We start from the raw sequence: 112,145 nt of genomic DNA, 5'->3' as shown, positions 1-112,145 counted from the left end.
GGCGTGGTCGATCACCGTGTACGAGTCGCGGGCGATGTGCAGGGTGTGCCCGTTGTCCGAGCGGACGATCCGCTTGAACCCGTCGATCAGCTGGAACGCCGAGGTGGGCGCGCCCTGCTCGTCGAAGCCCATCGTCTGCTCGTACACCGGCATCTCCACCGGGTCCCAGTCGAGGCCGGCCAGGACCCGCGCCTCGTCCCAGGTGCCGGGGTAGTCACCCACGACGGTCCCGAGGCCGTGCCACGGGGTCTCGCGGACGGAGAACAGGTTGTCGGTCGCGGTGATCATGTGCGCCATGGCGGTGGACCTTCCCTCGGGGCCGGATACACTTAAATGATAGTCCCATTTTCGACCCCTCGCAACTAAACTATTCGGCCGCCCGTCTCCGGACCGCACCCGCTGCACAGCCGGTCCGCCACGCAGCGCCCCCGCGTGCAACCGGCGCAGCACCCGGCCGCCGCAGCACGCAGCACGCAGCGACGGCCGGCGCGCTGCGGCGCGGCGCTGCACCGCGCCGCAGCGCTGCACCAGATCCACTGCAACGCGCAGCGTGCAGCACCTCCCACCTCCCGATCGCCGACCCGACGTGCTGCAGTTCGACCGTCCACCGCTGCGCCCGCCGCCGCTGCGCCCGCTCCGCTCCGGCGGCGTCCGGCGACAGCTGGAGACAGATAGAGACAGATAGAGACAGATGGAGACAGATGGCGCGCGAAACACTCCCACCTGGGAAAACAGGCATCCCATGACACAGATGACACAGATAGACCGGGGCAAAACGGACACGTGTGTACGGCCGCCGGCCCATCTGTCTCCACCTGTCTCCACCTGTCTCCGCTCCGCACAGCACCCGCTGCACAGCCGGTCCGCCACGCAGCGCCCCCGCGTGCAACCGGCGCAGCACCCGGCCGCCGCAGCACGCAGCACGCAGCGACGGCCGACGTGCGACGGCGCGGCGCTGCACCGCGCCGCAGCGCTGCACCAGACTCTGCGGCCCGTGCAGCCGTAGCCGTGCTGCATCGAAGTCCCGGCAGGCTTCGCGTGGCGGCCGGGTCGCGCAGCAGCGGAGCGGCTTCGGTTCGGCGAGGGGCGCCGAGTCCCCGAGTAGCGCCGGCGGGAGTCCTCCCGGGCCCGTCACGACCATGCCGCCCGAGAGGCCAGAGCGAGTGCGGCGGCTCGGGGCCCGGCGCTCCGGTCAGCGCTCGGTGCGGGAAGCCGGACAGCCCTGTGGCCGCTCTGCCCGCGAGGGGGCCCGCGGCAGCCAGTTTCAGCGGGCCCCGCGCCCTCCGCCGGACGTCCGCACCGGGCCGGTCCCGGCCCCCGGCGGTTCGCCCCGGCGGGGCCCATCCGGCTGGGCCCCGCCGGCCGGAGTGTCCTGTGACAGGCGACCTTGACCGTTTGCCACTGGATCTTGACGAACGCGAGCTAGTGTCACCAACGGTTGGGTACTGCAGTCCAGGGAGGCGCGATGTCCGAACCCGTTCCCGACGATCTGCGCTGCACTCGCTGCGGCGTCCTGCCGGAGCCTCTCCTGTGCCTCGGCCACAAGCCCGACGGCACGCCCGTCACCGATACGCCTGCGGCGTTGCTCGCGCTCGAGGCCGAGTTCGCCCTTGCCGAGGACGCGCGCCGCCGGGCTGCCGGCACCCTGCTCACCGACGCCCAGACCGCCGCGCTGCTGCGCGCCATGATCGACGACCCTGAACCGGGCACCGGGGAGCACGAGCGCTAACCAGCACGCTGAGGGCGGGATATCGCCTCTCCAGCCGATCGACGATCACCTCCGGCGGCACAGCAACCCTGCCGTTCTCCACTGGGGAAGATCAGGTGGCAGGAACCCGGCAGTGGTCAAGATCGGTTGACAAACGGTCAAGATCACCTGTCAAAGGTCATGGAGACAGGTGGAGACAGATAGAGACAGATGGAGACAGATGGCGCGCGAAACACTCCCACCTGGGAAAACAGGCATCCCATGACACAGATGACACAGATAGACCGGGGCAAAACGGACACGCGTGTACGGCTGCCGGCCCATCTGTCTCCACCGCGCAACCAGCCCGGCGCGCGACACGCAATCGGCGCTCCGCGGGCGCCGGCCCGTGTTGCACCAAGCGGCGACGCCGCACCGGGGCCCCGCGGCCCTTGAGGCCGCAGCGGCGCTGCACCGAAGCCTCCAGGCGGCCTCGGTGCAGCGGACGGCTCCTGCCGCAGCGCCGCACCGGTGCGCCCGTACGGACTCGTCGGTTTCGGTCTCCGCGTTGGCCCGGGGCGCTCTACAGGCTCAGCGGGTCCACCCCGGCGAGCTGGAAGTTGAGCCAGCCGGCGAGCAGGGCAAGGACTGCGGCGTGTCGCGGGACGTCGTACTGCTGCAGCATCCGGGCGGCAGTGCTCTCGCCGGCCAGGTGAAGACACAGGACGCTCTGGGCGAGGACGCCGAGGACGTCGTCCTGCCTGGCGCCCACCGCGACGACCGAGCCGCTGGGGAGGGCGTTGTGCAGCAACGCCTTGGAGGCGACCTCGATGGCGCCGCGCAGGGGCTCACCGCCGCGCTCCTGGCGGACCAGGGCGAGGATGTGCTCCGCCGCACTGCTGCTGTCGGCATCCGGGCCGACAGCGGCCATGGCGGCGACGCGCGGAGCAGCTCGGCGCTGATGTGGCAGGACGGCTGCGTTGCTGAGCCGAGCCTGGAGAGCGGTCACCTGCGCGGCGGTGAGAGTGGGCACGAGCCGGACGGTATCGGGTTCGTACGCGGGTGGCGCCCTGAGCAACTGGCCGGTCGAACCCGCCCGGCAAGGGGGCGGCGGCCGCCAGCCGGAGACAGGTAGAGACAGATGGCGTGCGAAACGCTCCCACCTGGGAAAACAGGCACCCCATGACACAGATGACACAGATAGACCGGGGCAAAACGGACACGCGTGTACGGCCGCCGGCCCATCTGTCTCCACCGCCCCGTGCGGCGTCACGCCGACCGATCGGCATGGGCGAACCGAGAGCAGCAGGGGTACCCGGGCGCCCGGCGGCGGCTCGCACGGGGACACCGCGGGCGCGTCCTGCGTGTACCGGCGCGGCAGCGGGCCGGGACCTCGAGGGGTAGGTCTCTGGAGATCGGCTCGCGACGCCGCAGGACGGGTCGCACAGCCGGCGCCGAGATGGTGCGGTCGTCGGCGTTCCCGCTCCGCGTTCCGCAGGCGGCAGCTCTGGAGCGGCTCGGTGTGAACGGTTCTGACGCACCGAAACCCCGGTGCCGGAGCGGGGCAGCCGGCGGTAGGATCGACGCCGCGTCCACCGCTGTGCACTGACCGGCAGGCCCACTCGACCAGTCTCCGGCGGGCGCCACGCGCCCTGTCCGGTGGACAGGCAGCCCGGCAGCACGCTCGTGTGCCCGCTGCGGCGCGACCACACTGCCCAGCCGCCGCGACGGCTCGCCCTGCGGACAGGAGCAGGGGAACAGCGCTTGCTCCAGCACTCCCGGCCGGCCTCGCCGCGGCACCATCTTGAGGATCTCTGTGACCACTGCTCCGCTCACGACCGCACAGGCCGCGGCTCTCGCCCGCGTCCTGATGGAGAAGGCATCCACCAACGCCGGCAACGCCGTCGAGTACAGCACGTCGCGGCTGGCGTCCTGGGAGCTCGACCGCACCGGCACCGCCCGCGCCTGGCAGTGCGTGGCCCTGGCGCTGGTATGGCGGGGCGTCGCCGACCGCCTGGCCGGCGGCCTCCCGGGGGACGACCGCGTCCTGGTCGAGGCCGTCCTCGCCCACCGCCGCGAGCTCGCCACCGCGCAGGTGCGCCGTGAAAGCATCCCCGCGATCTCGCCCGTCACGCTGCTGGACGAGGAGTCCCGGGCCTGGGCGCGTACCGCGTTCCTGCGCGACACCGACGAGATCGAGCCGGACCGCACACGGCGCTGGTTCGCCCCGCGGCCTGGGGCCCTGCTGTGACGCGCCCCGCATGCGCCCACGAGGAGCCCCACGCTTCCGAACCATGGCGCTGCCGCTGGTGCGGCGCCGACTTCCCCCGCTTCGTCTGCGGACCCCGCGCCGCCGACACCCTGGTCCCCCTCCACACCGACGACACCCTGTTCACCGCCGACGGCGCCCCCCTGAACAAGACCTGCACGGGGGCCTACGGACGCATCGACGAGCACGGAGAGCCCGCATGACCCCCACCGACCAGCCCCCGCCCTCCCGCCGGTGGAAGTCCGGCGACACCGTGGCCTGGGACATCCCCCACTGCGGGGCCGCCGTCGTGCGGCTCCTGGGCGTGGGCCCGGACCGCATCACCTACGAGTCCGCCGACGGCGTGGTCGAGACCGCCGAGACCACCCGCTACCACACCCTGGCGTGGGCGACCCGGAACTGGCGGGAGGCCACGGAGCAGGAGCGCGCGGACTTCGAGCTCCGGTACCGGCCCGCCCCCGAGAACTGGAACTGACCATGGCCGATCCCCTCCCGCCGGCGGCGGGCCCGGAGGTCGTCGACGCGGAACTCGTCACCGACGCCCAGTACGCGGCCGCCACCCGGTCCGAGGGGGCCCTCGCCGTCCCGGGCCGCGTGCGCGAACCCCAGGTGCGGCAGGTCGGCCGAATCCGCGCCGACATCACCGGTGCGCACGCCGACTTCCTGTTCTCCGACCGCAACCGACGCGCGCCCGAGCGCCGCCGCCTGGCCATCCTGCTGACCGGCGCCTACGGCCTGTCCGGCGTAGGCAGGGCGAGATGGCGCACCGTGACCGAGGACACCGGCATGGAGCTGACCGCCAGCGGGCACCTGCGCGGCACCAGCGAGACCTCCGAGCGCCTGGAGTGGCGCGACGGCCACCGCCGCGACGACCTGGAGGTGCGCGGCGACAGCGCAGAGCAGGTCGCCCGCTTCGCCGAGGAGCTGCCCGACGTCCTCGACCGGCTCGACGAGCTGTCCGCCGCGTGGGCCGCGATGTACCGCAGGGAGCTCGCCACCCACCGCGACTCCGAGTACTGGATGACGCCGCAGGAGCATGACGCGGCCGTCCGGCGGTGGCGCCGCGACTTCGCGGAGGCCGTCGCGCACACCCTCGCGGACGCCGCCGACGGTGTTGCCCTGGCGGCCGGGGCCGAGGAGGCCGTGGCGACCTTGCACCAGCACGCCGACGCGGCGGCGCTCGCCGCCCTGCGCGTTGTCGGCCTGCGGCCGCTGGCGTGGCCTCGCCCGGAGCGCCACCGCGCCTCTGTGTCCGGCCGCCGGCGCCCCGCCCTGCCCAGGGGATCGGCGCCGCGGACCGGCTGAGCGCCGCACCCGCCCGCGGTAGGGGGACACCACGGCCGGACGGCCTGCTCCAACCCTGCTGCGAAGCACACCCGCTGACGCCGTGAAACCCCCGCGCCCGGCCGGAAGGACGGACGATAGGATCATCCGGTAAGCCCCGGGTGGCAGTCACTGCTCTCGCACACTGGCCGGGGCAGAGCCGCTCGGCGATCGGCCCGGGGCGCCCCCTGCTACGGGGCCGGGCCGACGCCGGGCACCCCCGGGCCCAGGCGGCCATCCGTCGTCGCCCCGCACCCGCGACACCCCGCCCCGTCCGGTCGGCACACCCCGCCCCGGTGCTGTCACGTCCGACCGCACGGGTCCGCACGCCGTGCACAGCCACCCTCCGGGAGGACACCCCTGTTCACCGTCTCCTTGGCCCGACTCGACCGGCCGGGCGACCGCTTCCACCTGCCCGGCGCGCCCGAGGTCGCCTTCGAGGTCGTCCGCCGGCGCCTGATGGGCGACGGCATGGTCGAACTGCGCACCGCCCTGCTCTTCGCGGACGGCAGCGTCGACTCGGTCGAACGCCAACACCTGCTGCCGGCTGCGGCTCTCGTCGTCCCCGTTGTCCGCAGACGGTCGCTGTCCGCCGCCTGCCCGGGCTGCGGCGCCTCCGTCGTGGTCGACGACGTCGACACGGCGCAGCCCGACCACCCGACCTCGGCCCTGTGCCCGGCCTGTGCCGCTCGGACCGACCCGGCGGTCTTCGCCCGCCCCTACTGGCTGACCCGGGCCGGCCACTTGGGCGCCCTCCTGCTCGTCGACAGCCCCGGGGACGCCTGGCGGGCCCTGGCCCACCTCCGCGCCAGCCGGCCCCTGGAGCGCTGGGAGCTGTGGCTCCACCGGCCCCCGCAGCGCCTCACCCTGCTCGCCACCGCGCGCGGGGGCGCATGCCACACCACAGCGGCCTCCGCCCGGCACTCCCCCGACTCTTCCTGACAGCCTCCGGCCGCCCGACACCGGCAACGACGGGGCGCCCGCCGCACCGGATGCACCGCACGGCCCGGCCGGGTGGCCTCCGTCCTCCGCGGGCCCCGGCGGCCCGGCGACCCCGGCACCGCCGGCCCGGGCTTCTCGAACGGTTGGCGCCGCCAGGCGCAGCGGGCGGGAAGTGCCACACCACCGAACCTGTCACACCCAGAAGATAAATTATGAATGACAGGGCACGCCCGCCGCCGGGCGTGTCAGCGTCGAATCCGCGATCCACTCACCCCCACCCATCGCGCCCCGGGAGCCCAGATGACCGACCGGCACGCCCGCGCGCTCAGGAACCGGGACATCAGCGAGACCTTCGTCTCCCACCTCACGGAGCGCGAGAGCCTGCTGCGGGCCAACCACCGGTGGCTGCTGCCGATGCTCGACCGGATGTGCGCCGGGCTGCCCGTCGCCCCGGCGCACAGGAAGCCGGTGAACCTGCCGCGGCGCGCGCAGGAGGACATGATCGACATCGCCAGCCACGTCGGCATCCTCCGGATGTGGGCGCGGCGCGGGCGCGTCACCTACGACCTGCACCCCGATCTGGCCTCCGAGTTGTACCGCTCCACCTCCGACGAACTGCCGGGCAGCATCTTCGAACGCATGCCCCACATCAACCCCCTGGTGGTGCTCCCCGAGCCGTGGCCGGTGCAGTACAAGGACGTCCGGGGCCAGGTCCGCGGGTTCTACGTCTTCGGCTTCAACGACGAGCCCACCCAGGCGACCTTCACGGACGAGGAGGTCGACGGCCTGGGCCTGCTGTTCGTCATCGACCTCCTGGACCCCCAGACCTGGGAGGTCCACAGCCAGACCTACATGCGCATGAACATCCCCACCGGCCGGAAGCGCTTCACCGTCCAGGAGGCCGCCGACTTCGCCGCCGACCGGGCCGAGGCGGTGTGGGGGCGCCAGCGCGACCCCGATGCCGTCCTCGGCCTGTTCGAGGAGGTCCTGCGCCCCGCGCTGTCGGTCCTGGTCTACCTGTGCTGCGACAACCGCGACCTGGCCGAGCCGCCCGTCGCCGCGCCCGTGCGCAAGCGGCGGCGGCCGGTCCGGGAGCGCGACCCGTTCTTCGTCGAGGTCGGCTGGCGCATCGGCCCGAAGCTGCACGCGGCCCGGCGAGCCGCCGGGCGGGTGCGGGACGGCGACGGTCTCCCCTCGGGCGTCCAGCACGCGCCCCACCAGAAGAGCGGCCACTTCAGGCGGTTCCGGATCGGCAAGGGCCGCACCGGCTCCACCATCCGCTGGGTGATGCCGTACTGGGTCCGCCTCGACCTCCTGCCCGAGGACACCGACCCCATCACCACGGTGGTCCCGGTCGAGACGCAGCGGCGCGACCCGCTGCGGCGCCGCGGCCTGGGAGCCCCCCGCCGCGGTGCCCGGCGTCCTTCGCGCAGCGCCCACCGGGACGCCGGTGTCACGACCGGGAAGTGAACCACGCACCTGCTGCCGGGCGCGTGGTTCCCTCCCGCCGCCACCAGCCCCGCCTCGCTCCACTGTGCCGCGGGGGGAGAGGGCCCTCACCCCTCGCGGCCGGCGCTGTTCACGGACCGCGCCCCAGCGCATCCACTCGATTCCGACACCACCCGAGAGGCTCCTGTGTCCTACGAACTCCACCCCACCGTCGCCCGCCTCGTCAGCGCCCAGCGCGTGAAGGGGCTGCCCTCGAGCATCGCCCCCTCCGACGGTCGCGGCCTGCAGATCCACATCCCGGGCCCGAACCGCACCTACGCCCTCGTCGGCTGCGACGTGGACCTGCCCGCCGCCGACGAGACCCCGGACGCGGTCCACGCCCAGCTCCACCGCGAGGACGGCGAGTTCCTCGCGCTCGTCTACCACGCGTGCACCTCGCCCGCCTGCGCCGTCTCGGCGCCCGGCTGCACCCGCGCCGGGGGCGGCCTGGACCTGGTGGAGCACGCCGGCCCCCTGGCCGACGCGCTCGCCGAGGCGCTCGTGAGCGCCGCCCGCTAACGTGCGCACCCGTCTCCGCCCCGGTGCCGCCGCCTGCAGTCCGCCCGACGCCCCGGGCCAGAAGCCGGCCGGACAGTTCGCCGGTGTGGAGCACACGTTCGCCGCGGCCATGCGGGGCGCAACGGCGGCCGGCCGCGCCGCCATCCGCACTTCAACTTCCGGAAGCAGCTCTTGCCCAGCCCCTGCAGCACCTCCACCGCTGTCGACGAGGACCTCGGCTGCGCCGAATGCGCGGCCCCCGTCGACGGCACCTGGCCCTACGGCTCCGACATCTGCGGCCGCTGCTGGGCCGCCGCGGAGGAGGAGCTCGCCGAGGAAGAGGCCGCCGCGTGCTCGGGGCCGTAAGCGGCCCGCACCCCCGGGGACACCGGCCGCGCCGGCTGTCCGGCAGGGCTTCGGGCGGCACCAGGAGCGGAACTGTCGCACCCAAAAGATAAATTATGTTCACCCGCAGTCGTCGCCTGCCATCCTTCACCGGGCCCGACGACCGCCATCCCGTCCCCGCCCCTGAGGAGCACACCTTGGCCGAGGAGACCATCGCCTACGTCGTGATGCGCAACGAGCACCCCGTCACGGTCTGCCTCTCCGGCGCCGACGCGGCGAAGCGCAGCGCGATCGCCGCCGACACGGAGTACACGCCGCCCGACCGGCTGGCGCAGACCGAGCACCGCTGGGACGAGTCCCAGGGGCCCGAGGGGGACATGGTGCTCCAGGTACGCAGCCAGTCCTCCGGCCGCTGGGTGAAGACCGGCTACCGCATCGCCCCGACGCCCCTCGCCGACTGACCATCCGATCCGCACCCGAAGAGGGGAAACCCGTGCTCCACAACCCGTACCTGCGCGCCGTCCTGCGCGGAGTGGTCGGCAGCGCTATCGCGCTGCTCCTCGCCCGGCTCGCCCGCGCCGCCTTCTCCCCTGCGGTGGCCACCCTCATCGCCGTTCTCGCCCTCGGCGCGGCGATGGCGACGCTGGTCGCCGTCACCATCGCCGAGGGGCGCCGGCAAGCCGAAGCGGACTCCGCCCGGGAGGACTAGCCCCGCCGCTCCGACGCCACGCGGGCGCCACTTCGCCACCCGGGCCCCGCCGGCGCCGGGGTCCCACCAGCCCGCCGGGGGCCGGGCGCCGGGGCACCTCGGCGGGGACACCGCCGCGCCGCCATGTCCGCGACCGCCCAGGACACGGACTCCACCCCGCGCCGGATGACCGCGAAGAAGCCGCTGTCACACCCAAAAGATAAATTATGAACTACGCGGCCGCCGTCCGCCGCTTCTTCGCCGAGCCCTGCGGCCCGCCGGTCGGCGCCCCCGTTCTGCGAAAAGCCCGGCATCCTCGCCGGCTGATCACCTGATCCGAACCCGAAAAGAGGGAACCCGATGTTCCGCAACCTGTACCTGCGCGCCCTCCTGCGCGGCATAGTCGGCAGCGTCGTCGTGCTGGTGCTCTCCCGGCTCACCCACGCCGTCCTCTCCCCTGCGGCGGCCACCCTCGTCGACATCCTCGTCCTCATCGCGGCGGTGGCGGTGCAGGTCGTCGCAACCATCGCCGACGGGCGCCGGAGGGACGAAGTGGACTCCGCCCGGGAGGACTGACCCGGCGGGCCCTCGCCGCGGCTCGCCCCACAGGGGCCGCTTCGCCACCCGGGACTTTCCCGGCACCGAACCTGGGCTGCACCGTCCGCCGGGTGGTGCAGCCCAGGTCCGCCCCGGCCGCGGGCGCTGCCGCATCGCCACAGCTGCACACGCTCCGGAGAGCGGACCCCGCGCCGGGTGACCACAAAAGGCCACTGTCACACCCAATAGATAAATTATGAACATGTGGCAGCCGACCCCGCCTGCCGGATTCCTGGAGGACCCATGCCCGCCATGCCCATCAGCTTCACCCTCGTGACAGCCTCCGGGACGGACAGCCCGGCGGACCGGCGCGAGATCGGCCCGCTCGGCCTCGCGTCCATGCGCCAGTCCATGACCGAATTCGGCATGCTCGTCGGCCGCGTGCCGCTGCGCTGGCCCGGCGACGGCGAGCCGCGCAGCCTGTTCGACGGCGAGGACGGCGAGGCGCACGGCATCCCGGACCGGAAGCTGGCCGGGGCCGAGCAGCTCATCACCGCGGCGCAGATCGCCGCCGCCCTGGCCTCGTACGACGCCAAGCCCGCCGCCGTGCGGGCCGAGTCCGAGGACGCGGAGGTCCACCCCTCGTGGCAGCCCTGGATCGCCCTGCTGCGCCGCGCGGCGCAGCAGGGCGGCCTCCGCTTCCGGGACACCCGCCTCTGAGCGCCCGAGCAGGGCCGCAACCCGGCGCCCTGCCACCCCGGCAACCCGCATCTCGCATCTCGCATCTCGCATCTCGCATCTCGCATCTCGCATCTCGCAAGGAGGATCCCGTGGGAGCAGCCGACTTCACCGCCTACCAGGACGGCACCGACGTCGACCAGGCGTTCCGGGATGCTGTCGACGCGGCCCGCTGCGAGTACGGCAGCCGCAGCTACACGGGCACCATCGCAGAGAAGGACGACTACCAGGTCGTCACCGACACGCCCCTGACCATGGAGGCCGCCGAGGACTTGGCCGGCCGAATCATGTCCGCGGCCGACCACCCGTCACGCGACAAGCGCGGGCCCGCCTGCGCCATCCCCGTCCTGACCGACCGGCGCAGCGTCACCGTGATCGTCCCGTTCACACCGCAGGGCTACAAGACGCTGGAGGAGGCCGCGCTGGCCATTCTCACCGGCGACGGAGGACTGCTCCCGGGCGAGACGATCGGGTACTGCATCACCGGCCGCTACCAGCCCTGCCCTCAAAACGGCCGGATCCGCTCCGGCCGACTCAACGTCCCCCTCCAGGGCAGCCCGCTGGAGCACCGCGGCTGGCTGTTCTTCGGGACGGCCCCCTACTGACCGCCGCCCGCTCCGGCTGACCGCCGCCCGCTCCGGCTGACCTCTCCTGCGCCGCCGCGGTTGTCCCGGAGCCGCCCGTCTGCACGCCGCTGCCGATCATGGAGCATCTGTGACCGTCTTCCTCCCGCAGCCCTCCTACGGCTCGTCCGGCCCCGACGGCCGGGGCTGGAACCGCTTGAACCTGGGCGCGCACTTCGAAGTCCGCCACCAGTGCGGCCTGCTGCCCGTCCGCTTCACGACCTTGTGGGAATCCATGACAGGACGGCAGCGCTGGGGCGGGTACGAGCGCTGCACCGACCCCGTCCCGGGCGACTGCACCGGTTGCCCCGTCCAGCGGCGCCACCTCGAGCCCTTCGCTGATGCCTGGCCCGCCGGGCACCCCGCCCTGCTGGCGCGAATCCGCCCGCTGCCGCCCACCCCCGGCGCGACGTTCGCCGACCCCGCCGCCGGGCGCAGCACCGTCGACCTGACCTCCTGGCTCGGGCGGAACACCGTCGCGAACACCGGCTGGGTCTCCTTGCGCAACACCCCCGGCCTGCGGGTCGGCTGGTCCTGGCGCGACGAGGAGGGCGAGGCGTTCTGGACCGCGCGGGACAACCCGGCCGCCGCCACCGCGGCGGTGCGCAGCAAGGCGTACGAGGGCCACACCCGGCATGCCCTGTACGCCGCACCCGGCGCACCCCGCCTCGCGCTCGTGACCTGCCACGGCGGCTGCGCGCACGACGGCCTGGGGAACCTGGCCGCCGACCTCGCCGCCGCCCGTGCGCACGAGTGCGCCGCCGGCGCCCGGGAGCTGCCCGAGCAGCTGCGCGGGGTCCGCGATGTGTGCCTGGAGGCGCAGGGCGCCTCCGTGGTGGTCCACCGCGCGGGCACGTCCAGCCGCATCACCGTCGCCTCCCCCGCGGGACCGCCTGCCGCAGCGGTTCTCGCCCACGCCGTGCGCCTGGGCGCGGCCGCCTGAACCCGTCCACCCCCTGACCACCGAGGAGCCCCGATGGCCTCCCACACCGCCGCCCGCACACCGGGTCCTGCGTTCTTGCAGATCACCTCCACCGGTGTGCACGTCCACGACCTGGCCTGGTTCGAGGAGCACTGGTCCCGCGAGTCGAGCTGGGGCCGGGCCCGCACCTGGCAGCTCGGAACGCTGCTGCTGCTGCTGGCCGACGGCTCGGTGCACCCCGAGCCGTTCACCGTCCGCGGCGGCACGGTCCTGTACAGCGCGCACGCCGACGGGCGGCGCTTCGAGTACCGCAGCGCGGAGCTGGTCGCCGCGTCCGCCGCCCTGCCCTTCGCGTACTGGCAGGCCAACCCCCGCGAGGGCGAGGACCCCGTCGAGGACCCCGAGACGGCCGCCCTGCCCGAGGCCCTCGCGCGCCCCGGCACCGCGCTGTGCGGGGCCCGCGCCGTGCAGTCGGGCACCTCCTTGGCCTGCCGACGCTCCCTGGCGCACACCACCCCGGTGCACAGCGATCCGGACCACGACGCCCACTGGCTCGAGGGTGCGCCCGTACGTGGCAGGCTCCGCAGGGTGTCCGCCGAGGACCTGTCGCGCCGCCTCTGGGATGCCAGCTGCGCCCAGAGCCCCACCGGGCGAGCCGAGGGCTTCACCACGGCACAGCCCGGCCCGCTCCATGTCCTGGTCCGCCACCGGACGAGCTCCGCGTGGGCAGCGCACTACGCCGAGGCCGACACGCAGGAGCGCGACTTCATGGACGCCATCTGCGAGAAGTCCCTGAGGACGTACACGCAGGTGCTGGTCAACCTCGGCTACAGCGTCGACGCGATCCGCTGCGCTCCCCAGGACGGCACGACCAGCGGCGCGCCGGTGCCCCATCTCGTCGTGACCCACGCCGCATGGGCCCGCTGACGCTCCCTCGGACTGGGGAGCGCCACGCCCCGACACCACCCGTGACAACCCTGCCAGGAGATACCCGCTCCATGACTGCCGACCGACCGACCCTCGCCTACCTCGCCCCGTCGGACCCCGCCCGCCCCCAGCCCGGGCGGGCCAACGACGAGGAAGCCGACCGCTCCGAAGAAGCGGTCCTGACCGCCTACCTCTTCCACCTGGCGGCCCGGGGACACCGCGTCCTGCGGCACCGTGTCGTCACCGAACCGGCCCTGGCGTCGAGCGACCTCTACGACGCGACCGCCGGCGAGCTGGTGATGGCCTGCCGCCGCTTCCACCAGGCACTCGTCACCGCGAGCGGGGTGATCGCCGACTGCGCGCGGCTCTTCCCGCCCGGTCGCTGCGCGCTGCTGTTCACCGCCGAACCGGGCCCGGCCTCGCTCGAACTCCTGTCCCACCACGGCATCGTCGCGATCTGGCCTGCGGGCCGGTCATTCGAGCGCGCGAACCCGGGGGCCGCGGGAGAGCGCGGATGAACCACCAAGGCACCCGGTCGCCGACGCACGGGCCTGAGTCCGAGCCCGGACGGCACCGGCGCGAGACGCCCGGCCAGCACGGCCATGCCGGCCTGCCCGCCCTGGCGGCGAACGCCGCCCAGCGCCTGGCGGACCGCCTCACCCCCGCTGTCGGCGCGCGGGCGGCGGTGTCGTGGGTGCACGCCGGCGCCGTCCTCGCCTGGGCTGCAGGCACCGGCCTGTTCGACGCCGGCATCGCCCCCGCCGCCACAGCCGCGGGCACGCTCCGCGCCCTCGACCGCCTGGCCGCCGCGCACCCCGCGCTGGCCGGCTTCGCCGACCCGGCCGTGTGCGCGCTGAGGGAGCAACCGATCGGCAACGCGGACACCGCGGACATCACCGCGCTGTGGAGCGCCCACCCGCTCGAGGACCCCGACCACCGGCCGCACGGCTACCTGCTCGGCAACGCCTACCAGGCGCTGTCGGCCGAGGCGCGGCGCGAGCGCGCCCTGGCGCAGACCCCGCGCTTCGTCACCTCCCTGCTGCTCGACCTCGCCTTCGATCCGGCCGCCGAGGAGTTCGGCATCCGCGGCCTGAGGATGGTCGACCCGTCGTGCGGGACGGGGCACATCCTCGTCGAGACGCTGATCCGTGCGTGGACGTGGCGGCCCCGGGGCCGCAGCAACCACGCTCCGCGCGGCATCGAGGCGGCGCTGGAGGCGGTCCACGGCGTCGATCTCGACCCGTACGCGGCGCTCCTGGCCCGGCTGCGCCTGACGGTGATGGCCTCCGCGATCGGTCGCGCCGACGGGGGCCACCGGGGCGGGCCGCGGTTCCTGCCCGCGGCAGCGGCGGTGAACGTGGCCGATGCCGACGCGCTGCTGGACGCCGGTGAGCCGCTGCTGCAGCGCGGCCGCTACCACGTCGTCGTCGGCAACCCGCCCTACATCACGCCCAAGGACCCGGCTGTCCGCGCCGCCGTCCGCGCCGCCTGGCCTCAGGTGTGTCACGGCAAGTACGCGCTGTCGCTGCCGTTCCACCAACTGTCCACCGCCCTGCTGGTGCCCGGCGGCTGGTGCGCGCAGCTGACCGCGAACTCGTTCATGAAGCGCGAGTTCGGGCGGCCGTTCGTCGAACAGGTACTTGCCCGGCAGGACCTTCAGTGGGTCGTCGACACCAGCGGGGCCTACCTGCCCGGACACGGCACCCCGACCGTCATTTTGGTGCATCGCCACCGCGAGCCGGTCGGCGACCGCGTCACCACGGTGCGCGGCATCAACGGCGAGCCCTCCCTTCCCGCCGACCCCTCGCAGGGACAGGTGTGGCGCGCCATCGTCGAGCAGGTCGACACGCTCCTCGCCCACCGGCGCCTGGCCGCTGCGCTCGAGCGCGCCAACCTCGCGGCCCCGCAGGGCCCTTGCGCCGACGGGCAGAACGGATCCGGGCGCGGCGGGCGGTCGCCGCCGGCGCGGCGGGCGCCTTTCCCCCACCGGCCTCGGACAGGGGCGCGTCGTCATGCGGCGCGCGTGCGCTGTCCACAGGCGGGCGGGCCCACCGTGTATCCGGCAGCCCGCCGGCTGCCTCGCCCTCCGACGATCGGATCGACCTCATGTTCAAGAAGTTCTTCACCTCCGCCGCCCCCGCGGCCGGCCCTGCCGCTCCTGCGGCCGCCCCTGCCGGGTCGGCGTCCGTCTCGCTGCGCAAGGACATCGTCACGCTGACCAAGTCGGCGCAGGAGAGCCTGGCCTCGAACGACCTGGCCGGCCAGCGCGCCGCGGTGTACCTGGTGCTGGACCGCTCCGGCTCCATGAGCCGCCACTACCGCAACGGCACCATGCAGTACCTGGGCGAGCAGGCCCTGGGGCTGTCGCGCGCCCTGGACGACGACGGCCGGGTGCCGGTGGTGTTCTTCTCCACCGGGCTCGACGGCACCACCGTCCTGGACCTGGACAACTACGCCGGCCGGATCGACACCGCCCACCGGCAGCTGGGCGCCATGGGCCGCACCAACTACACCCGGGCCATCCGCGCCGTCATCGAGCACTACCGCGAATCCGGCGCCACCGACCCGGCCTTCGTCCTCTTCCAGACCGACGGGAGCCCCGACGACAGGCGGGAGACCGAGCAGATGCTGATCGCCGCGAAGGAGCTCCCGATGTTCTGGAGCTTCGTCGGCTTCGGCGACAACATCGGCTTCCTGCAGACCATCGACGACCTGCCGGGCATCGTCGACAACACCGGCTTCTTCCACGTCCCCGACCCGCTCCACCTGGACGACGAGGCTCTCTACACCGGCGTCACCGCCCAGTTCCGCACGTACCTGGTCGCCGCGCGCGCGGCCGGCATCCTGCGCTGAGCGGGGCGGGACCACCCGGGGCGGCGCGTCGCAGGCGCCCCCGGGCGGTCCCGCTGTCCGGGGGCCAAGCTACGGTGCCCGGTGGCGACAAGGAGGGCGAGACCGTGAGCGGATCCGATGCGGTGCGGGGGCGGGTGTACGCGGCCCGGTACATCTGCCCGGTGTGCGAGGGCCGGCCGTCGGAGGTCGGATGCCTGCACTGCCACGGGCAGGGCATCACCAGCGACGTCGGCGGCTGGGACCCCGAGGAGCTGACCGAACTGCCCCGGCCTGCCGGGGTGATGAAGAGCGCCTGCGGGGACTGCGCGGCCCGCGAGGGGAGCCCGGAGGACGAGAGCGGGGACACCAACCGCTTCGACCCGACCCGCCCGTTCCACTGCCACTGGGCCGGCATGGTCGAGATCGAGGGCCGCCACGTCCCGATCGCGCAGATGCCCGACGGCACGCCGGTGGGCGCGCTGGTGTGCGCGGGCTGGTGGGACCGGCTCACCGGCCAGGACCGCCCACTGGCCTCCTACCGGGAGCCCCGGCGGCACACCGCGGAAGGGTCCGGCCGGTAAGCGGCGACGCTCAGCGCGCTCCGGCCGGCCTGTGCGCTCGCTGCTCGATCGGCCGGGCAGCAGCGGTCCGCCCGATCGGGTGACGTGCGGCGGTTCCCGCCGTGCGCCGGGGCCGGCGGCGCTAAGGTCGGCTCTGCGGTCGACGAGTCGGCCGCGGGCCCCGATGGCCCTGCCCGTGCGCTGCTGCATCCCGGCTCGGCAGCGCGGCAGAAACCCGGCGCACGGGAACGGATGTCGCCTCTTCCTCTTCGTGTTCTCGACGCCCGGAGAGCGGTGGCCGGGGCCCCTCCGTGGAGCCGACCATGAGCACTGATTTCCGCCGCGTGAGGGACCTCGCCGTCCGCTGCGGCTGCTCGTACCAGCAGTTCCTCGCCCTGTACCGCGCCGCCGAGGGAGCCGCTGCGCCACTGGCAGGGATCTTCGCCTGGGCCGAGCGCCACTTCGCCGCCCGGCTCGCTGCCCGGGCCCGCGAGGACCTCGCCCGCCGTCCGCTGCACGCCCTGGCGCGAACGGCCCTGGCACGACAGCGCCCTGCGTGCGCGCGGCGGCCGTTCGGCGTCCGCATCCACCCGCAGGTGGAGGCGGACATCCGCGCCCGGATGTCCGCGGACCGCAGCGCCCGGACCAGGACGGTGGTGGGCGACTACGTGGAGACCGCGCTCGTCCTCACGCGGACCGGCCGCCGAGCTGTGGCCGACCTGCACGCCTGGTGGCTGCAGACCCGTCCCACGGATGCGTCCGCCAGCCGGCAGACGACCGTGCACCTCAGTGCGCAGGCTGTCGGCACCCTGCGGTGCATGACCGGCAACGCGCCAAGCCCGGCGGCCGCCAGGCAGCTCGTCAGCGCGGCCACCGCCCTCTTCCTCGCCGAGCTCGCCGAGGACGGCCCGCAGCTCGTGGCCGGGCGCGCCGATGGTACGCCCTGACCTCGGACCCGCCCGGGCCGGCGTGCTCGTCGGGACGTGGTTGCAGCCGGCCCGCGGGGGCCGGCTCTTCACGCGTGTCCCGTCAACGGCCGTGGGCCGGGGCGGGACCGGGCTCGGCGCTTGCGAGGGGTAGCCGGCGGGGACTGTCAGGTGCCTGCGGTCCAGGGGGTGTCGACCTCGGCTTCGCCCACCTGCGCGGGATCGGCCGGCAGGGCGCCGAATCCGAGGGGCCGGACGATCGCGGCCAGCCGGGGGTAGAGCGTGGCGGCGACCGCCCTGGCGGCCTCGGCGTCCGGTTCGTGCGCCTGGCTCTCCATGTCCTCGAAGAGGCCGGCCAGCAGCTCTGCCAGCAGCGGGCCGGCCAGGCGCACCCTGACCCGGCCCTCGCCGGCGGGGGCCGGGACCACTGCGGCGAGGGCGCTGTCCGCATGGTGCCGGGCCACCAGGTGCTGCCAGGTGTGCGGGCGCAGCAGCAGGTCCAGGCCGGCCATGCGCGCCGCGTGCTCGAAGACGGTACGGGCGTCGTTCCTGCGGTCGGCACGCTGTCTGCGCGCCGTCTCCTGGCGTCGGCGCGCCGGTGTGAACAGGCCCACGGTGTTCCTCCTTCGTCTGCCGCGGCGGTGGCCGCGGCAGATCATCCTCCCGTACCGGCGAACGGCTGGAGCGGCACGGTGCGGGCGGCGCGGGCGTGGCGGTGGCCGCGGTGTCCCGCCCGGCCCTCTCCAGGGAGGGGCCGGGCGGGGCGGGGTGTTCAGCGGTGGCTGCGGCCTCGGCCCGGGCGGCGGGACCAGGCGCCGAGCAGGGTGTGCGGCGGGAGGGTGACGATGCGCAGGGCGGCCGGCAGCGCGGCGTGGAAGCGGGCCAGGGCGCCGCGCGACAGGTGCGCCGGCGCTCTGTGCGCGGCGTCGACGAGGGCGGCCGGCGCGCCGTACAGGGCGTTGACCGGGCCGCTCCAGCGCAGGACCAGGATCTGCGCATCCGTGGCGTCGGTGGTCTGGGGGACACCGTGGTGGGGCCGGTACCAGCGGGGCTGCGGGTCGAGGACGATGACGGGGAAGATCGCGCCGAAGCCGTAGTGGGCGGCTTGGACGTGGGGGTGGCTGGTCACGGGGCCGGGTCTCCTTCGGGGCGGCGGGGCTGCGGTTCCTCGGTGGCCGGTGCGGGGTTGTCGTGGGCCCCGGGGTGGCGGCCTGGGGTGCGCAGGTCGAAGCGGGTGATCGCGAAGCGGAAGAGGGTGTAGTAGGCGGCGGCGTAGAGCGCGCCCAGCGGGAGCAGGAGCAGGGGCCGGTGGGCGATGGGGTAGTTGAGGGCCCAGTCCAGGGCGCCGGCGCTGAAGACGAAGCCGGCGTGGATGTCCAGCGCGTTGGCGAGGGCAAGGCTGGAGGCGGTCAGCAGGGCGTGCGCGACGTAGAGCGGGAAAGCAGTGAACGCGAAGGCCAGCTCGATCGGCTCGGTGACACCGGTCAGTGCGGACATGGCGGCGGCAGGCAGCAGCAGTTGGGCGGTGCGGCGGCGCTGGGCGGGATGGGCGCTGCGCCACATGGCCAGGGCCGCGGCGGGCAGGCCGGCCATCGCGATGGGGAAGAACCCGGACATGAAGGTCCCGGCGCGGGGGTCGTGGCGCTGGAAGAAGCAGGGGATGTCGCCGTGGATGCCGGCGCCGCAGTCGCCGGCGACGAACCAGAGTGTGGCGCTGGGGACTTGGTGCAGGCCGAGGGGCAGCAGCAGGCGGTTGGCGAGGCCGAAGGCGGCGCCGCCGGCGACGGAGTGGCGGGCGAGGGCGGCCGCGGTGCGGGCCAGGACGTCCTCGACGGCGGGCCAGGCCGCGCCCATCAGCACGCCGGCGGCGGCCGCGGTGAGCGCGACCGCGGCGAAGACGAGGACCTGGGGGGTTCGGGGCCGGCGGCGCAGCAGGGCGAGAACGCCGAGGGCGAGGAGGGCTGCGGCGATGCCGGCGAGTGCGCCGTAGGGCCAGCGGGCGGGCGCGGTGGCGGGGGCGTCGGCGTGGGGGTTGAGGGCAAGGACGGTGCGGGCGAGGACGAGGTAGGAGACCAGGCAGGCGAGGACGGGCGTGGCGCGGTCCTCGGTACGGGTGGGGACGCCGAGGGCGATGCCGACGGCGAACAGCAGGGGGAGCTGGTCGAGGACTGCCGCGCCGGCCGCCGACAGCACCTGGGCGGTGGTGTGCGCGGCGGTGAAGCGGCCGAGGAGGTCGTCTTGGCCCAGGCGCAGCATCAGGCCGGCGGCGGGCAGGGCTGCGATCGGCAGGGCGAGGCCGGCGCCCAGGCGGCGTAGGGCCGAGAGGGCAGACGCGGGGGGTCGCAGGCGTGCGAGCGCGGGCACGGGGGCTCCTGGGCGGTGGAGGGAGGGGTTGGGTGATCGTGCGGGTCGGGGCCTGTGGACAGGGCCGGTCCGTGAGACCCGGGTGCTGCGACGGCGGAGTGCGCGTGGAAGTACGCAGACCCTCCCCGACAAGCAGAAGAACCAGATTTGCAAAAAACACCCCCAGACAACTAAAATATTCACATCGGGGCGGGCGTCGCCCCGCTTCACCGAGGAGCCCACCGTGCCGAGCCGGAATCCGAACGCGCTGCTCTACCAGTCCGTCCGGGGCTACCTGGCGCGGCGCGGCTTCCCCCTCTCGCAGATGAGCACCGGCCGCCGAAGCGGCCAGCGCTGGACCGAGGGCGTCACGGTGCGCACCACCTGGCTCAGCGGCGTCATCGTCGACTTCCACGAGAACCACGCCCACCGGGGCGATGGCTCCCACCGCAGGGAGCAGATCGCGAAGGTGCGCGCGGCCTTGGAGAAGCACTACGTCGTCACCGACCACGGCGGCTTCGGCGAGCTGAGCGTCACCGCCCGCCTGCGCTGACCTTTCCCGCCGACCCCTGAGGAGCAGCCATGATCCCCGCCGCGTACGACGACCTCACTCCCGCCGCCGAGCCGGTCGACGGCTCGCCCTGGGCCGGCGTCAGCGCCACCGGGCCGGACTCGGCCAGCGGCACCGTCCGCGCCGTCTACCGGGTGGACGGCATGGACGTGGCGCTGCTGTCGGACGAGCGCAGCGGAGCGTTCCACGCCGTGGCGGTGGACCTCCTGTCGACCGACCGGGCCCCGGCGGCCTTCCCCGGCTACGAGGAGCTGCAGCGGGAGTTCTCCCAGGTCGAGGAGATGGTGTTCGACTCCGAGGGCACGCAGGGGGTGGATCGCTACCGTGAGCTGTCCGCGCTGCTGACGCCGTTCAACCGGGCCAGGGCCCACCTGCACACCGCTCTGATCGAGCGGGCCGAGGAAGGGGACGCCGTCGCCTACCCGCTCCACAACTTCTCCGGCACCGTGGTGGACCCCGACTCCCGGCCCAACGGCGTCCGCCGCACCGCCATGCTGATCCGCCTGGACGCGCGCCACCTGGCCGACGACCCGGACCTGCGCAAGCAGCACCCCGGCGGCCTCATCGAGGTCAGCACGGGCCTCCTGTGGCCGCTGCCCGCCCTGTCCTGAACGGTACGGGCACCGCACAGGAGCGCTGCGGACAGCGCCGCTGCCCCGGGGCAGCGCGCCCGTCCACGACCTGAAGCCCGCGAGCCGCTGCCCGGGCCCCGGCTCCGCCCGGACAGCGGCGGGGCGGCACAGCCCCGGCAACTGCGCCGCAGGCGCCCGCGCACCACGGCGGTCCGCGCTCACGCCGATCCGGATCCCGGCCTGCGAGGACCCGCCCGCCGTGAACGGCGGGCCCGACCAGCAAGGAGCAGCACCCTGCCCACCTCCCCGACCCCGCCCCGTCTGCCGCAGCGCCCGGTGCGCAGGGAACCGGTCCCGGTCATCCACGCCGAGCCGGCCCAAGCCGCAGCCGCCGCCAGGGCGGCGCTCGGTGAACTCGAAGCGGCCGCCGCCGGCGACGACCTGTCCGTGCACCTGCAGATCCTGCACCACCCCGGCGGGCCGGGCACCGAGTCCATCGCCTTCCGCCTGGGCGCCGTCCTCGAGGCCGTCACCGGCCACCTCGCCGGCCGCCCCGAGGACATGCACCCCGACGCCATCGGCTACCTCGACCACGCCGTCGCGGCACTGGCCGATGACGTCGCAGGAGAAGACGGCATCGAGCGCGCCCTGACCTTCCACACCGCGTGACCCCCGCGCACCGCCCGGGAACACCACCGACTCCCCGCCGCTGCCCGGCGGCCCTGCCCCAGGAGCCCCTTGGACACTGAACTCGACCTCGACATCGGGGCCGGCACGCCGCTGACTCCCGAAGACCGAGCGGCTGCGCAGCGGCTGGTCGACCTGGCGCTCCGGCTGGAGATCGAGGACGACCATCTCGACGAAGACGTACACGCCGCCGCTTCCACCTACGCCTCCGACGCCTGCAACAGCCGGGGTGTCGCCGACCTGCCTCTCGGCGACGACCTCCACGAGGAAGGCGGCCGCCAGGCCGCCGAGGTCAACAACGGCGGCCTCCACGCCCAGATCGCCTACCTGGTCGGGCAGTTCGACCCGGACGAGGTCGAGAGGATGATCCGCCAGAGCGCCTGACAACCGAAGACCCCGGCGGGCGCACCGGCGCCGCCCGGCAGCGGCCGGGGAGCAGCCCAGCGACCACCCCGCGGCCGCAGACCCGCGGCGCGGAAGCCGGAGCCGTGCGGGCGTCCCGCTCCTGACGCGCCCGCCACACCGACCCACGGAGGGACCCATGAAGTCGTGCCGCCACTGCGCAGGCAGCGATCTGCGCCCGTACGAGGCCGTCGAACCGCCGCCGAGGGGCCAGCGCCCCGTGATCACGATCGGCTTCCTGTGCCGGAGGTGCCGCTTCTTCCTTCCCAGCGGCCAGACCAAGCCGTTGCCCGGTCACGGCCCGCGCGCGGGCACCGGCGACAGGAAGTGACCTCCCCGGCCTCCCCGCCAGCGCCGACGGGAGGCCGGGCGCGGCATCCGACCGAGCCGGGCCGGCGGCCGACCGAGCCGGGCCCGCCGCGTCGACGGCGCGTGCTCCGCTCCTCCTGGGCAGCGGCCTCCGACACTGCGGCCGGCGCACAGGAGCGGGCGCACGCGCCGTCGACGTGCGGTCATTGCCTTACGCGACCGCCCGGCTCCTGCACAGCGCAAAGAAGGTTGACATAAACACCCTCGTACAGCTAAAGTATTCATAGCGGGTCGGTCCCGCGCCCACCATCCGGGAGGCCCACATGTCGCAGCAGCTCGTCACCGCCGCGGACGTCACCAGCGATGCGTACATGGCGCTGCGGCTGGTCCCGGGCGCCATGGTCGACTACCGCGGCTCGCTGGCCGGCGACCCGGAGACCGGCAGCGGCCCCTTCACCGTCCAGCCGTGCGAGTGCCGCCCGTGCTTCGCCCGGGTGCTCCTCGGCCACCGGGCCAACCGCTACGACCTGTACGCCCTCGACGGCCGCCACGCCGCCACGCACGTCCGGCACACCTCCGTCGTCCCGGTCCCCAGCGAGCGCGAGCTCGACGGGGCCGGCGTGTGGATTCCCACCTCCAAGGTGGCGCTGCACCTGCGCCGCATGCTGCGCGCCGCCTTCCCCGGGCAGAAGTTCTCCGTCCGCACCGGCCGCCGCGACCGCAAGGGCCTGGCGTACGCCGAGATCACCGTGGTGTGGGAGGACGGTCCGAGCGAGACCGCCGTGGCCACCGTCGCCGCGCCGCTGCTGGCCACCTACGGCACCCCCGACCACTGCCGTCCGCAGTGGATCGCCGTCCGCTCCGAGGGCCGCACCTACTGCGGCATGCCCAACCTGCACGCCGTCCACCTCGACCGCCGCTGACCCCCGGCAGAAACGGAACCGACCATGAGCACCGCCGTCAGCGTCGACTTCGACACCGTGTCCGCCCTCACCGCCCTGCTGGAGGCGCTCCACCCCGGTGACGCCTCCCCGCTGTCCCCGCAGGCCGCCCCGGGTGCCCGCCGGGCCCTGACCGCCCTGATCGCCGCCCAGGAGGACCGGCCGCCGCACGAGCTCACCTGGGCCGAGATGTCCGCCGACGACCTGCACGCGCTGGTCGAGGAGCTCCACCGCGACGGCCGCACCCCGCTCACCTGGCGCAGCCCCGCCGCCGCCCACCGGGCGTTCGACGACCTCCTGGAGGCGCACCGCAAGGCGCGGCCGACCGCACCCGCGCATCCGCTCCCGCAGGGCGGGAACCGGCGGAGCCCGGCGGTCTTCGCCATCGACCCGCCGGAGTGCGGCTGCACCGACTGCGGCAACGGAACGTCGGTGCCGCTGAACGCCGCCACCGACGCCCAGGTCGCCCAGCTGCTGCTGGGCCACCTGGCCAACAACACCTCGCAGCAGTTCCTCGTGCGCGTCACCACCACGCTCCCGGACTCCGACGACGCCACGTTCGCCACCGTCGCCGAGACCCGGATCGAAGCCACTACCGCCCACACCGGCTGGGAGCGCGCCTGGGACCTCACCGCGCACCTGCACGTGAGCCAGTCCTTCGTCCTGACCCGGCGCGTCTGAACGCTCTACCGTCCGCGTTCCACGACCGCCCCCCGGCAGCCAAACTATTACGATGGGGCCGGGGGTGCCGGCCCGGCGGGTGCGTAGGCGCTGCACGCCCGACCCGCCTTGGCCCGCCTCACCGATGGAGCGCCCGATCATGAAGGACCTCGACGACGTCGTCACGGCGTTCCGTGCCCTGCCCCCGCGCGTCACCCGCGACCAGATCGCGGCCGCCACCGGCCGCACCGCCGACTCGGTGCGCGTGAACTGGAGCAGCGCCCCCGGCTTCCCGCCCGCGCTCGACGACGGAACCCGCGACCGGGACGCCGTCCTGGCCTGGTACCGCGAGCAGGCCTTCGCCGACCCCGGGCACAGGGGCGTACCGAAGACCTACGCCAGAGTCGGCGAGGTGCGGCCGTTCGCGGTCCTGCTGACCCCGGGCCAGATCGCCCAGCTCCTGCACCTGGCCGACTCGCGCGGCATCGCCTACTACTACTCCCGCTACGTGCCCCAGAGCGGCGAGATGGCCTTCCCCTCCGCCGACGAGCGGGGCCTGCGGCCGTGGCCGGCCGTTCGGGAGTGGCTGCTGACGCGCAGGGTCTCCCTCCGGGGTGAGCACCGGCCCCTCCCCCTGCCTCCCGGCGCGGACGCGCGGTGGCTGTCGGCCGAGACCGGCCTCGACGAGGACACCTCCCGGGCCGTCCTGGAGGCGACCACGGGCACGCGCCTGGGCCGAGGCCCCCTCGCCGAGCTGCTCGGCACGACCCCCGAGAAGATCAAGTACTACGCCAAGACGTACGGCCCCGACAGCGCCGACCCCTTCCCCGCGCCGGACGAGCGTCGCACCCGCAGCGTCGCGGACACCCGCGCCTGGCTGGCGCGCAACACCGGCAAGAGCCCGGCAGCCGTGCTCGCGGACCTCGCCGACTGCCCCCGCCTGGTCACGAACGCCGACCTCGCCGAATCCGCCCGGGTGTCCGCCAGGACGGTACGCGAGTGGTCCAAGCTGCCCGGCTTCCCGCCCCTCGTCCGCGACGGGCACCAACGCGGGCACGAGCGTGACCAGTTGCTGCTGTGGCTGTGCGAGCACCTGGGCAAGAGCACCGAGGAGCGCGCCGCCCTGCGGGCCCTGCTCCCCGAACACCTCCAGGACAGCGGCACGCCGAGCGCGCCGGGCACCGGCGCCTGACCGGCCGCCGGACAGCGGCCGGCCCCGGCCGGTTGCGCCCTGCCGGGGCCGGTGAGCACCGCACGAACTGTGCGAATGGAACCGGCTCACCATACGAACGCCCTCTGACAACGCCAGGCCCCCTCCCGTCCTCGGGAGGGGGCCTGGCGTGCTTCCCGAGCAGGCCGGACGCCGTGTCCACAGGCCCGCAGCGGCACGCTGGCCGCGCCCGGGAGCCCCCGGTCGAGCCCCGCCGCGGTCTGGAGGACCCGTGCCCGTTCCCGCTCCGCACACCCCGCAGCCGGCACAGCTGCCCGCACAGGCCGAGCTGTTCGTCCGCCAGTTCCACGACGAGCAGCCGGCCGCGGGTGACCCCGCGGCGCGGCTGCGGCAGGTGCTGGGGGAGATCGAACGGACGGGAACCTACCGTCACACGCCCGCGGAGCTGGCGTTCGGAGCGCGGGTGGCGTGGCGCAACGCGGCGCGCTGCATCGGGCGGCTGTACTGGCGCAGCCTGGTGGTGCGGGACCTTCGGCACGTCGAGGAGCCCGCGCAGGTGGCACGGGAGTGCTTCGCGCACCTGCGGGCGGCAACCAACCGCGGACGGATCCGGCCGGCGGTGACGGTGTTCGCCCCCGACCGGCCGGGCCGGCCGGGGCCGCAGATCGTCAACGCGCAGCTGGTGCGCTACGCCGGCTACCCGGCACCGGGAGGCGGGTGGACGGGGGACCCGGCGGGCGCCGAACTGGCCGGGCAGGCGCGCGGGCTGGGGTGGCCAGGCGGTGGGGGCCGGTTCGATGTGCTGCCGCTGATGGTGCAACGGCAGCCCGGTGATGCGCCGCGCCTGTTCGAGGTGCCGGCGGACGCGGTCCTCGAAGTGGAGCTGCGGCATCCGCAGTTCGGCTGGTTCGCCGAGCTGGGGCTGCGCTGGTACGCGGTGCCGGCGATCAGCGACATGGCGCTGGAGATCGGCGGGGTCCGTTACCCGGCGGCGCCGTTCAACGGCTGGTACATGGGCACGGAGATCGGTGCACGGAACCTGGCTGACGCCGGCCGCTACAACATGCTCGGCGAGGTCGCCCGGCGGATGGGCCTGGACATGTCGTCAGCGGGCACGCTGTGGCAGGACCGGGCGGTGCTCGAGGTCAACATCGCGGTCCTGCACTCCTTCCGGGCGGCCGGGGTCACGATGTCCGACCACCACGGCGAGTCGCAGCGCTTCCTCGCACACGTCGCCCGGGAGGCGCGGGCCGGGCGTCCCACACCGGCGGACTGGAGCTGGATCGTCCCCCCGCTCTCCGCTGCACTGACCCCGGTGTACCACCGCTACTACGACCCGGTGGACCCCGGCCAGCGGCCGGCGTTCGTGGCCCGCGGCCGGTGAGCCGTGCGGGCCTGCCCGCCGGCCGGGGCGGGCGAAGGCGCCGCACCGGCCGGTTCCGGCGGCGCAGGCCGACGGCGTCTCGGTCGAGCAGCGTCCCCCGAGGGGTGGCGTGTTGTCGACCGCGCTGCAGGGAGAACGTCTTGCGGGCCCGGCCGGCGCCTGCACGGCTGGGGTGCGGCGCGGGCGGGGGCGCGAGGTCACGGCCGGGTGGGCGGCCCGGGCCGGAGCGGTCGGCGGGGCCGGGCAGGCCGAGGAGTTCGAAGACCTTGCGGAGCCGGTCCAGTTGCTCGGGAGTCGGCCGGGAGCTGCGGCGGACCTCTCGCTTGCGCAGGACCGGAATGTCGAGCCTGATCCCGAGCGGCCGGCCGTCGTCGTCGCGCTGGAGCCGGTAGTGGGCGAGGTCGACGAACCAGGCGTCGAAGTCGTCCGCGGCCTGGCCGGCGCGCAGGTGCTGGTCGACGCTGGGAAGGATGACGGGGCACCTGCAGGTCGGATCCGCGCAGGGGCGGCCTGCGGGGTGCGTGTCCGTCACCGGGGTGGAGCGGTAGGTGTCCGCGGTGCCGTTGAGCATCGGGCAGTGCCGGACGGCGTACTGCCGGCAGACCGGGTGCAGGGCGGGTTCGACGGTGTAGCCGTGGCTCTCGTCCGACGGGCGGACGAGGAGGTAGAACCGTCCGTCGAGTCCCCTGCCGCAGATCTGGCACAGCCGGCCCTCCAGGGCCTGTTCGACCTTGCGGGGGTCGAGGGCGCCGAACATGGCGCGTCCGCCGTGCTCGAAGGAGACGAAGGGGACGACCAGGCCGCCGCGGCGCGGCCGGTGCGCGCAGATGCGCGGGACGGGCGCGGGGCCCGTATCGGGGTTCGTCGCGGAGTTCCTCATCGTGGGTGCGGAGGGTAGGGGCGGATGCGCGCCGGCTCGTCCGGTGCGCATCCGCCGACCCGGCTTCGGGCAGGTCCCGCCGGGTCATCGGGCGGGTGCGGGGTTCTCAAGGGTGCGCAGGACAGCGAGTTGGCCGGCGATCGTGCGGGCTGCCGTGCACACCGCGCCGTGGTGGCCGTCGAGCCCGGGCGGGCGGGCGGCGTCCTGCGCGCGGGTGCTGCGCTCTTGAAGGGAGTCGGCGCACACGACGGTTGCCTGCGGGCCCAGGTCCCACAGCAGGGTGTTGACGGCGGCTGCGGCCGCCGCGATCGGGTCCTTCTCCTGCAGGTGCCAGCGCCACCGGTGCGGGTCGACGCCGTTCTCGCGCAGGTGCTGGGCGAGTGGGCGGAGCATCCCGCCGGTGCCGCAGGCGAGGTCGGCGACCTCGCCCGCGGCAGGAGGGTTGTGGCCCAGGCGCATGCGGGCGGTGAGGTCGGCGATGTGCGGCGGGATGTGGAACTCTGCGAGCCTGGAGCGGTCCCCGCCGTGGCGCAGGGCGGTGATGGCCCAGGACAGCGGGTCGGCGCGGGAACGGAGGCAGGGGTCGGCCTCGCCGGCGACGGTGAAAATCCCGTGCCGGATCGCGGCCTGCGCGACGTCTCGCACGGCGCGCAGTGTGGCGCCGTTGTGCGCCTCGTCGGCCCACCCCAGCAGGGGGTGCGCGGTGTCGATCAGGTCGGGGCGCCGCATCCAGTGCCAGGCGGCGATCTGGCCGGCGGTGGCCGGCCAGCGCGCGGCGTCCTGCCGGCTGACGAAGTCGGCGAGCGTCGGGGCGTGGACGGCGCCCAGGGTGCGGATCGGCCACAGGGCGAGGACGGCGACCACGCCGGTGGGGATGTCGATACGACCTGCTCCGTGGCGGCCCAGCCAGGCGTCGGCGACGGCCCCACCGAACCGGGGGCCGTCGAACGCCGCGGCGGACGGAGCGGGGGCGGGCAGCGCCGGGTGGGGGACACCACGGGCTGCGCCGGTGGGATGTGCAGGGTGCGCGGGCATGCGGATCGGGTGGCGCCTGCGGGTGTTCAGCGTCCGGCCGGGATGCCGGCAGGGGTCCGCGGGAGGGCGTTCAGGGTCTGCAGGAGTTCGTCGATCCTCTCGCGCCGTCCGTCCTCGAGGGCCGCGTTGCTCCAGCCCTCGAAGTCGACGGCGGCGTGGGCGTGGTAGAGGCCGGCGATCGCATCGGGGACCAGGTCGTTCAGGTCCGGAAGCTCGTCGAGCGGCAGGACGCCGGTGTCGACGCCCTCGCTGGGCAGGGTGTGGACGCGGGCCGGGAAGGCGGGGGCGCAGCGGTCGGCGACGAGGGCGGCCGCGGCGAGGGTCTCGTTGTGGCTGTCGTGGTCGGGGTGCTGGGCCTGGGCGAGTGCGGTGCCCAGGATGCGCCGACAGTCGGCGGGGGTGGCGCGGGCGAGGGCGTGGAGGAGTTCGGCGGCGTCGTCGCTGTCGAACGGTCCGGTGTCCCAGGTGCCCATGCGGGGCTCCTTGTCGGTCAGGTGCGGGTGGTGTGGCGGGCGCGGTACGCGCGGGAGCGGCAGGCGGGTGTGCAGTAGAGGCGGGGGCGGCCCGGGCCCGACCGGACGGGGAAGCGGGCGGTGCAGCGGGGGCCACGGCAGGGGGCCTGGTTGTGGATTTGGCTGCGGAGTTCGGCGATCTCCGGAAGGGCGGGGGCGCAGGCGCGGCGCTGCTCCCACAGAGTCCGGGCGATGCGGTCGTTGCCGTGGGAGCGGCGGGGGCGGGAGGGGGTGTCCCATCCGGTGCGGGGGCGCAGTTCGGCGACCGGGTGCCAGCCGGCGGCGCGCAGGCTGGAGCCGCTCTCGCCGTGCTGGGTGTAGGTGATCAGGCGGAGGTAGCCGGCTGCCGCCACGGTGCGCCAGGCGGCGCCGTACAGGGCGCTGCAGGCGTTGGGAGTCCCGTCGGTGGCGACGCGGGTGACCTCGAGCGTCCAGCCGTTGTCGAAGACCCTGCTGACGGGGCGCCCGATGACGGCGGCCCCGCACAGGGTGCCGTCGTCAAGGACGCCGAGGCTGAACTTGTGGCCCTGGGGCGGGCGGTGGTGGCGGTGCAGGCGGGTGACGGCCGCGCGGGCGTCGGCGAGGCTGAGGGGGACGACGGTGAGCAACGGGGGTCCTTGTGCCGGGGCCCGGCCGGCGGCACACCGCCGGCCGGGCCGCGGGGCGGGTCAGGTGAGGTCGGCGAGGGCGGTGAGGCCGCGGCGGTTGAGGTACCAGGGGCCACCGAGGGTTCCGGCGTAGCGGGCGCGGCGCAGGAGCTCGAGGGCCGCCGGGTCGGTGCCCTCGGGGAGCCGGCTACGGCGGTCGATACCGCGCATGGCGGTGCGGGCCAGGTCGGCCAGGTCGCGGGCCTGGTCGTCGGAGGCGGATCCGGGGGTGCCGGTCAGGTCCTGGAGGGCCTGGTCGTAGATGGCGTCGGAGGTGGTCACGAGGTGGCCCTTTCGATAGGCCGGCACCCCGGTGGGGCGCCGGCGGGGTGGGTCAGAGGTCCGACAGGTCGGGGTCGATGACGCAGGTGTGGGTGCGGCGGCCCAGGTGGTCGGTGACGGTCCACCAGGTCTGTGTGAGGGAGGGGTCGATCTGCTCCTGCCGGGCCTGCTCGGCGGCGGCCTCGGCCCGCTCGTCCACGGTGGCGCCGGGCGGGTCGGTGACGGCGCGCTCCCAGCGGGCGCGCCAGGTTCCGGCCGCGGTGGCGGCCGGAGGGACGCCGTCGACGAGGACGAGGTCGCCGAGGTCGAGGGCGCGCCATCCCTCGGTGTTCAGGGCGGCGGCGTAGGCGCTGTGCTGCTGGTCCTGGTCGGCGAAGTCGTCGCCGTTGTCGGGGTTGTAGCGGACGACGACGGATTCGGGCGCGCCGCCCAGGCGGGCGGCGGTGATCTGGGTGATGTCGTGGCCCGCGCGGACGAGGGCGACGGCGATGGCGTGGACGGCGGGGTCCGGGACGGCCGCGTTGGGGACCGGGTCGGCGGGCAGCAGGGCCTGCACGCCGGCGGCGAACGCGGTGATGGCGGGCCGGGCGGCGGCGTTGCGCCGGGCGGCGTTGCGGGGCTCCTGGCCGGGGTCGGCGTCGCTGTCGCTCTCGTAGGAGGTCTGCAGTTCGCGTCCTCGGTCGAGGTGGCGGTGCAGGGCCGTGAGGGCTTCCAGGTCGCCGCGGCGGGGCTGCTTGCGCAGGCGCAGGTAGTGGGCGAGGTGCCCGAGGAGGTCGGGGTGGTCCAGGAGTCGGGCGAAGTGGGTCCAGGCGGCGGCCTCGCGGCGGGCCTGCTCGGCGCTGTCCGGGTCGCCTTCGTCCGGCGGCGCGGCGGCGGTGCCGGACGGGGGCGTCGCCTCGGCCGCGGTCAGGGCGCTGTGGGCGCAGGCGGCCACGCCGGCCAGGAGGGCGAGGGCGTGGGGGAAGGGCGGGGTCACGGGCGGTTCCGTTCGCTTCAGGGGGTGGTGATGGCCGCGCGGCGGACGTGCCGCGCGGCGGCGTCGTCCTCGAGCCGGCCGATGAGTTCCTCGCGCCAGGCCAGCGCGAAGGGCAGGCAGTTGGCCTCGGACTGGTGGCCGGGGGCGCAGCCTCGCTCGTGGCGCCCTGCGCTGCTCCAGGCCATCGAGTCGGCGGAGGCGAGGGTGTTCGCGCCGGCCAGGCGCAGGCCGGGCTTGCTGAACCCGAACGCGTGGAGGTTGACGCGCGGCATGCCGCGGTCGTCCTTGCGGGCCAGGACGTCGAGGATGCCGACGGCGGTCAGGCTGTTCTGACGCTTGCACATGGTGCCGACACCGACGATCGGTTCGGCCTCGAGGTCGATGCCGGCCTTCTCGTACATCTCCTCGCAGCGCCGGTAGTCGCCGGCCGTCCAGCCCTGCAGGACCGGGATGACGTCCTCGCCGAGGTGGCGCAGTTCCAGGACGGAGTCGACGGTCAGGCGGGCGTGCTCACGGGCGCTCAGGCCGGTCTTGCGCAGGACGTCCGTTTCGCAAGGAAAGTCGAGGGGCGCCGTCCAGGCGAGGTTGTCGATCTCCTGGCGGTAGAGCCGGATGCGGGCGGCGTACTGGGCTTCGGTGATCCGCCAGCCCCCGTGCAGGGCGAGTTCGGAGTAGGCGCCGCTGTCCAGGACCCAGGGGCCCCGGGCCCGGGGGAAGCTCTTGCGGCCGTTCAGGCAGGGGTTGGAGACGAACAGCGGGATGTCGGTTCGCTCCAGCCAGTTCGGATGGTGGATGCCCAGCCAGAACCGGGGGATCTGAAGGCCGGCCCCGGGGGCCGGCTGCGGTGGCGCAGCGGTGACCGTCATCGTCCGGTTTCCGTGATCGGAGCCGTCAGGCTGGCTTCTCGGTCGTACCGCCGTTGGTCCGTCGAGCATGCCGGGCCCGTTTCAGCGGGTGGCATCGGCGGGCGCAGGGGTGTTGCGGATGCGGCTGGAGAATCCGTCGCGCAAGGCGCGCACCGCCAGAACGGCGTCTCGCTCCAGGTCGGCGGGCCACTGGGGGTCTTCGTCTCGGGCGGTGTCGAAGTCGGGGTTCTCGTCGATCAGGGCCAGGGCCTCTGCGACGGTCCGGCGCGCCGCGTCGTAGTCGGTTGCCACGGGTTCCTCCGGAATCTTGTGGGGCGGGGTCGGGTGTGCGGGGGCGCCGCGGCTGCATCAGGCGGACTCGAACTCCAGGACCGCCCGACGGAGGACGCCGTGCAGCGAGGCGATCTCGGCGGCGCTCTGGCCCTCCCGCTCGAACATGCCTTCGCGGTAGGTGCCCAGCGGGTCGCCGAGGAGCCGGTAGCGCAGGTGGCGGCCGAGCGGCTGGGAGCCGTGGGCGGGCTGGGTGGCCAGGACGGGCCAGGGGCCGTCGTGAGGGGTGAGGGAGAGCCCGTCGGAGACGAAGAACCGCTCGGCGGCCCCGGTGCTGACGCTGAATCCGTCACCGCGGGAGAAGGAGCGCAGTCTGCGGGCGCGGTAGTCCTGGGCCAGGGCGCGGTCGACGGGGTCGGCGAAGGTGTCGGCGTTGAAGAGCGTGACCGCCCGCCACATCTCCCGCTCCACCTCGGTGGTGCTGGCGCCGGGGCGCAGGTTGGTGAAGTAGGAGAAGACGCGCAGCATCGGGGCTGCGGGCTCGTAGGCGCGGCAGCCGAAGGAGTCGGTGTTGTGCCACACGGTCAGTCGCAAGGCGCTCTCCTTGTCGGGTCGGAAGCGGTCCGCGGCGCGGACGGGGAAGGGACGCCGCGGACCGGCGGTCGGTCAGGCCGCGGCGGAGAGGCTCTCCGGCAGCGGGTCGTCGGCGTGGATGCGATTCCAGCCGCCGGACTTCCACAGGGGGGCTCCGAGGTTGACGCACGTGACGTCCCACTCGCCGTCGATGCCGACGATGACGTCGCCGTAGGCGGGTTCGCGCTCGACCCGGGCGCGGGCGGCCTCGAAGTCCGGGGCCTCGACGATGAACTGCCAGTTGTTCGGGTCGCCGTCGGAGTCGACCCCGGCGGACACGAGCACCGTGAACTCGGAGTACTTCTCAGGGGCGGGAACGGGCTGGGCGGCGGGTTGGTGCTGGCGGATGACGAAGCGGATCGCGGTGCCGAACTCGACCCGGTAGGTCTGCGGCCCGGTCCGGCGGAGGTAGGCGTGCCGCAGGGTGGTGAGCTTGTCGAAGACCTGGTCGGGATCGAAGGTCATGCCGTCGAGGCCGTAGCCCCCGATGACGGCCTCGGCAGCCATGGCGCGCACGACGCGGACCTCGTCGCGGACTTCGCCGCGGTGGGTGCGGGTGATCGTCTGCCATGCCTCGGGGGCCCAGATGGGGTACTGCGGGGCGCTGTAGTCGGGCGGCAGGTAGTGGGTGACCGGCTTCGGGAGCGGCCGGTCACCGGCGCGGACGGGCTGTTCGTCGCAGCGGACGCGGAAGCCCACCACCTTGCCGAGCCTGACCTCGTACTCCCCGGGGCCGGTGTGGACCAGACGGCCGTTGGGCCGGGTCATGAGCTTGTCGAAGACCTCGTCCACCTTGGCGTTCAAGCCGTCCAGCCCGGAGCCGTAGGCGGTGGCCTCGACGGCCCGCGCGCGGATGCTCTCGATCTGGCGGGTGTGGTGGCGGGGAATCGTCGTCAAGGCGCGGCTCCGGAGCGAGGCGACAGGGGAAGACGCCACCGGCCTGCCCGAGGGGGGAGTCGGGCAGGCCGGTGGCGGGCCGGGCCGCCGGTAGAGGGGTGGGCGGCGCGGGGTCGGACCGGCCCGCCCCCCGGGGGGGGAGGGGGCGGGCCGGTGGGGCGGGGCGCAGAAGGCCCCGCCCGGGGAAGGGCACGCGCGGCGTGTGGCGCCGCTGGACGTGCCGGTGGTTGGTGGGCTCGCGGCAGGCCCGTGTGGGGGCGGACCTGCCGCGAGCCTGGTGAGTCCGCGGGAATCGAACCCGCCCTGCTCCTTCCGGAGAGTGCTCGCGTACACCAGGACTCCAGGGGTAGCTAATCCCCCTTGGACTCTTCCCGTTGGCCTGACGGGTCGAGTTCGTTTTGCGGCCGCGCGGGGTGCGCGGCCTTCGTGGCCCGGGGGGAGTTGAACCCACCGCAGACCCCCTTCACTGGGGGCGGCTCTAACCACTGAGCTACGGGCCGAGTTGGTCGGCGGTTGCGCACCCCCCGACCAACAACACTAGTTTACACGATGCGTTCGCTAGCGTCAACTTTTAAGATCATCCCTGGTCGTGGGGCCTGCGGATGCCGCGGGGGGTGCGGTCGCGGCGGTTGCCGCCCGCGTTGTAGCGCAGGCCGAGGCCGGCGGCGGGCGGGGAGTTGAGGTAGTCGGCGCGGTAGCAGCCGTCCGGGTGCGGGCAGGTGTCGACGTGGGAGCTGCAGTAGTGGCACAGCACGCCGCGCAGCGCGAGGGTGGCGCGGTCGTAGTCGAGGTCCTGGGCCAGGCTGTCGCCGCACAGGTGGCACATGCGCCCGAGGGCCTTGAGGCAGCTCTGGCGCAGGGGGCTGCGCCAGTTGCCGCGCTTGGGCGAGCGGTAGGGGTCCCAGTGGCCGAGCTTCGCGCTGACGGGGCAGCGCAGCTTGGGGGCGATGTCGGCGGGGTCGCGGCTCGGGCCGGTGAGGGTGACGTCCCAGCCGGCGCGGGCGGTGCCGGTCCTGCCGTGGAATCCGGGGGGCTCGGTCCGGTAGGTCTCGCCGTCGCGTCACCAGGTGCCGCGCCAGTCGTGGCGCACGACGGCGGCCGGGCGCCGCCGGCCGGGCGCCGCCGGCGCGGCACACAGCATCGCCTCGCCGGTGCGCAGGTGCCAGCGTCCGTCGTCGCCGAGGAGCGCGGCGGAGGGGAGGTGGCCGCGGCGCTCCGGCGGCCGGGGGCAGGCCAGGGCGGGGTCGCCGATCCAGGCGCTGATCTGCGCCGGCGTCAGGGCGGGGTGGCGGGCGGCCAGGTCGCGGCGGCGGTGGGGCGGCAGGGCGTCGAAGGCGGTCTCGTTCATGGGGGCACGCTGGCGCCGGCCGCCTGTGGACAGGGCCGCCCCGGGATCGGGCAGGTTCCCGCCACGCTTGTCACAGGCATTAGATAAATTATGAACACGTGGGGCGGTCGGCCCCGCCCGCACACCACCGGGAGGCCCGCCGTGGCGATACCCCAGCAGCACGACCACGCCGACTTCGACACGTTCGCCGCTGCACTCAAGGCGGCGGGCCCATGGTCCCCGCGCTGGCTGGTCTACGTCTACGCCTGGTGCGAGTGCTGGCAGAACGGCTCGCTGGAGTGGTCGATCCAGGCCGACGGCCGCGACTACACCGTCACCGTCCACAAACCCGACCCGGCGGCGGACAACTTCCTGCAGGCGGTCCTGGAGAGCAAGTCCTGCTCGCTGGAGGACGACCGGACGGACTGGTCCCAGACCATCCACCTGCCCGCCGAGCCCGACTGGACGGAGCGCCTCGTCGAGCACTGCGCCCGGCTCATGCTCTCCGACTACGCCCCCTACGCCCTGGACTAGAGCGCCCGCCGACAGGAGCACCATGGCCTTCCCCGTCTTCACCCCCTCCGACTTCGACGACGACGGCCCGTGCGAGGACTGCGGCGCACCGGCCGGCGCGTACTGCACCCCCGGCTGCGGCAGCGGCTACAGCGCCCACGACGCCCAGCGGCACGCGCAACTGCACGCCGCCGGCGCCCGCCGCACCGACGACCAGGAGAACCGCCGATGAGCCTGCAGAGCCCCCGCCCGCTCGAACACCACTCGCTGCGCCCGGCGTTCAAGAACCTCTCCGAGCTGGTCAAGCGGGTCGAGGAGGGCGAGCTGGACCTCGGCCCGGCCTACCAGCGCGGCGACGTGTGGACGACCGAGCAGCGGCTGTACCTGGTGAAGAGCTGGCTGCTGGGCGTGCCGACCGGTGCCGTGGTGCTCTCCGACCGGACGAACCCGCGGTGGACGGCCGCCCACCCCGACCGCAACCCCAACAACACCGTCGGCGAGCCCATGTGGGCCTGCGTGGACGGCAAGCAGCGGATCACCACCGGGGTGATGTTCCACCACGACGAACTCGCGCTGCCCGCGAGCTGGCTGCCCGAGGACCATACCGCCTCGGCGCACCGGACCGCCGACGGCCCCTACGTGCTCTACAGCGGCCTCACCCGCAAGGGCCGGCTGCTCTTCGACCGGCACGCCGGCCTGCAGGTCACCGAGGCCCGGTACTGCGCCGACGAGGCCGAAGAGGCGTCGCTCTACCTGCTGGTCAACGGCACGGGCACCGGCCAGGCCGCCGAGGACCTCGACCGCGCCGCCCGGACCGCCTCCCGGCACGCCTGTCCCTGACAGCTCCCGGCCGGCGGTCCTCCGCCGGCCCCGACCGCCTCCGCCCCCATCGCCAGGAGCCCGTCCCGGATGCCCGAGCGCCCCGCCCCGCACTTCGCCGTCACCCTCCACCGCCCCTCCCTCGGCCGCCCCGTCGCGGTCGAGGACGCCGCCAGCCTCGCCGGAACGCTCGGCCTCGCCTCGCCGCCCACCGCTCCGCTGTGCCTGTGGCGCCCGGACGGGGCGGCGCCGGTGGCGAGCGTCGTCCCGCTCGACCTCCTGTGGCGGCCGATGGCCGGCAGCCAGGTCCGCCGGGACACCGCCGCGCTGGCCGGCACCTCCTGGTGGCTCGGCGCCCCCGGACGGGGCTTGCTGCACCAGAGCCGCTTCACCGCCGACGCCGTCGCCGACATCGTGTCGTTCCTCGCCGACCGGGGCGAACTCGTCGCCCTCGCCCCGCACGTCATCGCCGTCACCGACCGCGGAGTCCCGGCGGTCTACCTGCCCGAGCGGCCGCCGGCGGCCTGGGCCCGGGCACAGGCCGCACCGACAGCGGCGAACGTCCGCGGTGTCGCCCGGGTGCTGGCCCGCGCAGGCCTGGACCCGGCCGCGGACCGCTTCGCCCTCACCGGCGCGGCCGAGGCCGGGCAGGTACTGCTGCACACGGCGGACCCCGCCACGGTGCACAACGCGCAGGTCGCCCTGGAGCACACCGACGACTACACCGTCGAGCAGCTGGCGCCCGGGCGCTTCGCCGTCCGGACCGCGACCACCGCGGAGATCGCGCTGCACCGCGCCGCCCCGGAGGCCGCGTGGCTGCCCGTGGCGGCACTGCGGCCTCCGGGGCGGCGCGGCCCGGCGGGCGCCTGCCGGAGCGCCGGGAAGTCCGACACGCTCCGCGGCCTGGCCCCGCAACGCGGCACGGCGGGGCGGACCCGGTGATGCTGCCCCGTCCGCCGTGGCGCACCGCGTCCTTCACCTCCCCCTGCGGCGAGGGCTGCCGGCAGATCCCGCACTGGGTCGACGACCCCCTCCTCGCCCCGGTGCGCGCGCAGCACCGCCTCGCCATGGATCCGGTCCCGCACCGGCCGGGCCTGTACATCGCCCTGTGCGCCTGCGGCGACCTGATCACCCCCGCGTGGGACACCTCCGCCGTGAGCGAGGCCTACGACCAGCACCTGGCCGTGGTCCAGCACGAGCTGCGCCACCCGGCCGGCCCGGGCGGACGGTGACCCCGCACCCCGGCCGGCCGGGTGACGCGCCGGCCTCGCACCCCTCGCCCGCGCCGCTGTACCAGCGGTCACCGACTCCCCCGGAGACGACATGATCTTCCTCCAGCAGCCGAGCTACGGCCCCGCGGGCCCCGACGGCCAGGGCATGAACCGGCTGTCCCTCAACGCCGGCTTCGACTCCCGGCACCAGTGCGGCCTGCAGCCGACCGACTTCACCACCTTGTGGGAGTCCATGACCGGGCGGCAGTACTGGGGCGGCTACGGCCGCTGCCACAAGCTCGCGCCCGGCCACTGCGGAGACTGCCCCGTGCACAGGAGCACCATCGTCCTGAAGGACGGCATCCACTGGCCCGGAGGCGCTCCGCTGCTGCAGGCCCGCATCCGGCCCCTGGCGCCCACCCCCGGTGCCATGTTCGTCAACTGGAACGCCGCGCTGAGCACCCTCGAGCTGCGGCCGTGGCCGGGCGGCCCCGTCCTCGAGGCGACCTGGCAGCAGGTCCGCAGCACCCGCGGGTTCGGCATCAGCTGGTTCTGGCGGGACGAGGGCGGCGAGGCGTTCTGGATGGTGCGCGCCCCGGACACCACCGCGGCCCGGGTGCGCACCGAGACGACCTCCCGCGGCGTCCGGCACACCCTGCGGGCCCGGGAACGAGAGGCTCCGGCCGCGGTGGTGGAGTGCGCCGGCGGATGCGGCCACGACGACCTGGACCTGCTGCGGCTGGCCGCGGACCTGGCCGACGCCGGCGAGGCGGCCGACAGCGCGTGGGATCCGCCGCTGCCCACGGGCGGGCTGCGCGGCGTCACCGTCGCGCACGACAGGACCAGCAACGTCAGCGAGCTGCGACGCGGCGGCCGTACCGCGTCGCTGCGGTGGCCGACGCCGCTCGGGCCGCGGGCCTGGGCGGCCGTGTGCGCCCACGCAGTGCGACTCGGTTCTGCCACGTGACGCCGGCGGCCGCCTCCCGCCCGCGCCGCCTCCCCCGCCCGTCCTTGGATCGGAGACCGCTGTGACCGCACATGACACCTTCGACTTCGGCGCCTACCGGTGGGATGTCACCGCGGCCGCGAGGATCGCCGCGGCGCTGCCGGTGCGCGAGCTGGACGTCACCGGCCTGCCCGCCGGCCTGGTCTACGTCGACGCGGCGCATGCCGCCCAGGTCGACCTCGAGGTTCCGGTGCTCGCGGTCCTGATCGGCGACCTCGACAGCCAGGTGATGCTCATCGACGGCTGGCACCGGGTCCACCGCGCGCGTTCCGAAGGGCGCGACCGCCTGCCCTGCCGGGTCCTGGACGAGCGGCAGGAGCTCGAGGTCCGCCTGTACGGCGGCAGCAAGGGAATGCCCCGCCGGACGTCCCGGTACCGGCCTTCCGCGTGAGCGGAGCGGCCGTGCAGGCCGACGGTCGTGCAGGCCGGGCGGCGCGGGGACCGCGAGCCGGGGCGCCATCGTCGATCCCCCGGTCCCGGGCCGGGGCGGATGATCCGCGGCCCCGGCCCTCTCGCGGACCCGGTCAGCGGGTCGCGATGGTGACGGAGAAGGTGTCGCCGGTGTCCAGTTCGACGGTGACGGCGGGGCCCGGGGTGATCTGCCGGGCGTCCTGGATGCCGTCCTGGGACCTGAACCAGGAGGCCAGGCGCCGGGCGAGACGGACGGCGGGCTCCGGCGCGGCGGGGTCGGCCGGTAGGCGGTCGTCGCCGGTGCGCGTGGTCAAGGTCAGCGGGACACCGGAGACGGTGGCGGACACGGTGTCCGGCCGGTCGCGGTCGGCGGCGGGGCCGGCGGCATCGTCCTGGGCCGACAGCCAGCGCAGGACCTCGCCCGCCACGGTCCGGCGGATGGACTGTTCGAGAGCGGCTTCACGCGCCCTGGCTTCGTCGATCTGGGCTTGGGAGAACACGGGCCTCCGTTCGGTGGCGGTGGAGGGCGGGGCGCATCGGGCGCGGGCCCTTCGACGACGCTACCGGCGGGGTCCGACCGCCTCGCGCGGACAGTGCGGGGGCTGCCGGGGGGCGGAGACCCCGGCGGCACCTGCCCCCACCCCCCGCTGTCACACCTGAAAGATAAATTATGAATGCACGGGGAGGTGCCCCGCAGACTCCGAGGAGCAGCATGGCCGTCAGCCGGGCAGTAGTCGTACCGGTCCTGGAGTACCCCTGGCTGGGGCGCGAGGCCACCGGCCAGGCCGGGCGCACCGGGACCGTCCGCCGCGTGTTCGACGTCGGCGGCCTGCTGTTCGCGATCTTGACCTGCGACGAGCCGGAGTCGGAGGCCTGGCGGATCTGGGACGAGCCCGTGGCCGTCCTGGCGGCCGAGGGCCTGCCCTGCGCGTTCCCCGACCGGGATGCCCGCACCGAGGAGCTCTGCGACGTCGAGGACCGCATCCAGAGCGGCCGCGCCGGCGCCGCGGACCCGGAGCGCCACGCCGAGCTGCTGCGGCTGCTCACCCCGTACAACCGGGGTGCCGCCGACCTGCACACCGCGCTGATCGCCGGGCTGCGCCGTGGCGACCGGATCGCGTACGGCGACCAGGGCCTGTACGGCGAGGTCGTCGATGCGGACGTGGACGAGGACCGCTTCATGCTGCGCATCCGCCTGGACGCGCGGCACCTGCAGGAGCGGCCCCGGCTGCGGGAGCGCTACCCCGACGGGGTGGTCCTCCTGCCGTCGATCGTGCTGCAGCCCACCCTCGGCCTGCTCTGACCCTCCCGCGCCTCCCTTCCCGGCCGCCCGTGCGGCCTCGCCCGAAAGGTGCCCAGCATGATGATCGACCTCACCGCCGGACAGTCCCGGTCCCTGCTGCGCGGCGCCCTCGACGGCGCCCTCGACGCCCGGTCGCTGACCCCGGCCGGCTACTACCCCTCCCGCCGTCACCGGCCGGCCTTCGTCCACGACATCCCGGTCGTCGTCGGCGCCCGCGGCGCGGGCAAGAGCGTCCTGGCGCGGGTGCTGACCGATCCGGCGCTGCGCGCGGTGGCTTCGGCCGCCTACCGGCTGCCGAAGCTGGAGCGGGCGCAGGCCGTCACCGTGCTCGGCGAGGGCGGGCTGCTGAGCGCCGCCGACGTGCGCGCCGCGGACGCCGCGGGCGTCGAGCCGCGCGACCTGTGGGCGGCAGCCGCCCTGGCCGCCGTCGAGGCGCCCGGCACGGCGCCCGCGGGCAGTTGGCAGGAGCGGGCGGCCGGTGCGCAGCAGGCCCTGCGCGAGGCCGTGCACGCAGGGCGCGAGGAAGCCAGCCTGTTCCTGGTCTTCGACGGCCTGGAGGACCTGGCCCCGAGCACCCGGGGCGAGCACGCCCGCGCCCTCCTGCAGCTGGCCTGCGATCTGCACCGCGCCCGCAGCAGCCGCGCCCCGGGCCGACAGCCCGTGGTGGCGAAGGTCTTCCTCGCCCCGGACACCCTGCGGGGCGCGTCCGGCGGGGACATCCCGCCGGTGTTCGAGCTGACGTGGACCGACGGCCCGTACGTCGATGCCAGGTGGAACAGCCTGTACGCGCTGCTGCTCCACCTGGCGGCCGGCCGCCCGGGCACCGAGGCGCGGGCGCTGCGCGCCGCGTTCCCCGGCTGGGAGGACGGCTGGGCGGCCCGCTCCAGCGCGCTGGACCGCCTGTGCTGCGACAGGCGCGTACTGGAGAACGCGATGGCCGCCTTCGCCGAACCGCGCATGGGACTGTCCCGTACGAGCGGACTGGTCTTCAGCTGGCCCCTGGTGCGGCTCGCGGACGCGCACGGGCACGTCACCCCCCGCTCGTTCCTGGCCTTCGTGCAAGCCGCCCTCGCGGCGGACCGGGCCGGCGGCGAGAGCTCCCTGCGGCCGCTGCGCAGCGAGACGGTGCACCGCGGCCTGCTCGCCGGGGTCCGGGTCCGGGCGCTGGAGGAGGAGCAGGGCGCGCCGTGGGTCGCCGCGGCGCTGGACGCCCTCGCGGGACTGCAGCTCCCACTGCCGCTGCACCAGGTGCGCGAGCGGTGGGCGGCCGCCGGTGTCGAGGAGGCCCACGGGCCGGACCTGGTCGGGCGGCTGGTCGACGGCGGGTTCCTGACCCGGCGCAGCGACGGCTCGCTGGACATGCCGGACGTGTACCGGATCGCGTGGGGCCTGGGCCGCCGGGGCGGGGTGCGGCGGCCGGAGGCGTCCGCGTGAGCGCCCGGGCCGGTCGGCGGCGGGTTCCCGAATCCACCTGTGGCAGGGGGGAGATAAATTACCGGTACCGGTCGCGCGCGCCGCGCGGCCGGCACCGGCCCGGCAGGAGCACGATCGTGAAGACCCGCGAGGAGGTGCTCGCCGCGCTCGCCGCGCTGCCCGCGCACGTCACCGATACGCAGATCGCTGCCGCCACCGGCCGCACCGTGGGGTCCGTGCAGAGGAACTGGGCGCCTTCGAAGGGCTTCCCGCCGGCGGTCCGCCACGGCGCGCAGTGGGTCCGCGACCGTGCCGCCTTCCAGGAGTGGTACGCGCAGCAGCCGTTCTCCCGAGACGGGCGCGCCGGGGCCCGCGGGGACCTGGTTCTGCGGGCGGCCGCCGCCCTCCCGGTCGACGTGACGCTCACCCGGGCCGAGATCGCGGCCGTCCTGCACGTCACCCCTGCCGCGGTCGGGCACTACGCCCGCACGTTCGGGGCGGACAGCTACGCCCCGTTCCCGCCGTTCGACCCTCCCGGCACCAAGCGGCGCCGGTGGCCGGAGGTGCGGGCCTGGTTCATGGAGGACACCGAGCCGCCGGCTCCCCTCCCCTTGGCAGACGTGCTCGGGCCCGACCCGCGGGGCGCCGCCCGGATGCTTGCCGATGCCCTGGGCGTCGACGAATCCGCCGGCGCCCGGATCATGTCCGCCAACGACTCGCGCCGCCTGCGCAGGGCCGCCCTGGCCGCGGCGGTGGGCCTGCGCGAGCACCAGGTCCGGTGGTTCGCGACGAGGTACGCCGACGCGGACGACCCGTTCCCGCCCGCCGACGCCCGGCACACCCGCGACGTCGCTGCGGTGCGCGCCTGGCTGGCCCGCCACAAGACGCCGTAGGTCCGGGGCCGCCCGGCCGCGGCGCCAGGGCCCCGAATCCGCCGACAGGGCAGTTGTCGGCAGCGACTCCCAGGAGGATCTTGCGTATGAGCTCCCAGCACACGGGCCTGGCCGCGGGGCACCATGTGGCCTCCGGCCAGGCCTACCTCCCCTGGCGCCCCGGCGGACGGGCCGTCCGCATATGCCGTGGCCACATCCCCGGGCAGCCCCGCGCGTTGGTCGTCGACGCGCTCACCGGCGTGCGGCCGCGCTTCAAGAACGTCCGGGACCCCCATCCGACGGGCTTGACCCCGGCGGGCCGGGCCAGGCGTGCCGGCTACCGCCTCGCGACCACAGCCTGAACATCCCACGCCCGCCGTCCCCGTCAGGAGCCACGATGAACTACTACCTCACCTCACCCGGACTGCCCGTCCCGGCGGATGACGAGGCAGGCCTGCACGTCGGCCAGTACTCGCGCGGCTGGCGGTTCCTGTTCCGCGCCCACCCCGAGCTGGGCCTGACCACCCTCGCGGCATGGCTCGAGCTGGTCCGCCGGCCCGGCTCCGTCGTCTGGGCGGAGTCGCGCTACGAGGTCTGCCGCGAGGAGCTCGAGGCCGACATGACCGCCGCCCGGGACCGGCACGACCGGCCCCTGCGCGACCGGTGGCCGGTCTCGCCGGCCACGCTCGGCTACCACCAGGACGGCCTGCATGTCTTCTGCGCCCGCCCGTTCCACTGACGGCCGCCCGGCGGCGGTCGGCACGCTGTGGCCGCTGAAGGTGCGGGTCTTCTCCGGCCGGCACGACCACCTCACCCGGCCGCCCAGCCGGCGGGGACATCAGCGCACCGCGTGCGAGCGGCACTGGGTCGTAGCGGGCGACTTCGACCGGCCGCTGAGCGGCACCGCGTGCCCGGCGTGCGTCGAGCGGGCCCACGAGGACGACCACCCCGAGTGCGCCGCGCTGCTGCGGGCCCGCAGGCGGGAGCTGCAGCGCTGCGCGGACGGCCAGGAGCCCCTGTTCGACCTGCCGCCGGCGTGGTGTCCTGCCGATGCGCTGACCGGCAGCCGCCGCAGCCGCTAGGCTCTACCGCTGGGCAACCGCACCGCGCCCGTGTCCTCAACCCGGCGCCCACACCGTCCGGGGGACCGAAGACGTCTCAGACTCGTGCGACCGTGCGCCCCGCCGGGCGCGGTTTCGGCACGCCGTCGTCTTCTGCCGTCGGCCGCGGGGTGTGGGCAGCCGGCCGTCCGTGAGAGGACACCTGATGACCGACCGCTCCAACCGCGCAGCCGCCCGCGCCGCCCGCGCCTACCAGCGGGCCCACCCCGGACTCAGCCTCGCCCGGGCCCGCGCCGAGGTCGCCGCCCGCGCCGGCGTGCAGGACGCCCTGCCCGAGCCCCTGGGCCTCGGGGGAGCTCTCCCGGCACCCGACGAAGACCTGCCCGCGTTCGTGGACCGGATCGCCGCACTGCTGGAGGTGGGCCGGCACGAGGCCATGGAGCGGCTGGGCCTGGAGCCCGGTGCTTCGGCCGCCGCCCGCCTGGCCCGCCTCGCGCTGGGCATCGACGAGCGCACGGCGCGGCGGCTGGCCGCCGCCACCGGCATGCCCCTGCAGCGGGCGCGTGAGCTGGGCCTCTCGAGGGTGCCTGCTTTCGCGAAGGACGCCCTGCTCCGCGGCGGCGAGGGCAAGACCGTACTCCGCTTCTCCCTGCCGGGCGCTTTCCGGCGTGAGCCCCTGCCCGCCGTCGACATGGACAGCCAGGGCGATGCGTCGTGGGGCCCGTACGAGCACGTGCTGGTCGATCTGCCTCCGCTGGCCGAGCCGCTGCCCGCCGTACCGGACGATTCCGGCAAGCGTGCGCTCCCCGACCTCCCCGGCCTCCCCGGCCTCCTCAGCCGGCTCGCGGCCGAGGCCTGACCCGGCCCGGCCGCTGCGGCCGGCGGCTGCGTGTCGCGGGGGCCGGCTGCGCCGGCGGCCCGGTTCAGCGCAGCCTGCGGGATCCGGCCGGATCTGCGGCGTTGCGGTCGGCGGCGCGCCAGGCGCTCTCCAAGGCGGTGACGGCGCGGCGGTAGGCGTGCGGGTCGCGGGCATGGCGGGCGTCGGCCGCGGCGGCCATGGCGCGCAGGAACGCGGCGGTCAGCGGGTCGGCGACGTCCGCGAGGGCGGGCCGGTCGAGGACGGCGAGAGGGTCTGAGGCGAAGCGGCCGTACTCCTCGCGGACTCTGTCGTGCTCGGCTTCCAGGCGTCGCCGCTGACGCCGGCGGGCCCTGGCCCCGGTGACCGTGCAGGCGACGAAGGCGCAGCCGGCGAGCAGGGCCGCTGCCCATCCGAGACCCTGCGGGGCCGGTTGCCGCTGCGGTGGGGCGGTGTGCGCGTCCGGGTACACGGACGAGAGCGCGTCGAGAACCGCTGCGGTGGCGGCGTCGGCGGCGTCGGCGAGCAGGCCGGGGATGCCGGGGCAGGCCAGGGCCGCGCCGCCGGCCGTCAGGAGCAGCCGGGTCCAGCACATCGCCCGGTCGCGGCGCAGCACCGCCAGGAGGAGGTCGTACATGCCTGCTGCGACCGCCAGAACCCCGACCCCCTGTATCAGCTGCTGCACGGGTGCCTCTCCTCTTCCATCGGCCGCCCTGGGCGGGTGCCGGCCGCTCCTGCGGGGCCATCCTGCCGGGCGGGGGCGGGCGGCGACGACAGAAAACGCCGCGGCCGGCCGGGCTCTGTCCACAGGCGGGCCCCTCCACGCTCGGTGTACGCCCCGTTCCAGCGGGGCGGCCCGGGCCGGTGCCGCTTCGGTGCGCCGGACGGGAGCGGAGGGAGAGTGGGCATGGTGTCGTTCCCTGAGCCGCGGGGCGGTCTGCCGGTCGCGCCGGAGGGTCTGCTGCTGCGGCCGGGCGGCCGCGGCGGCGTGTTCCGCGGCGGCGAGCTGGTGGGCCGGCTGGTGGTGCTGCGCTGGCACACCGATGTCGGCACGGTCGCGCTGACGGTCGCGCTCGACGAGGTGAACCCGCCGATGGCGGCGGTCGTCAACGCGCTGTACCGGCGGCACGAGGGCCGCCCCGAACAGCGGTACGCCGCGGTGGTGACGGCCCGTTCCTCCTGGGGGGCCGACGGGCTGCCGGAGTTGGACGCGGTGGACCTGCACCCGGGCGGGGAGGTGTCGGCCCGCTACCGGCCGACGTGGCGGCAGGTGGCGGGCCTGCTGGGGTGCGCGGTGCCGTGGTGGCACCCGGCGCTGCGGGACGCCGGCGCGGTCGCCGCGTGGGCCCCGGGGGCCGGGCCGGCGGTGGTGGCCGCGGCCGAGCCGGGCCTGGACCCGGCGCCGCTGGCGGTCCTGGCGGCCGGGGAGCCGGCCGGCTCCTTGGCGGGCGGGGCGTGCCTGGCGCTGCTGCGGCAGCTGCGGGCGCGGGCCGACGCGTGGGCGCGGCAGGACGTGGCGGCGCTGGAGGAGCGCGGCGGCGGGGGGCGGGACCTGCAGGTGGCGGCGCTGCCGGCGCCGCTGCGCGGCGAGGGGGCGCCCGCGGAGCCCGCCGGGCCGGCGGAGGAGTCGTTGCGGGGGTGGGAGGAGGTGCTGGGCCGCCCGGATGTGGCCGCGCACCGGGCGGCCGCGCTGGCGTGGGCGTGGGACGGCGGGCGGGCGCTGGGCACGGTGGTGCGGGTGGACCCGCGGGTGTGCGCGGTGGCGGCCGAGTGGGCGGCGCTGCTGGTGCCGGTCTCGGGTGCGGGGAGCGCGGCACAGGCGCGGCTGGCGCAGGCGTACGCGGTGCGCGGGGAACAGGTGCAGGCGCTGCGCGACCCGGGGACGTCGTGGCCGGTGCTGCGGCTGCGCGGCGGGCCGGGCGACGAGCGCCTGGGGGTGTGGGTGGGGCGGCGGCTGCCCGCGGACGCGGGCGAGTTGGAGGCCGCGGCGTGGTCGCACGGGGTGGGCTGGGTGCGGGCGGGCGGGCGGTGGTGGCCGGCGCCCCGGCCGGCGGGCGCGGGCGCTTCGCGGGGTGCCGGCGGTCGGAATCTGGCACTGCTCGTGGGCGAGCTGCTGGGGGCGGCCGGATCGGCCGCGGCCCTGGAGGACCTGGTGGGCCGGGCCGGGGCCGGCGCGACGGCGGTGTGGCGCCGCGCGGAGCTCCTCGCGGCGACCGGCGGCTGACGGCCCGTCGCCGGCTGGCCGGTCCGGGCGCGGCGGCATGGGTCCGGTCGGCCGGTGGCGGGTGACCGGGGCCTCCCACCAACAAGGAGAGTTTGCAAAAAACACCCCCATATAGCTAAACTATACACATCGCCCGCCGGACTGGAGGCCCGCCATGACCGAGTTCCCGCTGACCATCGACGCCGACAGCCCGTGGCTGGGCCTCACCGCGCGGGACCGCGAGGGGGTCGAGGGCACCGTCGCCCGCGTCTACGACGTGCCCCACCCGTTCGCACCCCAGGTCGCGATCCTGGCCCGCGAGCGGGGCGGCCGCGCCCTCGCCCCGCGTCTGGAGCTCGTGCGACTGCTGCGCTCGCGGGGCCGGGCCGCACAGGACGCCAGCTACTTCCGCCACGTGAAGGCGCAGGCCCGGCTGATGGGGATGATGCAGGACTGCACGATCACCGCGCGCGGACGGGCGCGGTGGCAGGAGCTGGGGGCGCTGGTGCAGCCCTACTACGACGTCCGCGCGCTGACGCACTCGGCACTGCTGTCCCAGGTCCGCCCCGGCGACACCGTCGCACTGGTCGACGGCCCCGGCGAGGCCGAGGTCCTCTCCCTGAACGACGTCCGCCCCATGGCCTTCCCCCTGCTCCCGCAGGCGCTGATGCAGGCCCCGCTGTCCATGGGCGTCCGCCTCGCCGACGGACGGGAGCTGCCGCGCTTCTCCGCGTCCATGCTGATGCCCCTGCTGGGGTGAGCCGGGCTGCGGCGGCAGCACGGCGCCTCGTACCGTGCCGCCGCCGAGGGGCCGCCCTGGGATACCCCCGAGACCAGAGCGTTCACCCGTACACGTCCCTGGGGTTCTCCCTGCCGGTCCCCGCCGGCCGCAAGCGCGGCATCACCGCTCACCTCACCCCCGACGACGCCTTCGCGGTCCACGAAACCCTGGGCGAGGGCCACGAGTACGAGATCGTGGCCGCCGACGGGACCACCATCACCATCACCCCGGCCGCCGCGAACGACATCGCCCCCCAGGCCGTGGGCCGCTCGGACGCCTGCGCCCCCACCACCGAGGGCGGCCAACACGCCGACAGCGCGACCGTGCCGGTCACCGGCCTGCGCCCGTAGCGCCCAGCCTCGCCCGCCCGATTCCAGGAGCCGTCCGTGCCACCGTCCGCATCCGCCTCCCGCCATGCCGCCGCCCAGTTGCGGGGCCTGCGCGCCCACCAGTGCGACGCGACCGCCACCTACACCGCGCCCGACGGCGCCCGCGCCTACGTCCTGCTGGACGGCATCGGTGACACCCCGGCCGTCTCCGCCTGGGTGCGCTCCACCGCCCGGTGGCTGGCCCGCGCCTGCGCGGTGCGCGGCGACGCCGAGGCGGGCGTGCGCGCCGTCTACACCGTCCTGGCGGCCAGGTCCGCGGCCGAGGCCGCGGCGGTCGCGGCCGTCGCCGCGCCCGGCCGGCCGCTCACCGTCGCCTGGGCGGGCGACACCCGCGCCTACCTGCTCGGCCCCGACGGCCTGGAGCGCCTGACCGAGGACCACAACATGCGCCGCGTCGAGGGACCGGGCGGCGACCGCAACACGGTCACCTCCTGCCTCGGGTCGGAGCTGACCGACGCCGAGTGCCGGCGCTGGAACCGGCACCCGGCCGTGGAGAGCACCGTCCGCCCGGCGGGCGCCTGCCGGCTGCTGCTGGCCTCCGACGGCGCGTACGAGCCGATCGAGGACGACGGCGCCGCCCCCGGCCTGGCCGCCCTCACCGCCACCGGCAGCCCCCGCACGGCCGCCCACGCCCTCGTGCGCCAGGCGGTGGACCGCTCCGCCGCCGCCACCCGCGCCCGGCCGTACGGCCCGCACGCCGACAACGCGACCGTGCTGATCGCCGACCTGCGCCCGTAACAGCCCGCGGCCCGCCACCCGGCGAGCCCGCCCCGCCCCCGCCCCTGCCGCTGGGGCCGATCCGTGAGGAGCTCTTCATGGCCGTCTTCCTGCAGCCTGTCCCGAAACCCGCCGTTCCCGGCCCGCAACGCGGGCCCCACCGGCACGGCCGCGCCCGGGGAGCCGCCCGATGACGCACCGGACCGCGATGGACGCCGAGCAGCTCGCCGAGCTGGCCGAGCTGGCCGCCGACGTGCTGCACGAGGTGTGCCCGCAGGCCGAGGCCGCGCTCGGCCGGCACCCGGCCCGCGTCCTGGCCCCCCTGGCCGAGGCTGTGGCCCGCCACGGCGCCGCGCAGCGCTACGCCGAGGAGCTGATGGCCGCGACCCGGCTGAAGTCGGCCGAGTTCCGCCAGGGTGCGGCGATGGAGATCGAACCGGCCCGGGAACTGGCCGAGCTCTGGGTCGGGTGCGCGCGCGGGATGCTCGGCGACGCGCCGAACTACAGCGAGACGGCCGTGGTGATGGAAGCGGGCCTGGCCGGGCAGGGTGAGCGGTTCGCGTTCACGCTGCAGCGCGCGGGCCGGCTGACCCCGCACGAGGCCCGTATCGCGGCCGAGGAGCGCGCCGGGCGACTGGCCGGCCGGCTCGAGAGCATCCGGGCACTGCTGCCCGCCCTCTCCGCGCACCTTCCCGCGGAACTGGCCGGCGACCTGGAGCGCCTGAGCGCCGCCCCCGTGGAGCAGTGAGCCCGCCCGGCGGCGCCGCCCGGCGCGGGCCTGTCCACAGGCTGGCCCGGCGAGGCTGAAGGGCCTGGAGGGCTGCGAGAAGAGGAGCGGGACGTGTGCCGGTCGGCCGCACAGGGAGGAAAACGGTGCCCGTCCTCGCACGCCGGGGTGCGCAGGGCCCGGCGCGCGGTGGCCGGCCTGCTGGAGGAGGTCGCCACGCGCGCGGACGGCCACCCGGCGGAGGAGGCGTACCTGTACGCCGCGCTGTGGGCGCGGCAGGCCGAGGAAGCGGCGCGGGCGGGCGAGGACGACCGGGCCGGACGGTGCGGGTGGGCGGCGCAGCGGTGCGCGGAGACCTCCCGGGCCCTGCTCGCCGGCCGGGGCGCGGCCGCGGCGTACCCGTCACCGTTCGACGCGCTGCCGCCCGGGCCCCGGCGCCGGGTGCCGCGCGCGCTGCGCGAGGAGCTGGAGCGGCGGCTGGTGCGCGGCCGGGACCTGCCGCCGATCGGGTACGCGCACCGGGCGCAGCACGATCCGGCGCTGACCGCGCCGGACCGGTTCCGGCCGGCGGCCAACCACCCCCAGCAGGCGAAGCCGGCGGGCGGGCTGTGGTGCGCGCCGCTGCGCGAGGGCGGCTCGGAGTGGACCCGGTACGCCGACGACGGCGACGAGCTGGTCGTCACCGCGGTGCGGCCGTCCGCCCGGGCGCGGGTGTACCGGATCGACACGGCGCAGGACCTGCAGGTGCTCGCCGCCGCGTACCCGCGCGGCACCCCCGACGGCCGTCCGCCCGGCCGGGAGCTGACGGGCTGGGCGAGCCCGCGGGTGGACTGGGCCGCGGCGAGCCGCCACTGGGCGGCGGTGCACCTGACGGAGCGCGGGCAGCAGGCCACGCACGCCTGCGAGGGCGTGAACCTGTTCGGCTGGGACGTGGAGACGGTGCTGTTCCTGCGGCCCGCCTACCGGCTCTGACCACCCCGCACCGGGCTCCTGCCGAAGGGACGGGGGCGCAGGGGCGGCGCATTCGGGTGCGGCCTGCGAGCCGGGCACCCGGGCCGGCGGGGGCTGGGGTTCCCGCCGGCCGCCGCCGGAAGAACCGGGGCGGCCGGGTCTCCGGCGGCCACCGCGCCGAAGGGGCCGGCACACTCCGATGTCACACCCAGAAGATATATTTATACATGTAAAACCGCTGTTGGGGGCGCTGCCAGGCGCTCGCCCGCACCGTCGCCCCGGGAGGATGCATGGCTGCCGTCACCCTCGTCACCGTTGAGATGCTCCGGGAGGACTGGGTGGACGCGCCCTACGCCCGCGACCGGCTCGACGCCCTGCTGCGGCTTCCCGACGCGGCGCTGCAGAAGGCGCTGGAGGACGCCCACCGGGTGGCGGAGGAGGACGTGTACGCCCTCCTGGACCGCATCCGCGCCACGGCCACCGCCGCCCTGCTGGAGGCCCCGCGCCCCTGACCTCCCCTGCAGTGACCCGACTGCCCGCATCTGCGCACCTTGGAGAGGAAACCGCATGTCGATCCTGCTCTACGGCCACTGGACCGCGACGGGCGATCTGGAGATCACCGGCTCCGTCCGCCTGCGCGACGGCGACCAGGAGGCCATCGACGCCTTGGTCGCCGACCGGGTGGGTGACGACGGCTGGGCCTGCGAGTACCTGGTGGACCGCCACCGCGAGGCCGTCCAGCTGGCCCACGAAGAACTCGCCGACGGCACCACCTGCGTCGTCGACGAGGTGGAGGGCTACGAGCCGGTGCCCTGACCCTCCCTCTCCGCTCCGCCCGTTCCGTGCCCCTGCCGCCCCGGAGGTCATCCTGCACCCGCTCGACGAGATCACCTACGACACCCTCGCCCAGCACACCGGCTGGGGCTCCTACACGCTCACCGGACCGGACGCCGCGCCCGGGCCGGTGTCGGCGATGCGCCTGCGCCGCCTCCTGAAGGACGCTTTCGAAGACGGCGGCCGGGCCGTCCTGCTGCACGGCGGCACGGTCCGCTTCGACCGGGGCCCGGACACGGCCGGGGAGTTCACCGCCGCGCCGCTGCGCGAGCAGCGGCCGGTGTGCCGGTGGTGCCTGCACTGGAAGTCCGAGCACCGCCCGCACAGCCTGGACGACGAGAGCACCCCCTCGTTCCTGGCGCGCCTGCGCGACCTCCACCTCACGTCCTGCTTCTCCGACTTCGAGCCCCTCGCCCGCGAGGACCGGGTGATCTGCACCCGCTGCTCCCAGCACCGGTTCGAGCACCCCGGGACCGGTTCGCTGGAGCACGAGTACGAGGACCTGACCGTGGCGTGCGCGTCGTTCACCACCGACTGCGAGCCGGACCCCGACTGGGACGAGGACGACGAAGACGAAGACGAGGGCCCGGAGCACGACGGCTGAGGCCACCGGCACCCGCCCGCACGGACCGGGGCAGCGGCAGGCGGGCGTGCGGCTCCTTCGGGGCCGCCACCGGCCTGCCGCTGCCCGCCGGGCGCCGGCCGCACCCCGGCCGGCGCCCGGCCCCGACCACCGCCCGCCTGCGTGAAGGAGAGCCCGCCGTGTCCTCCCCCGTCTCCCGCCCCGCCCTCGCCCTGCTGTCGGACGAGGACCTCACCGCCGCGCTCGCGGCACTCGATCCCGGGCAGGCGTCCTGCCGCACCCTGGAGGACCTCCGGGCGGTCGGCGACGACCGCGCACCGCTGCTGGCCGAACAGCGCAGGCGCGCCCGCGTACGGGAGGTGCGCGCGCTGGCGGAGCGCCAGCAGCGGGAGCGGGAGGCCCGGCTCGCGCGCACCCGCATCGGCCGGCGGGCGCCGGACGGCGGCTACCCGGTCCGGGTGGACGGCGCCGAGCGCGTGATCGTCAGGAAGTCGGGCCGCGGCTGGCTGCTCGCACTGGACGGGCAGGGCCCGATGGAAGGCGCCGAGCGGCGCCGCTCGGACGCGATCGACCGGGCGGTCCTGGTGCTGGACATGCGCGCGGCGCGGGACCGCGAGCGCGAGCGCGCCGCCGCCGTGCCCGACGGATGGGGCCTGGCGCCCGGCGGCTGGGTCCCGCCGGTGGGCGCGGTGGTGCGCGTCGCCCACGACGGACCCGACGGGCTGCGCTGGAGCGGCCCGGTGCGGGTGATGCGGCACGCGGCGGAGCCCGCGCCGTACGGGCCGCGGCTGTACACCCGCCCGCTGGACGATGTCGGCTTCGGCATGAACCTGCCCGCCTCGGGACGCGTGTTCGCCCGGCCCGGCCCGGACGCGGTCCGCTCCTTCCCGCCCGTGCCGTGGCGCCACCGCGACCCCGAGGAGCACGAGGCGCGGCGGCTGATGGCGGGCGAGATCGGCGACGAGGTCGCCTCCCTCCAGCGGCGCAAGCTGCCCGGCGCCGACGAGGCGCAGAACCTGCTGGCCGCCGTCGCCGGGAACCGGCACGGCGACAGCGCGGCGGCGCTGCGGCGTGTGGAGGAGATCGCCGAGGCGATGCGGGAGCACCTGCGCGGGCGCGGGGACCCCGATGCCCCGTGGACCGGCGCCACGGTCCGGGCGGTGCGCATCCTGGCCGGCCGGTACGCCGAGCGATTCGCCGCCGCCGGCGGCCGCCTGACCCCGCCCCCTGCCCCGTGGCCGGCCGGCGGCCTGAGACGCCGGGAAAGGGCCGGGCGCACCCGCCCCGGCACCTGACAGCATGGACGACCGGAAGGAAGGGAGAGCACCGTGCGCGACGGCAGGCCGCTGCTGTACCTCGACGTCGACGGACCCCTCAACCCGGACTGCGCCCGGCCCCCGGCCGGGTACGAGGTCCACCGGATGCTGCCCCAGGCGTGGCTCGACCAGCACCCCGGCAAGCCGCGGGTGTACGTGAAGCCGCTGAAGGTGCGCCTGAACCCCGCACACGGCGCGGCGCTGCGCCGGCTCGCGGGCGTCTTCGACCTGGTGTGGGCGACGACATGGGAGGACGAGGCGAACACGTTCATCTCCCCCGTGCTGGGCCTGGGCGAGCTGCCGGTCGTGCCCTGGCCGCCGGCGGCGCGGCGCACCGGCGCCGGCGGCGTGTTCTGGAAGACGCAGCCACTGCTGGAGCACGCCGCGCACCGGCCCTTCGCCTGGGTCGACGACGACGTGACGGACGCCGATTCGGCGTTCGTGGCGGCCCGGCACGGCGCGCCCGCCCTGCTGCTGCGCATCGACGCGGCCCGGGGCTTGCGCGAGGGGGACTTCGAGGCCCTGGAGTCCTTCGCCGCCGCCGCGGGCCGGGCCTGACGCGGCCCGCGGACGGAAGCTGTCCGTGGCCGGCGGGCGCCAGGACCGCCGCCGGCCGATCCCCGCACGGAGCCGCCGCGAGGTACTTGCGCGACCGTCACGCCCGGGTCGTTGCACCCGTCCTGCACCGGGGCCGGCGCCGGGGCGCTCCACGGCGAGTGGCGCAGGGCTCCGGCCGCCGCCGCCGCGGGCCGACACGTCCTGCGTGTCCGCGCTCGCCAGGCCGCGACCGTGCCCGAGCCGGCGGTCGTGGCCCTCGACGAAGCCGGACGGGACCGGGCGCGCCGCGCGCGGGCGGTACCCCGCCGGGCCGGTCCTGGACCGTGCGGCGCTGCTCCCGCCGCACGGGATGCACGCGCTCGGCACTTCGCACCTGTGACCTGCGATTACGCCCGACCGGCCGCGTTCGCGGCCAGGGGACGGACGGTCGACTGTCAGTGCGAGAAGATATATTTATACATGTAAAAGGGTCGGGAGGACCCGCGGCCGCAGGGGAAGAGGGCGCCACATGATCGACCACTACGCGTCCGAGGGCGTCGTCTGGCTCACCGATCCCCGGGCGGCAGCCGACCCCTTCGGCTCCGAGTGGGAGCACGCCAGCGCCGAGCAGGCCGCGTCGCTGCAGCGGGACGAGCCCCTGACCACGGCGTGGAAGAAGCTGTGGGCGTCGCGGGAGAACATGTTCGTGCTGCTGCCCGGCGAGGCCGCGGGCACCGTGGCGGGCCTGGCGTGGAAGTCCAACGACGACGGCGGGCTGGAGGGCCGGGAGATGTTCGAGCGCCTCGACGCCTTCGCCGCGGCGCTGCCGGGCGCGCACGCCGTCGTCTTCGGCACCGGCTCCCTCTACAACGGCGACATCCTCCCGGAGGTCATCACCTACGTCCCCGGCATCGGCTTCGCCGCCGATGAGACGCACAAGCGCTACAACAGCGTGCTGTTCCCGCCCGCCGAGCGGCGCCCGGCCCTCTTCGACCGCCCCGCGCCCTCCCCCACCGCGCCGCCTTCGGCGCCCGGCACCCCCGCCAGGGCCCCGCGCGCCCGCCTGCAGAACGGCCTGGCAGGCCCCGGCGGCGCACAGGACGACCAGTTCACCCGCGCCGTCGAACTGTTCTTCCCCGCCGCGCCCGCCACCCACGGCTACGTCGAGCAGGTCGTCTCCCTGGGCCCGCACACCGGCGACACCTACGCCGCCGAGCTGGTCGAGCAGTCCGGCCGCACCTGGGCGGCGGTGGTGGACGGCACTCCCTGCCCGCACCGGGCCCAAACCTTCGAGGACGCCGTGCTGCTGTGGCTCGCCACCGTCCACAGCCCCAAGGACGCGCCCCACGCCGCCCGCCACGCCGCCCTCGTCCTGGGCCTGCCCGGCCCCGGCCGCCCCTGACCCGGCCGCAGGCGCAGCCCGGTCGGCGCGTACGGGCCGGGCCCGGCGCCGCGACCTCCAAGACCCGCCCAGGGCCGCCCAGGCGGTGGCGCCGCACCGCCTGGGCCGCTCCTCGCAGGAGGACCGCAGTCCTCGCCCCACCGCCACCAGTCCGGAAGGAAAGCAACCATGCCCAGCGAGACGCGCCTCTACCCGATCTCGGACCGTTGGTCGCAGGCCTTCGACCTGTACGGCCGCAACGGCGTCCTGCACGGCCGCATCGCCCACCTGATCGAGCTCCGGGAGGGGTGGCAGACGATGGTCGCCACCGGGCACTTCGCCGAGGTGTACGACCCGGACGGCCAGGTGTACTACGTCGCGCTCAAGACCGTCGGCCGCCTCCCCCGCACCTGGGCCACGGTGGACGGGGCCGAGCGCCGCATCGTCCCCTTCGGGCACCTGCGCCGCCCCTGCGGCCCGCTCGATCCCGGCCGGACCGGAGCGTCCTGCTCCCTGTGGTGGTGCCGCCGCCCGGCCGCCCGGCTGTTCCAGGGGATCGAGGTGTGCTCCCCGCACGACGAGAAGCTGACCTCCCCCTCCGGCCGGACGCGGTGAGCGCGCCTGCGGCACGGAGCCCGCAGACGGCTCCGAGCGGACCGCACCGGCCCGCGAACGCCTGCCCCCGGTAGGAGGCGACGAAGGTTCGCGGGCCCTGTGCGGCCCGGACCCGCCGCGCGCCACACCGCTGCCCCCGACGCGGGGCGGCCACGCACCACCGCGCCCCTGCGCCCGCTTCCCGCAACCGCGCCGCACGGCCCCGCGCCGCAGCGGCGCTGCCCGCGACTTTCCAGCACACGCCCCGCGGCCGGCTCCTGCCGGCCTCCCGTAGCGCACCGGAGGTTCCCGCATGCCCGACAGCACCGCCCCCGACAGCACCGCCGCGCCCGCGGTCCGGGCGTACCTGGACCACAAGAAGGCCGCAGCCGCCCTGGCCCCCGCGGCGGTGGCCGCCGTGGCGCAGACCGTGCAGGCGCTCTTCCCCCAGGCCGCCTACCTGCGTCTGAGCCGCAATGCCGTGGACGAGATCAGCATCGGCGCGGTCCTCGCGCCGGACGGAGCGACGATCGCCGGCGCCCCCGAGCCGGACGGCTCCAACTGGCCGGCCGTCCCCGGCTGCGCCCTGCACCTGTGGGGCGGCGTCGAGGCCGACACCGACGCGCTGGAACGCGTCCTGACCGATGCCCACCAGGACGGCGTCAGCTTCCTGCGGCTCGAGTTCCTGCCCGCCCTGGCCGCCCTCGAGGACCCGCTCGCCTCGTTCGGCGACGCCTTCCTCGTCCTGCCCGGCGCCGCCGGGTAGGGCAGGGCGCCGCCTACGGCGGGCACCCGGGCACCGTCCTTGCGTGCTCTCCTGCCGAGATGGCCGGCGCGGATGCCGGCACCGAACCGGGGGCGAACCGCCAGGGACGGGGGCCGGGGGCCGGGGTGCTGCCGGCTGGAGGACGGCCGGCGATCGCGTGCCCGGAGGCGCCGGCGAGCCGCGCCCCGGCCGGCTCTGCCGCCCGCACCGCGCCACCCGCGCCCAGCGGAAGGGACATCCGCTGCGCCGGGTGCGGAAAACTCGCGTGCGCCGGGCCGGTTGCGGCGGTTAGTGTCTGTGCCTGCGGGGCGGCTCCGCAGCGTGCTTCCTTCTCAACTCTCTTGGTAAAGAACTCAAGCGCGCTCACTTCCCGCCCCGCTTTCGCATGCCCGGGACACCCGGCTCTGCACGGCGACGGACACCACGCCCGCCCCCGCACCACCCCCTCTCCTGGCGCGGCCGCGCGGGCCCGACCAGGGCCCCGGCCGCCCGCCGCGGGCCCGCATCCGGCGGGCTCCCTCGCCGTTCCACACTCCTTGGAGGACCTTTCGATGACGGCCCTGCAGACCGCACCGGCCACCGTCCGCCCCGCCCGCTCGCCGGCGGCGGTGATGCTGGCGCGCCGCGGCGCCCTCTACCTCACCGCGGCGAGCGCCCAGGCGAGCGAAGCAACGCTGGCGGGGGTGACCATGCTCGAGAGCGACCTGCTCGAGCGCGGCTACCTGCTGTCCGCGCCGCTGCGCCAGGCGCTGGCCGGGCGCAGCGAGCAGTCCCTGGCGGCGGCCGGCCGGGCCGTTCTCGCGGACGTCGACGACCTCCTGGGCGCGGATCGCGACCACACGCCGCTGTTCCGCGGCTTCCCGGCGACCACGCCCGCCGACACCCTCCGGTTCTGGGTCGACCGGGTCCTGACGGTGTGGCTGCAGCAGCCCGACCAGCCGTGCGTGCTGTGCGGCGAGCAGCGCAGCGTCCACCCGGTGGCTCCGTGCGCGCACCTGGTGTGCCGCTCCTGCTTCGACGGCGCCGAGTTCTCGGCCTGCCCGGTCTGCCACCGCCGCATCGATGCGGCCGACCCGTTCCTGCGACCCGCCGCGCACCGGCCCGCCGCGGGCGCGCGCCGCGCGCTGCCGCAGCGGCTGCGCGTCCTGGCCTACGGCGGGACCCCGGCCGACCTCGTCGACCACGCCGGCGCCGAGCTGGCGGGGCTGCTCGCGCGCACCGGCGCGCTCAGCCCGGGCGACAGCGACGACCTGGGCCCCCTCCTGGACGCGGCCGCCTCGCGCACCGCCTTCGCGTGGTTGCCGGACCGGATCCCGGCCCGGGAGACCAACGCCCACGTGCTGGCGTGGCTGCTGCGCGCCGGCACCGACGACCCGGCGGTGCTGGCGGCCGTCTCGGCGCGCCTGACCACCGCCACCGACGTGCTGCGCCTGCTGGTCGTGCGCTCCGGCGGCGACGCGGGCCTGGTCACGGTCCCGCGCCTGGCCGCGGTGCCGCGGCCGCTGCGCCGCGCGCTGCTGACCGCCCTGGACGCGCTCGATGTCGCCCAGGGCGCAGCCGACCTGCGCCGCCGCGAGAGCGTGGCCAAGCACGCCGGCGAGGTCCTGCACGCCTTCGAGCACGCCCGCGCCTACCCGCGCGCCGCTCTCGTGTTCGCCGCGGTGCGCTCCTTCCAGCTCACCGGCGACCCGCTCTCGCGGCTGCTGCGCGAGGCGGCCGCCGGCCTGCCCGGCGTGGACGCGACCGGGCCCCTGGTCCGCGTGGCGCCGTGGCCCCTCGAGACGGCGCTCGCCGACGGCGACCTGCCGCGCGCGCTCGCGCTGCTCGAAGCCCGTCCCGGCGAGCTGGTGCGCCGCACCGACCACCTGCTGCGCCTGGCCGGACCCACCGGCGCGGACCCGGTCCTTCACGCCCTCGCCCAGGCGGCGCCGCGCGTCGCCCCGGCGGTGCTGCTGTCCGCCCTCGGTGCCCTGCGCACCCGCGCCACCGTGCACCAGGCCCGGGTGTTCTTCCCCAAGGGCCCGGCCGCGAAGGCGTACTTGGCCGAGGACGCGCGCCCCGCCCTGGCCGCGGACGTCGTCGGGCGGGCCGCCGCCATCCTGACCGGCGAGGCCCTCGCCCGCGCCGCCCAGCTCCCGCCGGCGGACCTGGCCGTCGTCGACGCCGAACTGCACGGCATCACCGCGCCGTTCGCCGAGCGCACCGCCTCCCGCGCCCTGGTGACCCTCCCGCGCGGCAGCGAGCTGACCCTGCCCGACGGCCGCACGCTGCGCCTGTTCGTCCACTGGATGGAGTCGCAGGACTCCGGGCGGACCGACCTGGACCTGGCCGCGGCGATGTTCGACGCCGACTGGAACCACATCGGCACCTGCGACTACACCAGCCTGCGCTTCGCCCGGGATGCGGCCGTGCACTCCGGCGACCTGACCAGCGCCCCGGCCCCCGAGGGCGCGAGCGAGTTCGTCGACCTCGACCTGGACCGGCTGGCCGCCGCCGGGGTGCGCTACGTCGTCGCCGTCGTCTTCAGCTTCAACGACGTGCCCTTCGACCAGCTCGCGGACGCGTTCGCCGGCGTCATGGTCCGCGACGAGCCCGGCAGCGCCGGCCCGGTCTTCGACGCGCGCCAGGTCGAGCAGCGCTACGACCTGACCGCCCCGGCCAAGGCCAGCATCCCCATGGTCCTGGACGTCGCCGGCCGGACCCTGCGCTGGCTCGACGTCGTCCAGGGCGTCAGCGGCACCCACCACGCCGTCCACCGCCACACCGACGCCCTGGCCGCGCTCGGCCGGCACCTGACCGGCCACTTCGCCTCCGGCGCCCGCGTGGGCCTGGGCGAGGTCGCCCTCTGGCACGCCGCCGCCCGAGCCACCACCGTGGCGGTGCGCCACCTCGACGGCACCGCCAGCGGCTACCGCCGCCGCACCGGCGAGGACCTCCCCGCGTTCGCGGCCCGGCTCGGCACCCCGGACACCGACCCGGACACCGGCGCCGTGGACCTGACGCGCGCGCAGCTGGCGTTCCTGCTGCGCGGCGACCTCGCCCTGCCCGCCGGGGCCCAGGCGTACGCGCTTCACCAGGCCGCCCTGGATGCGGGCGCGGTGCGGATGATGACCGCCGCCGACCTGGTCGCCGCGCTCGACCCGCAGTAGCCCGCCCGGGCGGGCGCCGGACCGGCGCCACAGCCGAACACCAGGCACTTCGAGGGCCCGGCGCATCGCGCCGGGCCCTCGTCGTCGCGGACAGCCGTGCCGAGGGACACCCGGCCGAGGCCGCCCAGGCCGGGCCGGGGACGGCGCCGGAGCGCGCCGTCCGCAGGAAGCGCCTGCCGATCACCGGCCCGGGGCGCCCGCGCCGGGACGGGCCCCGTCGCCGGCTGTTGCGCCGGCCCCCGGCGGCCATCGGCGTTGCCCGACCTGCGCCGATCACCCGATCGGGCAACCCGGGCCGGGGCCGTGCCGCCGGGGACCCGTGCGCCGGCCGCCCGGTGCGCCCCGGCGTGCGTGCGCGGTTCGCCGCGCGCCGGCTACCCGGCGGGGATCCGGTAGGCGGCGTTGAGCCACAGCACGGTGGCGCAGTCCCACCGGGCCAGGGACGGCTCGGCCATGAGGTGCCGTTCGGCGTTCGCGTCGAGGCCGGCGGCGCTCACGTACACCGCGTCCCAGCCGGCGCCGGCGGCCGCGGCCCAGTCCGGCGTGGTGCGCCGCATCGGGTGTCCGGCGGGGAGCCGGTACGCCTCGACGAGGTCGTCCAGGTGCTGCGCGGTGTCGACCAGGTAGACGCGGGCGTGGGGCAGCGGCTCCACCTCGGTCAGGCGCGTGTAGCGGCCCAGGTGGTGTGAGGGCGTCCGGGTGTCCGGGTCCGGGGTGGCCAGCCAGTCGGTCCAGGCCGTCGCGGCTGCGGAGCCGTCGGCGGCGCGGGAGGTGACGGGGGCGCACCACAGGCCGCCGGCGGGCCGGTTGGAGCCCTCCTGGCTGGTGGCCCCCCTGAACTCGTCCGGCCCAGGTGGCGGGCGGTCGTCGGAGCCGGCGTAGGCGATCGGCGGGAGCAGCTGCAGCGGCAGCGCGGTCAGGTCCACGCCGGCCATCTTGCCGCAGAGCGGGCCGGGCGCCGGCGGGATGGGACATACTGCGCCGATGACCAGCATGACGGTTGACCCGCGGGCGGCGCGGTCGCGGATGCGCCGGCACCTGTGGGTGCTCGCGTGCGCTCCGGTCGGCGTGGCCGCGGTGGCGCTGGCCGTCGGGTGCCTCTTCCTGCTGCCGCTGGTGGACCGGTCGTCGCGGACGCTGTGGGCGGTCGGCGCACTGACGGGGTTCTGCTACGTGGTGCTGCGCGTCCGGAAGTGGGTCGGCCGCCTGGCCGCCGGCACGGTGCTCGACCTCGAGGAGGTGCTCTGCACCGGGGCGGCCGGTTCGGCCGCGCGCCGCACCCCGAGTCGGGCGGTGGCCTCGCGGGTCGGCCCGTTCCCCAGGTTCCCGCGCCGGGTGCGGCGCGCGGTCGAGGCGGCGCTCGTCCTCGACGCGGACGCCGGCGCGGTGATCCCGGGCCCGGCAACCGAGGCGCTGCTCACCGCTGCGGTGGACGCCTGCGGCCGGTGGGCGGACGCACTGGACAGGGCTGATGTCCGGGCAGCCCGGGCGGCGGACAGCCGGCCCTGATCGTCGTTGCCGCCGACGGCTGGCGTGTCGGCAGGTCTTTGCGGTCCTACCGTTCCGCGGTTTCAGAGGGTTCCCGTCCCCGGGCGCCCTCCTCGACCGCGCGGCGCAGGGCCTGGGTCTCCTGGAGCTCGTCGCAGATGGCGTCGTAGCGGCGCCGGGCGTTGTTGAGGGCCTTCTCCGCGTCGTCGCGGTCGGCAAGGAGGCGGCGTTCACGGTCGCGCAGTTCAGCGGCGACGGGGCGGGTCATCGCGGGTCCTCGGTGGTCGCAGTGGGGTCGGCGAGGACACCGGACTCGGTGCCGTCGGGGTCGGTGATCAACGGGTGCTCCCTGCGGGCCGGTCGGCGAGCCGCGGGCGGAGGTCGCGGATCCAGCCGTCGGGGTCGGTCGGCCGGGGCGGGATGACGTCCGGCAGTCGGCTCCGAGGGGCCCGAGGGGCTCTGCCTGTCCGGCGATCCCGTGTGCCTCTTGCCGCACCGCCTTCGCGCAGCCCCGCGGGCCGCCCGCTCCTCGGGGAGCGCCGACTCCCCTCAGTCCGGGGCAGGTTCGACAGCGTGGTGCACCGCCGCCGCCCCGACTGTCACACCCAAACCATATATTTATACATGTAAACGCGTCGGACGTCGGAGGCACTCATGACCCACCCCACGACCCTGCTGCGCTTCTCCGCGTCGGGTCACCGCTCCATCGACGGCATGGTCGAGATCGACCTGGACCCCGCCGGGGACGCCCCCGCCTGTGCCCTGGCCCTGCTCGGCGCGAACGGCTCCGGCAAGACCAGCGTCCTGTCCGCGCCGGCCTTCATGCGCGACGCCGTCCTGCACTCCTGCGACGCCTGGGCCGCGCGCGACCCCCAGCTCGACCCGCGCCCGCTGCCCGTCGAGCCGTTCGCCCTGCGCCGCGTCCCCGAGCCCTCCTCCTTCGAGGCCGACGTCCTGCTCGGCGACACCGTGTGGACGTACGGCTTCGAACTCTCCGGCGACCGCGTCCTGAGCGAGTGGCTGCGCAGCGAGGACGGCGAGGGCGCCGAGCGGCTGTGGATCGACCGGGACGCCGACCGGGGCCCGCTCACCCGCGACGCATTCGACCCGGGGCTGGCCCACGCCGACCTGCTCGCCACCGTCACCCGCGCCGACGCCCTGGTGCTGTCCGCCGCCGGGCTCATCAACCACGCCCAGCTCGCCCCGCTGTTCGCCTGGTTCCGCGACAACCTGCACACCCTCACCCCCACCGGGGCGGCCGACCAGGACCGCACGCTGCAGGCCCTGCGCGAGAACTCCGCCGCCCGCCGCGCGCTCTCCCACCTCCTGCACGCCACCGACCAGAACATCGCCGGGATCACCCTGAACACGGACACTGGGGAGCTCGTGTTCGCCCACGGCTCCCCCGGCCGCCCCGGCGGCGGCCTCACCTGGGCGCAGCAGTCCGGCGGCACCCGCACCACCGTGACCCTGCTGCACGCCGCGCTGCGGGCCCTGCGCACCGGCACCGTGCTGCTCGTCGACGACTTCGGCAGCAGCCTGCACCCGCACCTGGCCGCCGAGATGGTGCGCCTGTTCACCGACACCGAGCTGTCCAACACCCGGGGCGCGCAGGTGGTGCTGGCCACCCACACCGCCACCGTCCTCGGCGACGGTGTCCAGCACCTGCTGGCCCCGCACGAGATCGTCCTCGTCGAGAAGCACGACGACGGCGCGACCCGCGCCGCCGCACTGTCGGACTTCCACATCGGCGAGCGGGAGGACCTGCGGCGCTCGTACCTGCAGGGCGCGTTCGGAGGCGTCCCCCACCTCCTCGAAGGCCGACTGCCGCGCGAGCTGCACGCAACGGCCCTGTGACACCCCGCCCACGCCGGGCACGGGAGCGCCCACCCCCGCTTCCAGGCAGCTGTGTTCTACGCCTACAACCCCGGTGCGCAGCGCCCGGGCGGCCCGGCCGCCCCGGCCGAGGTCGTCCGCATGCTCGCCGAGGCCCGCGCCCTGCTCGACGGCGCCGCCCCGCTCCCCGGGCAGGTGGCCGCCGAACTGGCCGAACGCACCGACCGGGCCATCCAGGGCGCCATCGACATGGCTCCCGGCCGCTGGGGCCCGCTCGACCCGCGCCCCGCCGCCTGACCGCCGCCGCCGCCGCCGACCGCTAACGCGCGAACGCTGCTCCCCGCCAAGCCCCGACCGGGGCCAGCCCCGCAGCACTCCCACCGAACGCCCCCGAACCGGCGGGCACGCGCCCGGCACCCCGCCCCGGCGCTGTCCGCCCTCTCGCCCCGCGGCCCGCCCACCCGGGCGCGGTGAACACCCGCCCCCTCCGCGCCAGCCCCGCCCACAGGAGCCGTCCACGATGACCTGGGATCTCGCCCCCGGAACACGCCTGCCCCGCGCCGACGTCCACGCCCGCTTCGGCGGAAGGCCCAAGCCGCGCATCAGCCCGTCGAAGTCCAGCCCGAACGTGCTGCTCTTCGCAGCCCCCGCCACCGCGGCGGGCCGGTTCGACGGCTGGAGCGGCGAACACGTCCACTTCGGCGGCGAGGGCGGCACCGACGGCACCGACCAGGTGCTCACCCACGGCAACGGCACCGTCCTGCGGCACGAGGCCGAACAGCGCGCCCTGCGGCTGTTTCGCCCGGGGGACGACGGCACCGTCGAGTACGTCGGCGAGTACCGCCTCGCGCGCAAGCGACCCGTCGCCCACGCCGAAGCACCCGCCGACCCCCGCCAGCCCCTGCAGGTGCGCCGCACCGTCGTCTTCCGGCTCACGCCCCTGGACGGACCCCCGCACACGCTGCCCCCCGTCGAAGCCACGGCCGCCAGGCTCCGCCTCCGGCGCACCGAGCCCGGCATCCCCACCGGCACCGCCCCGACGCCGGGACACGAGGCGGCCGCGAAGCTGCTGCGGGACTACGAACTCCACGCGCGGCACATCCACCAGTGCGACGTCACCGGATATCGGATCACCCCGGCCGACAGCCTGACCTCATGGCACGTCGAACTCCTCGATCACACGCGCAACGAGGTGCTGGCCACGCTGACGACCCTCGCCCGCCCGGCCGTCTGGGAAGCGCTGGGCCGCCTCCACGACCAGGCGCGCCACTTCCGGCCGCGACCGCGCCGCGTCCTGCTCATGCCGACCGGGCCCGACGCCGGCCTCGCCGCGCTCCTGCGCGCCCAGAAGGTCACCGCCCTGTGGCCGTCCGGCCCGGAGGACTTCACCCGCACCCCCTGAACGCACCGCCCGGACACCGCTCCCGCACGGCACCGAGGTCCGGGCCCGTCCCGAACTGACCGTGCCGCCCCGACGACACCCTCCCCCAGGAGCGCCACCGTGCCCGCCACCTCCCCCAGGAACCCGCCGCGCGGGCGCCGCCGCGCCGCCCCGGCACAGGCCGCCGACGCCCCGGCGCAGCCCGCCGCGTTCGTCCTCACCCCGCTGCCCGCGCCGCCGCCCGCGCCGGACCGCGACAGCGCCGACTCCTGGTCGGCCGCCTCCATGCAGGACCACCTGGACGCCCGCACCCGCATCGCGGCGCACGACGCCGCCATGCGCGCCGTGCACCGCGAACGCGTCGGCGCGGACCACCTGGACGTCATGCTCGCCCTCGCCGGCGCGGAGACGATCGCGGCCCGCCTGGGCCCCGACGAGCAGGCCCTGCACGCGGCCCGCCTGGACGCCTACGCCGCCGCGCACGGCCTGCGCGGCTGGTACCGCACCCGCGACCTGCGCGGCCGCCACCATGTGGCGGTCAACAAGATCCGCACCCGCGACGAGGGCGAGCGGGGCCGCTACTTCACCCACACCGCCGACGCGATGCACGGACCCGACCGCTACTGGGTGATCGACCGCGACAGCGGCCGCACCGCGGCCCGCCTCACGACTCCCGCCGAAGCCGCCGACTGGATCCGCGCAGCGGAGAACACCCCTACCGCCTGAGCGCCTGGCCCCCGCGCCGCATGACCCCCGCGCCGCCTGCCGGGCGCGCCGCCGCCACAGCCGCCGCGGGCCCCCTTCCACGAGAGGGGCCGCGCGGCACCTGCACGGCGCCGCGCAATCCGGCAGGCCGCCCGCTGCCGCTCCCGCCGCCGACATCGACGAGGCCGGGGGAGAAGCCGGCACGGCCCGAACGGCACCGGCACCTGGCGTGCCGGACCGGGGCCGGCGAGCCACCCCGCGCCGGTCCCGGCCCTGTCCGGGGCCGCGACCACGGCGCGCGGCGCGACGGACCGCACATCACCGCACACCGGCAGGAGCGGCAGGAGCGGCAGCAAGGGCGCGGTGCCCGAGATGCAGGCCGCCACGGGCACCACCTGGCCGACGTCCACGGGGAGCTCACCGAGGCCGTCCCCGGCCCGCACCGCGCACACCGGGCGGAAGCCCCCGCGAGCTGGGGCCGAAGCCTTCCCGGGGGCCCGGCACCGACCCGGGCCTTGAGATCGTCCGCCCCCGCCTCACCCCCTGCCCCGGGCGTCTGACCACCGCGGCGCCGAGCGGCCCGCACGGACGCCGCGGAAGGCCCCGGTGCCCGGCCGCGCCCCGCACCACGACCCGAGAAAGGGACACCATGAACGACACGCGCGCCACCGCCCACGCCCTCACCGCGGCCTACCGGCACCTGCCCGCCGGCCATCTGATGACCCGGGCGGAGGCCGCCCGCAGGATCGCCCCGCTGCTGGGCCTGGCGCCCGCCGGCGCCGCCGGGCGCCGCATCACCGACGCCATCGCCGCCGGCGCCCTGGTCGAGCTCCGCCCCGCCGGCGACACCCGGCTGACCGTCCCCGGCGCGCCCGCCGGCGCCGTCGTCTCGGTGGTGCCCGGCACCGTCGAGGAGAGCGTCGAGGTGGTGATCGAGAACCCCGAGGGGACCGTCGAGCTCTACCTCGGCGGCCGGGGCCGCCGAACCGGACCGGCCCTGAACCTCACCCGCCGCTCGCTGGTGCTCTGCGCCGCCAACGCCGAGCGCCTGGCCGCCGAGCTCCACCGGCTGTGGGCCGAGATCCAGACCTATGCCGCCACCACCCCGGAGGCGATCGGCGCCGCCCTGGCCGCCGCCGGCCTGCCGGGCGCCGAGGACGCCGGCTGCGGCTGGTGGACCACCCACAGCGGCAACGACGGCCGCCCGATGGTCGTGCACGCGGACGGGACCCGCACGGGCCCGCGCCGCACCGACGAGGCCGAACAGCGGCACTGGGCCGAGCAGCTCGACGCCGTCGAGGACGCCCTACGCCTCGCCCGCTTCCAGGTACGGCGCTCCGCCGGGCACGCGGTCATCGTCCACGGCCGCACCACCCCCGGCCAGGCGCAGCCGGCCGACATCGTCCGCGTCGCCTCCCGCACCGTGCGGCGGCCCGGCGGCTCCACCGCCAAGCGCTCGTACCTGCATGTCAACTGCGCGTGCCGGCTCACCGCCAGCCTGCAGGGGACGTACAGCAGCAGCGCCGAGGCCCTCGCCGCCCTCCGGGCGCGCGCGGCCGGCGCCGGCGGCGCCTACACCGCCCCGGTCGCCTGCCGCGGGAACCGGCGCCGCCCCGAGGACCCCGAGGACGCCGAGGTCCCCGAGGACGCCGACGCGCTCGCGCCCTGCGAGGTCGGTCAGGACGGCGGCCTGGCCGCGGCCCCGGCCCCGGTCCCGGCCGGACAGGGCGGCGGCGCGGCGGCGCGTGAGGAGCAGCGCCTCGCGGCCGCCGAGGCGGTGCGTGAGCTGCTGGCCGCGGCCGGCGAGGTGGACCTCGACGCGGCCGGCCCCGGCCCGACCGGCAGGGCCGGGTTCCAGGTGCGGGCGTCGGCGCGGGACGGCGTGTGGGTGCGGATCCTGCGCAAGGCGCCGGTGCGGTCGGAGGCGGAACACGAGAGGGACCTCGCCCGCTGGGCCCGGGTGCTGCGGCGCGCGCGGTGGGGTGTGGCCCGCACCGGCGCCCGCGGGAGCGAGGCGTACGGGCTGCGGGCCACCGCCTCCCCCCGGGTGCTGGCCGGCCTCGCCGCGCGCCGCCGCGAGCGGGCCCGGACGGCGCCGCCCCAGCCGCAGCCCGGCCACCATCACGCGCCGCCGGCGCACGGGGTGCCGGCCGGGGCCGTCGAGCAGCAGTCCGCAGCGGCCGTGCCGGCGCCCGCCCGCGGGGCGGGCGGGCCGCTGGGGATCGCGGAGATCGCCGGGGCGTTCGACCCGCGCGAGATGGCCGGCAACGTCTTCACCGACGAGGCCCCGCTGGACGTCGCCGTCCCGGCCGCGGCCAAGTGGCTCCGGGCGGCCCAAGCCGCACGGGCCGCAGGCCGCGGCCGGGCGGCCGAAGCGGCCGAGGGGAAGGCCGCGGCCGCGCTGCACACCGCAGCCCGCACGGCCGACGCCGCCACGTGGACGCGCATCGCCCGGTGGCTGGCCGGCCCGGGCGCTGGCACGGACGCCGGCGCGGACGGCCCGGCCGCGGACGATCTGGCCGAAGCCGTCCCCGGGCTGCCCGCGCTGGCGGGCTCCGCCGCCCGGTTCCTCGCGCTGGGGCTCACGTCCCGATCACTGGTGATGATCAAGGCAGCCGACCAGGGCACCCGCCGGCTCGCCCAGGCCCTGCGCGCCGCGGTCGGAGCCGACGGTGAGGGCCTGTGGCCGCAGGTCGCCCGGTACGCGGTCGAGCGGGAGGCCGCCGCGCTGATCGCCGCCGGCTCTGTGGGGCCGGTGGTCGAGCTGGGCGCGCCGGGCCCGCCCGGCGGCCCGGCGCGGCCCCTGCGGCCGGCCGTGGCGGCGACGCCCGGGGAGAGCACGGCGGCGGCCCGGGCGCGGCTGCTGGAGGAGCGGCTGCGGCCGGACGGGATCGGCCCGCTGCCCGACTTCGTACGGGTCCTCGACTACGACGTGAACTCCTACGAGTGGGGCGTGGAGTGCTCCCGGCACGACGGGGGCTGGGTGAGACAGCCGGGCTCGTTCGAGTACCGCGCGGAGGCCGAGTGCGCCGCCCGGTCGCACGCGCGGCAGCACCGATCGGCCGTCGGCGCCCTGACGGACGACCACATCGCCCAGGCCCGCGCGCTCGGTTTCTCCCTCGCCCAGCACCAGGTGCTGGGCGAGGCGGTGCGTGGCCGGGTGTGGGAGAACGCCACCGGCCTCTTCCACCCCGACGACCTGCAGTCGCCCTCCGGCCGGGTGCAGCGCCGCCGGGTCGCGGACCTGTGGGTACGCGGCCTGGTGCGCCTGGTCGACGACGGGCCGCACAGCCGGCAGATCCTGGCCACCGAAGCCGGCGCCGCAGCCCACCGGCTCCTGGCCGGCGCCCGCCGCCAGGGCACGGTCGCGTACTGCGAGCGCGACACGATGCGCAGCACCGGCCCGCAGCGCGCCGCCTGGCCCCGCATCAAGGCCGCGCCCGTGGCCGCCGTGACGGCCGCAGAGCCGGACGCGACGCAGCGAAGGAGCGGCGGCTGAGCGCGGCAGGGCCCGGCAGTCGCACGGACGCCGAGTGCGCCGCCCCGCCCGCCCGGCCGCCGGACAGCCCGTCCGGGACCGGCAGTTCAGCAGGCCCCGCAGCCCGTCCGGCCCCGGCGGGCATCCCCTCACCCGCGGTGCGCCCGGCACGCCATCCCCGTACCTGTACAACGGCCCGTCCTGTACCTGTACAACAGCCCGCCCGCCCCGGGGCGGGCGCACGACAGTGAGCCCATGCCCGCTCCCTGGAAGAACCCGGCCCGCCACGCCGGCCCCTACGCCTTCTGCAGGGCCCTGCACCAGGAGGCCGCCCTGGTCCTGGTGTCCGCCGGCTGCACCCCCGCCGCCTACGATCGCGGCGGTGTCACCACCGCCCAGGGCTTCGAGCTGGGCCTGGACGCGCAGGTGCGGCCCGACAAGCCGCACCTGCCCGTCCGGCCCGCCGGCCTGTCCCCGGCCGAACGCGAGGCCGCCGCGAGGAGCCGGGAGGCCCACAACCGCGTGGCCGAGGAGCGCGCGCGGCGCCTGGACGCGCGGCGCCGAGATGAAGTCCGGGTGCGTGGCGGCCCTGGCCGCCGCCGGCTGGGGAATCGAGCAGCTCCACGGCACGGTCACCGCCACCGCTCCCCGAAGCGGCCGCCGAAGCCCTGCGGGCCGTCCTGGAAGCGTAGGGCCTTCGCCCGGGCCCCTGGGAGCGCGGCCGGCGCCGGGCCCGGAACGAACCCGCACTTCCACGAGGCAGGACACCGGCGCCGCACGGAGCCGGAGGCGCCGGGCCGAAGCCCCCGCGCACCGCGGCGGCCGCCCTGCAGCAGGCCGCCCGGCTCCGGCCTCCGAACCCCGAAACGGCCACCGGTTCCTCGAACCGGCGAGCCCGCCCCGGCGGGCCGCCGCTCACGGCGCACGCCCGGGCCGTACCCGGCGCGGTGGACGGCCCGCCGCCCGCGGGCGGCGGGCGGCGGGCGGCGGGCGCGTCAGCAGGCCATCGCGTCCAGGCCGCAGACGCTGCAGTCCCGCCCGCCTCCGGCGCAGCGGAAGCCCGGCCCCCAGCTGTCCAGCTCGCCGGCGGTCACGGGCAGGAAGTCGTCCGGGGTGTGGGGGGCGTGGGCGCGGCACAGCAGGTGGATCCTGTCGTGCGAGAGGTACGCCACGACCTGCCCGGCCGCGGGCCGGTACGTGGCCAGGACCCGGTCCTGCGGGTCGGGCGCGGGTCCGGCCGGGATGCGGGCGGCCGCCGCGCCGATCGCCTTCGCGCACGGGGCGCAGAGCATGAACGGGCCGCCGTCGCCGGCCCGCGCGTCGGGCAGGTGCACGGCCCACCGCTCGCTCGCCACGGTCTTGAAGCAGGTGCCGCAGCGCCGGTCGTCGCCCGACTCGACGGCGATCAGGGTGGAGGACCTCACGACGATGGCGCCGCCTGCGGGTACGTGCTGCCGGACGCGGTTGAGCGCGTCGTGGTAGCCGAGGTCCTCGCGGTCCTGAAGGTCCCTGGCCTGCTGCTGCAGGGTGCTGCGCCGGGTCATGATCGTCTCCTTGGAACCGGCCCTGGTGCCCACGCCGTCGGCCGGTGGAAGGGAACGGGGTCGACCGGTGCACAGCTCTGGATCCCGCAGGACCTTCTCCCGGGACTCGCGCGGCGTGGGCGCACGACAGCAGGATGGGCGTTCAGCTCGCCGGCACCACCGTAGCCGACCGGGCGCCCCTCACGGGGCCGGCCGGCAAGAGCCGCGTCCCGGACCGGCCCCCAACCGGTGGAGCCCGCCGTCCCGGGCCGGCCCGCCGCGGCAGGGGCCGGTCGCCGGGCGCCCGGCCGCTACCAGGTGACGGGCACCGCGGCGCGCAGCAGCCGGACCGTCTCCCCGGGGCCCAGGCGCACGCCGTGGCCGCCGACGCAGAAGGCGTAGGTGATCAGCATCTGCGCGGCCGCGGCCCGCCGCACCCGCTCCTCGGCGCCCTCCCACTCCTCCCGCGCCGCCTGCACGCCCCGGTCGCGAAGCGCCGCCCCCAGCGTGTACGTGAGGAGGGTGACCCGGTCCGGGGTCCACGCCGCCCGGCCGCGCCCGCCGCGCTCCTGCGAACCGTGCGCGGGCCTCGCCGCCAGCGGGCCCAGGAGCGCGAGCACGCCGTCCCACAGCAGCCCGGACTCCTCGAGCCCGGCGACCAGGTCCTCGACCGCGTCCGGTGACGCCGTCCGCACGACCTCCCCGACGGCGCCCTCCACGAGCGCCTGGACGAACCCTCCCGCAGGCGGGACCGGGGCGGGGGCGGGTTCGCTGCTCACCCTGCGACCGTACAGCCGCCGCCCGGGCTCACCGGGGTACCCCGGACGGTAACCGCCGCACCCGCGGCGCGGACAGCCGGAGCGGACGGTTACCGAACCCGGCTGCCACTCTGCCCGGGCCGCGGGATACCGGTCTGTTGCCCGGCGCAGGGGCAGCCCGGTGAGCGGCGGGAGCAGCGAGCGGCCCCCGGCCGGTAACCGGGCGCTCCCAGCACCCGGTAGCCGAGGGTTCCGAGCCCGGCGGCGGCTCGCGGGCACGGCGGTATCCCGCATCCGCGCAGGACCGGTATCCGCCGAGGACGGTCACCGGTCCGAGCCCGGTGACCGGCGGCCGGGCGGCTCCGGGCCGGCAGGGGCAGCGCCCCTCGGCGTGGCCGTACCGCAGGACGGTCGAGGACACCCTCGGCCGGCCGCCCGCCGCCCGCCCGCCGTCACCCGGGCGGGGGCGGCCGGGCGGCGGGCGGCGCAGGAGCAGGAGCAGGGCCGCCGACTGCGGGCGGCGCCCGCGAGTGCGTCCCGGGGACGGTCGGCGCCACGCGGGGGGACACGCGCGGCCGAACGGCGGCCGTGAGCGGGCGCAAGGGTGCCCTAGACCCTCCTTGCCCGGTCGCCGCAAGGCCTTGGGCCCTCTCGAGGCAGGGCTCGGTCGCAGCCCTAGACGCCCCGGCCCGCCCGCGGGAAGGGGCCGCCCCGCTCCCCGGGGGAGGGGAGCGGGGCGGGACGGGGGCGCCGCGGACGGGCAGGACGAGTTCCTCGAGAGCCTGCTTCGCCCCCGGGTCGCCAGGGCCCGGGGCAGCATCCCGCCCCGCCCCCGCCCGGCGGCCGCCGCCGCACATCCGCCCCGACCCGGCGCCGGTCCGGCGGCCGGCCCGTGGCAGGACGGCCGGCGCGCCCCGTCCGCCGGTACCCGGCGCGCCGCAGCGCTCACCGGCCCTGTCGGCAACCGGCGGCCGAGGCCGGCGGTATCGGGCCCGGTGGCTGACAGCGCTACCGGCGGTGAGCCCGCCCGCCGGTCACCGGCAGCACCACCGGTGAGCGGCGGGCGCCCCCGCCGGTCACCGCTCACCGGTCGGCGTACCGGTTACCGGTCGGCCGCCGGTTACCGGCCGGCGTACCGGTTACCGGTCGGCCGCCAGTTACCGGTCACCGGTCGGCGTACCGGCCGCGGCCGTCACCGGTGAACCCGCTCACCGCGCCGCCGCCGTGCGGAGCCGGATACCGTGCCAGGCGATCACCGCTTGGGGCGGACACCGCGGCGGTGAGCGGGCAGGACCCAGCGTCTGGGCCGGCAGGGCCCTCACAGGCACCCGGCACACCCCGGGGCGCCGCCGACACCGTGGACCTGCCCTCAGCCCGGCCGCACCCGGGTGCTGGGCCCGCCTGCGAACACGGGGCCGCCGGGACCGGCGAGCCACCCCGCGCCGGTCCCGGCGCCGACACCCCGGGAGAGCGCCGCCCGCCGACTTCCGTCCGGCCCCGGCACCGGCGCGGTGCCGGGGCGCCCGGGAACCGCCCGCAGCGCATCTGCTGCCCGTCCGGCGCCCCGTTGCCGGACGGCTCCCCGGGGTCCGCCCCGGCCCACCGCCACACCCAGGCCCCCACCCCCTGTCGGCCGCCCCGCCGGCCCTTCCCCCGCCCCCGCCAGCCTTCTTCTCCCACCCCCCGCCGGCCGCCCCCCGCCGGCCCTTCCCCCGCCCCCGTCGGCCTCCTTCTCCCATCCCCCGCCGGCCGCCCCCCGCCGGCCCTTCCCCCGCCCCCGTCGGCCTCCTTCTCCCATCCCCCGCCGGCCGCCCGCCGGCACCCGGGCCCACAGCGCTCCCTCCCACCCCGGCCGGCGCCGCTCCTCCCGCCCCGCCGAGGGCCCCTCCCCCGGCGGGGCCCCAGCCCTAGAAACCCCGACACCTCTAGCCCTAGAACGCCTCCACCCGCCCCGGACCCGGGCCCGCAGCACACCGGCAGGCCCGGGCCCGGCCCGGCTTCTCGGGGGTGCGCCGGGCGCGGCGGGGCGTGTGCGCGGCGTCCCGGCACCGGCTGGGCGCCGTTCTCTCGGAAGGCGCGGCCTGGCCGCCCGCCGGGCGGGGCTGCGGGCGCTGTCCCCTGGCCGGGGCGGCGGCTGTCGGCCTCGATGTCGGTTCGCAGCCGGTGGGCAACGGCCGCAGGCGGGGCGGCCGGACCATGGCGGACTGCGCGGTCGCAGGCCTCCCGGCAGTGGCCGGAGGGGCTGCGCTGTCGGGGTTCCAGCCGACAGCGATCGGAGCCGGCCTCGGGGACTGCGGCACGTGGCCGGCCGTCTCCAGGCCGGGCCCTGACCGGCCGGTGTCCCGGCGGGCCCGCCGGTCGGGTGCGCGTCGGGTCAGGCCGGTCGCAGGGCGGCTTCGGTGTCGACGTCGCGGATGCGGGACAGGTGGAAACTCTGCACATCCTCCTCGTCCTCGCCGCCCGCGCTGCCGTACAGGTAGGGCGGGTCGAGTTCCAGGTCGCGCAGGTGGTAGGTCGCGGTCCCGGCCTGGGTGGCCTCGCGCCCGGTCGCGTAGGTGAGGGACGCGCCCGTCCCCCGCTCCAGGGCGTGGGCGAGGCGGCGGGCCGCGGGCGGGTCGAGGTGGGGAGCCTCCCGGGCGAGGACCTGCTCCGTGGCGCAGAGCACGGCGGCGGCCGGCTGCTCGCCGCCACGGAGCAGGAGCTCGGCCAGGCCGGCCGTGTCGACGGCGGTGCCGTCGACGAGGCCGGTGTTCTGCCGGGGCCGCACCGCGGGCCCGGCCGCGGGGCCGAGGCGGCGCGGGCGCGGAAGTGCGGGCGGCACGTCGAGCCGGACCGCCGCGGTGCGGCCCTCGAGCACGGGCGTGTGGCCGGCTCCGCGGAGCGCAGCCATAACGGAGTGGCCGGGCAGGTCGCTGGTGGCCACGGTGGGCGCCAGCGTCCGCAGGCCGAGGTGGGCCAGGCGCGGGTCGACGGTGGCGGCGGTGAGCTGGGCGGGGTCGTGGAAGGTCAGGACGCTGGCGGGGGTGGTCAGGCGCACCCGGTCCCGGTCGGCGGCGGCCTGCCGGATCAGGTCGGCCATCGGGGCCGGGATGCCGGCGGTGCGGGCCGCGTCCCGCAGGAGCTGCTCGATGCCGGCGGGCGGCAGGCCCCCGTCGAGTGCGCGGCGCAGCGAGGCCGGTGTGAGGTGCCAGCGGGTGGGTCGGTAGCCGGCGGCGCGGTCGGCGACCTGCCCGAGGAGGGCGGTGAGCCGGGGTGAGGGGAAGCCGTCGGCTTCGAGGTCCAGGTCGGGGCCCAGTGTGGCCGTGTCGCACTGGGGCAGCAGTTCCTCCGCGAGCCGGGCCAGTTCCCGCTCCCGCTGTGCGGGGTTCCCGCGGGTGGGCAGGACCGCCCGGGCCAGCGGGGTGGGGGCGTCCAGGGCGAGGAGGCCCAGGAGCTGGGCCTCGCCGACCAGCGGGGCGAGCGCGCGGATGTCGTGGTCGCGCTCGCGCTGACGGTTGAAGGTGGGGAGGAACTGGTAGGTGCAGGCGCAGGACAGGGCGGCCGGGACGTGCCAGGCCACCAGGTCGACGGCCGCGCCCACCAGGTCGCCGGCGGCGTCCAGGGCCCGGCGGGCGGGCAGCGCCGCGAGGGCGGTGAGCAGGCCGGTGCGGGTGGCCAGGCAGCCGTCGCAGTCGACCTGTCCGGCGAGCGGCGCGATGAGGCCTTCGGGTCCGGTGTCCCGGCCCGGCCAGCGGTCGCAGATCAGTTCGGTGCGCGTGGGGGTGGAGCGCATCGTGCGCCAGGCGAGGGCGAGGCGGGCGTACTGGCCGCCCGGCGGGAGCTCGGTCCACGGGTCGTAGGCGGTGGTCGCCGCGACGCGGTCGCCGTCGCGGGCGAGGAGGCCGGCCCCTTGGGCGCACTCGAGGACCAGGCGCGCCGCGGTGGGCGGGCAGCCGGCGGCCCTGGTGATCCGGGTCAGCTCCCGGAGGCCGATCCCGCCGTCCTCCAGCAGCTGCGGCGGCTGTTCGGCGCACACGCGCAGCACCGCGGCCGCCCGGTCGAGGAACGCGGCCGCCGCGGCGGCTGCGGCGGCGTCCACCGCGCGGGCGTCGAGCGGGGCGGGCGCCGGGGCGGGCGGGCGGGGGTGGAAGGGCGCGGCCGGCGCGGGTCCGCGCAGCGCGATCAGTACCTCGGCCGGCACCTCCTGGTCCCGCTCCCCGTAGAAGGCGAACCTTCCTCCCGGCCCGGTGGGGTGCTCGCCGCGGCACAGCAGGGCCCGCTCGGCGGCCCAGTCGTCGCCGCTGCTGTCCCCGCCCAGGACCCCGTAGCGCGGGGAGTTCTGCTCGGCCAGGCGCTTGAGGAGGTCCTGGGCGGCGCGGGGCGCCGCGGCGACCAGGGCCCGCACCCGGTCGGGGTCGCGGTGGTGGGCCAGCAGGACCGCGCGCCGCTCCTGCTCGTCGCCCGCCGTCTCGAGGCCGAGCGCGTGCAGGGCCGTGTCGAGGCCGTCGCCGCGCAGGTTGCCGACGACGGTCTCGAACCCGGTCAGGGGGTTGTCCAGTCCCAGGGGCTTGTCCCAGGCGCCGCGCAGGGCCGGCGCGGCGGCCAGGTGCTCCGGGCCGGCGGGGGCGGGCGGGAGCGTCCAGGCCAGGCCCAGCCCGGCCAGGCGCTCCAGGGTTTGGTCGAGGGTGACCTCGTCGCCGTCCGGCGGGGTGCCCGGGTCCTCGGGGACGCCGAGGGCGGCGGCGAGCAGCGGCCGCGGGCAGGGCGTGGGCAGCGCGGCGAGCGCCTCTGCCACTTGCGCGCACGGCAGGGACAGCCGGGCGACGGCCCGCTGGACGCTGCCGGGGCGCAGGAGGCGCTCGGCGAGCTCGTGCACGGTGCGGGGGGCCGGTTCGGTGCACGCGTCGGGCCGGTCGGCCAGGAGCCGGGCAAGACCGCCGGAGCCGAGCGAGCGCAGGTGGACGGCGAGCTGGTCAACAGCGAGCTGGCCGGCCGCGGGGGCGCTGTCGTTGGTGCGGGTCACCGTGTCCTCTTCCCCGTCAGCTGCCGTCGGGTGCGGGCACCCGGCCGCAGGGGCATCCGGGTGGCGCACCGGTCCACTTCTAGCAGGCGGGGTCCCCGCCCTGAGGGGTATCCGGGGGAAACCACCCGAACCGGCACACCGGCCCGGCACGGGAAACGCCGGGCACGGCGGCGCGAGCGGCAGCCGGTACGGTCCCGGACCGGCGTAGCTGAGCGGGTTCCACCGCGGACAACCACGGACCGGCCCGTCCTCCTCACCGCTCCCCGCGCAAGAACACACCCCGGACACTCCCGGGACACCGCGGGACACCCCCGTTATCTTGGGTGCTCGGGAGCTGTAAGGCACGTATGGCAAGTGGGCCTGATCGGTCCGTGCCTTACAGATATCCGCAGGTTCGTCAGGCAAGTAGGTGCTTGTCCCACTCGCCGGGCCAGACCCACTCGTACATCACCCGCCGCGCCCAGTAGCACCGGTTGATACCGCGCAGGTGCTCGTCGTAGGACTCGACCGAGCTCTCCGACAGGGCGTTCCAGCGGTCCATCCAGTACCCGTCTGCCTGGCGGTACGCGAAAGTGCCCCGGGCCCTCCGCAGGTCGGCGAACGTCGCGGACGCCTCGACCTCCCGCTGAAGCTCCAGGTACAGGCTGCGCCGCCGCGGGTGGGTGGTCTGCTCGGCGAGGTCGCCGAGCGCGGCGACGATCGTCGCCCGTCCTTCGGCGAGGATCTCCTCAGCGGTCGGGGGCGGCGGCAGAAGGGAGGACCGCTTGCGGACGGCGGCGACGGCGGCCTGGTGGCTCTCGCCGGTCTCGGCGGCCCGGGCCCGGGCGGCGTTCTTCCGAGCGTGGTTCTTGACCATCGGGGTGTCCTTGCTGGTGGCCGGCCCGCGATCCGGGCCACTGGACGGCACCGGGACAGTCTGCTGCGAGGCGGGCGTTGATGCGGGGCACCCTCAGGACGTTGATGCTGCCGGTCGCGGCCGTCAGCAGTCCGGGACCGACACACCGCACGGCCCGCCAGCAGGCTACCGGGACGGCCGACACCGTCGGGCCAACTTCGGTACATGCCTTACAGCTCCAGATCCCCGCTGACCTGCTCGGACGGCCCCGGAACCCCAGATAAGTGCGGGAACATCCCGGGACAGCCCGAGCGGTGGATGAAACGGACGAACGGCCCGATACCCGGCGCGGCGCGACGCGGCGGCGCGGCGCGGCACGGGCGGGTCACCAGGTGGGAGGCGGCGCGGGCGGTAGGCGGCGCGGCACGGCCGGGAGGCGGTTGGGCGGGCGGGAGCAGCACGACCCGGCGCGGCGCGGCGCGGACGGCGCGGACGGGAGGCGGCACGGCCGGGAGGTGGCACGGCACGGCACGGCACGGGCGGGCGGCGCGGGCGGCAGGCGCGGCGGCGCGGCGCGGGCGGGCGGGAGCAAGCACCACCCGGCGCGGACGGCGGCCGGGACCGGGCGGATGGCCAGGCGCAGCGAGCAGCCGGGCGGCGGCCGGGACCGGGCGGCGGGCGGCGGCGCGGCGCGGACGGGCGGCCGGGAGCAGCACGACCCGGCGCGGTACGGCGCGGCACGGCACGGCACGGGCGGGCGGGCGGCAGGCGCGGCGGCGCGGCGCGGCGGCGCGGACGGGAGGCGGGCCGGTCACCGGGCGGGCGGCACGGGCGGGCGGGCGGGCGGCACGGCGGCGCGGACGGGAGGCGGGCCGGTCACCGGGCGGGCGGCACGGGCGGGCGGCACAGCGCGGGCGGCACAGCGCGGGCGGCACAGCGCGGGCGGCACGGCGCGGGCGGCACGGCGCGGGCGAGCGGCAGGCGGCGCGGCGCGGACGGGCGGCGCGGACGGGAGGCGGGCCGGTCACCGGGCGGGCGGCACAGCGCGGGCGGCACGGCGCGGGCGGGCGGCCGGGAGCAGCACGACCCGGCGCGGCGGACGGCGCGGCAGGCCGGGCGCGGCGCGGCGCGGACGGGAGCAGCGAGCAGCGAGCAGCACGGCACGTCGCGGGCGAGCGGCAGGCGGCGCGGCGCGGACGGGCGGCGCGGGCGGGAGGCGGCCGCGACCGGGCGGACGGCCAGGCGCAGCAAGCAGCCGGGCGGCGGTCGGCAGCACCGGCAGCCCGGACGGGCAGGACCCGCACGACGCGAACGAGCAGACGGACCGGACGCGGCGGCCCGGCCTCCCGGCCTCTTCCTGACCGAGAACGAACACCACCCAGGACAACCCGGACAGCGGCCAGGGGCGGGTCCGGCGCAGGGGCCCGGAGAGCAGAACGGGGACGCGGCAGCACCGACGCCTCACCGGGAAGCAACCGCACCACCCCGGGCCGGGGCGGGGCGGTGCGGGTGCCGGCCCGGCCGCCGGGCAGCAGCACCGGCGCGCCCTCTGGGCGGTGCCCGGGCCGGGCACCGAGGTTGCACCGCGGTGGCGTGAGCGGTCGCCACCGCCCAGAGCCGGGCGCCTGGCTCCCGCCGCGCCCTCCAGCCCCCAGCCGCCCCGCCCGGTCGCCGGCACCGGTGACGACGACCTCCACGGACCGGGCAGCGGCCCAGCGGAGGCGGCGCGGCCGTCCTCGAGGAACCGGCGCGCCCGGGCCCGCCACACCCGCGCCTCCTGCTCCCGGCCGGCCACGCCGGTTCCGGGCGGCAACACCCGGCGGAGCGCACGGACGCCACCGAAACGGCCGCCCTGGCGCAACGGGCACCGCCGGGCGGCCGTCCCGGCGGACGGCGACCGCTGTCCACAGGCCGGCCGGTCCACCGTGTAGCCCGGCACCCGCCGACACCCCCTTCTCGACGATCGGACCCGCCGCATGCTCAGAAAGCTCTTCGCGTCCCGCCGCCCGGCGCCCGCCTGCGCCCCTGCCGTGCCGGACGCCCTCCGGCCGGGCGGGAACGTGGCCGCGCTGACCGAAGCGGCGCGGGCCGCCCTCGCAGCGAACCACCTGACCGGGCAGCGCGCCGCCGTGTACCTGGTACTGGACCGCTCCAAGTCCATGCTCGACCACTACGACAACGGGACGATGCGGCGCCTGGGCGAGCACACGCTCGCGCTGGCCGCAGCCCTGGGCGACGGCCGGGTCCCGGTGGTGTTCTTCTCCACCGGGCTCGACGCCACCACCGTCCTGGACCCGGACAACCACGCCGGCCTGATCGACACCGCCCACGGGCAGCTCGGCCCCATGGGCCGCACCAACTACACCCCGGCCATCGACGCCGTCATCGACCACCACCGCGAGCACGGCGCGGCCGGCCCCGCCCTCGTCCTCTTCCAGACCGACGGGCACCCCACCGACGAAGCCGCCGCCAAGACGACACTGACCGCCGCGAAGGACCTCCCGATCTTCTGGGTGTTCACCGTCTTCGGCGACACCACCGACTTCCCGGGCCCCCTCACCTCACGGGCAGGCGTCAAGAACACCGCGTTCGTGTCCGTTCCCGACCCCCGCCACCTCGACCACCAGGCCCTCTACACCCGCATCAGCACCCTGTTCGCCACCTACCTGACCTCGGCCCACGAGACCGGCCTCCTACCCTGACCCGACCCGGACCCGCCCGGCCCGACCCGGACCCGCCCGGCCGGCAGGACCCCGCGGCGGGGGCCCGCGGCAGCACGGGACGCAGCAAGCACCACCCGAGCCCGGGCCCGCCAGTCACCGCGGCGGGACCCCGCGGCCACCGCGGCGGGGGCCCGCAGCAGCACGGGACCCCGCGCCGGGGGCCCGCCAGTCACCGACGGGACACAGCAAGCGCCACCCGAGCCCGGGCCCGGCAGTCACCGCGGCGGGACCCGGCGGGGCGCAGCAAGCACCACCCGCTCCCGTACGCGCTGGATGCCCGTCGAACACCGGCCACCCGTGCGACCCCACCAGCAGCACGGCCCCGGAGGCGCTCCCGCCCCGACGAGGACAGGCGCGGCCGCCACCCGCAAAAGTCATATAAGTGTACAAACTGGAAGCATTGCGATACACTTACATGGGATTTGCCCCACACTGGGCCATCAAGCCCATTTAGTCCGATTCATGCACAGCCATGAAGAGTCCATCGACACCGCCTCGGGGGAACCATGTCCGACCGCCAGATCGACTTCGAGGGCCTGGTAGCGACCGCCTCACGCGAGCAGCTGGAGGAAGCCCTTCTTGCAGTTCTGGACATCACCGGCCCGGCCCAGCGGGCAGCCGAGCGCGACGACTACGGGATCGGCGGGTGGCGTTCGTCGGACGTCGTCGATGCCGAGGTGCAGGCGCGTACGAACGTCGCCCACGACGTCGAAGCGGCGCTCGTACAGCACCTGCGCTGACCCACCAGCTCATCTCCGGTCGGGCCCATTTCCCCCGCCCCGTCGAACTTCGATCAAGCCACCTGCGGGCTCTGGCATCGGTGGACGGCCGACCGGCGGACGGAGGGATGGGGGCACCCGTGCCCGGTCGGTCAAGCGGACTGCAGGTCAGCACCCTGTCCCCTGCCCTGGGCGAAGAGCACCGTGGCGCAACCGGGCAGCGGGGCAGGAGTTGCTCGACCGAGCCGACCACCGGCGCGAAGACGCTTGCCATCGTCGGCCGGGCACAGGAAGGCGACGCGCCGGACTGGGCAGCGACCGACGGCGCAGCTGGGTGGCACGCCGCGCTCAGCCCCCAGCATAGGGTCGGCTGGCCGACAGGTTCGCCTGTTAGTAGAGCCCACGGATCTTTTGCAGCAACCGGTAGGCGACACCCAGCGACACGCCGAATTCGCCGGCGAGCCAGCCTGCGGTCACCTCGCCGCCTCTGGCCTTGTACGCCTTGACGGCTTCCAGCGCCTGTCGCTGCCGAGGCGTGAGGTCGAGGTCGTCGCGGTCCGGTCGGCGTCCCGGCTTTCGCGCGCGGCTCTCGGCGCGCAGCAGCCAGTCCCGCACCTCGGAGAGGCTTCGCTTCCTGTCACGGCCCTTGGAGGGGAAGGGGTCGTCAGTGGTCTCGGATGTGTACAGACGGACGTACTGGTCGATGGCGGATGCGGAGACGTTGAGGGCATCGGCAAGCTCCTTGACGGAAACCCGAGCATCCGTGTCGGGGAGAGCCTTCGCAGCGGCGCGTGCTGGGTGTCTGTGGGGCCCGGGTTCGTCACGCGACCGCGGGTTGTTGCTATACCAGTTCGCCACCTCTCCTGCAGGGAACTTGGACTCTGCCGTCCTGTACGCGGCGGGGAGGGGCTCCGGAAAATCCTGGACCTCGTACGTCCACTTCCGGGCGGAGTGGATGGTGCGCCCGGTGGCTGCGGCGATCTGTGCGCGTGTCACCGCCTTGCCGGCCTTGAGGAGTTCGGCGGCAACGGCTTCGGCGGGAACATGGGACATCGGGCGGGCTCCGTACGGCAGGCGAGCATTTACATCAATAAATATAGCTTCTCGCAGTTGAGCCGGCCGCATCCTACCCCTGGGGCACGATTCGATAGCTCTCGGCCCGGAACTGCAGGGCACGCTCGTGCATGGTCCGCCCGTTGGCGGTGGCGGGGCCTCCGAGGCGGGCGGCGTGTCCGGACATGATGTCCCGCCATGTCGCCGCTTCCGCCCGGGCCAGCTCTGCCAGCTCGGCGGCGGTCTGTCCCCGGCTGGAGGCTTCGACGGAGCGCGCGGCCACCTGGTAGCCGTTCGGGTCGATGAGCAAGAGCAACATGGTCCCCTCCTACTTGCGTGTGCAGATGTGCCGCTATGGGCTGACAGCGCGGTTCGCCGCCCGGAGCGTGCGTGCGCGAGCGCGCCTGCCTGTGTGCCAGGGCCGAAGCGGGCTGCCTCCCTTGCGGGCGGGGTGTTCCGTCAGCGCTGCTCCGCGTCCACGCCTGCCGTGCCCCTTGGCCGCGTACATCCGCTTGTCTGCGATGGACATCGCGGCGGAGAGCGCTTGGGCGGAGCACCCCCGTACGACTGCGGCACCGACGGAGGCACCGACGGCAAGGCTGCGCCCCTGCCAGTCGATGGGCTGGGCGAGCCGCGCGGTCAGGGCAGCGGCGATGGCGTCGAGCCCTCGACCCCGGCAGGCCATCAGGAGTGCGAACTCGTCGCCGCCGATGCGCGCCGCCCTGCCCGCTCCCGCGATGCGCGTCAGCCGCTCGCCGACCTCGGCCAGGACGTAGTCCCCGGCCTGGTGGCCGAATCGGTCGTTGACCGGCTTGAAGTCGTCGAGGTCGACGATGACGACGATGTGCCCGCCAGCCTCGGAAGCGATCGCGTCCTGGGCCTGCGCGGTCCACTGGCTGCGGGTGGGCAGGGCCGTGACCGGGTCTGTCCGGGCGACGGCAAGCTCGGCCTCCTGCCGCTCAAGGCGGCCGATGAGGAGTCCGAGTACCTGGTGGAGCGCCTGATTTCCCGAATGGCAGGCCAGGTCGGCCTGCCGCCTGGCATCGGCGATGAGGTCCGAGGTGGGAAGCAACGACGTCTCCACGGGTTTTCGGGGTGGACATGGGCGCGGTAGGGCGGCCTCAAGCCGCGCGCGGCTCTCCGAGCGGTGCACAGTGCCGTCGGACGGTTGCGGCCTGCTGGTCCGGCGGCGTCGGAGAGGTCGACCTGGGTTTCGGCGAGCGGCTCGACGGGGCGGCGGCAAAAGGGCATCCGACGCTCTGCCGCACTTGGCTCCAGCCCTTCGCTGCCGAGGCTCTTGAGGCCGCTGGCGACGGTGCTCGGCGGAGCGCGACTTACATGTATAAATATATCTTCTCGGACTGACACGAGTCCCGCATTTTGGTGTTTGCGCAGGTGAAGCGCACCCCTCGGCAACGCCGGCCGCGCGGCTGGGCCCAATATCGCACGCGCCCGGCAGCACGGGCTGTCAGCAGGGATTCGAACGCGCGGGCTGGACCGCGGCAACTACCCGTGATACACTCATTATGTCATTAAGCGCTATTTGAGTGTACTTCAGGCGCTTCGAGTCAGCCGCCGCCTCGTGCTTGATGACCTGGAGGGACTCTCGGTCCGAAGCTGCCCTCCGACAAGCCGCGTCCGGGGCTCGGCCCGCCCCCTCGGCAGCCCGGTCCCCGGGCGCGCACCCGCTGGCACGCCACCGTGCCAGCCGCTCAGGCCGAGCGCCCGCCGAACCGGCGGGCGCTCGGCCTGAGGCACTTTACGAACAGCCATCCGGAGGAGTGGAGTATGGACCCGACACCTTCGCCCCGGGAGGCCAGCCACCTGCGCACCGCGTCCAAGCGGGAGGACGGAGTGCTCCCCGACACCGTCTCCCCTCTTCTGCTCGCGCGGATGCTGGAGAGCGGCCTGGTGGCACGCTTGGGAGCCGACGGCGCGCCGCTGCCCGTCTCCCAAGCACTCGCACCCGGCCTCATCGCCCCCTGCCTGATCACCCCTCTGGGCCGCGCCAGCGTTCTGACCGCCTCCCAACGCGCGACCATTGCAGCGCTCGCGACGCACCGCCTGGCCGAAATCCGCGTTGCCTGGCAGACGTACGCCTCCCTGGTGGAACTGCGCCTTGTCAAGTCCCACACCGCCGCTGACGACCGGGCCGAAGCAGAGAGCCCGCACCCCGTGCCGGCACTCACCCCCATCGGCCTCTCGGTCGCGGGCCTGCTCAGTGCGGCCTGACCGGCGGGACCGCCGCCCAACCACCTCCGGGAGTACCCGTTCCCAATAGCCTGGCCGTCATCCTCGTCCTCGCCCAGGACGCCGTGGGCAGCCACCAGTGGAACTACCGCACCCGTTCGTACGACACCATCCCTGCCGAGGTCTTGGACTCCGTCGAGGATGCCGCAACCGCCATACTTCACCGCGTCGCGGACGCCGTCGACTGGCCGCGACTCCTGCGCGAGGCCATGTACCGGCACTCCGTGGTCCACCCCCGGCAGAGCGAGGATGGCGGTTCGGACAACGTCTGCGGGGAGTGCTTGAAGGAAGCCCTCCTGTCCGACGAGACCGGCGGCCAGAGCTGGCGCACCAACGCCGCCGCCAGACCCGACAAGGACATCGACTGGCCCGGGGCCGTCCATGCCGCCTTCCCCTACCGCGCCGCCAGCACGTCCCACCCCTGGAAGAACGCCCCGGCTCCGGCATCCACGGACGCCGTCGACGAGGCCTGACGCGAGCGGCTCCCCTGCCGGACCCGAGTCCCGGTTCGATGCTCTGGGCCGTGCTGTCGCGTCTCGACGAGATCGCCACCGGTGCACCGGGCTGGTGGCACTCGGCGGAAGGCGACGACGGCCGTGCTGTCACCCTGCACCATCCCCTCAGGGATGGTGCTGCGTCTGGAGCAGCTCACGTCCAGGGATCAGCAGCGGGACAGGCTGACCGTCTACGGAGGATGCCGGCCGATGCTCGGGAAGCGAGGTCTTCTCGATCGGTGTGTCCGCGCGCAGGTCGGCCGGGGCCATCGCCGGCGAGATCCGCCGCCGGCTGCTGCCCGGCCACTCAGCCGCCTTGCCGGCCGCCGCGGCCGGGGCTGCGGAGGACCGCAGGCTCTGGATCGCCCGAGCCGAGGGGATGGCGGCGCGGGTGGAAGCCCTGCCTGCGCTGCCATGCCTGGGATGACGAGAGGTGCTCCGGCTCGTTCTCCGGCGAGCAGGGCGAGCCGCCGTATGCGTCGGGTCGCGTCCAGGTGCGCCTGAACGCGACGGCGGATCTGCGCCTCACGGGTGTCCCGCTGGCTCTCGCCCGGCAGATCCTCGCGCTCCTGAACGGCGCGGCACCTGCGGTCCCCGGCGCGGGGTAGCTCTGGGAGCTCCAGTTCGGCCTAGTGGCCGCCCGCACATCCCTGCGCGGTCGGCCAGGGTGACGGGCCCGGAGTTCAGACCGCCGGTGGCAGGATGCGCTCTGCGCGCCTGCGTTCGGCAGCGGTGTCGGCCCGGGTCCAGCCGGGGACCCTGGGGAGGCTTCGCAGGTAGCCGCGAAGCCGGGCCGCCTCGATCACCAGGACCCCGTCGACCTCGACGATGCCGTCGGGCACCGGCGCGCCGTGGACGGCGATGATCGGACGGACCGGGTACCCGAGAGCCTGGCTCGCCTGTCGGGCCTCCCATTTCACGGTCCGCAGCTTCTCGCTCTGGTTGTGGGCGCCGCTGTACAACTGGCCCGCACGTACCGTGGCCTTCCACTTCCATGCCTTGGAATCGCAGTAGATCATCCCTCGGTTCCCGATGATCAAGTGGTCGAGGTTGGCTTTTGACCGGGGTATCGCACGGTCGTGCAGCACGGCGATGCCTCCCGCCCAGGTGAGGGGGGCGAGGATGCGGGCCGTGGCCCGTTCGCCGGCCGCGCCGCGGGCCCAGGTGCTGCCGCCGTTGCGGTACAGCCGGTGCATGCCCCCGAGCGCGAGAGCGATTCCGAGCGCCACCGCGAAGCGGTGTCCGACGTTTCGCGCCGCGTACCCGGCGCCGACGGCAGCGACGCTCAGCAGGGGCACCGCCCAGAGGGCGCGCCGGTGCTGGGCGCGGCGTTCTGCGGCGCGGATCTCGCGTGCCTTGCGCTGGGCGCTGGCTCCGGGGCCGCTTCGGGTTCGACGGAAAAGCACGGGGTCTCCTGGGCGTTCGGGGGTCGCGGCGTCCCAGAGTCGGGCGCGTTCGCTGTGGACAGCGCCCGGCATCGGGGCGCGGTGAAGGCCTGGCCGGCGGCATGCCCGGCGGTACCGGGGCGTGACTGTCAGCCCGAGAAGATATATTTATACATGTAAAAACGACCTTGAGGGGGAACCATGCCGACCATGTCCGACCGCCGCTCCGCCGCTACCCCCGGCGATCTGCGCCGTGCAGTCGAGCGCGCCGCCCGGCGCAGCGCGAACACTCCGCCCGCCTTGCGCCCCGCCGCCGACGGCCCGGCCCGCCTCACCCTCCACGCCCGCGGCCGGGCCGCCGAGTTGGGCTTCCCGGTCGACGAGGTCCTGGCCTGCGCGAGCGAGCCGGAGGTCACCTACGGCGGGAACCAGGGGAACCCGCACGAGCGGGTCCACCAGCGCGGCTCCTGCGCGGTCGTCTACAACTTCGCGACCGGCTCCGTCGTCACGGTGCTACTGCGCACCGAGAGCGACTGGGAGCACGGGTTGCACACCCGGCACAACATGCCCTCTTGATCTTAAAGCTTGCTGGCCTCGAACGCAATGTGTAAACTGCGGGGGTGGCGGCAGCCACCCCCGCAGCACATCGGAGGTCCAGGTGCTCATCAGCAGTGAGGCGGCCGCGATCACCGCGGCTGCGGACGCCCGGCACCACCACGGCCCCGTGGCCGCGCTCGGCCGCGGCCAGGTCCCCCGGTGCTTCGGCCCGCTCCTGGAGGCCCTGGGCGAGAAGGACGTCCTCGCCCCCTCCGCCGACAGGCTCAGCCGAGAGGGCCCGGACTTGCCCGCCGAAGCGCTCGCAGCGGAACTGCTCACCTGGGCCGAGGCTCGGGAGTGCGTTCCATCGGCCTGCACATGCCGGGCCGACCGCTTCCTTCGCAGGCTCCTGGCCGCCTGCCAGGTGCCCCTCACCACCTGGCGCTCACCCGAACTCGGCCGCGACTTCTGCGTGGTGGCCGGCAACCCCGCAACCGGCCGTGCCCTGCGCATCGACAGCTCCAACTCCATCGACCACCCCGTGCGCGCGCACGGAGGCTGGAGGATCCGCACCACCTCCGGCAGCACCCTCGTGTTCGCCTCGCCCGGCTACCCCCGAGCCGACGCGGGGCGCTACTACGAGGACACCCGCCTGTGCGTGAGCGCGGCCCTTGACGCCCTGCCCTGACGCAAGCCCCCTTCCCCGTTCCCGAGAGGACGCCCCCTTGTCCAACGCCCCCCGTCTCTCCCTCCGGGCGCTGCTGCGCCGATCAGCACCCCGTCCGCAGGCGCCCCGCCTGGTCGACGCGTGGAGCGGCCACGCCATCGAACCCGGACAGGACCTGCCCACCCCGCACGGCCACGACACGATCACCTACGTCGGCACCCTCCCCTGCGAGTGCGGCTCCCCCGACCAGCTGGTCGAACTCCACCACCACGAGCGCGGTCCTCAGACGCTCCACCCGAAGGCCGCCGGTCTGCGCTGGCTCCCCGCATCCCCCGACCACGCCTGCCCGCTCGCCTGACCCCGCACCACTCCACCCGACCCCGCCGACTCCTGGAGGACCCATGCACCCCGACCCCGAGCAGCCGGCCCTCGGCTCGCTCCTCGGCCTGGCCCTGGGAGACGCCATGGGTCGTCCCACGGAGTTCCTCGACACGGCCACCATCGCCGACACCATGGGCCCCTGGCGCGCCCTGCCGCTGTCCCACCCCGCCAAGGTCACCGACGACACCCAGATGGCGCTCGCCGTGGCCGACGCACTCGAGGACAGCGCCGACGATGCGGCGCTCGACCCGGCGGAACTGGCGGGCAACCTCGCTCGGCGCTTCGTCGAGTGGGCCAACTCGCCCGACAACGACCGCGATCCGGGCCAGACCTGCATGGACGCCTGCGCCGCGCTCGGCAGACTCCAAGCCCGCGGCCTCGGCTGGCAGTTGGCGAGCCAGGCGGATTCCAAAGGGTGCGGCGCGAACATGCGGGTCACCCCGATCGGCCTGCACCCGGACCTGACCGCGCAGGAACGGGCCGGCGCGGCGCAGCTGCAGGCCGCGATGACCCACGGCCACCCCACCGCCCTGGCCGCGAGCGATCTGACCGCCCATGCCGTCCACCTGCTGGCCACGGGCACCTCGCCGCGCGCCCTGCCGAGTCGGCTGCGCGCGTACGCGGTCACCAACCAGGAGGTGTACCACCACCGTTGGCTGGGCGGTCTGTGGAAGCTCGGCGGACAGTTCGCCGGGGTGGGGCCCTCCGGGTACATCGCCGCCGGCTGGCGGGAGTGCCTGAACAGCCTGGACGACCTCGAGGCGGGCCTGTGGAACGCGGACCCGGACGCCGACCCGTGCGAGAGCGTCGGCGAGGGATGGACCGCGGAGGAGGCCCTGGCCGGCGCGCTGCTGTGCTTCCTGCAGTTCCCCCACGAGCCGGTCACCGCGATCCGGCGCGCCGCCGCGTCCACGGGGGACTCCGACTCGATCGCCGCTCTGGCGGGAGCGCTGGCCGGCGCGCACATGGGTGCGGGCGGCTGGCCCGAAGCCTGGGTGGAGAGGATCGAGTACGCCGACCGGCTCGCCCACCACGGTGCCGTCTACGACGCCGCATCCCACGGCCCGCGAAACCCCTGACCCCTATGCCTATGCCACCTGGTGCGAGGAGCTGCCTGTGAGCACGACGTTCGAAGCCGACCGGCCGGCGGTCGGGCCGTTCGCCGCATCGTGTGGATGCCCCGCGGCCACCGCTGCGGCCGAACCCTTCCTGACCTGGGAGGAGGCGCGGTACCGAGCCGAGGCCATGGGCACTGGCGCGCGTGGAGCGCTGCCCGGCTGCGAGATGCCGGACATGTGCCCGGACTACCCCTTGCGGGTGCTGGACGTCGTCATGGCGTCCGCCCCGGCGGTGAACCTCCACGACGCCACCGCGCGCGAGGTGTTCCCCGCCCTGGGTCTGGCCGACGGGGAGGGCGGGTCCGAAGACGCCTGCGAGCTGCTGGGGCGGGTGCTGCTGGCGTCGGCCCTGCTGCCGGAGGACCCGGGGAGCGAGGGCGCCGTCGAGGACCGGTGGCACACGGGGGGCCGGCCCGCCGGGCGGCTCCAGCAGGTTCTGGCCGAACTCGCCGAGCTGGCCCTGTGGTGCGACGCGCGGGGATACTGCGTGCGGTGGGGCTGACAGACTTCCACCCTGCTGTCCGAACGGCTTCCCTGCCGCCGATCCCGCCCGGAGTCCCCATGTCCGACGACATTCCCGCAACCGCTGCCGAAGGCGCACCCGCCGGCGCGCATCGGCGCGGCCCGCGCGATGTGTCCGCGGCGGCGCTGGCGGCAGCCCCCACCGAGCACCGGCTGACCATCCCGCAGATCGCCCAACTGCTCGGTCTCACCAGGAAGTCGGTCAACCACTGGTCGACGAGCTCGGCCTACGGCGAGTTCCCTCCCCCGGACGTCAACGGGGCGCGGGAGTGGGGCGCCGTGCGCTCGTTCGTCCTGCGGCAGCGCGACCCCCGGCCCGCCGACGGAGCCGGCACCGAGGAGTGGCGGAAGTGGGTGATGCGGCACGCCGACGACCGCGGCCCGGGCGCAGAGCTGCTCGACGAGCACGGCCTGACGATGAACCTGCGCGACGTCGTGGAGCGCTCTCGCATCGCCGGATCGCGCGCCGGCCTCGACATGTCGGACCTCGCGCCGCTGCTGGCTCGAACGGCCAGGCCGGGCATGCCCGAACGGCTCCGACTGCCGACCCTGGCCAAGGTCGTGGAAATCGACCGCAACCGTCTGCACCGCCTGGTCCAAGCCCACGCCGGCGACGCCGAGGACCCGTTCCCCGCCCCTGACGACCGCGGGTACCCGGTCGGGGCCGTGAGGGACTGGCTCGCGCGGCGCTCGTTGATCTGAGACCGCCCCACACCGGCAATCAATTTACACATCACGCTCGGAATGTGATATCTTTAAGATGGTCAGGCCGTTGCGGACCCGCTGCTCCCGGGCCTGACGGCGGCGCATCGTCGCGTCCGCGGCCAATACCACACGACTCAAGTCCCGGACGGCCCGGCACCACGACCCGTCAGAGCCCCCACGACGTTCACCCGGGACGGTTCCGGCTCCCCGAGGACGACCCTCGCGCAGCCGACCCGCCGCAGCCACCTCCCCAGCGCACGGCCGACGCTCCCACGGCACACCGAGCCGAACGACGGCCGCTGCACTCCGCCCGCCCCACTGCCCCGCGGTCCCGCACCCCGGGCTGCGCCCAGGCGCGCCCTGCCACCGGGCCTCACAGAAGGGTCACCGCATGCCCCACCTCCTCCCGGCCACCGCTTCGCGCGACGACTACCTCGCCGCCGTACAGCAGGCCCGCAGCGCCGCGCACGCCTACTACAGCGACGGCACCTCCCCGCTCGACGACACCGACTACGACAAGCTGCTCGCGGCCATCACCGCGTGGGAGAACGAGAACCCCGGCCAGGCCAGCGCCGACTCGCCCGCCGGGAAGGTCGGCGGCGGTGCGGCCCCGGCGGGCGACGTGCCCCACAGCACGCCGATGCTCTCCCTGCTGAAGTCGCACTCCCCCGCCGACGTCGAGAAGTGGTCCACCGCGCTGGAGCGACGCCTGGGACGCCCTCTGCGGGGCGGCTTCGCGGTGGAGGCCAAGCTCGACGGCCTGGCCATGGCCGCCCGCTACGCCAACGGCCTGCTGTACATGCTGCTGCTGCGCGGCGACCACCAGCGCGGCGAGGACGTGTCCCACCTCATCGGCGCGATCGACGGCCTGCCCGCGACCCTGCCCGGCGGCGAGGGGACCTTCGAGGTGCGCGGTGAAGTCGTCATGACCACCGGCCAGTTCACCCAGGCCAACGAGATGCGCATCGCGCACGGCGGCAAGGCGTTCTCCAACCCTCGCAACGCCGCCGCCGGAAGCGTGCGCGCCCGCAACCGCGCCTATCAGGTCGGCCTGACGTTCTTCGCGCACGGTGTGATCGACCCCCGGGAGACGGCCGACAAGCCGCCGATCCACACCCACGAGTCGGTCATGCACCAGCTCTCCGAAGCGGGCGTCAACACCAGCATGCAGACGCCTTCCTCGCTGCGCGTGTACACCACCCTCGCCCAGGCCGTGGCCCGCATCGGCGAGATCGCCGCGATGCGCCCCGGACTGCCGTTCCCGATCGACGGCGTGGTCATCAAGGCCAACGACCTCTACGAGCAGGATGCCGCAGGGGCCGCCAGCGACCACCCGTACTGGGCCACGGCGTTCAAGCTGCCGCCCGTCACCCGCCACACGCGCCTGCTGGACGTCGAGTGGAACGTGGGGCGCACCGGCGTCGTCGCCCCGCGCGCGCGGCTGGAGCCGGTCGAGGTGGACGGCAGCGTCATCACGTACGCCACCCTGCACAACCCGCGGTTCATCACCGCCAACGACCTGCACATCGGCGACCTGGTCGTGGTCGACAAGGCGGGCGACATCATCCCGCGCGTGTCGGCCCCCGTCGTCTCGGCCCGGCCCGACGACGCGACGCCGGTCGTCCTGCCGACTGCCTGCCCGAACTGCTCCGGCTCGCTGGACACCACGGGAGAGCGCTGGCGGTGCGCACGCGGCACCGCGTGCGGCGTGGCAGCCGCGATCCGGTACGCCGTGGGCCGCGAGATGCTCGACATCGAGGGCCTGGGCGGCACCTACGTCGACCACCTCGTCACCTCCGGGCGCGTCGCCGACCTCGGCGACCTGTTCACGCTCAACCACCAGGACCTCACCGAGGCGACCGGCAGCTCCAAGCGGGCCGAGGCCATCCTGGCCCGGATCGACGCCGCCCGCACCCAGCCGCTGCACCGCGTGTTCTGCGCGCTCGGCATCCCCCTCACCGGCCGCACGGTCTCCCGCCGCATCGCCGCGCGCTTCGGCTCGATGGCCGCGATCCGTGCGGCCAGCGCGGAGGACCTGGCCGCCGTGCCCGGCGTCGCCGGGGCGTACGCGCCGCTCATCGCCGCCGACATCGCCGCGCTCGGAGGCGTCATCGACAAGCTGGCGGCGGCCGGGGTGACGATGTCCGCGCCCGAGGAGACCGTCCCGGCCGGGGAGCGCCCGCTGACCGGCATGGCGGTGTGCGTCACCGGCTCCATGACCGGCGCGCTCTCGGGCCTGACCCGCACCGGGGTGAACGAGCTGATCGAGCGCGCCGGGGGCACGGCCGTCAGCGGCGTCTCGAAGAAGACGACCCTGCTGGTCGCCGGTGCCAACGCCGGGAGCAAGAGCGCCAAGGCCGCGGAGCTGGGCGTACGGACCATCCCGGAGGAGGAGTTCGCCACGATGGTCGCCGCCTACCTCGGCTGACCCCGCCCCGCAGGGCAGGAGCCGCGATCGGCTCCTGCCCTGTCCACAGGCACCCCGCTCCACGCTGGCAGGCCCATCGACTCGATGCTGCCTCGAGCGGCAGGAAGCGAGTATGCCCGTGTGCCGGAACACCTCCTCAGGCGGTCGCAGGTGCCTGTCGTCCCACCCGTCCGTGCGTGTGGCACGGCGCGCGACAGGTACCGCTCTGGCCGCCGACGTCACCGCCGCCGGCGCCGGCCACCCGGCGGCCGGCGCGTTCGACCAGGCCCGGCAGTGGGCCGAGCGGGCCAAAGCCGCGGCCGCGGCCGGCGACGACGACCAGGCCAAGGTGTACGCCATGCACGCCACCGCGTGCGCAAACTCGGCACGGGCCCTGCTGAAGGACCCGCAGGCGGCGCAGACCTTTCCGCGCACCGCCGACCCGCGCCAGTACTTCCGGCTCGGCCGCGTCAGCCCGCCGGCCTCCGACCGGCGGACACGGATCACGCCGGTGGAGATGCCGCAACCGCCCGAGCACGTCCGCTCGGCGTCCGCCATCGCCACCGCCAGCGGCTTCGGCGGGCAGGCCACCTACGTGCCCAGGGAGGACGGCAGCCAGAGCGTCATGTGGGGGCGCACCGGGTTCGCCGGGTCCGCGACCGTACGCCCTGCGGACGACGGCGGCCACCCGACGGCCCGGGTCGTGTTCACCAGCCTCGACCGGGACCGCTACGAGGCGCTGGCCCGCTCCCCCTGGCCGTATCGGGTCGAGAACGGCCATGTGGTGTACGACGGCGTCCCGGCGGACCAGGCCGAGCAGATCGTCCGATCCGCCGCCACCGGCCGTCCCGGGACGCCTTGGAAGGAGAACGGCCTGGCCGGCGGCGGCGAGCGGCAGCCGCTCGGCGCTGCCGACGCCCAGGTGCTGGAGCCCGAGTCGGCGGCATGGCGCGCGCGGCTCGACGACGAGGAGCACCGCTGGATGCGCGCCTACACCCTGGACGCGTTCCACGACGTCAACACCCACCTGCACCGCGGCCGGCCCTTGGACGAGCCAGCCGGGCAGCAGCCGGTCACGGCTCGCGTGATGGCCGGCCACCTGGATGCGGCCCTGGCCAAGGCGCAGCCGCCGCAGCGCCCGCACCGCACGTTCCGCGGCTTTCGGCCGCCCCAGGAGGTCCTGGAGTCGGACGGGACGGTGGAGTGGGCGCGGCGGACGTTCACGGTCGGGGGGACGTACCGCGACGAGTCGTACATGTCGACGTCCCACTGCCCGAAGATCGCGGCGAGCTTCGCCTCGACACGGCACCTGCGCGAGGGCAAGTGGCGCGAGGCCTCGCACCAGGTCGTCTTCGAGGTCGTCTCCAGCAAGGGCGCGCCGCTGGCATCGATCTCGAGCTACCGCAACACCGAGCGGGAGCGGCTGCTGCCGCGCGGCGGCAACTTCCGCGTGGTGGGCGTCCACACCGACGCCCGCATCGGCGGCAAGGCGACCGTACTGGTGCAGCTGGTCGACGTCGATGACATCCCCCGGCACTGACCGAGACCGCGGGCTCTGTCCACAGGCGGGCGCACCGAAGCTGGCGGTGGCCTACCGGTCCGGCAGCGGCCGGCAGGGGCCTGAGGAAAGGAAGTGGGTGCATATGTGCAGTTCCCTTGCAGCCGGCGGGCGGCGCTGTCCCTCCTCGCACCGTTCCGTGCGTCTGGCCCGCCGCGCCAGCGCCGGGCTCGCGGGCGAAACCGCGGGACTGGCTGCGGACGACGCGGCAGCGCTGGCCTTCGGACAGGCCAGGCAGTGGGAGGCCCGCGCGCGGGACGCGGCGGCGGAAGGCGACGACGCGGCAGCCGACCTGTACGCGGGTCGGGCACGCGATGCCGCTGCCGAGGCGCGGCGCCTTCTCGACGGCCGCACCGAGACGGCGGTGTCGGAGGATCTGGAGCACGAGCGGGCCGCCGACGCGCTCGCCTCGGCCACGGGCCTGGGCGAGCGAGCGGTGGCGCTGCCGCGCCTGGACGGCGGCTGCAGCGTCATCTGGGACGAGGACGGGTTCTCCGGGTCGGCGACGGTCCACCCAGGCGGGGAAGGCGGCCACCCCATCACCCGCATCGCGTTCACCGGCCTCGACCGCGACCGCTACGAGGCGCTGGCGCGCTCTCCGTGGCCGTACGAGGTCGAGGACGGCCGGGTCGTCTACGACAACATGCCCGCCGACCAGGCGGAGCTGATCGTGCGCGCCGCCGCCACCGGACGGCCCGGCCGCCCGTGGGAGGAGCACGGCCTGGATGGCGGGGGCAGGCGCGATCCTCTCGAGGAGGACGAAGCCCGCGGCCTGGTACGGGAGTCGGCGAGCTGGGCCGGCCGGCTGGACGGCGAAGAGGCGTACTGGACCCGCGAGTACGCAGGTGCCGATGCCTTCGAGCCGATCAACCGGCACCTGTACGAGGGCCACGGCATGGACGAACCGGTCGACGAGGTCGGCGTGCCGATGTCGCAGATCGCCCCGCATCTGGACTCGGCGCTCGCCAAGGCCCGTGTCGCGGGCGAGCCCCGCACCACCTACCGCGGATTCAACCCGCCGGACGAGGTCATCGCCGCAGACTGCGTCAAGGAGTGGGCGGCCGATCAGTTCCCGGTAGGCGGCACCTACCGGGACGACTCCTACATGTCGACCTCCCACTGCCCCCGGATGGCCATCGGGTTCAGTGCGAATCTCGCCTACGACCCGCAGGCAGGCGAGTACCGATCGGCCCGCCACCACTTCGCGTTCGAGGTGCTCTCCAGCAAGGGGGCCGTCATGCGCGCGGTGAGCGACATCGACGAGGACGAATACGAGCGGCTCCTGCCGCGCTCCTCGACCTTCCGCGTCGTGGGCCGGCAGGTCGGCGTGCAGATCCCCGACCATTACGGCAAGACACGCAGTACCGTCCTCGTGCAGTTGGTGGACGTCGACGACATCCCGCGTTACTGAACCGCGCCCGGCGCCCCGCCGGTGCGCGCCCCCGAGTGAAGGAGAACCCTGATGGCTTCCGAACAGCACATTTCGCGTCTGGCCGGCCAGCCGGCACCGCGGCCCGTCGGCCCGCAGCCGACCGGTGGTGAGCGCCCGTCGTACGACGAGGTCCTGGCCCAGCGCGAGGCGGCCGACTTCGGCGCGGTGCTGGCGCACCTGAGCGACGCCGAGCGGGTCGAATTGGGCCTGCCGGCCGCGCCGGCCGTACCGAAGGTCGACCACGCCACCGCGATGAAGGCCCGCACCCTGCTGCTGAACGACCCGCGGCGGGTGCGCGCGCTGCCCGACGAGGTCCGCGACCTGCTGGGCCTGTGACGCCGGCCGCTCAGGCGTCGGGGCCGGCGGGGGCGGGCGTGCCGCCGCGGGGCTTCCACGGGTTGTCGGGGCCGGGGCGCCAGAACGGCTTGCCGTCCCGGTAGCCGTCGGGCTCGCCCCGGTCCTTCTTGATCTGGGCCTGCAGCGTCTTGGCGAACCAGTAGGGGCGCGACAGCTCGTCGACGCCGTCCGGCTGCGCGAACTTCCCCTTCGAGACGCGGGTGCGCACCGTGGCCACGGTCTGGCCCACCAGCTCGGCGGCGTGCGTCATGTAGAACCGCAGGCGCCGTCCTTCGCCGGGGTCGATGGTCGGCTCGGCCGGCAGCCACTTGCCGCGGCCCTTGCCCTGCGCCTCGGGCACCAGCTCGCCGTCGGCGTCCATGTAGCCGACGGCCTGGGCGAAGGCGGTCACCACGGCGCGCGGGTAGCGCTGGTCGGCCGGCTGGTCGGCGATGCGGACCGGGATGCCCCTCGCGGCCGCGACTTCGCGCAGCGGCTGGCGGGGGCGGGCGGCTGAGGAGGCCGCGCTGCCCGGCTGGACCTGGCCGCCGTGCCACTTGCGGACGGTGGGGACCGTCACGCCCAGCAGGTCGGCGATCTGCGCCAGTGTCAGTTCGCCTGTGCTGTCCAAGGACCCTCCACTCGTCGGCTGCGGTGTCAACGGTACGGGCGGGGCCGCGGCCCGGGCCGCCCCGGGGTGCGGCGTGCGGCGGGGCCGGTCCCCGTTCTCCGGGACCGGCCCCGCCGCGTGCCTTGCTGCTGGGACTGCTACTTGCCCTTCGCGGCTTCCTTGAGCTTCGTGCCGGCGCTGACCTTGACGCTGTAGCCCTCGGCGATCTGGATCGGCTCGCCGGTCTGCGGGTTGCGGGCGGTGCGGGCGGCGCGCAGGGTGCGCTCGAAGGTCAGGAAACCGGGGATGGTGACCTTCTCGTCGCCCTTGGCGACGACCTCGCCGGTGATCTCGGCGAAGGCGGCCAGCACGGCGTCGGCGTCCTTGCGGGTCACCTCGGCGCGCTCGGCCAGGGCCGCGACCAACTCGCTGCGGTTCATCGTCCTACCTTCGGTGTCGTGCGATCAGTGATCGCCCCCCATGCTGCCAGATGCGGAAAGTGAACAAGTACACCGGCCCGCAGGCACCGCCGCCGGTCCGGACGACAACCACGGTCACGCACGGTGCTTGCGTCGCCGATCGCGGCTCCGGGCAGCGAATGTGCGGGCCTGCCGGGCGGCTCCGGCAGGGTCCGGTGTGGGCGACAATGGCCCATCCGTCACGGCAGCCGGGGCGGCGGGAACGAGGGCTGGGCGGGCGGTCATGGTCGATGTGGGGGAACAACCGTGGGAGCCCATCCGGGCGTTCGGGCAGTGGCTGGAGCGCGACGGCGACGACGCCGGACGTGCTGGTGCGCTCACCGCGCTGCTGCACCGCCTGGTCCTGGAAGCGGCGGCGGACGCGGAAGTGGTCCGCGACGTGTCGGGCCGTGAGCTGGTCGTCTTCGACGGCGGCGGGCGCACGTTCCTGCTGGAGGTCGTCGTGGGCGGGCCCGCGGCCGTCCAGGCGCGCATCGACGCCCCAGCGGAGGAGTTCGCGTGGGCGGGCGGCGCGGCCGGGCGGGTGCTGGTGTGTCCCGACGCGGTGGCGCCGGCCGTCACTGCGCCGCCCGGCGGGCCGGTTCCGGTCGCGGTGCTGGACGCCGACCATGTGGACGCGGCGGTGTGCGGCGCGGTGGACCTCGTCGCCGTCGTGAAGGAAGCTCTGCGCCCCCGGCCGCGGGGCCGGGCTGTCTTCGCGGCCTGGGATGCCGCGCTGCGGGAGGGCGGCGCCGCGCTGGAGAGCGACCCGATGGGCGTCCCGGACGGCGCCCTGTTCGAGGCCGAGGGCACTGACGCCGTCCAGGCGCACCTGGTGCTGGCCGGCGGGCCGTTCACCGGCCGTTCCTCCGGGCTCGCCGACGGCGGCCGCGGCCTGCTCCTGGTCACGTGCCCGGACGGTGTCATAACGCTCGATCCAGGCAGCGGCGCCACCGGCTGGCTGCTGCGCACGCCGGGCTGCGAGGGGCCGGTGCTGCCCACCGTAGGCCAGGCGGTGCTCGTTCTTCGTGACGGTTGCGTCCTCGAGTTCGGCGAGCACCGCACCCGGGTCCTGGCCGGAGGGTTTCCTGCGGGGGCGCGCCTGGTCGCCGGCAGCGGCGGCGAGGCATGGGTGCTGTCCGGGTCGGGCGCCGAGCTGGGGGTGCCGGGCTCGGGGACGCTGGCGCTGACCCTCGTCCCCGACCGGGCCGGCCAGCAGGCCCGCTTCCCGGTGACGTTCGACGCCCAGGTGTACTCGGCGGTGTGTCTGCGCGGCAGGGAGTTCCTGCTCTGCGGCGGCGGGCACAGCGCGGTGGTGGACCTCACCTCGGGCGGGTACGCGGGAGCGCCCGGCACGTGGATCGCCGTGCACAGCCCCTACCCCGGCCAGTCGCTTCTGGCCGGCCCCGGCCGCGCCGTGACGTTCTCACCCGACGGGTCCGGCCTGTCCGCGCTCGCGCACCGCGTCGATGTGCTGCTGCGCACCAGCGCGCGGCGTCCGCTGCTGCGGATGCCGCTCAGCCGCATCTGCGGGGCGGCCGCCGTCCGGGACGGAGCGGTGTACGTCCTCGGTGTGCTTCCGGGCGATCCCCGCGAGCCCCGGGTGGCGCTGGTGCGTGTGCGGGGCCTCGTCGACGCTTCGGCCCTTGCCCCCGCCGGAGCTGACAGCGGCGGCGGGCCGGTGTGGCGGCCGGTGGCCGCGCAGGCCCGGGGGCTTCGCCGCCACTACAAGCTGGAGCCCCGCACGCTGGGGCCCGGCGGCCAGGGCGCGGTCCACCCTGCGGTCCACAAGCCGACCGGGATCGACGTGGCGTTCAAGACGCAGCGGTCGGCGGTGGACGGCAAGCGTGCGCGGATGGTCCGCGAGGTGGAGGTCGGGCGCCGACTGGCGTGGCACCCGCACGTGGTGCCCGTGCTGGACATCGCCCCGGACTGCTCGTGGTTCGTGATGCCGGTGGCCCAGTACACGGCGAGCACCCGCCGTGCGGAGCTGGCCGAGCCTGCGGCGCTGCTGGAGTTCGTCCGCGCGATCGCCTCCGCGCTGCGGGCCGCGCACGAGCACGGCTGGGTCCACCGGGATGTGAAGCCGCCCAACGTCCTGTTCCTGGACGGGGTGTGGCGTCTGGCGGACTGGGGCCTGGCACGGCGTCCGCGGGGCGAGACGACCGATGCCCAGCGCACCCGGCTGGGGCTCGGCACGGAGGGCTGGGCCGCTCCGGAGCTGTCCACCGGCGAAGGCGCGCACAACGCGGGCCCGTCGGCGGACATCTACAGCCTGGGCCAGATGATCGGCTGGATCCACACCGGGCGCAATCCCACGGCCAACAAGCCCCTCCTGCCGGCCGACGGGCCGTGGCGGCATGTCGTGCGGCAGGCCACGCACGACGACCCCGCCCGGCGCCCGCAGAGCATCGACGAGTTCATGGCCCTGGTCGAGCGGGAGCTCGCCATTCTCCCGCTCCCTCCGGGCGTCGCCGCGAAGAAGTACCTGGCGGCGGCGAACGGCGGCGGGGCACCGACTGCGGGCGGCCCGTTCGGCAGCACGGCGCCCGCGACGGACCCTGTGGCGGCCGGCCGGCTGCTGGACCTGGCCGCCGACCACCCCGGCAACCAGGACCTGTACCTGGACGTGCTGACGTGGCTGCGCGAGCCGGGCGCGGCGATGCGGACCGACCCGGTCCGGGCCGAAGCCGTCCTCGCGGGCTTCGCCGGGCACTGCCACCCGGAGCCCTGGCAGCACTCGAGCGTCCTGAACCGCACGATGCTGTGGCTGCTGGACGTCGCGCGCGACGCGGCCCGGCACTGCGCACCCGATGTCCTCGAGGCGGCGGTGGAGACGCTGTTCGCCTGGCAGGGCGCCCACGACCAGTGGACCCCCCGCGACGGCACGGTCGACTGGCTGGGGGCCCTGGCGGGCGCTGACGCGGCCCGGGTGGCGGCCGTCCTGCGCCGCCACCCGTACGCCGCCCGGCACTACCAGGTCCTCGTGGAGCGCGGCGGCGTGGACGAGGCGATCAGCACCGCGGTGTATGCCGCGACCCGTTCCTGACGCTGCGCCGGTCCCGGTCCGGGCACTGGCCGACCGCGGGCCGTTATGGTCGCGGGCTCGGGTGCGGGCCCGGCCCGGTGGCGGGCGGGCAGCTCCTGGCCTGGCAGCGGCCCAGAGGCTGGAGCGGCGGACAGCGCGCCCGGTCGGGGCCGCTCGGGCCGCGGTGTGCACGGGCCGCCGGGCACGCGCACTCCGCAGCCACGAGCGGGTGCACGCACCGCCTTGTGCGCCGGGTGGTGCGCTTCAACTCGCCCTCCCGGCACCCGGATCCGGCTCCCGTCAACGGCTAGGGTGACAGTGACGTGCCATCGTGTGCGTGTCGGGGCGGTGCCCACCACCTGCCGCCGGCGAACCCAGCGGCCGCTGGGCGCGGTCCCAGATCTACAGGCACCCCTTGTAGTTGTGTACTTCTCGTTCTCGAACGCCGGGCGCAACCGTGGTGGGGCGGGCTCGCTGCGGCGTGAGGGAGCCGATCTCGTGTCGCACCGTCAGAAGCCGACCCACCAGCAACAGATCGCCCGCCTCGTGCGAGCGGAAAGCGGCTGGGCCTACAACAGGGCCCTGGACCTGGTCCGCGACGCTGCGGCGCGCGGCCTGCTGCCCTCCCGGCTCGACAAGGCCGGGCGGACAGCCGCGGTACGCATCGTCTTGGCCCGCAGGGCCGCCGCCGGCGCTTCCCCTGCGTTGCCGGGCTCCCCGGCACGGGCGGTGCCGTCCCACGACGCCGAGAAGGCGCTGGCCGCCGCCACCGCACAGCTGCTGGCCGACGCCGCGGAGGCCGAACTGCGTGAGGAGGACCAGTGGCTCGACATCCTGGCGAAGATCGAGGACACGGTGTCTCGCGCACGGGAGCAGGCCCGCGACGAGATCCGCCGGCCCGCATCGGTCCCTGCCGGTCCGGACGATCCGCAAGGCGGGGGGACCAGCAGCCTGCCGGTCCACCTGGCCTGGTTCGAACGCTGCGACACAGCCGCCGCTGCGAACCTGCAGCGCAGCCTCCCCGCCGCAGCCGAGGAACTCCTGCGCACGGCATGGGAGCTGACGCCGGTGGCCGACGTGCTCCAGGATGCCTCCTACCGGCGGTGGGAGGCGGACCGCGGCGAGGCCGGCCTGCATGCCCTGTACCGGGCGCCCGTCGGCCACAGCCACGGTCTGGGAGCCATGCCCCTGGGCCTGCTGCGGCACCACCCCCACGGTGCCCTGCCCGACCGGGACGGCTACTACGCGGTGGGTCTGCACGACCAGCAGCCGCACTGGACCAGCTCGGCGCGGAAGGCTCGACAGGACGGTGCCCGCATCACGCAGGCATGGACCATCGTCGAAAGCCCGCGGCTGCCCCGGCCGCTGCGCCGCGCCCTGACGCACATCTGCGAGCAGTACTACGAGAACGGGAACGGCGAGTTCCTCACCCTCCGGTACGCCGAGGCGCTGTACGACTGGCTGCTGCCGCCCGTGTGACCGCCCCGGGCGCACCCGTCCTGCTGTGCTGTTCGGTCGTCGCCCCGTGCAGTCGGCCGCCGGACCGGGTCTGCAGCTTCTTCAGGACGCAGGCGCCCGGCGACATGGCAGCTCCGCAGGACGCCGGGCGCGGCAGCAGGCTCTCGTACGCCGCTGCCGAGCCCGCCGTCCGCGTCCGCGCTGCCCGCTGCGGGAGTACAGGAGGCTACCGGCTGGGCGCCGCGGGCCCGCCGGAACTCTCCCGTCCTCGGCAAGGGCCCAGCGCCCAGCGCCCACTGCGGGAAGGAATGCAGGCGTAGCGGCTCTGGCGCGCCGTGGGCGGGTTCGGGAGGGAAGCTGGAGGGGTGGACAGCAGCGAGGTCCCTCCGCTGGCGGCATCCAGAGCCCTGCCGCCCCGGGTGTCGATGGCAGTGTGCGTGCACTCGGCGCCCGGGGTCTACGCGCTGCTGCTCGGCTCCGGGATCTCCAGCGCGGCCGGCATCCGCACCGGCTGGGGAATCATGCAGGACCTCGCGCGCAAGGTCGCCTCGCTTCTGGAGCAGTCGGATGAGCAGGTCGCGTTCGCCGAGGAGACGCCGGACCTGTGGTGGAGGGAGCACTTCTCGCAGAGCGGCGAGCTGACGTACTCGAACCTGCTCGGGGAGCTCGGCCCTGCTCCTGGTGCCCGGCAGAAGCTGCTGCAGGAGTACTTCGCGGGCCGGACGCCGACCCGGGCGCACCATGCCATCGCGGAACTCGTGCGGGACGGGTTCATCCGGGTCATCCTGACGACCAACTTCGACCCGCTGCTGGAAGAGGCGCTGCAGGCCAAGGGCGTCCCGCCCCAGACGATCACCGTCGCCCAGGCCTCAACGATGCTGCCGATCGCCCATGGTGGGCCCCCGACCGTCGTGAAGCTGCACGGCGACTTCCGCCAGCTGGACATGCGTAACACCACCGATGAGCTCGACACCTACCCGCCCGCCTGGGCCCAGCTGGTGCGCGAGGTGCTGCGGGACTTCGGGCTGATCGTCTGCGGCTGGTCGGCTGAGTGGGACAGGGCTCTGGTGGAGTGCCTGTCCCAGCGGGAGAGCCACCGCTTCCCGGTGTTCTGGTCCGCGTTCCACACCCCGACGGGGCGGGCGGCGGAGTTGGTCGCGCAGCTGAAGGCCTCCGTCATCGCCGACACCTCCGCGGACGACCTGTTCGCCAGCCTGTCGGCGAATGTGGCGGCGCTGCAACGGCTCGCCGACCTGCCGCCGACCCGCGAGATGGCGCTCAGCCGCCTCAAGCAGACCCTGGCCGACCCGGCCCACCGCATCGACCTGTTCGACCTCCTCGACCAGCACGCCGGCCAGCTCGTCGACCGTATCGGCGACCAGGGCCGCTACCCGGCGGTGCGGGGCGAGATGGCCGCGCCGGCCTACCAGGAGCGGCTGGACGCCTACCGGGCGGACGGCGACACGCTGCTGCACCTGCTCGCCACCGGTGTCTTCCACGACCGGCAGGCCGAGCACGCGCACGTGTGGGAGCGGATGCTGCAGCGGCTGGTCGACACCCGCACCCACTTCGACAGCACTGTGGCGGCCAAGGCGGAGCACTACCCCGCGCTGCTGGCGCTGCACGCCGCAGGCTGCGCCGCGGTGCTCAACGGGCGCGAGGACATCCTGGCCAGGCTCCTGACCCGCGTGAGCTGGCACAACCCACTCGACGGGGCGGCCCGACCCGTAGGGGAAGCGGTCCGCACGTTCGACGTCCTCGCCGAAAGCAGCCTCCTCGCGCAGCCCAACGGCGGCCTGGCGAACCCTTCATGGCAGAGTTCACGCCTGCGCGGCGAACTGCGCGAGCCCCTCGCGGAGGCCTGCGCCCACAGCGACCGGGCGTTCACCGCAGCGTTCGACCGGCTCGAGTACCTGATGCTTCTCGTCCATCACGACCTCGCCCCGCATATGCCGCTGAACACCGCGCCGACCTTCCTCGCCCCCAGAGTGTTCAGAGCCGACCAGGTCGCGGCGCACGACACGGTCGCGGCCCTGGTCGCCCGGGATCTGCGGCCGGGTTGGGCGATGCTGGCCGGCGGGGCGTTCGGGGGCGACGCCGCCCGGGCGCAGGCGGCTGCGGACAAGATCAGGACGAGCATCGGAAGTGGCGAGTAGTCGGGCTCCGACGGCTCGAGGCGCGCTCGTCCGCACAAGCAGCTCACCTTCCCGCCGGGGATGGACGACGCGTTTCGGGAAACCGCCCCTGTCGTACCGTCCGGTGCCATAGCCTTTCCGACGGTGTGAGCCTTCTGGGCTGCGTCATCGGCCGCCGCTGACCTTCCACGAGACGAGCGGCGGCCGATTCTCCTCTCGGGAGCCGCACCGGTCTTGGTGTCCGTACCGTCCGGAACGTCGAGGCGTCCTTGGACGGCAGTCCGCCCGCCGGGCCGGGTGCCCGTGCAGGATGCGCGGTAAGACCGGTGCCTGGACCTTCCAAGCGTGGAGCTGTCCGCGGTGGCCTGTTCGGCGGGCGCTGCCGGGGCGCGGGAGATGAGCACCCGACCGGGCGGGCACGCGGGCTCCTTGGCCCGCGTCCCGAATCGCTCACAGGGGCTTCGCGGCCTGGAAGTCATCGCTGGTGGCTCCGCTCAGGTCTTCCACGACTCGCAGGTCGAGCTCGGCGGCGACCTCGTGGAGGTACAGCCGCTGCTCCGGGGCAAGGCCGAGCGCGAGGTCGTAGGCGAGGTGGAACAGGGCGGCGGCGACAACGCCGGGGGCGGCCGCCGCGAGCGCGTTGTGGAGTGCTTCGCTGCGCGCTTGCGGGCCGTGTCCGCTGCTCTGGAGGTGGAGGGCGGTCTCGAAGGCTTCCACCGCGGTGGCGTGCACGCCGGACTGGGCGAGGCGCTGGAGGGGGTCGGTGTGGTTGAGGCCGAGGTCTGCGCGGCGCGGGTTGGCAGGCAGTGCCCGGGCGTCGGCGGCTTCGCTGGCGGTCGCACCGGCCAGGGCGGCGGCCTGGAGGTCGTCCGCGAGGGCGGACAGGTCGCGGGCCACGTCGCCCAGGACGGTTCCGGGCATGGCCGCGGCGATGGCGCACACGGCCGCCAGGGCGAGGCGCTCCCCGGCCGCGAACTGCGGCCGGCTCTGGACGGTGAGGTCACCCAGCAGAGCGTCTGCGGACAGCCGGTGGCGAAGTTCCTCGGTCAGGCAGCCGTTGCCTCCGGGGACGACTTCGCGGTGGGTGGCCTGGGCGACGGCGTCCGCGGTCCGGTGCAGCGCCCGGCCGTGAAGGGAGCTGGCCTGGCGTTCGGCGAGGCGGCGGATCCAGGTTTCGGCGGCTTCGCCGGCTGTCCGGGCGCGGTGCAGCGCCACGGTGGCCGGGTCGAGCGGCGGGTGCGGTTCGGCGGTCAGGGAGGTGGGGAAGGTCGACACGGCCTGTTCAACTTCCGTGGGGTGAAGGGGGTTGCGGGTCGGGCGGCGAGGTTGCCCGCGGTCTGGGACCGGCGCGGGCGACGGCGGCCGGTGTCCGGTGGCGGGCGGCCGGGCCGCCCGCCACCGCTCGGGCGGGGCTCTCGACGAAGGACCCGGCCCGTTCCCGAGACTGCCGGTGGAGTCCGTGTGCGCCTGGGAGCAGCCCCACATTGGCACGGCCGCGGCGCCCGGGCAAGGCGCCTTGGACAGGGGTGCAACAACCTGCGCCGCGCTCTGCGGGACGTGTGCGCTGCTCCCGTCCGGGCGCGCTCACGCGGATGCGGTGCTGGCCCGGTAGGGCTGCGCCCGGCGGTGAGCTGGCGCTGGCAGGCCGGTGGTAGTGCCCTCGGCTGCGCTTGCCGTCCGGACAAGGTGTCCCGGCTGCGGAACGGCGGGTCGGTGCGGGCCTGCCGCCGTACCGAGTCCTGGCCCGCGCCGGTCTTGGTGCCGCCCGGTGGCGGGGTCGCTCGTCAGCTCGGGCTGTGCGTGCTCACGGTGTCGCCGCTCGGCGGCAGGCGGGTGGTCGGCAGGCGGCGGAGCGGGTCGGGTGCGCGGGTGGTCAGCGTACGTGCCGCACGGTCGACGGGGGGCGCAGGTCCAGGTCCTTGCGGACCCGGTACTCCTGGGCGACGTCGATCTCGCGGTGGTGGGGGCACTCCTGGCCGGCGTCGAGGTAGGAGGCGTGGTCGGCGGGCTTGAAGCAGTGGTTGCGGCGGCCGGTGGTGTGGACTTCGTAGCCGTACTGCAGGGGCGCCCTCGGTGCGGGGCGGGTTCCGGGCGCCGGCGGCGGGGCGGGCTTGTCGGGCGGGGTGATGTAGTGGCCGACGACGTTGACGCGTTCGCTGCGCCCAGGGCTGCGCCTTCGGCGTGCGCCCTTGGACTTGGCGGTGTTGTCGGGGAGTTCGACGTCCCTCTCGCGCACGAGCGCGGCGAGGGTTTCGGGGGGTGGCGCGGGGTCGGTGATCAGGTCCCACACGGCGAGGACTGCGCGGAGCCAGGCGTGGCGGCTTCCCGGTTGCGGTGGCGGCAGGGTGATGCCGACCGGGACGGCGAGTTCGCCGGCCCTCTCCAGGGGAGTGGCTGGGTCGTTCGTGGCGGCCCAGAACGTGATCCACACGTAGTCGCGTTCGCTGCGGGTCAGCAGCCCCACACGCTGCTCGCTGCCTTGGCCGTCGGCGATCGCTGCCTCGCCCGCGAAGTACCGGCGTGCGTGTTCCGGGTCGGGGTGGGGGTGCCGCTGGACCCACACGCCCGTGCCGAGGAAGGCGGTCTCTGGCATCGGCTCCGGGTCGCGCAGCGGTCTGGTGCAGCCCTGCCACGGCCCCCACGTGACGCCGGCGACGGGGCGCCCGCCGGTGGTGGTCCCGATCGGTTTGTGGAAGGTCATGAAGCCGTATCCGCGGCCCCGGGGAACGCGTTCCCAGGTCAGCGGGAGGGGCCGGGCGTGGCCGCGTCGGGCGGTGCCGTGGCGGGTGACGGCTTCGTTCACGTGCCAGGGCCAGCCGTGTTCGAGCCGGTCTTGTTCCTGCCCGAGCACGATCTGGGCCATGTCGGTGGCGGAGCGGACGGCCGGGTACAGGGCCAGTGCGCGCAGGAGGGGTTCGGCGGCCGCCGGCGTCGGGCGGGCGCGCAGCTGGGCCAGGAGGCGGTTGCGCCACCGAACGGCCTTGGAGGGGTGCGGCTGCTGCCAGTCGGTGTCGGCGGGGTCGCCGGTGTCGTCCGTGCCCGGTGCGGGCGGGAGGACGAGGGCGGCGGTGTGGGGGCTCTGGAGGAACCCGTCGGTGGCCACGGTCATCTCGAGGGCGCCGGGGAGGTCGGCGGCCGCGAGGTGGGTGGCGAGGGCGATCGCGGCCGGGGTGATCTCCGGGTGGGCTCGCAGGCCGCTGGTCAGGACGGCCACCGGCTGGCGGGCGGAGACGACGAACTGACCCAGGGCCAGGTCGAGCAGCGCGAGGGCGGCGGGGTCGTGGACGGCGTCCAGGGCCGGTGAGCGGGTGAGGCGCCAGACGTCGGGCCGCCCGTCGCGGTGGCGCAGGGCGAGGGGTGCGGTGTTGTGCAGGCGGGCCAGGAGAGTGGCCAGGACGAGTGGGGCGAGGCCGCGCTCGCAGGTCTCGTGGATGGCGGCGGCCAGGACGGTGGGACTGTCGGTCTGCGCTGCCTGGACCAGGATTGCGGCGAGGTTGACGGCTTGGGGCAGCTCGTCGCCGGGGGCCGTCGGGTTCGCGGGCGGGCGCTGTCGCGCCGGCCCGGCCGGCCCGGTCCCGGTGCTCTCGCCGAGGTGGGCGGGAAGCTCACCGGGTCCGGCTGTCGCCGCGGTGCCGGCGTTGCCGCGCGAGGCGGTGGGTGTGTGGTCGGGGGGTGCGGCAGGAGCGGGACGGGAGGTGTGTCGGTTCGGGGTGTCGGGCGCGGGCATGCGGGTCTTCCGGGAGACGGGCGGACCCGCTCCGGGCGGCGTGCGGGGCCGCCCGAAGCAGGAGGGGCAGGGGAGGGGGCTCAGTTGGCGGTGGGAGCGGGCGGGCGCTGCCCGCAGGCCCGGAGGGCCTGGGGAGAGGGCCGATGGGGTGGGGGTTGCTGCCGGACGGGGTCAGGTGGTGCGCAGCAGGGCGGTGAGGGTGTGCGCGAGGGCCTGGGGGATGTCGGCGAGGGTGGCGGCGTTCACGCGGGCGGTGCCGGGCAGGGGCGCGGTGTCCTCGGCCAGGCACACCCACAGGACGTGGGCGCCCTTGCGGGTCAGGCGCTGGACGGCGCGGGTACCGCCGGTGCGCTCGGGGGACTCCCACTGGCCGTCGGAGACGACGACCAGGACCCGGGCGCCGTCCCCGTCGGCGAGGCCGAGGGCGCCGTCGAGGGCTTGGGCTGCCTCGGTGAAGCGGTGGCAGGCGAAGTTCGGGGCGAACTGGGTGACGCGGGTCGGCGGCCGGTGGGGGTCGACGATGGGTGTGACGGCGGAGCCGAAGGCCACGGTGGCGGCGCGGCCGCCGGTGGCGTGGGCGGCGTGCGCGATCGTCCACGCGAAGGAGGCGATGACCTGCGCGTAGGGGGACATCGAGTTCGACACGTCGACGGCGACGGCGACGTGGATCGGCGGGTTGGGCGCGGGCCGCCGCTGGATGCGCCGGAAGGGCTGGGCGGTCTGCGGCATGCCCATGGTGCGCTGGGCGGTGGCCAGGAGCGCGTCGCGTCCCGACAGGCGGCCGGGCGGTGTGGCGGAGCCGAGACGGGTGGTGGTCGTGCCCCGGAACGCGGCCCGCTGAAGGACCTTGCCCAGGCGGCGGGCGGCTGCGGTCTCGGCGGCGGTGGGCGGGCGGGTGCCCCGGCGGGGGTCTCCCGCGGCGGGCCGGCCGGTGGGGGCGGGGGCGAAGACCTGCTGGGCGGCCTGTTGGGCGTCTTGGGCGGCGCGCTGCTCCGCGGCTGTGGCCTGGGCGGCCAGAGCGGCCTGGTTGACGGCCGCCGGGTCGGGTAGGGCACCGGTGGTGATCTGCGCGTCGGTGGACACCTCGCGTACGAGGTCAGCGACGAGACCCGCGAGGTCTTCACCGGAGGCGCTGTCGGCCGGGTCGTGGCCGTCGGCGGTGCAGGCGGTGGTGGGCAGGGCGGCGTCCGGGTCGACGCCGACGACCTCCACCCAGCGGCGCGCCACGGCGAGCAGGCCCTCCTGGTCGCTGTCGGCGAGGGCGAGGGCCTCGCGCACCAGCGCGCGCAGCGCCTGGGTGTCGACCTCGCCGAGGATCTCGACGACCTGCGCGCGGACCGGTTCGGTCTCCTGCTCGGTGAGGACGTGCGCGTCGACGCGCCCGAGGATCAGGGCGACGGCGGTTGCCGCCTGCCAGCGAGTCTCCCGGACGGTCGGGCCGCCCTTGGGCAGGAGGACGTGCGTGGCGGAGGCCCGCAGGTAGATGCGGTCGTCGGGGCGGTGCTGGAGGTGGCGGTGTTCGATGCGGGCCTCTTCCAGCAGGGCGGCGCTCTGGACTTCGGCCGGGCGGGCACTGTCGGGCCAGGGGGCCCACCGGCTGGATCGGGCGTGTCCGGCTTCGTGGCAGGTCGCGCCGAACAGGACGGGGTGGCGCAGCCGGCCGGTGAGGGTGGCAGGGTCGACATGGTCGGGGTGGGTGTCCTGGTCCAGGACGCGCAGGCCGTTGACGGTGACGGCGGCCCGGCCGGGGTCGAACTGGGCGATGACCGCGCCGGGGCTGTCGTCCCAGACCATGTCGAGCAGGATGTCGCGTCGGTCGGCGAGGGAGTTGACGACCGTACCCAGGCGGACGGCGAGATCGTGCCGTGCCTGGAGCAGGGTGCGCGGGGTGGGGTTCATCAGACTCCTCGGGAGCGGCTGCCGAGAGCGAGGGGCTGCGGCATGTAGCCGCTGTAGACCTTGGACAGGGCCTCGCGCATCTCCTCGCGGTCCTCGGCAGGGCAGCGGCGCAGGAACGCGGCCAGCGCGTAGCTCAGGCCGAAGGCGGTGGCGTTCGTCGCGAACGCGAGGCCGTCGCGCAGCTGGGGAATCCACCCGTCGTAGGTCACCTCGGGAGCGCGGGTGCGGGTTTCGAGGTTGAGGGCGGCGGTGATGAAGGGCTCGGGCACGCCGAGGTCGGCGGCGAGGTCCCAGTCGGTGGGGACCTCGATGTGATGGGTGAAGCGGGAGGCGAGGGCCTCGCTCAGGTCGGCTCCGGGCACGTGCGGGTTGCACGCCCCGATGACGGCCCAGCCCTCGGCCGCCTCGATGGGCGGAAGATGGGGGTTCGAGGTGACGTGCAGGACGCGGCGGCCGTCCATGAGGGGGTACAGCACGGACAGGACGGTCGGGGGGATCAGTGCGATCTCGTCGACGAGGAGCGGGATGCCGTGGCGCATGCTGCGGATCAGCGGGCCGTCGATCCAGGTGAAGTGGCCGGTGTACGGGTCCTGGACGAACGTGCCGACGAAGTCCGCGTCGGTCGTGTCGGCGCTGCCGACGATCGTCTCCATGCCGGTGTGGGCGCCGGGCCGGGCGAAGGCGACGAACGCAGCCTCGGCCATCGCGGTCTTGCCGGTGCCGGGCTGCCCGGTGAGCAGGGTGTGCTCGCCGCGGTCACGGGCGCTGCGCAGGACGGCCAGGTCCTCCAGGTTCTCCAGCAGGCGCGGCTGGTAGACCTGCCCGTTCGGCCGGGTCTGCGGGCCGACCAGGGGCAGGATCGGCTCTTCCCGCATGGTCGCCGAAGACGGCGGGGCGACGTTGCGGACGTAGGCCGCGGTGTCCTCCAGCAGCTTCGCGCGGATCCTGTCGGTGATCGGGGTGGGGGCGGCCATGGGTTCCTCTCGGTCAAGTGAGCAGATCGCCGCTGGTGAGGGCTCTGCTGGGGCGATCAGGCCGTCCGGTCGGACGTGACTCGGGACGGCTGTGTCGGCTGGTTTCGAAGTCGGGCTCAGCCGCAGGCACGGGGAGGGGGTTTCGGTACGCGGTCAGCACGGCAAGTCGGCGGCGCTGTCCACCTCTTCGAGCGCGAAGCCGCGCGGTACAGGCGATGCGATTCTCGACGCGGCGCTGGCCTCATGTGAGCGGGTCACTGTGGCACCGACCGCCCCAGCACGAGATCCACTGTGAAGGCGGCTGCCAGGCCAGAGAGCGGCCGAGGGCCGGACGCGAGACGGTAGGCCCGCTGGGCTACTGTCCGGGCATCGGGACCGCGGAGATCCTGGAAGCGTCGGGGTGCGCATGACCGGCCAGTTCCGCGGCCAGCCCGAACAGGTGCGAGACCTCGCCCGCGTACTGGGCACGCGTGAACTCACCTGCCCAGGCCATCGGAACCTCGAAGAGGGTGTAGTCCCGGGACAGCAGGTAGCCCTTGCGCTCCTTGCCCCGCGCCAGGCCGACGACGTACTTGATCGCGTCGGCGATGCTGTCGAAGGGCTTGTAGTTCGTCGCCGGGTCCGGCGCGCCCCGGCGCCCGGAGAGTCCCAGCACACCGGGGTGGTCTCCGAAGTACACGATGAAGCGGTAGAACTTGTCGCTGCCTCCGCTCGTGCAGTGGTACTCGAACCCGCGCAGCAGGACGGCGGCATCACGATTGGCCATCTACGACCCTTCGGAGAGTGGACGGGCGAGCTGCCGCGCCCGGGCAGACGCACCGGCCGGACAGCACCGCGCAGGCGTGCGGCCGCGGTTGCGGTCTGAGGCAACGCCCATTGATTTACATGTATAAATATATCTTCTGGGACTGACAGGCCGCACATCCCTTTCCGAACGCCCCTGTCGGCAGTCCGCGGTACTCCCTCAGCACCCGGCCGACAGACCCTCAAGCCGACCCGACGGCCAGCCGGAGGCGGGCCCCGGACAGGACGGCGCACGGCCGTCCCGACACGGCGGCCCCCTCCCGCCGGGCCACAGAGAACCACCGGCCCACGCCGACTCGAACGCCTCCGTCGCCGTGTCGCGCCCCCAATGCGGCAGACCGCACCGCACCTCCGACCGGGGAGTCGCGCCTCCAACACCACAGGCAGTTCCCCCAGTTCACCGTCCAACCGGCCTGGCCTGGAGCACAGTGTGAGGCCGTGCCTCGTGGCGAGGCGGTGGGCGGACAGCAGGGCAGGACAAGCGTGACCACGGACACCGACGAGCAGCTGGAACTGCCGGCCGCCCGCTACGCCATACCCACAACCGCCACCTTCCAAGATGCCAGTACCCCGGTCTCGACGATGCGCCGCTACCACTACCCGGCCGGAGCACGGCCGACGAGCTGAGCCCGAAACTGGCGATCCGGTCCTCGCCGCATCTAGCTCCGAACGCCGCCGGGCCCCGACCGTGACGCTCACCCCACCAGCGCCCACCGAGCAGAATCCTCCCCTGCCACCTCGGCCATCGACTACCGGCACAGACCGCTGGGCCGCCATCGAAGCCGCCGTCCTGGCACTGCCTCGCTCCCGACGCGCTGGCCGTACGCAGACACCACTGCGGATCCTCGGCGCGCAGGGCCGGGAGAGCAGCCACAAGCACTACCTGAAGTTCCTCCTCGATCCGCGCGAGTCCCACGGTCTGGGCACCGGCACGCCGGCCGCCCTGCTGGACCTGGCGGGCCGCCCGGAGCTCGCCGCCGACGCCCGCCTCGAGCGCACCCGCCTGTACCGGCAGGTCTCCGGCCGATCCAGCCGCCCCAACCTGGTCGCCATCGGGCCCGCAGCATCGATCGTGGTAGAGCTGAAAATCGACGCCCCAGAGGGCTACCAACAGACTGCCCGGCAGGCAGACGACTTCGCCGACCTGGCGCCGCCAGTGATACTCGTCTACCTCACCCCGGACGGCACCAGCCCCAGCGACGGACGGTTCCGCCCTGTCTCGCTGCGAGACCTCGCCGACCGCCTTGCCCAGCTGCTCACCCGCCCCAACACAGGACGTGCCGCCCCGGGGCGCCGGCACGCCGAGGACTACCTGAGCGACCTGGAGGCTGTGGTGGGCGTCAGCACCGACGACGAAGCTGCCCGCTTCTGGGCCACGCACAGCACCGCGGTACTGGCCGCGCAGGCCACGACGCGACGCCTGCTGAGACACCTCCCGGAGCACACTGCCGTCGCACTCGCTGGCCTCGCCCCGAACTCGGAGCAGACCTGACCGTAGAACACATCGACTACACGACCCTCGGCGACCATGCGGAGAGCGCTGCCGCCAGCGGCGATTCACAAATTCACATACGCCCATGCATGCAGCTATACGGACGACCCCTTTACGGCACTTTCTCCCCTGCCCCTACTGCGCGACGCCAGCACCGCACGCCAACTCTTTCACAAGTTCACATACGTCCATGCATGCGCTCACCTTTGCCGCAAACTTCCATTTGCGCGAGGCTTCAACTTGTCAGCACTACTGCCAGGCGCATCGTCTACCCATGTACCGAATAGTCGAATTTCCCAAGGACCATAGGACCAGTCAATCGATCTTCCGATTCATCTCATTATTTAGCTGACCAACTGCCGCACTGCCGACTTAACGTGCTGCCGACCTACTGCACTGCCGAACCAGCGATCTACTGTGCCGCTGTGCTGTCGAATTACCAAGTCACCGACCCACCGCACCACCAGACCATCCCACCGCCATACCGCCGAGCTGCCAAACTGCCGAGTCACCGACCCACCGCACCACCAGACCATCCCACCGCCATACCGCCGAGCTGCCAAACTGCCGAGTCACCGACCCACCGCACCACCAGCCCACCGCGCCGCCATACCGCCGAGCTGCCAAACTGCCGAGTCACCGACCCACCGCACCACCAGCCCACCGCGCCGCCATACCGCCGAGCTGCCGACGCACCGACCCACCAGCCCACCGCACCGCCATACCGCCGAGCTGTCATACCGCCGAGCTGCCGATCCGCCGCGCTGCTGAACTACCGACCCACCGCACCACCAGCCCACTGCACCGCCATGCCACCGGCCTACCGCCCTGCCGCCGCGCCGCCGCGCTACCGAGTCACCGACCCACCGCACCACCAGCCCACTGCACCGCCATGCCACCGCGCTGCCGAGTCACCGACCCACTGCACCGCCATGCCACCGCACCACCAACCCACCGCACCACCAACCCACCGCGCTACCGAGTCACCGGTCTACCGTGCCGCCACGCCACCAGCCCACCGCGCTGCCGCGCTACCGAGTCACCGCCCCACCGTGCCGCCACGCCACCAACCCGGCGGCTCACCGGCCCACCGCGCTGCCGCGCTGCCGGCCGCATCACCGCATCACCAGCCCACCGCGCTGCCGAGTCACCGCCCCACCGTGCCGCCACGCCACCAACCCACCGCGCTGCCGCGCTGTCGGCC

118 protein-coding genes and 2 tRNA genes (1 of these 120 cut by a window edge) are annotated in these 112,145 nt (G+C 75.3%); 82 read left to right on the top strand and 38 right to left on the bottom strand.

The features are described 5' to 3' along the window. A protein-coding gene (locus ACIP60_RS32400; protein WP_400691425.1) for a DUF932 domain-containing protein crosses the window boundary here: on the bottom strand, positions 1–297 show its 5' end (the start). The gene continues 705 nt to the left of window position 1, outside the view; only the first 297 of its 1,002 coding nucleotides appear in the window; the start codon lies at positions 295–297; the stop codon falls past the left edge of the window. Positions 298–1,465: 1,168 nt separating this feature from the next. Between ACIP60_RS32400 and ACIP60_RS32395 the strand changes: the two genes are divergently transcribed. Continuing rightward, the gene (locus ACIP60_RS32395) at positions 1,466–1,729 is read left to right on the top strand and encodes a hypothetical protein (RefSeq protein ID WP_400691422.1); all 264 of its coding nucleotides are present in this window, start codon (positions 1,466–1,468) and stop codon (positions 1,727–1,729) included. Positions 1,730–2,270: 541 nt separating this feature from the next. Here the strand turns inward: ACIP60_RS32395 and ACIP60_RS32390 are convergent. After that, positions 2,271–2,720, bottom strand: coding sequence for a hypothetical protein (locus ACIP60_RS32390; protein WP_400691420.1), 450 nt, complete (start codon positions 2,718–2,720; stop codon positions 2,271–2,273). Positions 2,721–3,503: 783 nt separating this feature from the next. Here ACIP60_RS32390 and ACIP60_RS32385 point away from each other — a divergent pair. From ACIP60_RS32385 to ACIP60_RS32290, 20 genes are all read left to right on the top strand, one after another. Next, on the top strand, positions 3,504–3,938 hold the full coding sequence (locus ACIP60_RS32385) for a hypothetical protein (protein WP_400691417.1): 435 nt from the start codon (positions 3,504–3,506) through the stop codon (positions 3,936–3,938). Beyond that, entirely contained in the window at positions 3,935–4,159 is a 225-nt protein-coding gene (locus ACIP60_RS32380; protein WP_400691414.1) for a hypothetical protein, read from the top strand. The genes ACIP60_RS32385 and ACIP60_RS32380 overlap by 4 nt, the downstream gene beginning before the upstream one ends. Further along, on the top strand, positions 4,156–4,431 hold the full coding sequence (locus tag ACIP60_RS32375) for a hypothetical protein (protein WP_400691411.1): 276 nt from the start codon (positions 4,156–4,158) through the stop codon (positions 4,429–4,431). The genes ACIP60_RS32380 and ACIP60_RS32375 overlap by 4 nt, the downstream gene beginning before the upstream one ends. A gap of 2 nt (positions 4,432–4,433) precedes the next feature. Continuing rightward, entirely contained in the window at positions 4,434–5,261 is an 828-nt protein-coding gene (locus ACIP60_RS32370; RefSeq protein ID WP_400691408.1) for a hypothetical protein, read from the top strand. Positions 5,262–5,654: 393 nt separating this feature from the next. Next, positions 5,655–6,221: a hypothetical protein gene (locus tag ACIP60_RS32365; protein WP_400691406.1), complete on the top strand. Its 567-nt coding sequence runs from the start codon at positions 5,655–5,657 to the stop codon at positions 6,219–6,221. Positions 6,222–6,521: 300 nt separating this feature from the next. Beyond that, the gene (locus ACIP60_RS32360) at positions 6,522–7,691 is read left to right on the top strand and encodes a hypothetical protein (RefSeq protein WP_400691403.1); all 1,170 of its coding nucleotides are present in this window, start codon (positions 6,522–6,524) and stop codon (positions 7,689–7,691) included. Between the two features lie 165 nt (positions 7,692–7,856). After that, positions 7,857–8,228 carry a hypothetical protein gene (locus ACIP60_RS32355; protein ID WP_400691400.1) on the top strand — a complete coding sequence of 124 codons (372 nt, stop codon included), beginning with the start codon at positions 7,857–7,859 and terminating at the stop codon, positions 8,226–8,228. Positions 8,229–8,399: 171 nt separating this feature from the next. Next, positions 8,400–8,573: a hypothetical protein gene (locus ACIP60_RS32350; protein WP_400691397.1), complete on the top strand. Its 174-nt coding sequence runs from the start codon at positions 8,400–8,402 to the stop codon at positions 8,571–8,573. A gap of 176 nt (positions 8,574–8,749) precedes the next feature. Beyond that, positions 8,750–9,013 (top strand): hypothetical protein, encoded by a 264-nt coding sequence (locus tag ACIP60_RS32345; protein ID WP_400691394.1) that lies wholly within the window; start codon positions 8,750–8,752, stop codon positions 9,011–9,013. Positions 9,014–9,045: 32 nt separating this feature from the next. Further along, positions 9,046–9,261 carry a hypothetical protein gene (locus tag ACIP60_RS32340; protein ID WP_400691392.1) on the top strand — a complete coding sequence of 72 codons (216 nt, stop codon included), beginning with the start codon at positions 9,046–9,048 and terminating at the stop codon, positions 9,259–9,261. Between the two features lie 339 nt (positions 9,262–9,600). Beyond that, on the top strand, positions 9,601–9,816 hold the full coding sequence (locus ACIP60_RS32335; protein WP_400691389.1) for a hypothetical protein: 216 nt from the start codon (positions 9,601–9,603) through the stop codon (positions 9,814–9,816). A 264-nt stretch (positions 9,817–10,080) separates the two neighbouring features. Next, positions 10,081–10,497, top strand: a complete 417-nt coding sequence (locus tag ACIP60_RS32330; RefSeq protein WP_400691386.1) for a hypothetical protein — start codon at positions 10,081–10,083, stop codon at positions 10,495–10,497. Between the two features lie 110 nt (positions 10,498–10,607). Then, positions 10,608–11,120, top strand: coding sequence for a hypothetical protein (locus ACIP60_RS32325; RefSeq protein WP_400691383.1), 513 nt, complete (start codon positions 10,608–10,610; stop codon positions 11,118–11,120). Positions 11,121–11,229: 109 nt separating this feature from the next. Then, entirely contained in the window at positions 11,230–12,081 is an 852-nt protein-coding gene (locus tag ACIP60_RS32320) for a hypothetical protein (protein WP_400691380.1), read from the top strand. 33 nt (positions 12,082–12,114) lie between these two features. Beyond that, positions 12,115–12,987 carry a hypothetical protein gene (locus tag ACIP60_RS32315; protein ID WP_400691377.1) on the top strand — a complete coding sequence of 291 codons (873 nt, stop codon included), beginning with the start codon at positions 12,115–12,117 and terminating at the stop codon, positions 12,985–12,987. Positions 12,988–13,058: 71 nt separating this feature from the next. Further along, the gene (locus tag ACIP60_RS32310; protein WP_400691374.1) at positions 13,059–13,505 is read left to right on the top strand and encodes a hypothetical protein; all 447 of its coding nucleotides are present in this window, start codon (positions 13,059–13,061) and stop codon (positions 13,503–13,505) included. After that, complete coding sequence (locus ACIP60_RS32305; RefSeq protein WP_400691371.1) at positions 13,502–15,205, top strand: Eco57I restriction-modification methylase domain-containing protein; 1,704 nt, start codon at positions 13,502–13,504, stop codon at positions 15,203–15,205. The genes ACIP60_RS32310 and ACIP60_RS32305 overlap by 4 nt, the downstream gene beginning before the upstream one ends. Further along, complete coding sequence (locus tag ACIP60_RS32300; protein WP_400691368.1) at positions 15,094–15,840, top strand: VWA domain-containing protein; 747 nt, start codon at positions 15,094–15,096, stop codon at positions 15,838–15,840. Before ACIP60_RS32305 ends, ACIP60_RS32300 begins: the two co-directional genes overlap by 112 nt. Before the next feature lie 104 nt (positions 15,841–15,944). Beyond that, positions 15,945–16,400, top strand: a complete 456-nt coding sequence (locus tag ACIP60_RS32295; RefSeq protein WP_400691365.1) for a hypothetical protein — start codon at positions 15,945–15,947, stop codon at positions 16,398–16,400. Between the two features lie 302 nt (positions 16,401–16,702). Further along, positions 16,703–17,326 (top strand): hypothetical protein, encoded by a 624-nt coding sequence (locus ACIP60_RS32290; protein ID WP_400691362.1) that lies wholly within the window; start codon positions 16,703–16,705, stop codon positions 17,324–17,326. A gap of 146 nt (positions 17,327–17,472) precedes the next feature. Here the strand turns inward: ACIP60_RS32290 and ACIP60_RS32285 are convergent, their stop codons facing one another. The 3 genes from ACIP60_RS32285 to ACIP60_RS32275 form a co-directional block, all read right to left on the bottom strand. Then, the gene (locus tag ACIP60_RS32285; protein ID WP_400691359.1) at positions 17,473–17,919 is read right to left on the bottom strand and encodes a hypothetical protein; all 447 of its coding nucleotides are present in this window, start codon (positions 17,917–17,919) and stop codon (positions 17,473–17,475) included. A 158-nt stretch (positions 17,920–18,077) separates the two neighbouring features. Next, positions 18,078–18,434 (bottom strand): hypothetical protein, encoded by a 357-nt coding sequence (locus tag ACIP60_RS32280; RefSeq protein ID WP_400691357.1) that lies wholly within the window; start codon positions 18,432–18,434, stop codon positions 18,078–18,080. Beyond that, positions 18,431–19,669, bottom strand: a complete 1,239-nt coding sequence (locus ACIP60_RS32275; protein WP_400691354.1) for a PTS transporter subunit EIIC — start codon at positions 19,667–19,669, stop codon at positions 18,431–18,433. Before ACIP60_RS32275 ends, ACIP60_RS32280 begins: the two co-directional genes overlap by 4 nt. A 223-nt stretch (positions 19,670–19,892) precedes the next feature. Here ACIP60_RS32275 and ACIP60_RS32270 point away from each other — a divergent pair, with 223 nt between their 5' ends. From ACIP60_RS32270 to ACIP60_RS32235, 8 genes are all read left to right on the top strand, one after another. Then, positions 19,893–20,201 (top strand): hypothetical protein, encoded by a 309-nt coding sequence (locus tag ACIP60_RS32270; RefSeq protein WP_400691351.1) that lies wholly within the window; start codon positions 19,893–19,895, stop codon positions 20,199–20,201. Positions 20,202–20,230: 29 nt separating this feature from the next. Further along, the gene (locus ACIP60_RS32265) at positions 20,231–20,830 is read left to right on the top strand and encodes a hypothetical protein (RefSeq protein ID WP_400691349.1); all 600 of its coding nucleotides are present in this window, start codon (positions 20,231–20,233) and stop codon (positions 20,828–20,830) included. 297 nt (positions 20,831–21,127) lie between these two features. Beyond that, positions 21,128–21,460, top strand: a complete 333-nt coding sequence (locus tag ACIP60_RS32260; protein WP_400691347.1) for a hypothetical protein — start codon at positions 21,128–21,130, stop codon at positions 21,458–21,460. A gap of 69 nt (positions 21,461–21,529) precedes the next feature. After that, a complete protein-coding gene (locus tag ACIP60_RS32255) occupies positions 21,530–21,862 on the top strand; it encodes a hypothetical protein (protein ID WP_400691344.1) in 333 nt (110 codons plus the stop codon). A 650-nt stretch (positions 21,863–22,512) separates the two neighbouring features. Next, positions 22,513–23,112, top strand: a complete 600-nt coding sequence (locus ACIP60_RS32250; protein ID WP_400691341.1) for an LPD29 domain-containing protein — start codon at positions 22,513–22,515, stop codon at positions 23,110–23,112. 24 nt (positions 23,113–23,136) lie between these two features. Beyond that, positions 23,137–23,811: a hypothetical protein gene (locus tag ACIP60_RS32245; RefSeq protein ID WP_400691339.1), complete on the top strand. Its 675-nt coding sequence runs from the start codon at positions 23,137–23,139 to the stop codon at positions 23,809–23,811. Positions 23,812–23,950: 139 nt separating this feature from the next. Next, on the top strand, positions 23,951–24,982 hold the full coding sequence (locus ACIP60_RS32240) for a hypothetical protein (RefSeq protein WP_400691336.1): 1,032 nt from the start codon (positions 23,951–23,953) through the stop codon (positions 24,980–24,982). A gap of 250 nt (positions 24,983–25,232) precedes the next feature. Beyond that, complete coding sequence (locus tag ACIP60_RS32235) at positions 25,233–26,345, top strand: nitric oxide synthase oxygenase (RefSeq protein ID WP_400691334.1); 1,113 nt, start codon at positions 25,233–25,235, stop codon at positions 26,343–26,345. Positions 26,346–27,309: 964 nt separating this feature from the next. Here ACIP60_RS32235 and ACIP60_RS32230 read toward each other — a convergent pair. The 13 genes from ACIP60_RS32230 to ACIP60_RS32170 form a co-directional block, all read right to left on the bottom strand. Then, on the bottom strand, positions 27,310–28,260 hold the full coding sequence (locus ACIP60_RS32230) for an N-6 DNA methylase (protein ID WP_400691331.1): 951 nt from the start codon (positions 28,258–28,260) through the stop codon (positions 27,310–27,312). Positions 28,261–28,286: 26 nt separating this feature from the next. Next, a complete protein-coding gene (locus tag ACIP60_RS32225; RefSeq protein WP_400691327.1) occupies positions 28,287–28,733 on the bottom strand; it encodes a DUF4259 domain-containing protein in 447 nt (148 codons plus the stop codon). A gap of 17 nt (positions 28,734–28,750) precedes the next feature. Beyond that, positions 28,751–29,380, bottom strand: coding sequence for an XF1762 family protein (locus tag ACIP60_RS32220; protein WP_400691325.1), 630 nt, complete (start codon positions 29,378–29,380; stop codon positions 28,751–28,753). Positions 29,381–29,440: 60 nt separating this feature from the next. Continuing rightward, a complete protein-coding gene (locus ACIP60_RS32215) occupies positions 29,441–29,701 on the bottom strand; it encodes a hypothetical protein (RefSeq protein WP_400691322.1) in 261 nt (86 codons plus the stop codon). Positions 29,702–29,753: 52 nt separating this feature from the next. Beyond that, positions 29,754–30,677, bottom strand: coding sequence for a hypothetical protein (locus tag ACIP60_RS32210; protein ID WP_400691318.1), 924 nt, complete (start codon positions 30,675–30,677; stop codon positions 29,754–29,756). A gap of 17 nt (positions 30,678–30,694) precedes the next feature. Beyond that, positions 30,695–31,543, bottom strand: a complete 849-nt coding sequence (locus ACIP60_RS32205; protein ID WP_400691315.1) for a hypothetical protein — start codon at positions 31,541–31,543, stop codon at positions 30,695–30,697. A gap of 81 nt (positions 31,544–31,624) precedes the next feature. Continuing rightward, positions 31,625–31,834 carry a hypothetical protein gene (locus tag ACIP60_RS32200; protein ID WP_400691313.1) on the bottom strand — a complete coding sequence of 70 codons (210 nt, stop codon included), beginning with the start codon at positions 31,832–31,834 and terminating at the stop codon, positions 31,625–31,627. 57 nt (positions 31,835–31,891) lie between these two features. After that, entirely contained in the window at positions 31,892–32,407 is a 516-nt protein-coding gene (locus tag ACIP60_RS32195; protein WP_400691310.1) for a hypothetical protein, read from the bottom strand. Between the two features lie 72 nt (positions 32,408–32,479). Further along, complete coding sequence (locus tag ACIP60_RS32190; protein WP_400691307.1) at positions 32,480–33,343, bottom strand: hypothetical protein; 864 nt, start codon at positions 33,341–33,343, stop codon at positions 32,480–32,482. A gap of 275 nt (positions 33,344–33,618) precedes the next feature. Then, positions 33,619–33,684, bottom strand: a tRNA-Arg gene (locus tag ACIP60_RS32185). 85 nt (positions 33,685–33,769) lie between these two features. Beyond that, positions 33,770–33,843, bottom strand: a tRNA-His gene (locus tag ACIP60_RS32180). A 77-nt stretch (positions 33,844–33,920) separates the two neighbouring features. After that, the gene (locus tag ACIP60_RS32175; protein ID WP_400691305.1) at positions 33,921–34,169 is read right to left on the bottom strand and encodes a hypothetical protein; all 249 of its coding nucleotides are present in this window, start codon (positions 34,167–34,169) and stop codon (positions 33,921–33,923) included. Between the two features lie 234 nt (positions 34,170–34,403). Continuing rightward, on the bottom strand, positions 34,404–34,691 hold the full coding sequence (locus tag ACIP60_RS32170) for a hypothetical protein (protein WP_400691302.1): 288 nt from the start codon (positions 34,689–34,691) through the stop codon (positions 34,404–34,406). A 141-nt stretch (positions 34,692–34,832) separates the two neighbouring features. Here ACIP60_RS32170 and ACIP60_RS32165 point away from each other — a divergent pair, with 141 nt between their 5' ends. The 7 genes from ACIP60_RS32165 (at position 34,833) to ACIP60_RS32135 (ending at position 38,610) form a co-directional block, all read left to right on the top strand. Continuing rightward, positions 34,833–35,204: a hypothetical protein gene (locus ACIP60_RS32165; RefSeq protein ID WP_400691299.1), complete on the top strand. Its 372-nt coding sequence runs from the start codon at positions 34,833–34,835 to the stop codon at positions 35,202–35,204. 22 nt (positions 35,205–35,226) lie between these two features. Next, entirely contained in the window at positions 35,227–35,415 is a 189-nt protein-coding gene (locus ACIP60_RS32160; protein ID WP_400691296.1) for a hypothetical protein, read from the top strand. Next, a complete protein-coding gene (locus ACIP60_RS32155; protein ID WP_400691293.1) occupies positions 35,412–36,023 on the top strand; it encodes a DUF262 domain-containing protein in 612 nt (203 codons plus the stop codon). The genes ACIP60_RS32160 and ACIP60_RS32155 overlap by 4 nt, the downstream gene beginning before the upstream one ends. Positions 36,024–36,092: 69 nt before the next feature. Beyond that, entirely contained in the window at positions 36,093–36,944 is an 852-nt protein-coding gene (locus ACIP60_RS32150; RefSeq protein WP_400691291.1) for a hypothetical protein, read from the top strand. Next, positions 36,944–37,234, top strand: a complete 291-nt coding sequence (locus ACIP60_RS32145) for a hypothetical protein (protein ID WP_400691288.1) — start codon at positions 36,944–36,946, stop codon at positions 37,232–37,234. Before ACIP60_RS32150 ends, ACIP60_RS32145 begins: the two co-directional genes overlap by 1 nt. A 91-nt stretch (positions 37,235–37,325) precedes the next feature. Next, complete coding sequence (locus ACIP60_RS32140; protein WP_400691285.1) at positions 37,326–38,180, top strand: hypothetical protein; 855 nt, start codon at positions 37,326–37,328, stop codon at positions 38,178–38,180. A gap of 61 nt (positions 38,181–38,241) precedes the next feature. Beyond that, a complete protein-coding gene (locus tag ACIP60_RS32135) occupies positions 38,242–38,610 on the top strand; it encodes a hypothetical protein (protein WP_400691282.1) in 369 nt (122 codons plus the stop codon). Between the two features lie 133 nt (positions 38,611–38,743). Here ACIP60_RS32135 and ACIP60_RS32130 read toward each other — a convergent pair whose 3' ends face one another. After that, on the bottom strand, positions 38,744–39,130 hold the full coding sequence (locus ACIP60_RS32130) for a hypothetical protein (RefSeq protein WP_400691280.1): 387 nt from the start codon (positions 39,128–39,130) through the stop codon (positions 38,744–38,746). 212 nt (positions 39,131–39,342) lie between these two features. Between ACIP60_RS32130 and ACIP60_RS32125 the strand changes: the two genes are divergently transcribed. From ACIP60_RS32125 to ACIP60_RS32100, 6 genes are all read left to right on the top strand, one after another. Further along, entirely contained in the window at positions 39,343–39,933 is a 591-nt protein-coding gene (locus ACIP60_RS32125; RefSeq protein ID WP_400691277.1) for a hypothetical protein, read from the top strand. Positions 39,934–39,990: 57 nt separating this feature from the next. Beyond that, a complete protein-coding gene (locus tag ACIP60_RS32120; protein WP_400691275.1) occupies positions 39,991–41,367 on the top strand; it encodes a hypothetical protein in 1,377 nt (458 codons plus the stop codon). Between the two features lie 116 nt (positions 41,368–41,483). Next, on the top strand, positions 41,484–42,239 hold the full coding sequence (locus tag ACIP60_RS32115) for a hypothetical protein (RefSeq protein ID WP_400691272.1): 756 nt from the start codon (positions 41,484–41,486) through the stop codon (positions 42,237–42,239). Positions 42,240–42,615: 376 nt separating this feature from the next. After that, positions 42,616–42,957, top strand: a complete 342-nt coding sequence (locus ACIP60_RS32110) for a hypothetical protein (protein WP_400691269.1) — start codon at positions 42,616–42,618, stop codon at positions 42,955–42,957. Next, on the top strand, positions 42,929–43,300 hold the full coding sequence (locus tag ACIP60_RS32105) for a hypothetical protein (RefSeq protein WP_400691267.1): 372 nt from the start codon (positions 42,929–42,931) through the stop codon (positions 43,298–43,300). The genes ACIP60_RS32110 and ACIP60_RS32105 overlap by 29 nt, the downstream gene beginning before the upstream one ends. A 184-nt stretch (positions 43,301–43,484) precedes the next feature. Continuing rightward, the gene (locus ACIP60_RS32100) at positions 43,485–44,138 is read left to right on the top strand and encodes a hypothetical protein (RefSeq protein ID WP_400691264.1); all 654 of its coding nucleotides are present in this window, start codon (positions 43,485–43,487) and stop codon (positions 44,136–44,138) included. A 64-nt stretch (positions 44,139–44,202) separates the two neighbouring features. Here ACIP60_RS32100 and ACIP60_RS32095 read toward each other — a convergent pair whose 3' ends face one another. Beyond that, positions 44,203–44,820, bottom strand: a complete 618-nt coding sequence (locus ACIP60_RS32095) for a hypothetical protein (RefSeq protein WP_400691261.1) — start codon at positions 44,818–44,820, stop codon at positions 44,203–44,205. A gap of 222 nt (positions 44,821–45,042) precedes the next feature. Between ACIP60_RS32095 and ACIP60_RS32090 the strand changes: the two genes are divergently transcribed. The 15 genes from ACIP60_RS32090 to ACIP60_RS32020 all read left to right on the top strand — a co-directional run bounded on the left by ACIP60_RS32090 (position 45,043) and on the right by ACIP60_RS32020 (position 59,063). Next, complete coding sequence (locus ACIP60_RS32090) at positions 45,043–46,359, top strand: hypothetical protein (RefSeq protein WP_400691258.1); 1,317 nt, start codon at positions 45,043–45,045, stop codon at positions 46,357–46,359. A 154-nt stretch (positions 46,360–46,513) separates the two neighbouring features. Beyond that, complete coding sequence (locus tag ACIP60_RS32085) at positions 46,514–47,098, top strand: hypothetical protein (protein ID WP_400691256.1); 585 nt, start codon at positions 46,514–46,516, stop codon at positions 47,096–47,098. After that, on the top strand, positions 47,095–47,469 hold the full coding sequence (locus ACIP60_RS32080) for a hypothetical protein (RefSeq protein WP_400691253.1): 375 nt from the start codon (positions 47,095–47,097) through the stop codon (positions 47,467–47,469). The genes ACIP60_RS32085 and ACIP60_RS32080 overlap by 4 nt, the downstream gene beginning before the upstream one ends. A 36-nt stretch (positions 47,470–47,505) precedes the next feature. Then, positions 47,506–48,246 carry a PP2C family protein-serine/threonine phosphatase gene (locus ACIP60_RS32075; RefSeq protein WP_400691251.1) on the top strand — a complete coding sequence of 247 codons (741 nt, stop codon included), beginning with the start codon at positions 47,506–47,508 and terminating at the stop codon, positions 48,244–48,246. A 169-nt stretch (positions 48,247–48,415) separates the two neighbouring features. Beyond that, positions 48,416–48,973 carry a hypothetical protein gene (locus ACIP60_RS32070; protein ID WP_400691248.1) on the top strand — a complete coding sequence of 186 codons (558 nt, stop codon included), beginning with the start codon at positions 48,416–48,418 and terminating at the stop codon, positions 48,971–48,973. A 147-nt stretch (positions 48,974–49,120) separates the two neighbouring features. Continuing rightward, positions 49,121–49,924: a hypothetical protein gene (locus ACIP60_RS32065; RefSeq protein WP_400691245.1), complete on the top strand. Its 804-nt coding sequence runs from the start codon at positions 49,121–49,123 to the stop codon at positions 49,922–49,924. A gap of 269 nt (positions 49,925–50,193) precedes the next feature. Then, positions 50,194–50,415, top strand: a complete 222-nt coding sequence (locus ACIP60_RS32060; protein WP_400691243.1) for a hypothetical protein — start codon at positions 50,194–50,196, stop codon at positions 50,413–50,415. A 55-nt stretch (positions 50,416–50,470) separates the two neighbouring features. Further along, on the top strand, positions 50,471–50,719 hold the full coding sequence (locus ACIP60_RS32055) for a hypothetical protein (protein ID WP_400691240.1): 249 nt from the start codon (positions 50,471–50,473) through the stop codon (positions 50,717–50,719). A gap of 157 nt (positions 50,720–50,876) precedes the next feature. Beyond that, positions 50,877–51,341: a hypothetical protein gene (locus tag ACIP60_RS32050; protein WP_400691237.1), complete on the top strand. Its 465-nt coding sequence runs from the start codon at positions 50,877–50,879 to the stop codon at positions 51,339–51,341. A 158-nt stretch (positions 51,342–51,499) separates the two neighbouring features. After that, complete coding sequence (locus ACIP60_RS32045; RefSeq protein ID WP_400691234.1) at positions 51,500–52,615, top strand: hypothetical protein; 1,116 nt, start codon at positions 51,500–51,502, stop codon at positions 52,613–52,615. 33 nt (positions 52,616–52,648) lie between these two features. Then, a complete protein-coding gene (locus ACIP60_RS32040; RefSeq protein WP_400691232.1) occupies positions 52,649–53,194 on the top strand; it encodes a hypothetical protein in 546 nt (181 codons plus the stop codon). 508 nt (positions 53,195–53,702) lie between these two features. Beyond that, positions 53,703–54,575 carry a hypothetical protein gene (locus tag ACIP60_RS32035; protein ID WP_400691229.1) on the top strand — a complete coding sequence of 291 codons (873 nt, stop codon included), beginning with the start codon at positions 53,703–53,705 and terminating at the stop codon, positions 54,573–54,575. Positions 54,576–54,743: 168 nt separating this feature from the next. Beyond that, complete coding sequence (locus tag ACIP60_RS32030; RefSeq protein WP_400691226.1) at positions 54,744–55,169, top strand: hypothetical protein; 426 nt, start codon at positions 54,744–54,746, stop codon at positions 55,167–55,169. A 292-nt stretch (positions 55,170–55,461) separates the two neighbouring features. Next, positions 55,462–55,914 (top strand): hypothetical protein, encoded by a 453-nt coding sequence (locus ACIP60_RS32025; RefSeq protein WP_400691223.1) that lies wholly within the window; start codon positions 55,462–55,464, stop codon positions 55,912–55,914. A 551-nt stretch (positions 55,915–56,465) separates the two neighbouring features. Next, positions 56,466–59,063, top strand: a complete 2,598-nt coding sequence (locus tag ACIP60_RS32020) for an MXAN_6230/SCO0854 family RING domain-containing protein (RefSeq protein WP_400691220.1) — start codon at positions 56,466–56,468, stop codon at positions 59,061–59,063. Positions 59,064–59,437: 374 nt separating this feature from the next. Here ACIP60_RS32020 and ACIP60_RS32015 read toward each other — a convergent pair whose 3' ends face one another. Next, positions 59,438–60,058, bottom strand: coding sequence for a hypothetical protein (locus tag ACIP60_RS32015; RefSeq protein WP_400691217.1), 621 nt, complete (start codon positions 60,056–60,058; stop codon positions 59,438–59,440). Between ACIP60_RS32015 and ACIP60_RS32010 the strand changes: the two genes are divergently transcribed. Continuing rightward, a complete protein-coding gene (locus ACIP60_RS32010) occupies positions 60,048–60,572 on the top strand; it encodes a hypothetical protein (RefSeq protein WP_400691215.1) in 525 nt (174 codons plus the stop codon). The two genes, ACIP60_RS32015 and ACIP60_RS32010, sit on opposite strands and share 11 nt — an antisense overlap. Before the next feature lie 46 nt (positions 60,573–60,618). Here ACIP60_RS32010 and ACIP60_RS32005 read toward each other — a convergent pair whose 3' ends face one another. Further along, complete coding sequence (locus ACIP60_RS32005; protein ID WP_400691212.1) at positions 60,619–60,819, bottom strand: hypothetical protein; 201 nt, start codon at positions 60,817–60,819, stop codon at positions 60,619–60,621. Between the two features lie 386 nt (positions 60,820–61,205). On the opposite strand from ACIP60_RS32005, the gene ACIP60_RS32000 reads away from it, so the two are divergent. The 5 genes from ACIP60_RS32000 to ACIP60_RS31980 all read left to right on the top strand — a co-directional run bounded on the left by ACIP60_RS32000 (position 61,206) and on the right by ACIP60_RS31980 (position 67,972). Further along, complete coding sequence (locus ACIP60_RS32000) at positions 61,206–62,408, top strand: ATP/GTP-binding protein (protein ID WP_400691209.1); 1,203 nt, start codon at positions 61,206–61,208, stop codon at positions 62,406–62,408. Positions 62,409–62,459: 51 nt separating this feature from the next. Continuing rightward, entirely contained in the window at positions 62,460–62,684 is a 225-nt protein-coding gene (locus ACIP60_RS31995) for a hypothetical protein (RefSeq protein ID WP_400691206.1), read from the top strand. 223 nt (positions 62,685–62,907) lie between these two features. Beyond that, on the top strand, positions 62,908–63,789 hold the full coding sequence (locus tag ACIP60_RS31990; RefSeq protein ID WP_400691203.1) for a hypothetical protein: 882 nt from the start codon (positions 62,908–62,910) through the stop codon (positions 63,787–63,789). 99 nt (positions 63,790–63,888) lie between these two features. Beyond that, positions 63,889–64,494 (top strand): hypothetical protein, encoded by a 606-nt coding sequence (locus ACIP60_RS31985; RefSeq protein WP_400691201.1) that lies wholly within the window; start codon positions 63,889–63,891, stop codon positions 64,492–64,494. Positions 64,495–65,122: 628 nt separating this feature from the next. Beyond that, entirely contained in the window at positions 65,123–67,972 is a 2,850-nt protein-coding gene (locus ACIP60_RS31980; protein ID WP_400691198.1) for a hypothetical protein, read from the top strand. A gap of 974 nt (positions 67,973–68,946) precedes the next feature. On the opposite strand, the gene ACIP60_RS31975 is transcribed toward ACIP60_RS31980, so the two are convergent. The 5 genes from ACIP60_RS31975 to ACIP60_RS31955 all read right to left on the bottom strand — a co-directional run bounded on the left by ACIP60_RS31975 (position 68,947) and on the right by ACIP60_RS31955 (position 77,320). Further along, the gene (locus tag ACIP60_RS31975; RefSeq protein ID WP_400691196.1) at positions 68,947–69,495 is read right to left on the bottom strand and encodes a hypothetical protein; all 549 of its coding nucleotides are present in this window, start codon (positions 69,493–69,495) and stop codon (positions 68,947–68,949) included. A 290-nt stretch (positions 69,496–69,785) separates the two neighbouring features. Continuing rightward, on the bottom strand, positions 69,786–70,253 hold the full coding sequence (locus ACIP60_RS31970) for a hypothetical protein (RefSeq protein WP_400691193.1): 468 nt from the start codon (positions 70,251–70,253) through the stop codon (positions 69,786–69,788). 2,353 nt (positions 70,254–72,606) lie between these two features. Beyond that, positions 72,607–75,234: a helicase-associated domain-containing protein gene (locus tag ACIP60_RS31965; RefSeq protein WP_400691190.1), complete on the bottom strand. Its 2,628-nt coding sequence runs from the start codon at positions 75,232–75,234 to the stop codon at positions 72,607–72,609. Positions 75,235–75,631: 397 nt separating this feature from the next. Next, complete coding sequence (locus tag ACIP60_RS31960; protein ID WP_400691187.1) at positions 75,632–76,090, bottom strand: hypothetical protein; 459 nt, start codon at positions 76,088–76,090, stop codon at positions 75,632–75,634. An 855-nt stretch (positions 76,091–76,945) separates the two neighbouring features. Next, complete coding sequence (locus ACIP60_RS31955) at positions 76,946–77,320, bottom strand: hypothetical protein (protein WP_400691184.1); 375 nt, start codon at positions 77,318–77,320, stop codon at positions 76,946–76,948. Positions 77,321–78,045: 725 nt separating this feature from the next. Between ACIP60_RS31955 and ACIP60_RS31950 the strand changes: the two genes are divergently transcribed. Beyond that, positions 78,046–78,771 carry a VWA domain-containing protein gene (locus tag ACIP60_RS31950; protein ID WP_400691182.1) on the top strand — a complete coding sequence of 242 codons (726 nt, stop codon included), beginning with the start codon at positions 78,046–78,048 and terminating at the stop codon, positions 78,769–78,771. 527 nt (positions 78,772–79,298) lie between these two features. Next, positions 79,299–79,532, top strand: a complete 234-nt coding sequence (locus ACIP60_RS31945; RefSeq protein ID WP_400691179.1) for a hypothetical protein — start codon at positions 79,299–79,301, stop codon at positions 79,530–79,532. A gap of 369 nt (positions 79,533–79,901) precedes the next feature. On the opposite strand, the gene ACIP60_RS31940 is transcribed toward ACIP60_RS31945, so the two are convergent. The 3 genes from ACIP60_RS31940 to ACIP60_RS31930 form a co-directional block, all read right to left on the bottom strand. Further along, positions 79,902–80,564 carry a hypothetical protein gene (locus ACIP60_RS31940; protein ID WP_400691176.1) on the bottom strand — a complete coding sequence of 221 codons (663 nt, stop codon included), beginning with the start codon at positions 80,562–80,564 and terminating at the stop codon, positions 79,902–79,904. Between the two features lie 73 nt (positions 80,565–80,637). Then, positions 80,638–80,883: a hypothetical protein gene (locus tag ACIP60_RS31935; RefSeq protein ID WP_400691173.1), complete on the bottom strand. Its 246-nt coding sequence runs from the start codon at positions 80,881–80,883 to the stop codon at positions 80,638–80,640. A gap of 33 nt (positions 80,884–80,916) precedes the next feature. Next, positions 80,917–81,648, bottom strand: coding sequence for a GGDEF domain-containing protein (locus ACIP60_RS31930; RefSeq protein ID WP_400691170.1), 732 nt, complete (start codon positions 81,646–81,648; stop codon positions 80,917–80,919). A gap of 704 nt (positions 81,649–82,352) precedes the next feature. On the opposite strand from ACIP60_RS31930, the gene ACIP60_RS31925 reads away from it, so the two are divergent. Together ACIP60_RS31925 and ACIP60_RS31920 are read left to right on the top strand one after the other, a co-directional pair. Further along, positions 82,353–82,796: a hypothetical protein gene (locus ACIP60_RS31925; protein ID WP_400691167.1), complete on the top strand. Its 444-nt coding sequence runs from the start codon at positions 82,353–82,355 to the stop codon at positions 82,794–82,796. An 83-nt stretch (positions 82,797–82,879) separates the two neighbouring features. After that, positions 82,880–83,287 carry a hypothetical protein gene (locus ACIP60_RS31920; protein ID WP_400691165.1) on the top strand — a complete coding sequence of 136 codons (408 nt, stop codon included), beginning with the start codon at positions 82,880–82,882 and terminating at the stop codon, positions 83,285–83,287. 704 nt (positions 83,288–83,991) lie between these two features. Here ACIP60_RS31920 and ACIP60_RS31915 read toward each other — a convergent pair. Continuing rightward, a complete protein-coding gene (locus ACIP60_RS31915; protein ID WP_400691162.1) occupies positions 83,992–84,714 on the bottom strand; it encodes a nuclease-related domain-containing protein in 723 nt (240 codons plus the stop codon). Between the two features lie 189 nt (positions 84,715–84,903). On the opposite strand from ACIP60_RS31915, the gene ACIP60_RS31910 reads away from it, so the two are divergent. The 10 genes from ACIP60_RS31910 to ACIP60_RS31865 all read left to right on the top strand — a co-directional run bounded on the left by ACIP60_RS31910 (position 84,904) and on the right by ACIP60_RS31865 (position 94,356). Next, complete coding sequence (locus ACIP60_RS31910) at positions 84,904–85,269, top strand: hypothetical protein (protein WP_400691159.1); 366 nt, start codon at positions 84,904–84,906, stop codon at positions 85,267–85,269. An 82-nt stretch (positions 85,270–85,351) separates the two neighbouring features. Continuing rightward, the gene (locus ACIP60_RS31905; RefSeq protein ID WP_400691156.1) at positions 85,352–85,918 is read left to right on the top strand and encodes a hypothetical protein; all 567 of its coding nucleotides are present in this window, start codon (positions 85,352–85,354) and stop codon (positions 85,916–85,918) included. A 37-nt stretch (positions 85,919–85,955) separates the two neighbouring features. Next, complete coding sequence (locus ACIP60_RS31900) at positions 85,956–86,255, top strand: hypothetical protein (protein WP_400691153.1); 300 nt, start codon at positions 85,956–85,958, stop codon at positions 86,253–86,255. Positions 86,256–86,298: 43 nt separating this feature from the next. After that, positions 86,299–87,357, top strand: a complete 1,059-nt coding sequence (locus ACIP60_RS31895) for an ADP-ribosylglycohydrolase family protein (RefSeq protein WP_400691151.1) — start codon at positions 86,299–86,301, stop codon at positions 87,355–87,357. Between the two features lie 37 nt (positions 87,358–87,394). Beyond that, positions 87,395–87,898, top strand: a complete 504-nt coding sequence (locus ACIP60_RS31890) for a hypothetical protein (protein WP_400691148.1) — start codon at positions 87,395–87,397, stop codon at positions 87,896–87,898. A 59-nt stretch (positions 87,899–87,957) separates the two neighbouring features. After that, positions 87,958–88,620 carry a hypothetical protein gene (locus tag ACIP60_RS31885; RefSeq protein ID WP_400691146.1) on the top strand — a complete coding sequence of 221 codons (663 nt, stop codon included), beginning with the start codon at positions 87,958–87,960 and terminating at the stop codon, positions 88,618–88,620. A gap of 394 nt (positions 88,621–89,014) precedes the next feature. Next, positions 89,015–91,051 carry an NAD-dependent DNA ligase LigA gene (ligA, locus tag ACIP60_RS31880; RefSeq protein WP_400691143.1) on the top strand — a complete coding sequence of 679 codons (2,037 nt, stop codon included), beginning with the start codon at positions 89,015–89,017 and terminating at the stop codon, positions 91,049–91,051. Between the two features lie 172 nt (positions 91,052–91,223). Next, positions 91,224–92,570 carry an ADP-ribosyltransferase gene (locus tag ACIP60_RS31875; RefSeq protein WP_400691140.1) on the top strand — a complete coding sequence of 449 codons (1,347 nt, stop codon included), beginning with the start codon at positions 91,224–91,226 and terminating at the stop codon, positions 92,568–92,570. 157 nt (positions 92,571–92,727) lie between these two features. Beyond that, positions 92,728–93,999, top strand: coding sequence for an ADP-ribosyltransferase (locus ACIP60_RS31870; RefSeq protein ID WP_400691138.1), 1,272 nt, complete (start codon positions 92,728–92,730; stop codon positions 93,997–93,999). Between the two features lie 51 nt (positions 94,000–94,050). After that, positions 94,051–94,356: a hypothetical protein gene (locus ACIP60_RS31865; protein ID WP_400691135.1), complete on the top strand. Its 306-nt coding sequence runs from the start codon at positions 94,051–94,053 to the stop codon at positions 94,354–94,356. 10 nt (positions 94,357–94,366) lie between these two features. On the opposite strand, the gene ACIP60_RS31860 is transcribed toward ACIP60_RS31865, so the two are convergent. Further along, the gene (locus ACIP60_RS31860; protein ID WP_400691132.1) at positions 94,367–94,987 is read right to left on the bottom strand and encodes a hypothetical protein; all 621 of its coding nucleotides are present in this window, start codon (positions 94,985–94,987) and stop codon (positions 94,367–94,369) included. Between the two features lie 137 nt (positions 94,988–95,124). Further along, entirely contained in the window at positions 95,125–95,406 is a 282-nt protein-coding gene (locus tag ACIP60_RS31855) for an HU family DNA-binding protein (protein WP_400691129.1), read from the bottom strand. A gap of 271 nt (positions 95,407–95,677) precedes the next feature. Here ACIP60_RS31855 and ACIP60_RS31850 point away from each other — a divergent pair, with 271 nt between their 5' ends. The 3 genes from ACIP60_RS31850 (at position 95,678) to ACIP60_RS31840 (ending at position 102,066) form a co-directional block, all read left to right on the top strand. Next, positions 95,678–98,473, top strand: coding sequence for a serine/threonine-protein kinase (locus ACIP60_RS31850; RefSeq protein WP_400691126.1), 2,796 nt, complete (start codon positions 95,678–95,680; stop codon positions 98,471–98,473). A gap of 402 nt (positions 98,474–98,875) precedes the next feature. Further along, positions 98,876–99,931, top strand: coding sequence for a hypothetical protein (locus ACIP60_RS31845; protein WP_400691124.1), 1,056 nt, complete (start codon positions 98,876–98,878; stop codon positions 99,929–99,931). A 344-nt stretch (positions 99,932–100,275) separates the two neighbouring features. Then, on the top strand, positions 100,276–102,066 hold the full coding sequence (locus ACIP60_RS31840; RefSeq protein ID WP_400691121.1) for an SIR2 family protein: 1,791 nt from the start codon (positions 100,276–100,278) through the stop codon (positions 102,064–102,066). 429 nt (positions 102,067–102,495) lie between these two features. Here ACIP60_RS31840 and ACIP60_RS31835 read toward each other — a convergent pair whose 3' ends face one another. The 5 genes from ACIP60_RS31835 to ACIP60_RS31815 form a co-directional block, all read right to left on the bottom strand. Further along, on the bottom strand, positions 102,496–103,320 hold the full coding sequence (locus ACIP60_RS31835) for a hypothetical protein (protein ID WP_400691119.1): 825 nt from the start codon (positions 103,318–103,320) through the stop codon (positions 102,496–102,498). A gap of 598 nt (positions 103,321–103,918) precedes the next feature. After that, entirely contained in the window at positions 103,919–105,772 is a 1,854-nt protein-coding gene (locus ACIP60_RS31830) for a hypothetical protein (protein WP_400691116.1), read from the bottom strand. A 171-nt stretch (positions 105,773–105,943) separates the two neighbouring features. After that, positions 105,944–107,671 carry a VWA domain-containing protein gene (locus ACIP60_RS31825; RefSeq protein WP_400691113.1) on the bottom strand — a complete coding sequence of 576 codons (1,728 nt, stop codon included), beginning with the start codon at positions 107,669–107,671 and terminating at the stop codon, positions 105,944–105,946. Then, entirely contained in the window at positions 107,671–108,645 is a 975-nt protein-coding gene (locus tag ACIP60_RS31820; protein ID WP_400691110.1) for an AAA family ATPase, read from the bottom strand. The genes ACIP60_RS31825 and ACIP60_RS31820 overlap by 1 nt, the downstream gene beginning before the upstream one ends. Before the next feature lie 355 nt (positions 108,646–109,000). Further along, positions 109,001–109,411, bottom strand: coding sequence for a hypothetical protein (locus ACIP60_RS31815; protein ID WP_400691108.1), 411 nt, complete (start codon positions 109,409–109,411; stop codon positions 109,001–109,003). Positions 109,412–109,932: 521 nt separating this feature from the next. On the opposite strand from ACIP60_RS31815, the gene ACIP60_RS31810 reads away from it, so the two are divergent. Both ACIP60_RS31810 and ACIP60_RS31805 read left to right on the top strand, forming a co-directional pair. Beyond that, positions 109,933–110,076: a hypothetical protein gene (locus tag ACIP60_RS31810; RefSeq protein ID WP_400691105.1), complete on the top strand. Its 144-nt coding sequence runs from the start codon at positions 109,933–109,935 to the stop codon at positions 110,074–110,076. Between the two features lie 61 nt (positions 110,077–110,137). Next, entirely contained in the window at positions 110,138–110,941 is an 804-nt protein-coding gene (locus ACIP60_RS31805; protein ID WP_400691102.1) for a hypothetical protein, read from the top strand. Positions 110,942–112,145 lie beyond the last annotated feature (1,204 nt).

The organism is Kitasatospora sp. NPDC088783 (genome assembly GCF_044750705.1).
Lineage (GTDB): Bacteria > Actinomycetota > Actinomycetes > Streptomycetales > Streptomycetaceae > Kitasatospora > Kitasatospora fiedleri.
This window is presented reverse-complemented; position numbering and strand designations above follow the sequence as displayed.

Bases quoted from the DNA above. Each gene is read 5' to 3' on its own strand.
- ACIP60_RS32395 (WP_400691422.1), top strand. From the start codon at position 1,466: ATGTCCGAACCCGTTCCCGACGATCTGCGCTGCACTCGCTGCGGCGTC.
- ACIP60_RS32375 (WP_400691411.1), top strand. From the start codon at position 4,156: ATGACCCCCACCGACCAGCCCCCGCCCTCCCGCCGGTGGAAGTCCGGC.
- ACIP60_RS32370 (WP_400691408.1), top strand. From the start codon at position 4,434: ATGGCCGATCCCCTCCCGCCGGCGGCGGGCCCGGAGGTCGTCGACGCG.
- ACIP60_RS32360 (WP_400691403.1), top strand. From the start codon at position 6,522: ATGACCGACCGGCACGCCCGCGCGCTCAGGAACCGGGACATCAGCGAG.
- ACIP60_RS32335 (WP_400691389.1), top strand. From the start codon at position 9,601: ATGTTCCGCAACCTGTACCTGCGCGCCCTCCTGCGCGGCATAGTCGGC.
- ACIP60_RS32330 (WP_400691386.1), top strand. From the start codon at position 10,081: ATGCCCGCCATGCCCATCAGCTTCACCCTCGTGACAGCCTCCGGGACG.
- ACIP60_RS32315 (WP_400691377.1), top strand. From the start codon at position 12,115: ATGGCCTCCCACACCGCCGCCCGCACACCGGGTCCTGCGTTCTTGCAG.
- ACIP60_RS32310 (WP_400691374.1), top strand. From the start codon at position 13,059: ATGACTGCCGACCGACCGACCCTCGCCTACCTCGCCCCGTCGGACCCC.
- ACIP60_RS32305 (WP_400691371.1), top strand. From the start codon at position 13,502: ATGAACCACCAAGGCACCCGGTCGCCGACGCACGGGCCTGAGTCCGAG.
- ACIP60_RS32300 (WP_400691368.1), top strand. From the start codon at position 15,094: ATGTTCAAGAAGTTCTTCACCTCCGCCGCCCCCGCGGCCGGCCCTGCC.
- ACIP60_RS32290 (WP_400691362.1), top strand. From the start codon at position 16,703: ATGAGCACTGATTTCCGCCGCGTGAGGGACCTCGCCGTCCGCTGCGGC.
- ACIP60_RS32265 (WP_400691349.1), top strand. From the start codon at position 20,231: ATGATCCCCGCCGCGTACGACGACCTCACTCCCGCCGCCGAGCCGGTC.
- ACIP60_RS32250 (WP_400691341.1), top strand. From the start codon at position 22,513: ATGTCGCAGCAGCTCGTCACCGCCGCGGACGTCACCAGCGATGCGTAC.
- ACIP60_RS32245 (WP_400691339.1), top strand. From the start codon at position 23,137: ATGAGCACCGCCGTCAGCGTCGACTTCGACACCGTGTCCGCCCTCACC.
- ACIP60_RS32240 (WP_400691336.1), top strand. From the start codon at position 23,951: ATGAAGGACCTCGACGACGTCGTCACGGCGTTCCGTGCCCTGCCCCCG.
- ACIP60_RS32230 (WP_400691331.1), bottom strand. From the start codon at position 28,260: ATGCCCGCGCACCCTGCACATCCCACCGGCGCAGCCCGTGGTGTCCCC.
- ACIP60_RS32225 (WP_400691327.1), bottom strand. From the start codon at position 28,733: ATGGGCACCTGGGACACCGGACCGTTCGACAGCGACGACGCCGCCGAA.
- ACIP60_RS32205 (WP_400691315.1), bottom strand. From the start codon at position 31,543: ATGACGGTCACCGCTGCGCCACCGCAGCCGGCCCCCGGGGCCGGCCTT.
- ACIP60_RS32175 (WP_400691305.1), bottom strand. From the start codon at position 34,169: ATGTGCCACCTGTGCGGCGACAGCCTGGCCCAGGACCTCGACTACGAC.
- ACIP60_RS32170 (WP_400691302.1), bottom strand. From the start codon at position 34,691: ATGAACGAGACCGCCTTCGACGCCCTGCCGCCCCACCGCCGCCGCGAC.
- ACIP60_RS32160 (WP_400691296.1), top strand. From the start codon at position 35,227: ATGGCCTTCCCCGTCTTCACCCCCTCCGACTTCGACGACGACGGCCCG.
- ACIP60_RS32155 (WP_400691293.1), top strand. From the start codon at position 35,412: ATGAGCCTGCAGAGCCCCCGCCCGCTCGAACACCACTCGCTGCGCCCG.
- ACIP60_RS32150 (WP_400691291.1), top strand. From the start codon at position 36,093: ATGCCCGAGCGCCCCGCCCCGCACTTCGCCGTCACCCTCCACCGCCCC.
- ACIP60_RS32145 (WP_400691288.1), top strand. From the start codon at position 36,944: ATGCTGCCCCGTCCGCCGTGGCGCACCGCGTCCTTCACCTCCCCCTGC.
- ACIP60_RS32140 (WP_400691285.1), top strand. From the start codon at position 37,326: ATGATCTTCCTCCAGCAGCCGAGCTACGGCCCCGCGGGCCCCGACGGC.
- ACIP60_RS32125 (WP_400691277.1), top strand. From the start codon at position 39,343: ATGGCCGTCAGCCGGGCAGTAGTCGTACCGGTCCTGGAGTACCCCTGG.
- ACIP60_RS32120 (WP_400691275.1), top strand. From the start codon at position 39,991: ATGATGATCGACCTCACCGCCGGACAGTCCCGGTCCCTGCTGCGCGGC.
- ACIP60_RS32110 (WP_400691269.1), top strand. From the start codon at position 42,616: ATGAACTACTACCTCACCTCACCCGGACTGCCCGTCCCGGCGGATGAC.
- ACIP60_RS32105 (WP_400691267.1), top strand. From the start codon at position 42,929: ATGTCTTCTGCGCCCGCCCGTTCCACTGACGGCCGCCCGGCGGCGGTC.
- ACIP60_RS32100 (WP_400691264.1), top strand. From the start codon at position 43,485: ATGACCGACCGCTCCAACCGCGCAGCCGCCCGCGCCGCCCGCGCCTAC.
- ACIP60_RS32090 (WP_400691258.1), top strand. From the start codon at position 45,043: ATGGTGTCGTTCCCTGAGCCGCGGGGCGGTCTGCCGGTCGCGCCGGAG.
- ACIP60_RS32085 (WP_400691256.1), top strand. From the start codon at position 46,514: ATGACCGAGTTCCCGCTGACCATCGACGCCGACAGCCCGTGGCTGGGC.
- ACIP60_RS32070 (WP_400691248.1), top strand. From the start codon at position 48,416: ATGACGCACCGGACCGCGATGGACGCCGAGCAGCTCGCCGAGCTGGCC.
- ACIP60_RS32060 (WP_400691243.1), top strand. From the start codon at position 50,194: ATGGCTGCCGTCACCCTCGTCACCGTTGAGATGCTCCGGGAGGACTGG.
- ACIP60_RS32055 (WP_400691240.1), top strand. From the start codon at position 50,471: ATGTCGATCCTGCTCTACGGCCACTGGACCGCGACGGGCGATCTGGAG.
- ACIP60_RS32050 (WP_400691237.1), top strand. From the start codon at position 50,877: ATGCGCCTGCGCCGCCTCCTGAAGGACGCTTTCGAAGACGGCGGCCGG.
- ACIP60_RS32035 (WP_400691229.1), top strand. From the start codon at position 53,703: ATGATCGACCACTACGCGTCCGAGGGCGTCGTCTGGCTCACCGATCCC.
- ACIP60_RS32030 (WP_400691226.1), top strand. From the start codon at position 54,744: ATGCCCAGCGAGACGCGCCTCTACCCGATCTCGGACCGTTGGTCGCAG.
- ACIP60_RS32025 (WP_400691223.1), top strand. From the start codon at position 55,462: ATGCCCGACAGCACCGCCCCCGACAGCACCGCCGCGCCCGCGGTCCGG.
- ACIP60_RS32020 (WP_400691220.1), top strand. From the start codon at position 56,466: ATGACGGCCCTGCAGACCGCACCGGCCACCGTCCGCCCCGCCCGCTCG.
- ACIP60_RS32010 (WP_400691215.1), top strand. From the start codon at position 60,048: ATGACCAGCATGACGGTTGACCCGCGGGCGGCGCGGTCGCGGATGCGC.
- ACIP60_RS32015 (WP_400691217.1), bottom strand. From the start codon at position 60,058: ATGCTGGTCATCGGCGCAGTATGTCCCATCCCGCCGGCGCCCGGCCCG.
- ACIP60_RS32005 (WP_400691212.1), bottom strand. From the start codon at position 60,819: ATGACCCGCCCCGTCGCCGCTGAACTGCGCGACCGTGAACGCCGCCTC.
- ACIP60_RS32000 (WP_400691209.1), top strand. From the start codon at position 61,206: ATGACCCACCCCACGACCCTGCTGCGCTTCTCCGCGTCGGGTCACCGC.
- ACIP60_RS31990 (WP_400691203.1), top strand. From the start codon at position 62,908: ATGACCTGGGATCTCGCCCCCGGAACACGCCTGCCCCGCGCCGACGTC.
- ACIP60_RS31980 (WP_400691198.1), top strand. From the start codon at position 65,123: ATGAACGACACGCGCGCCACCGCCCACGCCCTCACCGCGGCCTACCGG.
- ACIP60_RS31975 (WP_400691196.1), bottom strand. From the start codon at position 69,495: ATGACCCGGCGCAGCACCCTGCAGCAGCAGGCCAGGGACCTTCAGGAC.
- ACIP60_RS31960 (WP_400691187.1), bottom strand. From the start codon at position 76,090: ATGGTCAAGAACCACGCTCGGAAGAACGCCGCCCGGGCCCGGGCCGCC.
- ACIP60_RS31950 (WP_400691182.1), top strand. From the start codon at position 78,046: ATGCTCAGAAAGCTCTTCGCGTCCCGCCGCCCGGCGCCCGCCTGCGCC.
- ACIP60_RS31945 (WP_400691179.1), top strand. From the start codon at position 79,299: ATGTCCGACCGCCAGATCGACTTCGAGGGCCTGGTAGCGACCGCCTCA.
- ACIP60_RS31940 (WP_400691176.1), bottom strand. From the start codon at position 80,564: ATGTCCCATGTTCCCGCCGAAGCCGTTGCCGCCGAACTCCTCAAGGCC.
- ACIP60_RS31935 (WP_400691173.1), bottom strand. From the start codon at position 80,883: ATGTTGCTCTTGCTCATCGACCCGAACGGCTACCAGGTGGCCGCGCGC.
- ACIP60_RS31925 (WP_400691167.1), top strand. From the start codon at position 82,353: ATGGACCCGACACCTTCGCCCCGGGAGGCCAGCCACCTGCGCACCGCG.
- ACIP60_RS31910 (WP_400691159.1), top strand. From the start codon at position 84,904: ATGTCCGACCGCCGCTCCGCCGCTACCCCCGGCGATCTGCGCCGTGCA.
- ACIP60_RS31895 (WP_400691151.1), top strand. From the start codon at position 86,299: ATGCACCCCGACCCCGAGCAGCCGGCCCTCGGCTCGCTCCTCGGCCTG.
- ACIP60_RS31885 (WP_400691146.1), top strand. From the start codon at position 87,958: ATGTCCGACGACATTCCCGCAACCGCTGCCGAAGGCGCACCCGCCGGC.
- ligA (WP_400691143.1), top strand. From the start codon at position 89,015: ATGCCCCACCTCCTCCCGGCCACCGCTTCGCGCGACGACTACCTCGCC.
- ACIP60_RS31865 (WP_400691135.1), top strand. From the start codon at position 94,051: ATGGCTTCCGAACAGCACATTTCGCGTCTGGCCGGCCAGCCGGCACCG.
- ACIP60_RS31855 (WP_400691129.1), bottom strand. From the start codon at position 95,406: ATGAACCGCAGCGAGTTGGTCGCGGCCCTGGCCGAGCGCGCCGAGGTG.
- ACIP60_RS31830 (WP_400691116.1), bottom strand. From the start codon at position 105,772: ATGCCCGCGCCCGACACCCCGAACCGACACACCTCCCGTCCCGCTCCT.
- ACIP60_RS31825 (WP_400691113.1), bottom strand. From the start codon at position 107,671: ATGAACCCCACCCCGCGCACCCTGCTCCAGGCACGGCACGATCTCGCC.
- ACIP60_RS31820 (WP_400691110.1), bottom strand. From the start codon at position 108,645: ATGGCCGCCCCCACCCCGATCACCGACAGGATCCGCGCGAAGCTGCTG.
- ACIP60_RS31815 (WP_400691108.1), bottom strand. From the start codon at position 109,411: ATGGCCAATCGTGATGCCGCCGTCCTGCTGCGCGGGTTCGAGTACCAC.